The sequence below is a fragment of the Vibrio sp. Makdt genome (assembly GCF_027587015.1).
GTDB lineage: Bacteria > Pseudomonadota > Gammaproteobacteria > Enterobacterales > Vibrionaceae > Vibrio > Vibrio chagasii_B.
In genome coordinates this window covers 173015-288357 of the sequence record NZ_JAPPTH010000002.1, presented here as the reverse complement: position 1 = coordinate 288357, position 115343 = coordinate 173015, and the positions used below count along the sequence as shown (strand labels likewise).

Annotated in this window: 93 protein-coding genes and 3 pseudogenes (2 of these 96 running past the window's edge); 58 read left to right on the top strand and 38 right to left on the bottom strand. The window is 43.3% G+C overall.

Translation table 11 applies throughout. From position 1 onward, the window contains the following. The 5 genes from OH460_RS03530 to OH460_RS03510 form a co-directional block, all read right to left on the bottom strand. Positions 1 to 669, bottom strand: partial view of a sigma-70 family RNA polymerase sigma factor gene (locus OH460_RS03530; protein WP_269995109.1) — the 5' portion only. 228 nt of this gene lie to the left of the window's left edge; only the first 669 of its 897 coding nucleotides appear in the window; its start codon is at positions 667 to 669; its stop codon lies beyond the left edge, outside the window. A 424-nt stretch (positions 670 to 1093) separates the two neighbouring features. Then, the gene (locus OH460_RS03525; protein ID WP_269995107.1) at positions 1094 to 1426 is read right to left on the bottom strand and encodes an Hpt domain-containing protein; all 333 of its coding nucleotides are present in this window, start codon (positions 1424 to 1426) and stop codon (positions 1094 to 1096) included. Then, complete coding sequence (locus tag OH460_RS03520; RefSeq protein WP_269995105.1) at positions 1420 to 3009, bottom strand: response regulator; 1590 nt, start codon at positions 3007 to 3009, stop codon at positions 1420 to 1422. The genes OH460_RS03525 and OH460_RS03520 overlap by 7 nt, the downstream gene beginning before the upstream one ends. A 270-nt stretch (positions 3010 to 3279) precedes the next feature. Further along, positions 3280 to 4830: a DHA2 family efflux MFS transporter permease subunit gene (locus OH460_RS03515; protein ID WP_061031019.1), complete on the bottom strand. Its 1551-nt coding sequence runs from the start codon at positions 4828 to 4830 to the stop codon at positions 3280 to 3282. 3 nt (positions 4831 to 4833) lie between these two features. Continuing rightward, positions 4834 to 5898, bottom strand: coding sequence for an HlyD family secretion protein (locus OH460_RS03510; RefSeq protein WP_269995101.1), 1065 nt, complete (start codon positions 5896 to 5898; stop codon positions 4834 to 4836). Positions 5899 to 6025: 127 nt separating this feature from the next. Between OH460_RS03510 and OH460_RS03505 the strand changes: the two genes are divergently transcribed. Next, positions 6026 to 6928, top strand: coding sequence for a LysR family transcriptional regulator (locus OH460_RS03505; protein WP_269995097.1), 903 nt, complete (start codon positions 6026 to 6028; stop codon positions 6926 to 6928). 84 nt (positions 6929 to 7012) lie between these two features. Here OH460_RS03505 and OH460_RS03500 read toward each other — a convergent pair whose 3' ends face one another. The 4 genes from OH460_RS03500 to OH460_RS03485 all read right to left on the bottom strand — a co-directional run bounded on the left by OH460_RS03500 (position 7013) and on the right by OH460_RS03485 (position 12296). Continuing rightward, positions 7013 to 9325, bottom strand: a complete 2313-nt coding sequence (locus OH460_RS03500) for a glycoside hydrolase (RefSeq protein WP_269995095.1) — start codon at positions 9323 to 9325, stop codon at positions 7013 to 7015. A 118-nt stretch (positions 9326 to 9443) separates the two neighbouring features. Further along, positions 9444 to 10262, bottom strand: a complete 819-nt coding sequence (locus tag OH460_RS03495; RefSeq protein WP_269995093.1) for a DUF2861 family protein — start codon at positions 10260 to 10262, stop codon at positions 9444 to 9446. Beyond that, entirely contained in the window at positions 10259 to 10909 is a 651-nt protein-coding gene (locus OH460_RS03490) for a response regulator transcription factor (RefSeq protein WP_269995091.1), read from the bottom strand. The genes OH460_RS03495 and OH460_RS03490 overlap by 4 nt, the downstream gene beginning before the upstream one ends. Next, positions 10887 to 12296: an ATP-binding protein gene (locus OH460_RS03485; protein WP_269995353.1), complete on the bottom strand. Its 1410-nt coding sequence runs from the start codon at positions 12294 to 12296 to the stop codon at positions 10887 to 10889. The genes OH460_RS03490 and OH460_RS03485 overlap by 23 nt, the downstream gene beginning before the upstream one ends. Before the next feature lie 275 nt (positions 12297 to 12571). Between OH460_RS03485 and OH460_RS03480 the strand changes: the two genes are divergently transcribed. The 15 genes and pseudogenes from OH460_RS03480 (at position 12572) to OH460_RS03410 (ending at position 29945) form a co-directional block, all read left to right on the top strand. After that, positions 12572 to 13105, top strand: a complete 534-nt coding sequence (locus OH460_RS03480; RefSeq protein WP_269995089.1) for a YbhB/YbcL family Raf kinase inhibitor-like protein — start codon at positions 12572 to 12574, stop codon at positions 13103 to 13105. A gap of 34 nt (positions 13106 to 13139) precedes the next feature. Then, a complete protein-coding gene (locus OH460_RS03475) occupies positions 13140 to 13925 on the top strand; it encodes a helix-turn-helix transcriptional regulator (protein ID WP_269995076.1) in 786 nt (261 codons plus the stop codon). Positions 13926 to 14055: 130 nt separating this feature from the next. Continuing rightward, on the top strand, positions 14056 to 15387 hold the full coding sequence (locus OH460_RS03470) for a D-serine ammonia-lyase (protein WP_269995074.1): 1332 nt from the start codon (positions 14056 to 14058) through the stop codon (positions 15385 to 15387). A 159-nt stretch (positions 15388 to 15546) separates the two neighbouring features. Next, positions 15547 to 16347: a hypothetical protein gene (locus OH460_RS03465; protein WP_269995073.1), complete on the top strand. Its 801-nt coding sequence runs from the start codon at positions 15547 to 15549 to the stop codon at positions 16345 to 16347. A 230-nt stretch (positions 16348 to 16577) separates the two neighbouring features. Beyond that, on the top strand, positions 16578 to 17600 hold the full coding sequence (gene trpS, locus OH460_RS03460; protein ID WP_269995072.1) for a tryptophan--tRNA ligase: 1023 nt from the start codon (positions 16578 to 16580) through the stop codon (positions 17598 to 17600). A 215-nt stretch (positions 17601 to 17815) separates the two neighbouring features. Continuing rightward, on the top strand, positions 17816 to 18172 hold the full coding sequence (locus OH460_RS03455; protein ID WP_269995070.1) for a hypothetical protein: 357 nt from the start codon (positions 17816 to 17818) through the stop codon (positions 18170 to 18172). A 408-nt stretch (positions 18173 to 18580) separates the two neighbouring features. Then, positions 18581 to 20623, top strand: a complete 2043-nt coding sequence (locus OH460_RS03450; protein ID WP_269995068.1) for a M4 family metallopeptidase — start codon at positions 18581 to 18583, stop codon at positions 20621 to 20623. Positions 20624 to 20809: 186 nt separating this feature from the next. After that, positions 20810 to 21187, top strand: coding sequence for a VOC family protein (locus OH460_RS03445; protein ID WP_269995066.1), 378 nt, complete (start codon positions 20810 to 20812; stop codon positions 21185 to 21187). Positions 21188 to 21329: 142 nt separating this feature from the next. Next, positions 21330 to 21857, top strand: coding sequence for a hypothetical protein (locus OH460_RS03440; protein ID WP_269995064.1), 528 nt, complete (start codon positions 21330 to 21332; stop codon positions 21855 to 21857). A gap of 360 nt (positions 21858 to 22217) precedes the next feature. Then, positions 22218 to 23078 carry a delta-class carbonic anhydrase gene (locus tag OH460_RS03435; RefSeq protein WP_269995063.1) on the top strand — a complete coding sequence of 287 codons (861 nt, stop codon included), beginning with the start codon at positions 22218 to 22220 and terminating at the stop codon, positions 23076 to 23078. A gap of 253 nt (positions 23079 to 23331) precedes the next feature. Beyond that, entirely contained in the window at positions 23332 to 23958 is a 627-nt protein-coding gene (locus OH460_RS03430; protein ID WP_102425748.1) for a LysE family translocator, read from the top strand. A 386-nt stretch (positions 23959 to 24344) separates the two neighbouring features. Next, entirely contained in the window at positions 24345 to 24584 is a 240-nt protein-coding gene (locus tag OH460_RS03425; RefSeq protein WP_269995060.1) for a hypothetical protein, read from the top strand. A gap of 102 nt (positions 24585 to 24686) precedes the next feature. Continuing rightward, the gene (locus tag OH460_RS03420; RefSeq protein WP_269995058.1) at positions 24687 to 25772 is read left to right on the top strand and encodes an efflux RND transporter periplasmic adaptor subunit; all 1086 of its coding nucleotides are present in this window, start codon (positions 24687 to 24689) and stop codon (positions 25770 to 25772) included. A gap of 1 nt (position 25773) precedes the next feature. Next, positions 25774 to 28821, top strand: a pseudogene (locus OH460_RS03415) (efflux RND transporter permease subunit). Between the two features lie 176 nt (positions 28822 to 28997). Beyond that, positions 28998 to 29945 carry a LysR family transcriptional regulator gene (locus OH460_RS03410; protein WP_239937356.1) on the top strand — a complete coding sequence of 316 codons (948 nt, stop codon included), beginning with the start codon at positions 28998 to 29000 and terminating at the stop codon, positions 29943 to 29945. A 155-nt stretch (positions 29946 to 30100) separates the two neighbouring features. On the opposite strand, the gene OH460_RS03405 is transcribed toward OH460_RS03410, so the two are convergent. Beyond that, the gene (locus OH460_RS03405; RefSeq protein WP_269995053.1) at positions 30101 to 31054 is read right to left on the bottom strand and encodes a DUF2860 family protein; all 954 of its coding nucleotides are present in this window, start codon (positions 31052 to 31054) and stop codon (positions 30101 to 30103) included. Between the two features lie 185 nt (positions 31055 to 31239). Here OH460_RS03405 and OH460_RS03400 point away from each other — a divergent pair, with 185 nt between their 5' ends. After that, complete coding sequence (locus tag OH460_RS03400) at positions 31240 to 31668, top strand: hypothetical protein (RefSeq protein WP_269995051.1); 429 nt, start codon at positions 31240 to 31242, stop codon at positions 31666 to 31668. A gap of 467 nt (positions 31669 to 32135) precedes the next feature. Beyond that, the gene (locus OH460_RS03395) at positions 32136 to 32678 is read left to right on the top strand and encodes an MSHA biogenesis protein MshA (protein ID WP_269995351.1); all 543 of its coding nucleotides are present in this window, start codon (positions 32136 to 32138) and stop codon (positions 32676 to 32678) included. A 95-nt stretch (positions 32679 to 32773) separates the two neighbouring features. On the opposite strand, the gene OH460_RS03390 is transcribed toward OH460_RS03395, so the two are convergent. Then, complete coding sequence (locus OH460_RS03390; protein ID WP_269995049.1) at positions 32774 to 34156, bottom strand: MATE family efflux transporter; 1383 nt, start codon at positions 34154 to 34156, stop codon at positions 32774 to 32776. A gap of 387 nt (positions 34157 to 34543) precedes the next feature. On the opposite strand from OH460_RS03390, the gene OH460_RS03385 reads away from it, so the two are divergent. From OH460_RS03385 to OH460_RS03375, 3 genes are all read left to right on the top strand, one after another. Further along, complete coding sequence (locus tag OH460_RS03385) at positions 34544 to 34858, top strand: hypothetical protein (RefSeq protein WP_269995048.1); 315 nt, start codon at positions 34544 to 34546, stop codon at positions 34856 to 34858. A gap of 204 nt (positions 34859 to 35062) precedes the next feature. Continuing rightward, positions 35063 to 35353, top strand: a complete 291-nt coding sequence (locus OH460_RS03380) for a hypothetical protein (protein WP_269995046.1) — start codon at positions 35063 to 35065, stop codon at positions 35351 to 35353. 364 nt (positions 35354 to 35717) lie between these two features. Continuing rightward, positions 35718 to 36551: an alpha/beta hydrolase gene (locus OH460_RS03375; protein ID WP_269995044.1), complete on the top strand. Its 834-nt coding sequence runs from the start codon at positions 35718 to 35720 to the stop codon at positions 36549 to 36551. Between the two features lie 148 nt (positions 36552 to 36699). Here OH460_RS03375 and gcvP read toward each other — a convergent pair whose 3' ends face one another. The 3 genes from gcvP to OH460_RS03360 form a co-directional block, all read right to left on the bottom strand. Continuing rightward, entirely contained in the window at positions 36700 to 39579 is a 2880-nt protein-coding gene (gcvP, locus tag OH460_RS03370) for an aminomethyl-transferring glycine dehydrogenase (RefSeq protein WP_269995042.1), read from the bottom strand. A gap of 90 nt (positions 39580 to 39669) precedes the next feature. Beyond that, on the bottom strand, positions 39670 to 40050 hold the full coding sequence (gene gcvH / locus OH460_RS03365; protein ID WP_008216962.1) for a glycine cleavage system protein GcvH: 381 nt from the start codon (positions 40048 to 40050) through the stop codon (positions 39670 to 39672). Between the two features lie 51 nt (positions 40051 to 40101). Further along, on the bottom strand, positions 40102 to 41394 hold the full coding sequence (locus OH460_RS03360) for a serine hydroxymethyltransferase (RefSeq protein WP_008216961.1): 1293 nt from the start codon (positions 41392 to 41394) through the stop codon (positions 40102 to 40104). Between the two features lie 439 nt (positions 41395 to 41833). On the opposite strand from OH460_RS03360, the gene OH460_RS03355 reads away from it, so the two are divergent. The 3 genes from OH460_RS03355 (at position 41834) to OH460_RS03345 (ending at position 45363) form a co-directional block, all read left to right on the top strand. Beyond that, on the top strand, positions 41834 to 42457 hold the full coding sequence (locus tag OH460_RS03355) for a helix-turn-helix domain-containing protein (RefSeq protein ID WP_017059847.1): 624 nt from the start codon (positions 41834 to 41836) through the stop codon (positions 42455 to 42457). Positions 42458 to 42904: 447 nt separating this feature from the next. Continuing rightward, complete coding sequence (gcvT, locus tag OH460_RS03350) at positions 42905 to 44038, top strand: glycine cleavage system aminomethyltransferase GcvT (protein ID WP_269995037.1); 1134 nt, start codon at positions 42905 to 42907, stop codon at positions 44036 to 44038. A 263-nt stretch (positions 44039 to 44301) separates the two neighbouring features. Then, on the top strand, positions 44302 to 45363 hold the full coding sequence (locus OH460_RS03345) for a S1 family peptidase (protein WP_269995036.1): 1062 nt from the start codon (positions 44302 to 44304) through the stop codon (positions 45361 to 45363). Positions 45364 to 45475: 112 nt separating this feature from the next. On the opposite strand, the gene OH460_RS03340 is transcribed toward OH460_RS03345, so the two are convergent. Then, on the bottom strand, positions 45476 to 45799 hold the full coding sequence (locus OH460_RS03340) for a hypothetical protein (protein ID WP_269995035.1): 324 nt from the start codon (positions 45797 to 45799) through the stop codon (positions 45476 to 45478). 201 nt (positions 45800 to 46000) lie between these two features. Here OH460_RS03340 and OH460_RS03335 point away from each other — a divergent pair, with 201 nt between their 5' ends. After that, on the top strand, positions 46001 to 46318 hold the full coding sequence (locus OH460_RS03335) for a helix-turn-helix transcriptional regulator (protein WP_008216956.1): 318 nt from the start codon (positions 46001 to 46003) through the stop codon (positions 46316 to 46318). A gap of 76 nt (positions 46319 to 46394) precedes the next feature. On the opposite strand, the gene arfB is transcribed toward OH460_RS03335, so the two are convergent. Then, positions 46395 to 46805, bottom strand: a complete 411-nt coding sequence (gene arfB, locus OH460_RS03330; protein ID WP_269995034.1) for an alternative ribosome rescue aminoacyl-tRNA hydrolase ArfB — start codon at positions 46803 to 46805, stop codon at positions 46395 to 46397. Positions 46806 to 46892: 87 nt separating this feature from the next. On the opposite strand from arfB, the gene OH460_RS03325 reads away from it, so the two are divergent. Then, a complete protein-coding gene (locus tag OH460_RS03325) occupies positions 46893 to 47498 on the top strand; it encodes a beta-phosphoglucomutase family hydrolase (protein ID WP_105058163.1) in 606 nt (201 codons plus the stop codon). Positions 47499 to 47540: 42 nt separating this feature from the next. Here OH460_RS03325 and OH460_RS03320 read toward each other — a convergent pair whose 3' ends face one another. From OH460_RS03320 to OH460_RS03305, 4 genes are all read right to left on the bottom strand, one after another. Beyond that, the gene (locus OH460_RS03320) at positions 47541 to 49445 is read right to left on the bottom strand and encodes a sensor domain-containing diguanylate cyclase (RefSeq protein WP_269995033.1); all 1905 of its coding nucleotides are present in this window, start codon (positions 49443 to 49445) and stop codon (positions 47541 to 47543) included. A 238-nt stretch (positions 49446 to 49683) separates the two neighbouring features. Beyond that, the gene (locus OH460_RS03315; protein ID WP_269995032.1) at positions 49684 to 51432 is read right to left on the bottom strand and encodes a formate--tetrahydrofolate ligase; all 1749 of its coding nucleotides are present in this window, start codon (positions 51430 to 51432) and stop codon (positions 49684 to 49686) included. Between the two features lie 271 nt (positions 51433 to 51703). Then, positions 51704 to 53008: an inosine/guanosine kinase gene (locus OH460_RS03310; RefSeq protein WP_008216948.1), complete on the bottom strand. Its 1305-nt coding sequence runs from the start codon at positions 53006 to 53008 to the stop codon at positions 51704 to 51706. Positions 53009 to 53124: 116 nt separating this feature from the next. Further along, positions 53125 to 53601, bottom strand: coding sequence for a CreA family protein (locus tag OH460_RS03305; protein ID WP_269995031.1), 477 nt, complete (start codon positions 53599 to 53601; stop codon positions 53125 to 53127). Positions 53602 to 53850: 249 nt separating this feature from the next. Here OH460_RS03305 and OH460_RS03300 point away from each other — a divergent pair, with 249 nt between their 5' ends. From OH460_RS03300 to OH460_RS03290, 3 genes are all read left to right on the top strand, one after another. Further along, complete coding sequence (locus OH460_RS03300) at positions 53851 to 54345, top strand: hypothetical protein (protein WP_116870684.1); 495 nt, start codon at positions 53851 to 53853, stop codon at positions 54343 to 54345. Positions 54346 to 54405: 60 nt separating this feature from the next. Next, the gene (locus OH460_RS03295; protein ID WP_269995030.1) at positions 54406 to 56214 is read left to right on the top strand and encodes an HD domain-containing phosphohydrolase; all 1809 of its coding nucleotides are present in this window, start codon (positions 54406 to 54408) and stop codon (positions 56212 to 56214) included. Between the two features lie 261 nt (positions 56215 to 56475). Beyond that, a complete protein-coding gene (locus OH460_RS03290; RefSeq protein ID WP_269995029.1) occupies positions 56476 to 57204 on the top strand; it encodes an HAD-IA family hydrolase in 729 nt (242 codons plus the stop codon). Positions 57205 to 57646: 442 nt separating this feature from the next. On the opposite strand, the gene OH460_RS03285 is transcribed toward OH460_RS03290, so the two are convergent. After that, positions 57647 to 59071 carry a methyl-accepting chemotaxis protein gene (locus tag OH460_RS03285; protein WP_269995028.1) on the bottom strand — a complete coding sequence of 475 codons (1425 nt, stop codon included), beginning with the start codon at positions 59069 to 59071 and terminating at the stop codon, positions 57647 to 57649. Between the two features lie 148 nt (positions 59072 to 59219). Beyond that, positions 59220 to 60443 (bottom strand): aromatic amino acid transport family protein, encoded by a 1224-nt coding sequence (locus OH460_RS03280; RefSeq protein ID WP_061030984.1) that lies wholly within the window; start codon positions 60441 to 60443, stop codon positions 59220 to 59222. Between the two features lie 447 nt (positions 60444 to 60890). Between OH460_RS03280 and OH460_RS03275 the strand changes: the two genes are divergently transcribed. The 3 genes from OH460_RS03275 (at position 60891) to OH460_RS03265 (ending at position 63097) form a co-directional block, all read left to right on the top strand. Beyond that, positions 60891 to 61019 carry a hypothetical protein gene (locus OH460_RS03275; RefSeq protein WP_008216938.1) on the top strand — a complete coding sequence of 43 codons (129 nt, stop codon included), beginning with the start codon at positions 60891 to 60893 and terminating at the stop codon, positions 61017 to 61019. A 137-nt stretch (positions 61020 to 61156) separates the two neighbouring features. Beyond that, positions 61157 to 61768, top strand: coding sequence for an acyl carrier protein phosphodiesterase (locus tag OH460_RS03270; protein WP_269995027.1), 612 nt, complete (start codon positions 61157 to 61159; stop codon positions 61766 to 61768). 57 nt (positions 61769 to 61825) lie between these two features. Continuing rightward, the gene (locus OH460_RS03265; RefSeq protein WP_061030982.1) at positions 61826 to 63097 is read left to right on the top strand and encodes a DEAD/DEAH box helicase; all 1272 of its coding nucleotides are present in this window, start codon (positions 61826 to 61828) and stop codon (positions 63095 to 63097) included. 101 nt (positions 63098 to 63198) lie between these two features. Here the strand turns inward: OH460_RS03265 and OH460_RS03260 are convergent, their stop codons facing one another. After that, positions 63199 to 63945, bottom strand: coding sequence for a TetR/AcrR family transcriptional regulator (locus OH460_RS03260; protein ID WP_269995026.1), 747 nt, complete (start codon positions 63943 to 63945; stop codon positions 63199 to 63201). Between the two features lie 150 nt (positions 63946 to 64095). Between OH460_RS03260 and OH460_RS03255 the strand changes: the two genes are divergently transcribed. The 3 genes from OH460_RS03255 to OH460_RS03245 are packed head-to-tail and all read left to right on the top strand — an operon-like array spanning position 64096 to position 69295. Beyond that, a complete protein-coding gene (locus OH460_RS03255; RefSeq protein ID WP_269995025.1) occupies positions 64096 to 65184 on the top strand; it encodes an efflux RND transporter periplasmic adaptor subunit in 1089 nt (362 codons plus the stop codon). Then, positions 65184 to 66239: an efflux RND transporter periplasmic adaptor subunit gene (locus OH460_RS03250; protein ID WP_269995024.1), complete on the top strand. Its 1056-nt coding sequence runs from the start codon at positions 65184 to 65186 to the stop codon at positions 66237 to 66239. The genes OH460_RS03255 and OH460_RS03250 overlap by 1 nt, the downstream gene beginning before the upstream one ends. Beyond that, positions 66236 to 69295, top strand: coding sequence for an efflux RND transporter permease subunit (locus OH460_RS03245; RefSeq protein WP_269995023.1), 3060 nt, complete (start codon positions 66236 to 66238; stop codon positions 69293 to 69295). Before OH460_RS03250 ends, OH460_RS03245 begins: the two co-directional genes overlap by 4 nt. Positions 69296 to 69527: 232 nt before the next feature. On the opposite strand, the gene OH460_RS03240 is transcribed toward OH460_RS03245, so the two are convergent. Further along, the gene (locus tag OH460_RS03240) at positions 69528 to 70265 is read right to left on the bottom strand and encodes an EAL domain-containing protein (RefSeq protein WP_269995022.1); all 738 of its coding nucleotides are present in this window, start codon (positions 70263 to 70265) and stop codon (positions 69528 to 69530) included. 577 nt (positions 70266 to 70842) lie between these two features. Further along, complete coding sequence (locus OH460_RS03235) at positions 70843 to 71475, bottom strand: hypothetical protein (RefSeq protein WP_017631160.1); 633 nt, start codon at positions 71473 to 71475, stop codon at positions 70843 to 70845. A gap of 290 nt (positions 71476 to 71765) precedes the next feature. Here OH460_RS03235 and OH460_RS03230 point away from each other — a divergent pair, with 290 nt between their 5' ends. The 3 genes from OH460_RS03230 to OH460_RS03220 all read left to right on the top strand — a co-directional run bounded on the left by OH460_RS03230 (position 71766) and on the right by OH460_RS03220 (position 73270). Beyond that, the gene (locus OH460_RS03230) at positions 71766 to 72011 is read left to right on the top strand and encodes a DUF2164 domain-containing protein (RefSeq protein WP_017059821.1); all 246 of its coding nucleotides are present in this window, start codon (positions 71766 to 71768) and stop codon (positions 72009 to 72011) included. A 153-nt stretch (positions 72012 to 72164) separates the two neighbouring features. Beyond that, on the top strand, positions 72165 to 72704 hold the full coding sequence (locus tag OH460_RS03225; protein ID WP_269995019.1) for a cytochrome b: 540 nt from the start codon (positions 72165 to 72167) through the stop codon (positions 72702 to 72704). Next, entirely contained in the window at positions 72701 to 73270 is a 570-nt protein-coding gene (locus tag OH460_RS03220) for a YceI family protein (protein WP_132763107.1), read from the top strand. Before OH460_RS03225 ends, OH460_RS03220 begins: the two co-directional genes overlap by 4 nt. Before the next feature lie 378 nt (positions 73271 to 73648). Here the strand turns inward: OH460_RS03220 and focA are convergent, their stop codons facing one another. Then, entirely contained in the window at positions 73649 to 75100 is a 1452-nt protein-coding gene (focA, locus tag OH460_RS03215) for a formate transporter FocA (protein ID WP_269995015.1), read from the bottom strand. Between the two features lie 259 nt (positions 75101 to 75359). On the opposite strand from focA, the gene OH460_RS03210 reads away from it, so the two are divergent. Next, positions 75360 to 76265 carry a LysR substrate-binding domain-containing protein gene (locus OH460_RS03210; RefSeq protein WP_017631156.1) on the top strand — a complete coding sequence of 302 codons (906 nt, stop codon included), beginning with the start codon at positions 75360 to 75362 and terminating at the stop codon, positions 76263 to 76265. 469 nt (positions 76266 to 76734) lie between these two features. Then, positions 76735 to 77229, top strand: a complete 495-nt coding sequence (locus OH460_RS03205) for a DUF1097 domain-containing protein (RefSeq protein ID WP_269995012.1) — start codon at positions 76735 to 76737, stop codon at positions 77227 to 77229. Between the two features lie 185 nt (positions 77230 to 77414). Here OH460_RS03205 and OH460_RS03200 read toward each other — a convergent pair whose 3' ends face one another. Further along, on the bottom strand, positions 77415 to 79202 hold the full coding sequence (locus OH460_RS03200; RefSeq protein WP_269995010.1) for an ATP-dependent endonuclease: 1788 nt from the start codon (positions 79200 to 79202) through the stop codon (positions 77415 to 77417). 238 nt (positions 79203 to 79440) lie between these two features. Here OH460_RS03200 and OH460_RS03195 point away from each other — a divergent pair, with 238 nt between their 5' ends. The 7 genes from OH460_RS03195 (at position 79441) to OH460_RS03165 (ending at position 88633) form a co-directional block, all read left to right on the top strand. Continuing rightward, the gene (locus OH460_RS03195; protein WP_269995007.1) at positions 79441 to 81180 is read left to right on the top strand and encodes a bifunctional metallophosphatase/5'-nucleotidase; all 1740 of its coding nucleotides are present in this window, start codon (positions 79441 to 79443) and stop codon (positions 81178 to 81180) included. 630 nt (positions 81181 to 81810) lie between these two features. Further along, positions 81811 to 82812, top strand: coding sequence for a TerC/Alx family metal homeostasis membrane protein (locus OH460_RS03190; protein WP_048662004.1), 1002 nt, complete (start codon positions 81811 to 81813; stop codon positions 82810 to 82812). 312 nt (positions 82813 to 83124) lie between these two features. Next, the gene (locus OH460_RS03185) at positions 83125 to 83313 is read left to right on the top strand and encodes a hypothetical protein (protein ID WP_017059812.1); all 189 of its coding nucleotides are present in this window, start codon (positions 83125 to 83127) and stop codon (positions 83311 to 83313) included. 175 nt (positions 83314 to 83488) lie between these two features. Beyond that, a complete protein-coding gene (locus OH460_RS03180) occupies positions 83489 to 84229 on the top strand; it encodes a DUF1223 domain-containing protein (protein ID WP_269994998.1) in 741 nt (246 codons plus the stop codon). A gap of 204 nt (positions 84230 to 84433) precedes the next feature. Further along, the gene (locus tag OH460_RS03175) at positions 84434 to 85723 is read left to right on the top strand and encodes a DEAD/DEAH box helicase (protein ID WP_269994996.1); all 1290 of its coding nucleotides are present in this window, start codon (positions 84434 to 84436) and stop codon (positions 85721 to 85723) included. Between the two features lie 198 nt (positions 85724 to 85921). Further along, positions 85922 to 87640 carry an autotransporter assembly complex protein TamA gene (locus OH460_RS03170; RefSeq protein WP_269995349.1) on the top strand — a complete coding sequence of 573 codons (1719 nt, stop codon included), beginning with the start codon at positions 85922 to 85924 and terminating at the stop codon, positions 87638 to 87640. A 111-nt stretch (positions 87641 to 87751) separates the two neighbouring features. Further along, positions 87752 to 88633: an aspartate/glutamate racemase family protein gene (locus OH460_RS03165; protein ID WP_269994994.1), complete on the top strand. Its 882-nt coding sequence runs from the start codon at positions 87752 to 87754 to the stop codon at positions 88631 to 88633. Positions 88634 to 88770: 137 nt separating this feature from the next. On the opposite strand, the gene OH460_RS03160 is transcribed toward OH460_RS03165, so the two are convergent. The 7 genes and pseudogenes from OH460_RS03160 to OH460_RS03135 all read right to left on the bottom strand — a co-directional run bounded on the left by OH460_RS03160 (position 88771) and on the right by OH460_RS03135 (position 97021). Then, a complete protein-coding gene (locus OH460_RS03160; RefSeq protein WP_269994992.1) occupies positions 88771 to 90228 on the bottom strand; it encodes a phospholipase D family protein in 1458 nt (485 codons plus the stop codon). Between the two features lie 87 nt (positions 90229 to 90315). Further along, positions 90316 to 92367: a carboxylesterase family protein gene (locus tag OH460_RS03155; RefSeq protein ID WP_269994991.1), complete on the bottom strand. Its 2052-nt coding sequence runs from the start codon at positions 92365 to 92367 to the stop codon at positions 90316 to 90318. A gap of 213 nt (positions 92368 to 92580) precedes the next feature. Beyond that, complete coding sequence (locus OH460_RS03150; RefSeq protein WP_269994989.1) at positions 92581 to 94242, bottom strand: hypothetical protein; 1662 nt, start codon at positions 94240 to 94242, stop codon at positions 92581 to 92583. A 326-nt stretch (positions 94243 to 94568) separates the two neighbouring features. Further along, positions 94569 to 95102, bottom strand: a pseudogene (locus OH460_RS27400) (FUSC family protein); the annotation flags it as partial. Between the two features lie 122 nt (positions 95103 to 95224). Beyond that, positions 95225 to 95924, bottom strand: a pseudogene (locus OH460_RS27395) (FUSC family protein); the annotation flags it as partial. A 13-nt stretch (positions 95925 to 95937) separates the two neighbouring features. Continuing rightward, the gene (locus tag OH460_RS03140) at positions 95938 to 96798 is read right to left on the bottom strand and encodes an HlyD family secretion protein (RefSeq protein ID WP_050633309.1); all 861 of its coding nucleotides are present in this window, start codon (positions 96796 to 96798) and stop codon (positions 95938 to 95940) included. A gap of 10 nt (positions 96799 to 96808) precedes the next feature. Further along, complete coding sequence (locus OH460_RS03135) at positions 96809 to 97021, bottom strand: DUF1656 domain-containing protein (protein ID WP_050648674.1); 213 nt, start codon at positions 97019 to 97021, stop codon at positions 96809 to 96811. Between the two features lie 472 nt (positions 97022 to 97493). Between OH460_RS03135 and aspT the strand changes: the two genes are divergently transcribed. The 7 genes from aspT to OH460_RS03100 all read left to right on the top strand — a co-directional run bounded on the left by aspT (position 97494) and on the right by OH460_RS03100 (position 106387). Then, a complete protein-coding gene (aspT, locus tag OH460_RS03130) occupies positions 97494 to 99209 on the top strand; it encodes an aspartate-alanine antiporter (RefSeq protein ID WP_269994981.1) in 1716 nt (571 codons plus the stop codon). Positions 99210 to 99363: 154 nt separating this feature from the next. Beyond that, a complete protein-coding gene (locus OH460_RS03125; RefSeq protein WP_050633312.1) occupies positions 99364 to 100962 on the top strand; it encodes a bifunctional aspartate transaminase/aspartate 4-decarboxylase in 1599 nt (532 codons plus the stop codon). 206 nt (positions 100963 to 101168) lie between these two features. After that, entirely contained in the window at positions 101169 to 102026 is an 858-nt protein-coding gene (gene pdxY / locus OH460_RS03120; protein WP_269994977.1) for a pyridoxal kinase PdxY, read from the top strand. A gap of 212 nt (positions 102027 to 102238) precedes the next feature. Next, positions 102239 to 103411, top strand: coding sequence for a patatin-like phospholipase family protein (locus OH460_RS03115; protein ID WP_269994975.1), 1173 nt, complete (start codon positions 102239 to 102241; stop codon positions 103409 to 103411). A 17-nt stretch (positions 103412 to 103428) separates the two neighbouring features. Beyond that, complete coding sequence (locus tag OH460_RS03110) at positions 103429 to 103854, top strand: hypothetical protein (protein WP_269994973.1); 426 nt, start codon at positions 103429 to 103431, stop codon at positions 103852 to 103854. Between the two features lie 158 nt (positions 103855 to 104012). Continuing rightward, positions 104013 to 104927 carry a LysR family transcriptional regulator gene (locus OH460_RS03105; RefSeq protein WP_269994971.1) on the top strand — a complete coding sequence of 305 codons (915 nt, stop codon included), beginning with the start codon at positions 104013 to 104015 and terminating at the stop codon, positions 104925 to 104927. 308 nt (positions 104928 to 105235) lie between these two features. Next, positions 105236 to 106387 carry a BamA/TamA family outer membrane protein gene (locus tag OH460_RS03100; protein WP_269994968.1) on the top strand — a complete coding sequence of 384 codons (1152 nt, stop codon included), beginning with the start codon at positions 105236 to 105238 and terminating at the stop codon, positions 106385 to 106387. An 83-nt stretch (positions 106388 to 106470) separates the two neighbouring features. Here the strand turns inward: OH460_RS03100 and OH460_RS03095 are convergent, their stop codons facing one another. The 3 genes from OH460_RS03095 to OH460_RS03085 all read right to left on the bottom strand — a co-directional run bounded on the left by OH460_RS03095 (position 106471) and on the right by OH460_RS03085 (position 110949). Beyond that, positions 106471 to 107028, bottom strand: a complete 558-nt coding sequence (locus tag OH460_RS03095) for a PhnA domain-containing protein (RefSeq protein WP_017060062.1) — start codon at positions 107026 to 107028, stop codon at positions 106471 to 106473. A 222-nt stretch (positions 107029 to 107250) separates the two neighbouring features. Further along, positions 107251 to 109674, bottom strand: a complete 2424-nt coding sequence (locus tag OH460_RS03090; protein WP_269994965.1) for a VolA/Pla-1 family phospholipase — start codon at positions 109672 to 109674, stop codon at positions 107251 to 107253. A 15-nt stretch (positions 109675 to 109689) separates the two neighbouring features. Next, positions 109690 to 110949, bottom strand: coding sequence for an outer membrane protein transport protein (locus OH460_RS03085; RefSeq protein ID WP_116870668.1), 1260 nt, complete (start codon positions 110947 to 110949; stop codon positions 109690 to 109692). A 358-nt stretch (positions 110950 to 111307) separates the two neighbouring features. Between OH460_RS03085 and OH460_RS03080 the strand changes: the two genes are divergently transcribed. Beyond that, on the top strand, positions 111308 to 112390 hold the full coding sequence (locus tag OH460_RS03080; protein ID WP_061030962.1) for a site-2 protease family protein: 1083 nt from the start codon (positions 111308 to 111310) through the stop codon (positions 112388 to 112390). A gap of 126 nt (positions 112391 to 112516) precedes the next feature. Here the strand turns inward: OH460_RS03080 and OH460_RS03075 are convergent, their stop codons facing one another. Further along, positions 112517 to 113305, bottom strand: a complete 789-nt coding sequence (locus OH460_RS03075; RefSeq protein ID WP_008221465.1) for a M48 family metallopeptidase — start codon at positions 113303 to 113305, stop codon at positions 112517 to 112519. Between the two features lie 149 nt (positions 113306 to 113454). Here OH460_RS03075 and OH460_RS03070 point away from each other — a divergent pair, with 149 nt between their 5' ends. From OH460_RS03070 to OH460_RS03060, 3 genes are all read left to right on the top strand, one after another. After that, on the top strand, positions 113455 to 113880 hold the full coding sequence (locus OH460_RS03070) for a hotdog fold thioesterase (RefSeq protein WP_004738033.1): 426 nt from the start codon (positions 113455 to 113457) through the stop codon (positions 113878 to 113880). Positions 113881 to 113960: 80 nt separating this feature from the next. Beyond that, positions 113961 to 114194 (top strand): DUF3389 domain-containing protein, encoded by a 234-nt coding sequence (locus OH460_RS03065; RefSeq protein ID WP_008221462.1) that lies wholly within the window; start codon positions 113961 to 113963, stop codon positions 114192 to 114194. A 162-nt stretch (positions 114195 to 114356) separates the two neighbouring features. Then, a protein-coding gene (locus OH460_RS03060; RefSeq protein ID WP_061030959.1) for an SgrR family transcriptional regulator crosses the window boundary here: on the top strand, positions 114357 to 115343 show its 5' portion. It continues 705 nt past the right edge of the window; 987 of the gene's 1692 nt are visible here — the first part of the coding sequence; the start codon lies at positions 114357 to 114359; its stop codon lies beyond the right edge, outside the window.

Here is a 115343-nt window from a genome sequence, read left to right as displayed (position 1 = left end):
TAAATCTTGTTGGGGATCGGGGATATCAAAACTTTCAAATTGATCCAAAACTAATGGTGCATGGTGGATATCTACCGTGGTGGTTACATCGATAAAACCGCTCAGTGCGACAAGTTGATCTACGCGTTCAGGTTTAATTCCGGAATTGTCAGATAACTCTGTTATGGAAACCGATTTGCGCATTTTTTTGCTTACATCGAGCTTCTTAGACGCAAGGCTATTAATCTCTTTACAGACATGAGCAGGCAAACGAACCGTACGCCCTTTGTTCATTAAAGCAGCGTCAATGTTTTCACGAATCCACCACACGGCATAGGTAGAAAAACGATAGCCAGGTTCTGGATCGTATTTATCAATGGCCTTAATGAGACCGATATTGCCTTCTTCGATAAGGTCTAGCAGCGTGAAGTTGTTGCCTTTACGCTTGAGATAACTCTTTGCGATCTTAACAACAAGACGTAAATTGGACTCGATCATCACATCACGAGCATTTTTGTCACCCTGACGATTTAAACGTGCGTAGTAAAGTTCATCTTCACGAGATAGCAGGTCAATACCTACAATGTCCTTCAAGTATTGAGCATAAGGTTCTGCGTTGGCAGAAAATGATTCGTTAATGGGTGTGTCATCCGTGAGCCCCTGAAACGCAGCAATGTTCTCGTTGTTCATTTCCTTGTCCTTATCTAGCCGACTGAACGTTTTTTTATTTATTATTATGCCACCAAGTGATTAACGCTTGGTTTCATTAGAGTGTAGATAAGAGTTCTATCTTTACCAATAAATAAAATGCAAATTGGTATGTGAATGTCACAAATAACTCAACAAATAATCAACTAGATTACATTCTACTGAGAGGTGGCATTTTAGAATAAAAACAAAAAGATAAGTCTTTTATAAAGGGGTTGTTATGTGTGTGGGCTCTAGATAAATCACGTGAATTTATAGGTGGTGAGAAAGGCATAAATTATTCACGAAAATGACAAGTGTAGAGGTTCTGTGATTCTACAAAACCTCAACACTGATCGTTATTTGGTGGTGGGACAAAATGGAGTAAGCGGGACGACTTCCTTGATTAATAGGGACGACATCCAGATTAATAGGTGCTGAGCACTTCATCGATTTGTTGATTAATAATTTTCATCTCACTGTAGATGAGTGAAAGGTCATCAGCTTCAGGAGCAATTTTGTTAAACGTGTTTTGTTCAACTCTTTCCAGGGCAACTGTTGCTGTCTCTTCCCCGAAGCTGGCTAATATGCCTTTTAAGGTATGCACCGTGAAATGAAGCTTGCCCCAATCTTGCTGTTGCACCAGTTCTTCGATCTCTTGTAATGAATTACCATGGTCTTCTTGGTAGGTTGATAACACGGCAAAAATGACATCTCTGTCATTGTCTAGGTAGGCATTTAAAGCATCAAAATCTAGCATATAGACTCCTGTCGGCTGCATGTTGAAAATGGGCTGGGCGGCTTAGTGGAATAACCATATTTTGATGAGTCACTAATCCATTGATTCCATCTAGGAGGAAGATCTAACTGAATAAGATCTTCCGCGTATTCGTCGCTAAGGTCTGTTTCAACGCATGCGTTATTGACAGCGTAAAGATAGTCTAGCTTAGCGGCGACTGAATAGGGGTAATTGGTAATAAAGTCGCGTAGTTCTTGGATCGATCCTGAGTTTTCGATGTTGATACAGTTCGAAGGGTCGTCTTTGCGAGACTCCAGTTTATCGTTTATTGCCTCACCGCGTGATTTCAAACACTCCTCAACGATGTGATACAAAGAGTATTCACCAAAGTGGCGGAGCAAAGGCAAAAGTTGCGATAGCAGGGAAGTCGGTTGATTGTAAAACTGATTAGCTAACAATGTAGTCGCTCGTATCACTTTTTTGTGCGCAACTAACGGGCTGCCTTCAATCAACAATATATTGCTTTGAAATAGGGCTAGGCTTGCCAAGACTTGTTGTTGGAGTTTGGCTGGAAGCTTCAAGTTGACCAGCTCGGTAAATTGGTTGGCATGCTCAAGCAAAAGACGCTTATTCTGTACTTGAGTTTCTCTTTGGTACGTCGCTTTAAGAGAATCGAAGTGAGTTCTAATAGAATGTATTACGTCGATATCGGCGGGTGAAATATGGCTTGCGTACATCTCACCAAGCTTAATAAGCATGTGTGTATTGTCAGCGTTCTCGGCCAAATCGATCGCTCTGATTGCGCGATGGCTAATACTTGGCGTCATCTCAAATGCGCGAATAGCCAACTTTAACGCGGGCAGTAGCATGTTGTGTTTTTCATAAATGCAGCTGAGGCAATCAATCACGTTTAACGATAGTGGTTGCACGATAAGGTAGTTGTGCAGTTTCTCTATTGCCAAATTCGGCTTTCCCAAGCTGTCTAGAATTAAGGCTTCTGCGACCAATTTGGTTGGGTGCATGTTAGTTTTAGAGTGAGTGATGAGACTAGAGAGCAGTTGCCACTTCTTCCCAGCGATCAAGTGCTCAATCAGTGTTGCTTCGAATTGAACGTTGGATTTCTCGCTGGTTATTTCTAATGCCTGTTTGAGTAATTCCGGTGTGGTAATGGGATATAGGTGATTGAGTTGGTCTATTTGTCTTGACTCGAATACGGCACTTTTGATCTTTTTACCTAATGCCTGAGTGTTAATTGGCTTAGAGATAAAATGGTGAGCCTCCCCTGATAGGGCGGTAAGCACTGTTTCTTGACGCATATCTCCAGAGAGCAAAATCGTCGCAACCGTGTGGTCGATAAGTCGATTACGATACAGAATACCTAGTAGCTCAAAGCCGGTAAAAGATTGCTCTAAGTGGTAATCAATGAGAAGTACATGAAACGCATGCGTTTCGACAGCCTTAATGGCTTGTCGATAATCCGTCGCAATGAAAATACACTCGTGCGCAATACCTAAACTAGCTAGCTGTTGTTTGATCAGAATCGTCGCGCTTTTAGAGTCGTCGACAATTAAAACCCTTAGGTCTCCTGGTAAGGTCAAATCCATTTTCCTTTATACCAAATGATATTTTTAATTTAGGTGTCAGGTTGCACATTGTCAAGATGCTCGGTTCACATCTATATGGTCAATAAGCTATTGGTAATTAAAGAGTATTCACAAACAATCGAGAGTGTTGCTCCTCGGCTACTGTTTTTCCCTTGGTTTTGTGAGGTTAACACTTGTTTGAGCAAAAGAGGCAAGCGGTTAGGCTTGCCTCTTTGTTTAATTGGAACGGTATTTATCAACGATTCAAACGGCATTTGTAAGCCTTAAAACTTAATCACGCATACTAAGAATTAACACTGCAGCTAATGCCAAGAATGCGGTCATCATGAGAAACACATCATTGTAGGCCATGATAGCGGCGTCACGTTGCATGGTTCCTAACAAGCTTGCCTGTGCTTGTTGCATCGCTGTCGCGGCATCACTGCCAGATTGGATAAAGAACGCTTGTTGATCTTTGAGTGTTTGCCAACCTAACTGACTTACTGAAGGTAGTGACTCTTTAATATGTGCTAGATGCTCACGTGTCTTGTTGTCCAAAAGGGTAGCGATGATCGCAATACTGAACGCCCCGCCTAGGTTACGCATAACGTTAGTTAGTGTAGATGCGTCAGGCGTATCCATTTTGCTGATGTTCTTCATCGCCACTAAAGAGAGCGGAACCATGATGAACGGGCTACCAATCGCACGCAATACCATAGATAAGATCAACTGTTGCCCACCAAAATCAATGGTCATGTGGGTATTTACGTAACAACTGAAACCAAACATCGCGAAGCCAAATGTCACTAAGTATTTCGGCTTAATGATTTGAGTCAGCTTAGGTACGATTGGAAATATCAACAGTTGAGGAAAACCCATCCACATGAGTACTTCGCCGATTTCCATCGCGTTGTATTGCTGAATCTGTGTCAGATACATTGGCAACACGTAGATAGACCCAAGCAACGCCATCCCTAGAATGAGGTAAGCGATACAAGACATCGCAAACTGCCCATTTCGTAATAGCCGTAAGTTGACCAATGGTTTTTTGTGTTGAAGCTCATTTATGACGAAGTAGACTAAGCTCACTGCAGAGATGATGCTCAACGTAATGATAAAGCTTGAACTGAACCACTCTTCACGGTTGCCTTCTTCTAGCACCACTTCTAAACAACCAAGTCCAAGTGCCATGGTAGCGATACCGAACCAATCGGCTTTCTTCAGCGTACCAAGGTCGAGCTTTTCATCATCCAAGCCGTATCGGATCATGGTGATCACGAGCAGGGCTGGTGGGATGTTGATGTAGAAAATGTAATGCCACGAGAAGTTCTCGGTTAACCAGCCACCAAACGTTGGGCCAATAGATGGAGCAAACGTCGCGGTAACACCAAACAGAGCCATGCCGACAGCACGCTTGTTAATGGGCAGTAGTTGAATGACCAGTGAGAAGGCGAGTGGTATTAAAGCACCACCACTAAAACCTTGCATTGCACGGAACACGATCATCGAGGTCATGTTCCACGAGAACGAACACAGCAACGATGAAATAGTGAAGATAGCCGTGGTCCATGTTAGGTAACGACGTTTACCTAATGCTTTTGAAAGCCAACCACTGAGAGGAATAGCGATCATTTCTGCGACTAGATAAGAGGTCGAGATCCATGAACTTTCATCCAGGGTAGCAGATAGCGCACCTTGAATATCTTTAAGAGACGAGTTGGTGATCTGGATATCCAAGATCGCCATAAACGCACCGATCAAGCCGCCAAATAGGGCGATCCAATGGCGAGTTGATACTTTGTCCTCATCATGAGTTGAGTTGATAACACCAGCGCTGCTCATGGTCTAGCCTCGTTTATCGATGGTCGCAACCACAGACAAACCAGGAAGCAATCGACCTTTTAACCCTTGCTGGTCTGGAATCGTAATTTTTACGGGTACACGTTGAACGATCTTCGTGAAGTTACCTGTTGCGTTCTCTGGTGGAAGTAGTGCGAACTTAGCACCAGTTGCAGGTGAGAAACTATCGACAACACCTTCAAGCGGTTGTCCTGGGAAAGCGTCGAGTTCGACTTCAACCGTTTGGCCTTTGTGAATGCCACTAAGTTGCGTCTCTTTGAAGTTCGCCTCAATCCACACTTGGTTGTTTGGCACTAAGCTCATAAGTGGAGCACCAGCTTGAATCAACAAGCCTTCACGTACGCTTCGTTTACCAATTACACCGTCTGTTGGTGCGTAAACTTTGGTGTAATCAAGGTTTAGCTGTGCCTGTTCTTGTTGTGCTTGGGCTTCAGTGACCGAAGCTTTGGCTTGTTCTATCTCGCTGGCAATTACGGTTAATTGATCATTGCTAGCCACAAGGTTTGCTTTTGCTTCTTCTAAGTCAGCAAGAGTCACTTTTTGTTGAGCGATCATGCTATCGACTTCATCTTGAGAAGCATAATTACGTTTTAACAGGCTACGCGAGCGCTGCACTTGTTGAGTCGCACGTTCGTATTCTGCTTCTGCTGAATCGACGCCACTTTCTGCTTGACTAATTTTGCTACGTTGTAACGTCTGTTGGGCGATAAGGTTCTTTACGTCAGACTGAACGACGGCTAGGTGAGCATTAGCCTGAGCAAGCGTTGCTTGGTAGTCACGATCATCGATTTGAACCAATAGATCGCCTTTCTTAACAGATTGGTTGTCCGTTACATAGGACTTAACGATATAGCCAGATACCTTAGGGCTGATATTGGTAATATCGCCTTGTAGGTAGGCATTATCGGTCGACTCAAAGTACTGACCGTAACCGTACCAATATCCAGCGCCAGCTAAACCCAATGACAGCATGATCGCAGTGGCAATAAGCGGGGCTTTTTTACGTTTTTTTGTGCTTACTGGTTGCGAAGCGGTGTTGTTCTCTGCCATTTCTCTTTTCTCATTTTGTTTTTATTTAGATGTAACGAATTGTAAATGAATCTGATTGATTGATAAGATAGGAAAAAAGGGAAACACTGTTGTAAAAATCTTACTAATTATAGTTTTCGGAGGTCTTATGGACTTAAATGCTGTGACTGTTTTCACACAAGTGGTTGATTGTGGGAGTTTTACGCATGCTGCTGAAGTGTTGAATATGACGAAATCAACAGTGAGTCGAAAATTAGCAGAGCTAGAACAGCATTTAGGTGTGAGACTGATCACTCGTTCAACTCGCAGTTTGATACTCACGCCTGAAGGAGAGCGCTTCTATCAGTCGAGCCTTCAAATGCAAGAGATCATGAATCAAGCGGAGTTAGAAGTCTCTGCAAACCAAGACCTGATTCGTGGTCCATTGAATGTAGTACTACCGGTAGAGTTGGGTCATCAAGTGCTTGCTAAATACATCCATAGCTTTCTGCTTGAATACCCGAATGTGACGATGAACTTGGAGCTAACCAACCGAGAAGTTGACATCATCGGCGAAGGGATAGATCTGTACGCGCAGATTGGTGAGCTGGTTGATTCAAGTTTAGTTTCTCGATACCTGACAACCTCTAAACGTGTGTTAGTGGCGAGCCCTAAATATCTAGAACAAGTTGGCCCAATACACACGCCAAAGGACCTTAAGATTCCTTTTCGCATGATAGAGGTGGTAAACAAAGCCGCACGTTTACCTAAGTGGGAATTGCAATTAGGTGATGGGGAGTCTGAATTGATTCAGCTACCAAGCCAACTCAGGGTAAACACGATTACCGCGTGTTTAACGGCCTGTGTCGATGGCCTAGGGTTAGCAGTGTTACCTGAGTTCATTTGTCGTGAGCATTTCAAGACGGGTCGACTGGTGAATCTGCTGCCGGAATACGACATGCCACAAGTTTCGGTAAGCTTGGTGTATGCCGACAGACAATTAATGCCGAAACGCAAGAAGGTATTTATCGATTATCTACTCACAGCGTTTCAGAGTGAGAAGCGCAAGTAGCTTGGTTAGCTTAACCTTAGCTTTATTGAGGTAAGCTAACCCCCTTGGTTTTCTGCTAACCGCTAAGGGACTAAATTAATCACTTTAGTTAAGTTCGGCTTTCCACTTTATGACTTCTCCATTGCTTAATATCGCATTGACGGAAGCCGCAGCCACATCGATGTCGCCTTTATTAAACACTTGGTCTGAGAAGTTAGCGATGATCTTACTGCCATCACTGAACGTGGTTTGTTGGACGGTACCGTGGTTATTTAACCATGAGAAATCAATCAACGCTTTATCCCACAACTGTTCGTGTATCGGCTCAAACCCATCTTGGTAGTGTTTTAAGGCTTTGAGCCTCGGGCTTGTACTTTTGAGAGCTTCGTCTCTGGTTAAGTGAACCATTGCGGGCGTGTTATATAGCATGGCTGTTAAGTCACGGTTGGCCTTCACATTGGTAAATTTGAGACTGTCTGAGTGCCAATGGTGCGTATTAATCACTTCATCATGGAATACAGTTTGGTATAACGGTACACGATATTGAGGCGAAAAAAGTAGCGACTGATAGGGCTCTTTAACCTTTGCTGGTTTGAAGAAAAAGTCCGGCTTATGATCTGGGTACCAGCGACCTAGGAAGTAGGGAGACTGGCGGTTTTCTTTCATATCTTTATCTGTCCAACCAAACCCTACCGTCTCCAAGCCGTGTGCAAACGCAATGCTCTTGGTGGTCAAGCTGTTGCCGTCTTCAGAGCCCAACACCAGAGACGGTTGTTCGCTCAGCCCCTGCATTCGGTTATTAAAGGAAGAAAGCATCTCCGACTCACTGGTATTGTCACTGTAGTCCTCACGCGCCATTGCCGTTGCATCGACATCTAAGAACAAACTATTGAAGTGACCAAAGTTCATGATGTCTTTTGCGCGCTGTTTTACGTAGTCCAAATGGCAATTGGGATTTAAGTAGAAGCCGTTACCACGAAATCCTTTTTTCAAACTTCCATCGGCTAGCTCAATCGCGCATGTTTTTCTTATTGGATCTGGCAGCTGAGCGGTTAACCAGCTGTCATTTAACTGAGCCGGTATTGCAGTGTTATAGGAGTCGTAAGTCCCCACCAGATAACCAGATTGCTTTGCTAACTCGACTGCGTTTGGTTGATAAAAAGCAGGCATCCAGTTATCAAAGCCCAACCAAAGCTTGTTTAATCCGGCGTTGTTTAGATTATCGATCATGCCGGATGATAAGGCTTGCCCCCAAGTATCTGGTGAGTTAAGAAATGACGACGCGTGTTCAGACAACCAGTTTTTTATTCTTCGCGCCGCGATGTATTGCGCCTCAATCGTGTTATCAGCGAGTCTCGGGGATGCGACGGCGTATAAGCTTTGTAGAGATTGGCTAATAGAATCCAACAGCAACTGTTTATGATATCGGCTCAACCAGTCCTTACCTTTAGACAAAGTGGATAGCTCACGCTTAGCTTCATCGGATATGTTGAGCTTAGAACGTTCAAAGTACCACTCTTTTAGTCCCCACCAGTCTGTTACATCTTGAATACTCAAAGGATCTTTACCAAACAGGTAGACATGACTTGCACCAACCAACTTGCTGATATCTGGATTACGCGCTTGCTTTGAGGCTAGTGATTCTGACAACCCATTGGCGATGCGCCAGTCGCGGTATTGCTTGGCACCATCGAGCATTGAATCGCCAAGCGTGATACGTACAGCAAAAGGTTGTGACTGATTTAGCGCGGTGAACTGATGCGATGCGCTCATATCGATAAGGGACTTGTTTTTAGAGTCCGATTCAGACGTTACATCATTAAAAAACAGTTGGTTATTGGTTGGGTTGATCAATTGGTAGCTGATGAATTGATCGCTCTGTTGTGTGGTCCAAAACGGCATCTTTAGGTCTTGAGTGGTGTTGCTTCCAGAGTGGTTATTGGCGAGATAATTCGCCCATCGCTTATTGTTGGTAGGCACGCGCATACCTTCACTAAAGGGCAGAAGCAGTGTTTGTGTTTCTTGTTCCGTAAGGTCGAACCACGCTAGTTCTATTGGTTGATTGCGCTTTACCTTGATACCGGAAGGTAGCGTGAATTGGAGGTCAAGTTCACCTTGATTTAACTCTGCGGTTACCGCGATACGGCTTGGCATTAAGGTCCAAGCGGCACTGGTTGAATCCTTGGTTATCTCGGCCACTGTTTGAGGGATACGGTTAACGGTTAGCGAAGCACTGTTAATGCTTAGGTCATTCCAATCTATCGTGAGCGTTTCTGGTGATATCGAAACGATGTCGTTGGCAGTGTGGTCGGCAAGTATTAACTCGTTCGCTTGAGCATGTGTTGAAAAAGCACAAGCGGAGAATACGGCCAAAATGGCACAAGATGTAGCATTAAATTTGTGGTGGATACTAAGCATATCGATATTCCGTAAAGAGTAAGTACGGTTATTACATCTGAGATGCGTTAGTGTTTTGTCACCTATATGTCTCTATTTTTACACCGAACAACCATCAGTATCTTGTTGTGGTAGGCCTTCAGAAGGGCACCGCAACACGCTGAACATATTGGATTTCAATCGCGCCTTGGTATTCATACTTTTCTACAGAGGCACTCAAGTGGCTAGCTTTACCTACTGATGGGCTTTCTGTAGGAACAGCGACTTGTTTTGCTTTGATCGGCACTTTGAAACCTAACATGTTGTAGTTTTCATCAAACCATTGCCAACTTACATGGGTGCTAGGGCAGTTATCGATTACCTCTGGCGGCGTGACCACAACGTGTGCATTCTCAAGCTTATTCTCCAGTGCTAACCAGCGATTGCTGTCATCTAAAGCGACTACAAGTGGGTAGTTGTTCGTCCCAACGGTTAATTGATAAACACCAGATTCTGGTTTGATGAACATCTCATTGGTTTCGATTTCTTGATAGTCGACGCCCGAGTTGAACTGTCCTTCAATCATCGTAAGACCATCAGGAGCGATGAGTGTGACTGGCTGTGCTTTTTTATTTAGATCACTGCTGCGTGGCTCGGCTGAGATTTTAATCTGATAGCCTTGTGACGAAAGACCGTAACGTTTAATAAAACTCACTTGGATGTGGTGGGCAGGTACATCGCTTTGTTTAAGTGTTCTTCCACATTGAGTTCTAGTGAGTATTTCTTGTTTTACGGGCAGCCAAAGCTGACTATCAAGCGATTCTTGATTGAGTGCGATCTGTAGCTCTTGCCATGCAAGCTGCGGTTGCTCATTAAGTAGCGATTGGTAGGATCGCTGTAAAGGTGTGTCTGTAAACCAAGTCGCATGACTCGAAAACGGTAACGCACACAGCAAAGCGGTTAACGATGTTATTCTCATTTAGAATCCCCAACTAAACGGTAGCCAACGCCACGATGTGTCTCTAGTTGGAGTGTTGGCAACTTTTGGCGCAAACGCAGTATGTGGTTATCTACAGTTCGAGTACTCGGAAAGGCTTGGTATCCCCAAATTTTGTTAAGCAGCTCGTCTCGGTGGAACACTCGCCCTTGGCTCTGGACAAACAGGACCAATAGCTGAAACTCTTTCGGTTTAAGCGCTACTGGGGCTTGATCGAGATAGGCGGTTCTTTCCGATAAGTTGATTTGGATATTGGCGTAACTTAGATGACTGACACCCAGTGGACGCAATTGAGTGATGACCCGCGCCAGCAATTCTTCATTTGAAAAAGGCTTGGTCACATAATCTTTGGCGCCAGCCATTAAGCCTTCAACACGCTGTTGAACTTCTACTTTCGCGGTTAATACGATCACGGGTAGTGCTTTAAGAAGTAACCAGTTTGGCAGGTGTTGTAAGCTGTCGCCGTCCTCAAGTTGCCTATCAAGCACCACGAGGTCGGCTCGTAACCAAAGCTTATTGGCATGCGCAGCTTCTTGTGCCCAAAGGCATTGATAACCATTGGACTCAAAGAAGCTGACTAGGCCTTGTCCAAGTAGTGGATCATCTTCAATCAGCAGTAGGGTGTTCATAAGCTATTTCCAAAATACATCGGGTTGGATTACGGAGAATAATGAGGCGTCCATTCGCTTGTTTCATCAAGTGTTCAACAATGGTGAGTCCAATACCCATGTTATCGTGTCTATGCGCATCATTTGGAGTGACTCGGGACAAGGCTCGTTCTAAGAATGAAGGGAAATGTCCTTGATCTTGGACCTCAATTCTTAACTTGTCAGCAAGGGTCGCGGTCACTAACACATTACCTTTGCCGTGTTGCTTAGCGTTCTTGATCAAGTTATCTAAGCAAATGGTCAGCCAGTAATAGGGCAGGTTAAGCTCTACTTCGCCGGAATCACATTGATAGTCGATGTTGTGCTTTTCGCATACATGTTCAAGCCACTCTTCGAGAGAAGCGTTTTGCTTCAATAAAGGTTCAGCGTTTTCTGTGCTCAAGTAAACCTTACTGTTTTCAGTAAGTTGAGATAGCCTCTGATAGTCAGATATCAAACGCCAAACTGCATCTTGAGTGGCATCAGGGAACTCGTCGTAACGATTTCTGAACATTTCGACGGTTAACCCAAGGCTGGTAATTGGTGTGCGAAGTTCATGAGTCAGGAGCTGCAACACAAACTGTCTCTCTTTACGCTGTTTTGTTCTTAGAAATAGTGATCTTGCTAATATTGAAAATAGAACAATCAACAAAGAGAAGATCATCACTTTCATGAAAAGAGTGTCGTTGTTCGTTTCACTCAGACAGAGATTACTGTATCGAAACGAACAGCTTTCTCCTGATAAGGTTATGCCTTGTTCCTTCGCAATTGGCTTCCAAACATCATGCGGGACCACTTTCCAACCTTGCTCACCACTTAACCAAAGCACATCACCTTGCTGCCAAGCTCGGTATCCGTTAAGTAATGCTTCTTTTCCTTCTGGGCTCAAGGGTTCCAGCTTGGTATAGAGGGGATGTAGTGGGTTCGAAATGGTCAAAAACGGGTGTATTGGTTCGCGGTTTTCTGGGTAATGAGCGAAATAACGGTCAGCAAAGCTGCCACCAGCGGGATGTCGTTTTGAGTTTGCGGCAAACCAGATAGAGTCCAACGTTTGCTGTCGACACAAAGCAAGCTCGAACTCTATGGCATCATTTAAAGCCGGGTTAGAAGGCTCAATTGCTTGGCAGGTCTGCTGAATCTCAGCCAATAAAGCAATATCTTGCCATGTGAATTTTTTGAAATTTGGGTAACGGCTGTTGTCTTGAAGCAGAGCCTTTGGGTAATGAGATAACTCTTGCTGAGAAACAAAGATCGGAGACGCCTGCCAACTCAATTGGTACAGGGACTGCCATTTATCTTGCAAGCTTTGGGCGTTGGCTAGCGTAGGGAGCCAAAAGATCAAACAAAGGGCTAATGTCAGCCTGTGCATCCAGTTATTCTCATTAAAAGTCATTAGCGCGAGTCTAAAGAATTTTGCTCGAGATTTGTAACCTGAATGTCAACAAGTGTCCCCACTTTATCAATTTGTGACCGCGAGTCGCGAAATTAGCGATACATCATCAATCGATGATTTCTTAAAATAATGGTTCTAAAGTGCAGAAAGTATCATTTATTTGAATTTGATTAGATAATTGTGTACTTACTGTTACTTATTAAAGGGTGGAACTGAATATACTGGATTTAAACCTAACAAGAGGAATCATCATGAGAACAATGATCAAATCAGTATTGGCAGCGAGCATCTTGGCTGCAAGCTCAGTTCACGCATTTGAATTAACCAGTAACGATATTCAAGAAGGTCACCCAATGGCTAAGACGTTTGAATACTCTAGTTGGGGTTGTGATGGTGAGAACTTATCACCTCAACTAATGTGGAAAGACGTACCGGCAGGCACCAAAAGTTTTGCAATCACGGCTTATGATCCAGACGCACCAACCGAAAGTGGTTTTTGGCATTGGGTTGCATTTGATATTCCAGCAACCGTGAATGAATTACCTCGCGCAGCGGACATTACGAAGTTGGGTGGTAAGGAAGGGCGCATCGATTACGGAACGGTTGGTTTTGGTGGCGCTTGCCCTCCTGAGAAAGACGGCATGCATCGTTATCAATTTACGGTTTGGGCGCTACCAACTGATAAGTTAAACCTCGATGAGAATACACCGTCAGCGGTCGTGGGCTTTACACTGAATAGTATGGCGCTAGACAAAGCAAGGTTAACAGCAACTTACACCCGTTAATTTGCTATAGACAAACAACAAATAAGGGGATGAGATGAATCATCAATATCAAGTGACAGTGTTTCGAGCTGAGCAGTTACAAAAGCTGCGTAATGTGAGGATTCTATCCCCTAGTATTATTCAGATCATCACGGGCAGTAAGCGTTTGTTTTGGAAAGACTCAGCAGCAGAGCTTACTCATTCTGAGTTGTTGCTGTGTGAAGCTTCGGCATCATTGAGTTTTGAGAACATGCCACATAAAGGGCGATTTCTGTCCCGCGTGTTTAGTTTTCATTTTCAACCCACTCAAGCGATGCTCGAACTGAGTGAACAATGTGCTGCCGAATTTGAATACCCCACTATAGAAGCAGACCGCAGTTTACAAGATACTTTAAATGCCTTGTTTACGTTTGATCGTCAAAGTATGAGTGAAACCACACAGCAATTTTGGTTGCAAGGTTTGTATCAACAGCTTGCAGAGAAGGGTGTATTACATCGGTTGTTTACTCGTTCAAACGTCTCTTTCAGCCAAAAACTCAGTCATTACCTATCTCATTCACCAGACGAGAAACACTCTTTAGAAGACGTTGCAGAGCGTTTTGCAATGAGTCGTGCGACGTTAATCCGTAAGCTCAAACTCGAAGGAATGCAATATCGTGAGGTATTGGCAGAAGTGCGTTTGAGCCATGCTTTGTATCTTATGCAAAATGGCCAACACAATGTCACGATGCTCGCTCAATCTTGTGGTTACCAATCTGAAGGACGTTTTAGTCAGCGCTTTAAGGGTAAGTTTGGTCTGTCGCCAAGTGAATACATCAAGACGGTTGCCTCAAGGGCATAGTAAGGGAAATAGCATCACTGACGGTAGGCACAAGTATCGGTTATTGAATCATTTCTCGATTACGGCTCTAATAGGGTGTACACCAAGTGATTGAAATCGCCCAGAATGCTTAATACCAGAGAAGGTAGCCATGAACGAACTGAATCTAAATAACCTCACCAACGACTTTCCATTACTAAATAAGCTTATGGCGCTCGAAGAGGTGGTTTGGTTTAACCCAAATGTCACAACACTAGACCAAGGGTTACCTTATGTCGGCTTGGATGAGAAAGACATTCATGATGCGAGTTTACGCTTACAACGATTCGCCCCTTACCTTGCAAAAGCATTTCCTGAAACTCAACTATCCAATGGCATCATTGAATCTGATCTTGTTGATATTCCAACGATGAAAACAGCATTGGAGGCGTATTATCAATTGCCTATAAAAGGGCGGTTGATGATGAAGAAAGACAGTCACTTGCCTATCTCTGGGTCTATCAAAGCCCGTGGCGGTATATATGAGGTACTGACTCACGCTGAGAAACTCGCGTTTGAAGCTGGGTTACTAAGTGAAAGCGATGATTACAGCAAATTGCTAGAACCCGAGTTTCGTGAGTTCTTTAAGCAATACAGTATTGCGGTAGGTTCAACAGGGAACCTAGGCATGTCAATTGGTATCATGAGCGCGAAATTAGGCTTTACCGTATCCGTTCATATGTCTGCCGATGCGAGAGCGTGGAAGAAGAACAAACTGCGTGAGCACGGCGTAAATGTGGTTGAGTATGAGCAAGATTACGGCGTTGCGGTTGAACAAGGACGAAAAGAAGCTGAATTGGATCCTCGTTGTTTCTTCATTGACGATGAAAACTCGAAGACACTGTTCCTTGGATATTCTGTGGCCGGAGAAAGGCTAAAGCAGCAATTTGCTCAGCAACAGATTGTCGTCGACGAAGCGCATCCGTTGTTTGTCTACCTACCATGTGGTGTAGGCGGCGGCCCTGGTGGTGTGGCATTTGGTTTGAAGATGGCATTTGGCGACCATGTTCATTGTCTGTTCGCCGAGCCTACGCATTCACCTTGCATGTTGTTAGGCGTTCACACCGGTTTGCATGACGAGATTGCTGTACAAGATCTTGGTATTGATAACCTTACTGCAGCTGATGGGTTAGCCGTGGGCCGCGCGTCAGGCTTTGTTGGCAGAGCAATGGAGCGCTTATTGGATGGTTACTACACATTAACGGATGAACGCATGTATCAATTGTTAGGTCAATTGAATCAAGCAGAAGCCATCAAACTAGAGCCCTCTGCATTAGCAGGCATGCTAGGGCCTATCCATGTAGAACACAACACTGAATATATGACGAGATTAGGTATTGATGGTTCGACGTTATCCAACAGCACGCATCTTGTTTGGGCGACGGGTGGAGGTATGGTACCTGAACAAGAAATGGCGATGTATCTTGCCAAGTCATCTATTTAATAGGTAGAGATACAAATGCGGGTGGTAGTTGAAAGCTCCTAAATCAATCCATTTATTGCACAGATCGTTATCCAAAACACAGATTTTATAAATTGTGTTTAGTCGTTGCTATCACTCTCAGTTAGGTTGAATGGCATTCAATTTGACAGGGATAGCACGATGCAAACCGATAACACCATTCGACAGCCAATCACATCACAAGAACTTACCCCAACAATGCTGCTACAACGCTTGGATTCTATTGGGCAGTGTTTAAGAGCTTCAAATAAGGCGCTTGCCTTGTTGGGGCTTGGTTCTGTTGGTATCGAAACGGAAAGACTGGACCAATACTCAGATGTCGATTTCTTTGCGATCGTACAGGCAGGACAAAAGCAGCATTTTTTAAACAATTTAAATTGGTTATCTGATGTCCATCCAATCGACTATTCCGTGCGAAACACGGTCGATGGCTATAAAGTTCTGTATGCCGATGGAATCTTTTGCGAATTTGCGGTCTTTGAACCCCATGAATTAGCCCATATTCCATTTGCTGAAGGTCGTATTGTTTGGCAGGAAGAGGCGTTCGATGCTAGGTGCTGTGTACCACCGGAAAAAAGTGCTCCACAAGCTAATACCCAAGAGTGGTTAATCGGGGAAGCACTGACCAATCTTTATGTGGGTATGTCCCGCTATAACCGTGGAGAAAAGCTCTCTGGGAGTCGATTTGTTCAGTCTTATGCATTGGATCGTTTGATTGATCTTGTCGAACAAACAGAAAATCCACAACCTGGCTATGTCGATGAGTTTATGTCTGATAGAAGGTTAGAAGCGCGGTTTCCTAAGTTTGCTCAACTGCTTCCAAGCTTCAATCAAGGCTACGAACACACCGCAGAGTCGGCTTTATCGCAGCTCAATTTCTTGAACACTTACTTTGAGATCAACCAAGCTATGCGTTCTAGAATTATAAATTTATGCAATTAATACAGCGAGTTAAATTGAATCAATAAAATGTGTTGTCGTTAGCCAATAATATTGATACGTTTTAAGAATGAAATTTAATCCCGCTTCAACTTCAGTTTTCTTCTGGTGGTGCTCTATCTAGAGCAGCACGGAATACTCACATTCTTACGCTGCTGGAAGGTAGCTAAGAATGTCATCAAGATTGTCGTCTCTTTATATCTCCAGTAGCCTTTTTAACTTGGAGATACTCAATGAAAACAAATCAAAACGATAACAAATCAGAAATTATTCTTACTGGCGACCGCGCGACAGGTCCTTTGCATTTAGGGCATTACGTGGGCTCTCTCAAACAACGTGTATCCTTACAACATGAGCATGACCAAACGATATTGGTTGCCGACATGCAGGGCTTGACTGATAACGCGCATAATCCTGCAAAGGTCTCTTCAAACATCCTCAATGTGGTCGCTGACTATCTGGCTGTGGGCATCGACCCAACTAAAACTACAATTTGCCTTCAATCTCAGCTTCCCGCATTGGCTGAGCTGACCATGTTTTACAGCAACCTTGTATCTATCGCACGTTTGGAACGTAATCCTACCGTCAAAAGTGAAATTCAAAACAAGGCGTTTGGTCGCTCTATTCCTGCTGGTTTTCTGACTTATCCTATATCTCAAGCGGCTGATATTACGGCGTTCAATGCGACGTTAGTCCCTGTGGGCGATGACCAACTGCCAATGTTAGAGCAGACAAACGAGATTGTTCGAAAGCTAAACTTGCTCGCTGGTAAGTCTATTTTGAACGAATGTAAGCCGCTTCTGAGTAACGCATCACGACTTCCGAGTACGGATGGGAAAAACAAGATGTCCAAGTCGATGGGAAACGCCATTAACTTGGGGGCGACTGAGAAAGAGATTCGAACGGCAGTAAAGTCCATGTATACCGATCCAAACCATTTAAAAATTGAAGATCCGGGTCAAGTGGAAGGGAATATTGTGTTTACATACCTTGATGCGTTTCATGGTGATGCACAATATGTCAGTGAGTTAAAGAATCATTACCGCAGAGGCGGGTTAGGGGATGGGCAAACAAAGAAGGTGTTGGAGGAGTGCTTGCAGGAGATGTTAAGGCCGATAAGGTCCCGTAGAGCAGAACTGCTAGATGACAAAGCGCAGCTGATTGATATTTTACGCAAAGGTACGCAAGTATCGAGAGAAAAAACGGAAGCTGTTTTGTTCGACGTAAAGGGCGTGTTTGGTCTTAATATACTCTGATCGATAGGTCGCTTTATAGGTAAGTCCTGCCGTTAAGGTACTGATTAACATTAATTTCCATGTGAGCTGCATGTAAATAAAGTCAATTAAATTGAATGGGAATAATAATTAATTTATAAAATTGTTTTTGTATTGTACTTGTTCCTCGCTTGTTGTTTTTATTCGAATACAACTCAGAGGCTGGACAAGCCCTTGCTTTCAAATGATGGAAATAAATGAAAACGAAGCTATTACTCCCAATTTTACTTTTACTGTCAGGCTGTTCTGACGTGGTCAGTGTTCAGTACGCCACTTACGAGCAGGGTCAGCAAGATCGTTTGTTTGATAGAGGTTGGTTGCCCGACACATTGCCAAGCTCAACGTCGCAGATTGAAGTCAATAACGATTTAGACATCAACACTTCTGAGGGGAGTTTTGTTATCAACGAGCCTCAGCTGTCTGCGTTCATCGCTAATCTGACGCCAACTTCGTCCAAGGGTGAATATCATTTTACCGAAGGCGACAACACTTGGGCATTTAAGGTAGGGGACGATAGCATAATTACTTATACGCTCAATAAAGCCAAAGACTAAGTCTCAACCTCAGCTAATACACATCGCTAACACACCCTCATCATTATTTGCTCGTTACCTTGTTTGGTGAATGTTGGAGTTTAATTTTGTGATGGTGAGTTGGCGCCGTTATTTGAAAATTGATATCAAACCTTAATCTCGTAACCATTCGAAGCATGAAATTTCCGGATATTATCGGAAATTAGATACCCCTCCAAATTTTGCGTTTATTTATTGAGTTGTTCGTAAGTGGCGGAAAGTATTGGTTTTTTTGACTCCCTGCCTCACTTTTTATTTCTTCATAACTTATGTTCTGAATCGATATCACATATAAAACTAAGTGCACTTAGTTATGCGTGAAATCTATCGTTAAGATGCGCGCTCATCCATTGGGTGAATTTATAAAAAACATAATTATAAAGGTGATGTATGCGTGGTGCACATTTACTAATGCTATTTCCAATAGCGTTTACTTCTCAAGCTGCCAATGTACTCGACTACTCTGAAGTCGATTTGTCAACAATTCTTAATCAAACTAACCAAGGCTTTAGTGCTGCAAATCAATCACTTGCTTATCATGAAGCAAGTCGAGTTGAGACCGGTACAACGACACTCCTTCGTAAACAACAGCTTCACTATGGCGTTCCGGTTTATGGCCAGTCGGTAGTCGTTGATCTTTCTCAGAAAGGTATTGCTCAAGCCGTCGACGGACAAGTATTGATGGGCATTGAAACTGATATCGGGTCAACCTTGCCAATGATCAACGCTCAACAAGCGATTGCCATTGCCAAGTCACAACATAAGGGTGTAGCAGCTGCAACCATTCGTAATCCAAATGCTGATCTTTTTATTTGGTTAGATGAACAGCAACAAGCACACCTCATCTATAAGGTTGATTTCCTACAAACAAAAGGCATGGGACCTTCACGACCAATTACGCTTGTAGACGCTAAATCTGGCGAGCTACTCGACCAGTGGGAAGGTATTGCTTTCATCGATGCTGAAGGCCCTGGTGGGAACCAGAAGAGTGGTCGTTACTACTTCGGCCCGAACACTCAGTATGGTGGATTCCAAGTTAACTCATATTGCCAGATGGACAGCCAAAACGTCGTCACAATGAACATGAATAATCGCCAAGATTACGGTCAGGTTCACCAGTTTGCTTGTAATGGTAGTTACGGTAGAAACGTCAATGACTATCGTGCGATCAACGGCGCGTATGCACCAATGAACGATGCACATTACTTCGGCCAGCGTGTTTTTGACATGTATAAAGAGTGGCTGAACACTCGTCCTATCCAGCAAAAACTAACGATGCGTGTGCACTACGGATCGAACTACGGTAACGCGTTCTGGGATGGTCAACAGATGACGTTTGGTGATGGCAACCAATCAATGTACCCATTAGCAACGTGGGATGTGATCGCGCACGAGGTAAGCCACGGTTTTACTGAGCAAAATTCAAACCTTGAGTACCGTGGTCAGTCAGGTGGTATGAATGAGTCATTCTCTGATGTGGCAGCTGCGGCGTTAAGTGAATATGTGCATGGCAGCTTTAACTGGAAGATGGGTGAGCACGTCATGAAGTATAGCCCAGCAATGCGCTACTTCATTCAACCTAGCGAAGATGGTATGTCTATCGACCATGTTAACCAGTACTACAATGGCATTGATGTCCACCACAGCTCGGGCATTTTTAACAAAGCGTTCTACCACCTAGCAACTAGCAACGGTTGGGACATTAAAAAGGCGTTCATGGCTTACGCTACGGCAAATCAACTTTACTGGACATCAAGATCGAACTTCCAATCAGGAGCTGAAGGAGTTTGTAAGGCGGCACAACACCTAGGTTATGAATCATCTGCTGTACGCTCTGCCTTTAGTCAGGTTGGGGTTAACGTACAATACTGTGGTTCTGGTCAGCCGAATCCAAACCCTAATCCACCAACACCAACACCAACTCCGGGCATCAACAATTTAGAATTGAACGTTCCTGCACCAGTGTTGAGTAGCGGCAACGATCAGCAGCAGTTCGTTTTGAAGAACAGCTCTGAAGGTGATGTGTGGATCCAAACTTACAATGGTTACGGTAACGTCGATCTGTATGTTGCTATCGGTCGCCCTGCATCCTTGAATGATTACGATTGCTCGTCTACCAACTTGGATAACAACGAGTACTGTGGCTTTGGCGATATACAAGGAGATGATATCTACGTAATGGTATCTGGTGCGCAAGGGTCAACAGACGCTTATGTAGCGGTCAGCACTGTACTAGAACTGCCAAACCCTAGTCCTCAACCTGATCCTCAGGACATGTGTGTGGATGTGCCAGAGTGGAGCCCGAATACTTTCTACCCAGCTGGAGCATCGGTTCAATACTGGGGCAACCGTTTTACGTCTACAACAGATAACTGGGGTGCTGATCCGTTTGAAAACTATTGGTACTGGACACACGAAGGTTTGTGTATGTAACTTTGTTAGAGTTTAGCTCAGACAAATAGACAAAGGGAGCACTCAGACGTGCTCCCTTTATTCGTCAACAATGGGATCTACCTACGTATAATTTACTTGTGTCACTCTTCTAAGCGCTGGATTATATCTGCGCTCATGGCGAATGGTTAAATCCGGCAGCCTGTCATTTTTGGAGAGTTTACTTTTATGGAAATAAGTCATCTAGATCACCTTGTATTAACCGTTAAAGATATAGAGATAACAGTAAATTTCTATCAAAGCGTATTAGGGATGAAACCGATTCAATTTGGTGAGGGACGTTGGGCATTGTCGTTTGGTCATCAAAAGATAAACCTCCATCAGCAAGGGAAAGAGTTCGAGCCTAAGGCTAAGCATGTAAAAGCCGGGAGTGCGGACTTATGTTTCATTACCAACACACCTATTGATGAGGTATTCGATGATATCACGGGACAAGGTGTGATCATCGAAGAAGGGCCTGTTGAGCGAACGGGTGCAGTGGACAAGATCACCTCAATTTATCTACGAGATCCTGATGGTAACCTAATCGAAGTCTCGAATTATTAGCGGTCGATACGGTGGATTGTGCTATCCATAAATCAGTTACTCTATTAAAGCTTGAAGCAAGACTCTGTAAAGCCAAGAATCTCTAAGCAGTACGTAATTATGTACACATCTCGTTACCACAAAATAAGTGTGTAGCTGGAACATGTGGCTTAAGTTACTTATAATCGAACAATGTTTTATTAATCCAGTTCCAATCGTCATGGTCAGAAAATTAATCATAATAACTATTAGCCTGTTGCTTTTATCCGCTTGTGCGACAACAAGTGAAAATCAAACCGACGAAAATATCTCAAGCAATGAAAAAGTGATTAATAACAGTGTCGAAGAGGCTGTGGTCAAGGAGACGGCAAGCGAAGCGGTCATTGAGCCTGTCTCAAATAATGTTAATGAGAGTTCCGTTATTACCTCAGAAGACAGTGATATCAATAGTGATGATGGCTCGGCTTCTCATGAGCTGCGTGAATCATCTGATGCTAATGAAAAGACCCAAGTGACAGATAAACAACCTCCTGAGGAGTATGCTAAGGCTAACGGCGAAAAAGGCTTGGGTAACCATATATTCAATAATGGGCCTACGAAGCAGGTCATAAAATCTTTGGAGGGTGTGACAGATGCTTTGAATGTCATGACTTTCGGAATATTTGCTTCAGGAACGCGACCAGCACAATAGCTCGATTTTAAAAATTACGACTAAACAAAAAAGGCGACCCAATTGGTTCGCCTTTTTTGATCCTGAATTTGGAATTCGTCAGGATTACGTAACGTCTTGTTTCTGCTTACTAACACAATAAGAGTTGGCTTTGAGTAAGGGGCAGGTCAGCGCAGCTCGGTATTTACTTGTTATGGAAGGGAGTCGCCGTATTTAACCCATTGATCTTGTTATATGCACTAAGGGTTTGAATACTCTCCCAAAGTAAGCATTGAAATCTAATCTTACAAAGACAATGTCTTATATTCACTCATGAGCATAGTAATATGCTGTTGTGACACAGTCAGTTAGGTTTAATAAATAAGAGTCTAGGGAAGAGATATGAAAAACAAAAGTGTGTTTTTAAGCGTCGCCATGGTTATGTTATCCACGCAAGCAAGTGCGTCAGATGCCAGTCATGAAGCGGTTTCAGACAGTGTGATAGCAGAGCAAAGAGCGCAACTGTCGGTAAATACGCAAGGTAAAGGCTTTGGTCCACAAGCGCCGCGTGACTTGGGTTCATCTGAAGGTACTAACGAGCGCTTGTTCTCAAATGCACCAGACTCAACCGCGATGAACTTATGTAATATTCACTTTCATAAAAATGCAGAGCACAAAGGCGGTGAGTTTACCCAGTATGCGGGTAATGGTGACGGCAAAGGTTTCCAAAGTGGATTCAAATACACAGGTAAGCTAAGCGAGGCTGAACTAAAACCATTTGAGGATAAGGTTTGTCCGAGCGATCATGGTTCGCTTCATTCCGGTGATACTATTGAAGTGCATTATGTGTACTCAACGGCGCAAGTGGAGCCGGGTGAAACATTAGGGGCGTGTTTCAATGATGCAATTACTAACCCTCAGCTACGTGTAGAAACCCAAGTCTACGTCTTAGTTAATGATAACAAAGCGCTCGATTTTGAAGAGCTAGCTAAGCACTCTAAAGTGAATGGTTTGCACCAAGCGACGAACATTCCACAAAATACAGGTTCTGCCATTCAATATGCAGGCTCGACTACGGGCCCAGGTTACAACGAACAAGGTTCACCGTTCCAAGTAACATGGAGCGTGAGACCACAAGTGGCGAAAGTGAACATCGCAACGGTTGGTAGCTGGTGTGAGGGGAACGACTTTAATGAAGACCACGCACACGGTGTGAGAAACTTAGTCGTAAACCCTAAGTTACTGTCGCCAATCGCGAACTAGATAAGTTTCTTTTCAACTGAAGCTGAAGTATAAAGAGCGAGCCATACGGTTCGCTTTTTTAGTATTAAAGGTTTTGAACGTTTTTAATTAGCGAGCGACTGTCATTAGGTGAATATTTTAAGCGAGTAATAAAAGCAGATTTAAACGCCTTGATACCGTAAGTAAAGGATCGGTGAATAGTTTCTTTACTCCTTTTAAGGACGCATGTTACGTTCAGCAAATATCATGTTGAGCTATGAATAAGGACAAGCCAATGTCGTTTGAAGGTGCGGTTACATTCTTTATTGCCATGTTTATATTTGGCATTACTCCGGGGCCAGGTGTATTTGCGATTTTGGCTCGCGGTATGGTTGATGGATGGCGAAAGTGCATCTCTCTTTCTTTAGGCATGATATGCAGTGATCTTATTTATCTAGCGCTTGCTTGTTTTGGTTTAGCAACCATTGCGGAGAACTGGTCATTTGCTTTCGAGATCATTCGCTACGTTGGTGCAGCTTACCTTATTTACCTGGGGTACAAAATGTTTAAGGCCTTACCTGAAGTGCAAGGTTCGGCAGAGCATGCAGCCAAAAAAAGTCAGAAATCAGAACTTGCTAGCTTCGCGCAAGGTTTTCTGATCTCAGCGTCAAACCCTAAAGTGATTCTGTTTTATATTTCGTTTTTACCAACATTCGTTGATCTGACGGTTTTACGCTCACAAGATATTGCCTTAGTTTCTGTATTGGCTTCTATTGCATTAATGGCTGGCTTAATGCTAATTGCAATGGGAGCAGGGCGCATGGTGACTTTGCTGAAAACCCCACGCGCGCATAAACGGTTAAATCAAAGCGCTGGTGGCATCATGATTGCTGCAGGCTCATATCTGGCGATTAATCGATAAAAATGACTTGTTAAGCTCGATTATTAAAAAAAGGCGAACCAAATTGGTTCGCCTTTTTCGATCCTGCATTCGGATATGTTTTTTGTCAGTCTTATTTAATCAGACGCTTAGGTGTTTGATAGGTTTTAAGCCAGTCTAACGGTAATTATGGAAAAGAAAGCTAAGTAACTAGATAGGATAAAGACGATAGGTAGGTAATTTTTCATCTGTCACTCCTTCTTATTGGTTTAGCCCAATTTTATTGATATTTCGAAGGAAAGACATGAATAAGAGATATTCATTTTTGCTGTTAGTGATGCCATATATGAATATCTCTAAACCATAGCTGATATGAGTAATTCTGGAATAAGGTGTGCATTAAATTAAACCTTAAAAAGGGATTAGCCATGCACTATTTACAGCAACTTCTATCTACGTTCGTATCAATAAACTATTGCAGCGGAAGCAGTGACTACCTTGATGATCACTTCTGCCCTAGTTATCTGCAACTTACAGAAAAAGGCCAACCAACGTATGTTGATATTGGTGATACTTCTGAAGACTCTTTGTCTAGCCGCCAGTCTTACGCACATTCACCCTCCAAACCATTCGACGCAGAAATGAATAACTCTTATTCATCGAGTTAAATTTGGATAGCGATAAACTAAGCACAATAAAGGAAAACAATAAGGGACGACCAACGTGACAGCGTTACACGTTAATAATCAAATTATCGTTTGGAGAAAACTGTGAACAAGACAAACACAATAAAAACAAAGGCATTTAAACTGACAGCGATAGTCATTGCGATGTCATTGTCAGTGTTATTAACCGGCTGTAAGCAAGAATCTAATGAAGTAGCTGCAGAGCCTGTCGTTCGTCCCGTATTTGTTGAGGAAGCTTCTGCTGTAAGAGTTGAAGACTTGTCATTTAATGGTGTTATCCAATCTGCGAGTCGAGCAGATCTATCCTTTCGAACCAGTGGACGTATTGTTGAAATGCTGGTGAAAGAGGGGGATGAAGTACAACAAGGGCAATTGGTCGCGAAACTAGACTCTGTTGACGCAAAAATTGCACTGACATCCGCTCAAAACGAACTTGCGAACGCACGCTCTGAATACCAACGAGCAAAAACCTTGTACGAAAAGCGCCAGTCCATATCAAAAAGTAAGTTTGAAGAGTTAACACTTCGTTTCAAGCTTGCTGAAAACCAATATGAAGAAGCACAAATACGCCTTGATGATACCAATCTGAGAGCACCATTTTCAGGAGTAATAAGCCGAACGTTAGTAGATAACCATGTATTAGTACAAAGTAATGAAGTGGTGGTATCGATTCATGATTTAACGGAACTAGAAGCGGTAGTCCAAGTACCAGAGAGTGTGATGACACGTAACAACGATGCGGCAACTACGTTCGCTCGTTCACCTTTAATTCCCAATCAAACTTTTGAACTGACGTTGAAAAAATACGAAACCGAGCCGGACCCTGTGACGGGTACTTATGCTGTTACATTATCGATTCATATGTCCGACGATAGTCGCCTATTGCCTGGCATGAACGTAAATGTTCATTCGCATTCAGAGCCAACTAGGTCGCAACAAATTCAGGTTCCTTTGGCTGCGGTTAACCCTGATAACACGGGTAATCAATATGTTTGGGTCGTAGGCGAAAACAATACTCTCCAAAAAAGAAATGTGGTGACCGGAAGCCTTAATGGTGAACGAGTTGCTATCGAAGCAAACCTAGCTCTAGGAGAGCAAGTCGTTGTTTCTGGGACACAAAAGTTACATGAGGGATTAGTTGTACAACCTAAAGTGATCGAGGCTTATTAAGATGAATATCGCTCAACAAACAATTGCGAAGCGAACCAGTGTATGGGTGATGGTTGCACTCATGCTTATTGGTGGTTACATCAGCTATCTAAAGCTAGGACGTTTTGAAGATCCTGAATTCGTTATTCGTCAATCGGTTATCGTGACACCTTACCCTGGTGCAACGGCACAAGAGGTTGCCGATGAAGTCACGGATATTATCGAAGGTGCTGCGCAATCGCTTCAAGAGGTGGACGAAATAACGTCTGTCTCTAAACAGGGAATGTCAGAGGTAACGGTTGAAATTAAGCGTGAGTTTTCCCGTAATGAAGCTGAACTTCAACAGGTATGGGACAAACTAAGAAGGAAGGTCAATGATGCTCAGCGATCACTGCCTCCGGGAGCCGCTTCATCAGTTGTAAATGATGACTTTGCCGATGTTTATGCGCAATTTTATGCAGTCACGGGTGAAGGGTTTTCCGATAAGCAGCTTCAAGACTATGTCGATGAGTTGAGAAGAGAGTTAGTTCTTGTTCCTGGTGTCTCTAAAACGACAACTTTTGCCGAAAAACAAGAAACCATTTTTGTTGAGATCTCAAATGATCGCTTAGCTCAATTCGGAGTGTCAGCTCAGCAAATATACGATGTATTAGAAAAGCAAAATGTAGTGACAGTTGCAGGTGCGATGAACGCCGACGGCATGCGTATTTCTGTTATCCCGAAAGCAAATATTAGCTCTTATGAGCAGCTCAAAAGCGTGCAAATCAGCCTAGGTGATAACAATACCGTCATGCGTTTGAGCGATATCGCTAACGTTACTCGCGGCTATCAAGAGCCTGTATCTCAGCTGATGCGCTTTAATGGTGAACGTGCTGTTGGGCTTGGTATTTCAAATGTTGCGGGCGGTAATGTTGTGGAAATGGGAGATGCGGTAAAAGCCCGTATCGCCGAGCTAGAAAGCCAACGTCCCCACGGTATAGAGCTGCATGAAATTTCAATCCAATCTGACTCAGTGCGAGACTCAGTAGCGGATTTCATTAACAATCTAATCGCAGCGGTAGTCATTGTTTTTGTCGTACTTTTGCTATTCATGGGTTTGAGAACTGGCATCGTAATCGGCTTTGTATTGGTACTGACGGTGGCAGGTACATTAATCGTCATGTTGATTGATGACATCGCAATGCAACGTATTTCGTTAGGCGCGTTGATCATTGCGTTGGGAATGTTAGTCGATAATGCGATTGTGGTTACAGACGGCGTGCTAACGCGCTTACAGAAGAACCCTGAAGCTGACAGACAAACCGTGGTTAATGACATTGTAAACGAAACTAAGTGGCCTCTATTGGGAGGTACGGTTGTTGGTATCTGTGCTTTTAGTGCTATTGGTCTCTCACCGTCTAACATGGGTGAATACGCAGGGTCGCTATTCTGGGTAATCCTGTACTCGATGTTGTTAAGCTGGGTGCTGGCTATTACCGTAACACCATTGCTATGCCACGACTTTTTGAAAGTTGATAAAACAAAGACAACTAAAGGCCCTGGCAAAGTTAGCCTTTGGTACAAAGGAACGTTGGAATGGGTTCTTAACAACCAAAAGAAAAGCTTAGGTGTAGTCGTTCTACTATTTATACTAGGCGTGAAGATGTTTGGTCACGTTCCTCCAGGCTTTATGCCCGAGTCTCAATGAGAGCAGTTCGTTATTGATGTATTTCTGCCACAAGGTACCGATATACGCACAACAGAAAACGTATTACTCGATATTGAACGTGATGTACGATCAAATGATGGAGTAACTAACATCACGAGTTTCATTGGTTCGGGTGGCTTACGTTTCATGTTGACATATTCGCCTGAAGCTCAGAATGCCAGCTACGGTCAAATGCTGGTTGATGTTGATAACTTTGATGTCATTGCACCACTGATCGCTAAGCTACAAGTTGAGTTGAATGAGACTTACGATGAAGCATCAATTAACGTATGGAAATTCGTGCTTGGCCCTGGTGGTGGTAAGAAAATTGAAGCAGCATTCAGCGGCCCGGACAGTGCAGTCCTTAGGGATCTTGCAGAGCAGGCGAAGCGCTTGATGGCGGAAACACCAGAGCTGATTGCTATACAAGATAACTGGAGACAGCAGGTTCCAGTGGTTACCCCGGTTTACTCGTCCGATAAAGCGCAGCAATTTGGTCTAACGACGCAAGAGCTCAATCAAGCGCTTGAGCAGTCATTAGTTGGCAAACGTGTTGGCGTATTCCGTGAAGGTAACGATTTGATTCCGATCGTTGTTCGCTCTCCAGAGCACGAACGTACACACGATCGAACGATTGAGAATACACAGGTGTTCAGCCCTACAGCTGGTCAATATTTGCAATTGGAGCAATTTGTTGAGCGCGTTGATTTGACTTGGCAAGACTCGATGTTACGCCGTGTCGACCGTGTGCCTACTATCAAAGCTCAAGCTGATCCTCAGTCTGGTGTATTATCAGCAGAGGCACTAGAGGCGGTAAAAGATATAATTGAAGCGATGCCTTTACCATTGGGTTGCCAGTTGGAATGGCACGGAGAATACAAAGATGCGAAAGAAGCAAATGAGGGCTTATTGGCATCAGCACCTTATGGCTTTGCTGCGATGGTCTTGGCTGTGGTCTTCATGTTCAATGGTATTCGCCAAGCATTAGTAATTTGGTGCACGGTTCCTCTCGCGGTATTGGGTGTTGCAGTCGGTTTAGTGTTGTTCCAAACACCGTTCGAGTTTATGGCAACACTAGGGTTTTTAAGCCTAGTTGGTATGATGGTGAAAAATGCAATCGTACTTGTAGACCAGGCAGAGAACGAAATTCGAAATGGCAAAGAGGCGTATAACGCTATCATTGATGCTGCAATGAGTAGGGCACGACCAGTAATACTGGGTGCAGCCACTACCATCTTAGGTGTAGCACCACTATTGATTGATCCATTCTTCAAAAGTATGGCAGTAACCATTATGTTCGGCCTGCTGTTTGCAACAGTACTAACGCTGGTGGTAATACCTTTGAATTACGCCCTGTTCTTTAGAGTAAAGGCAAAAGCGTAAGCACAATTAAATGCGACTGAATATCGAAATACTCAAAAGCCCAACATTGTTGGGCTTTTTTAGTATTGTCGTGATACCCATATTTACAAGATCTATATTCAATAAGTCTCTGAGTGTTCAAGTCTTTATGTTATGTTGTAAACAATAACTTAGTAAACAAGGGAACGATTTGAACTATGGGAAACAACCTTGATAATCTCGACCTAAACTTGTTACGTTTGCTAAAGGTGGTTGTAGAGACTCAAAATACCTCTGTAACGGCAAAAAGATTGGGTATCTCTCAAACCAGTGTTAGCCGAGGGTTAGCAAAGCTTCGAGAAACCTTTGGTGATCAGCTCTTTATTCGCAAAGCACACGGTGTCGAGCCGTCTGAACTAGCTGAAAAGCTGGCAGAAGCATCAGACAATATGCTCAAGCCGTTCACTCAGGTGCTGGAAGCGTACCAAGAATTTGATCCCGTGGAATATTCTGGGGAAATTGTCATTGCTTGCGATGTCACTTTGTTAGATGTATTCGGGAAGGGGCTGTATCAATCGTTGAATCAAGCGCTACCTAATGCCTGCTTCAAGTTAATCAACTGGCAACAGCACTCTTTGCAAAATATGTTAGACCGACGAATTGATTACATGCTGCACTATACGCTGCTACCTCTACCACAAGATATTTATACGCATCATCTATCTAATATCGAAATTAATTTGGTCGCGAGAAAAGATCATCCAGTTTTATCTCAGACATCTAATTGGGATGATATAAAAGACCTTCAAATTGTGAAGTATGCTTCATCCTCTGTTGAATCGGGGGAAAAGTATGATTTATATGATGATTTGTTTATAGCGAAAGGTGTGAAGCCAAAGATATGTTTGAAGAGCCAAAGCATTCCCATTATTGTTGATAAGCTAGTTAACTCGGATGCTATTAGCTTCAACAGTAGCTATATCTTGATGCATAATGAGCAATTGGCCTGTTATCCACCACCAACAATGCCTGACCATTTAAGAACGATCAGTGTGTCTGGTGGTTATTTACAGTCAAAACGTGGCTATCCGCTTAATCAGCATCTTCATCAAGCGGTTCAATCGTTCTTTAATTCAATCGTTCAGCCAGATAATCAATCGTATTAAAAAACAGGTATTTAAGAACGAGGAAAATAAAATAGAACACTAAAACTAACAAGCCTCTATGTAGGTAACGCTTTGGTTACTACGCTAGAGGCTTTTGGGATTGTGTTACACGTTTACTTTCTTAGAGTTGATTGTCGGCTAAGTAAAGAAAGCGTTTAGAGTTTGTAACTCACACCTACAGATGCTAGGTAATCTTCACTTTTATAGAAATTAATATTCGAATCGTTGTAATTAACGCCAGCAAAAGAGACTAAATTCCAATTTTCTAAACCAGCGATATTCGCGTACTCATAGGCTGTAAAGAACTTGTGTTTGTGGTCGGAGCGAGTTTTTCCGTAAATAGAGTTTTCACCATCGAAATCACGATACGCGTAACTGCTAGTTAGTGCGACTTTGTGAGCTCCGTGGGTGACAAAGTACGTCATTTCTATCTCATACTGGTCGAAGGTTTCTGCTTTACCGTCAGCATCATTATGTAAGTAACCCAAGCTCGTACTTAAGCCCATGTTTGGTGTGAAGTGAGCAATATAGCCACCTTTTAGCAAGTACATGTCACTATCACGTGCAAGCTCTGTGGCTTTGATTTGTTCGTTGTCTACTTCGGTTGTCGCAAAAGCCATATCTAGTGAAAAACCAGAACCGACAATGTTATTTGCTTGGAATCTGTATGCGTTTCCCTCAACGTCTGTCTTGCTACGACGACCTTCTAAGTATGGATCTTTCCACACTTCGCCAGAAACAACGGTTGGAAGGTAAGCAATATCTAATTGAGTACCGTTTCGCATATTGTACTGATAGCCGATTTCGAACGCTAAATCACCGACGGCTAAGTCATCTCGGGATGTGCCCAAGTATACTTTTTGATTACGATGCTCACCAAGTTGATAACCGATATTACCTAGCGGCATAACAATCACATCGTCATTGTGCGAACCCTTATTATTTCCATTTTTTAATACTGCGTCGCTTGCAGTACTCAAGTTTGAATTCGTTGATACATAACCTGTGGCGAGGATAAGTTCACCGCTAATTCGTGAAGAATCAAATGCGAAAGCGCTTGTTGTTAATGACGATAAAATAGCGACTGACAATATACTCTTAGTGTTCATTTTTTGTTTCTCTCAAAAGTTCGTTTTTCCTTTTATTGGTGCAACATCCGTTTACAAGGTGGATATTAAATTGATGAAAAATAATTAATATGGATAACAGATATGCATTTTTGAAAGGTTCGAGAGAAGAATATGAATATCTCTTATTCATGTATTGAACAGGAGATGGTGTTTAAAGTGGATTTATGTTTTTAGTCTTGGAAAAGAAAATGCAGTTAAGCTCAGTGTCAAAACAGGATAAATATCAATCTACGATATATTTAAACGACCGCCCTTACGATGTGCTTGATATGGGGGAGGGAAGATGTTCTATCATCATCGTTGAAGATATTAATAACTACCTCGACAATTTAAGCAATCCGCCAATAAACAACAGAATCATTCTTGTGGATGTGTCGAAGATGTTTGTTAGGAAGACAAACGGTACAGAGTCGATCGAGAGTTTGTTGGCAAAGGACCTTCATTTGTTGTTTGATGTGTTCTGGTTAGAAGAGGTAGATGTAAGATCAGAAGTGCCTAGTTTAAAAATGAGTGAAATATATAGCGTAGTCAGTATAAGGAACTACTCTTGCTCTCTGTTGAAAAGAAACTCCCTAGGTGCGACTGCCAGTTGAAAAGCACAGGTTGTGTTAAGCGATATAGAGTCTATTCGAAAAGTGTAAAGGCGTTCATTGGTGCGCCTTTGTTGTATTAAATGTTTATCTCCAAGGTTCAACCTTTTTGTTAATCACTGTTGTTTAGTTTCTAGGGATAAATGTGGTTAAAGAGCTCAGCCAACCATGCGCTAGCTCAAACAATTGGATTAAAGTTAACCCGTGTTTAGCTTCAGTCGCACAAACAGTCTTATTGGTAGAAGCACAATCCGTTCCTTGTGTGACAACGCTTCCAACCAATACTGTAAAGTGTCAGCTTTAGAAATTGAGCCTTATCAAGCTGTTCGAGGCTAGGTGGGGAGAGTTTTAAGTGCGCTATTCAGGATGTATAGTTAATGAAAATTCATTAAGTTATCTAATGATTGAGCTATCGAATCTTTAAGTTGTCGCATGATGTGGGTGTTATGAAGGAAAACGGCTTTACGTTAATGGAATTAATCGTTGTGATCGTGATAATCGGTATTATTGCTGTAACAGCAGCGCCGAGGTTTCTTAATATCCAAGAGTCGGCGAGAGAAGCGGTACTTGAGGGTGTTGCGGGTGCAATGGAAGGAGTAATCACACAGGTAACGTCTAAAGCTATTATCGCTGGGCTTAACCCTGATGCATCAAACCCAGGAGATCAGAGCAACTATGTGATCGATTTTGGTATCGGCAGTGTTGAGGTTGACTGGGGCACACTTTGTCCGGAAAGCCGAGGGGAGTCGGGCGACAAATTGACGATGATCGATTTTATGACCTTATCAGATGATGACAGCTTAACTTCTGATTTTGGTAATCGACACACTGTGATCGGATATGAATACGACTTTACTCAAGCTGAATTAGATAGTACGAACATAACGGATGCGGATCTAGAGATGCGCCAAGGTTGCTTTGTTCTTTATGACTCTTTTGGCCGAACAAATGCCAGCCAATGTCCTGATGAAGGATGTGAGTGTACAGTCCGTATTGTTAACAACAACTGTTAAGCGAACGCATCATTAGATTTTAGAGACAGAATAAAAAAGCGCGTTATTACCTATTGGTAGTAACGCGCTTTTTTGTATTAGCTTAATGGTCTATCTTAGTTTGCTATTGCTGCATCCGCTGGTGGAAAGTCACGCTTCTTAATCACGTATCGTAAGCGGAGTAGCATCAGGGCGGCTGACACGCTCAAGCCCGTTAGAATGCCAATCCAAAAGCCTTCTTCGCCCATTGCAGGAACAATGTGGTCTGTTAAGCCCAATACCATGCCCAGTGGTAGTGCTAAGCCCCAGTATGAAGCGATAGCTAAGATCATCGGGATCTTAGTGTCTTTATAGCCACGTAATGCGCCGTTGGCAGATGTTTGCAATGCATCGCTGAATTGGTACATAGCTGTAAAGGTCAACAATACTGCTGCTGTCGCGCTTATTGTAGGGTCGGTAGTATAAAGCCTGATGATCCACTCAGGGAACAGCAGGAACATCGCTACTGAAAGCAATGAAATCAACGCTGCAACCAAGATACCGACTTTGCTGCGCTCAATCGCGCCAAGTTCGTCTTTCTCACCTAATGCATGTCCAACACGAATCGTAATGCCAAACGAGATGCTCATAGGAATCACGTAAGTTAGGCTCGAGATGTTAAGTGCAATTTGCGCCGCTGCTACGTTCTCTGCACCAATACGACCAATCATCAATGCGATAACCGCAAAGATACTGCCACACACTGCAATGTTCATCCCGATAGGTAAACCTAACCTTAAAAGATGAAGCATCTCTTTTGCTTTTGGCTTCGCGTCTGTAAAGCTGATGATAGTCTTGTAGTGGTGATGACCGTTAATGTAGGAATACAGCATGCCCGACATTAGCCAATACACTAAACTTGTTGCCCAGCCACAGCCTACAGCGCCCATTTCAGGGAAGCCAAACTTACCGTAAATAAGCACGTAGTTGACTGGAATGTTAATCAGCAAACCAATTACCGAAATGATCATCGGTACTTTGGTGTTGTTCATCCCTTCACAGAAGCCGTTTAACGTGTAGAACAGGGCAATACCCGGTACACCAAAGGCTAGGGCAAACGCATAGTCACTGCCAATTGGGATGATCTCAGCGGCAACCCCAATCCATTCTAAGATCGGTTTGGCACTTACGAGGTAAGCGATGAGCAGTACACTCGCTATTAATGCAAGCCATACCATCTGGAAGAATTCAACAGAGATACTCTGAAAGTCGCGAGCGCCACGGTGATAAGCAACGACTGGCGTTAACGCCATAATCACACCACGCAGTAGCAGCAATACAGGAATCCAAAGGCTAGTGCCAAGTGCAATTGCGGCGAGATCGGCAGGGCTTACTTGGCCAGCCATTGTCGTATCGACAAATCCCATCGCTTGGGTAGCTATTTGAGTCAAAATGATTGGAATCGAAAGATGCATAAGCGCACCCGATTCACGAGTAAAAGGACGAAGTTTCGTTAGCATGGAAGTTCACAACACCAATATAAATACACGAATGATGGCAGGATGGCCGGTGTGCATTTTAGGATGTGCCCCGTTGGGCGGGCGACAATATAAACACCTTACCGTATAGGGTCAAGCATTGGATTTATAGAGTTTCACTTGCTCCGAGGTACGGATAGGTTCTGAATGTCAAAACACAATACCAACTCACGTAAGTTATTGATCTAGTGTGAATCGTGCTAGACGGATAAATTCTATATTTGCCACACTAATCACTAAGGTTGCGATATAAGTGATTATTATGGAAAGACAAAGGCTAGTACAATTGATGGCATAAGAAACTAGATAGAAAAGCTCTGTTGCTAAATGCAGAGCTTTTTATTTAACAGGTGTTATACAAAAACAGGGATGCAAATGAAAATTATAGTTAAGAAAATCTCGAAAAGGTCTCTTTTCAAAATGCTCTTTATCGGCTTTAGTCTGAGCTTCTTTGTTTTCTTCTTAATATGTGGCGTCGCATCCATATTTGGTGCGGAAACGGTAAAGTGGGAAGAGACACCAGTAACGGGGCTGCCTGGTCTGCTACTAGCTTTGGCAATGTGGCCAATATTTAGTTTGTTTCTAACGCTGTTTATGTGGTGTTTTGCAGCGTTTGGTTTGTGGATTTTCTCATTAGTTAAACCCCTGAACCTGGTCTTTAAAGAGACTACTAGCTCCAACTAAGCACCTTTAAAAAACGGTTTAGAGTGGTTCGCAACGATCGGCACATATAGCTAGTTCTTTCAAATGTACAAAATAACTAAAGCAGCTAGTTGCCACACAGCAATGACTGAAAGTTATCTGCTCTATCTCCACTCTCGTTTTATCTTTTATGTGAATCATTTAGTTGTTACCCTCACATCCGTATGAATGATTAGGTTAACCGCTATGAAATTAAGACTGCTGAGTTTAGTGTTCGCGCTCGCCCTAAGTGGTTGTTCTTTGCTTGTGACTGAGAGCTACTTTGGTAACAGTTGGACTGGGCATCATATAGATAAGCTTGTAGAGCAGTGGGGAGAACCCTACCAAATGAAGTCTAAAGATGACGGTGTGATTGAGGCGGAATATAGGATCTTCAATGACAGTTGCACGTATACTTTTATTACGGATGAACAAGGTGTAATTGAATCCTATAAGTATCAAAGTACGTTTTTAGGAACATGTAAGCCAATAGGGTAAACACCTACCATACAACTATGGCGCCAATATCAACTTGGCGCTATCTATCCCTTACATACCATCACTTCTTAGTTTCAGACCCAGAGCTATCGAAGCTTCCTATTGCCACAACGCCAGAATAAACACAAAAATACCAATCCCAAGCGTGACTTTTAGAAGCAAGCCTAGAGGGGCCCCACCTTTTGGCGCTTTATTGCAACATCCCATAATTGTTTCCTCATACATCATTAGATCCATTTCACCTTAAACCTTTCCCTTACGGTAAGGTCAATGAGTTTATAAAACTTCACCAAATTAACCTTTCTTATCGTGTTGGATTCGTTAAGATAAATCCAAATTCTGTGATTAGAACTGAGAGGGTAATATGTTGATAGAAAATTGGTTAGAGATCGATGGTGACCGGCTTTATTGCTTGTCGACTGATATCAAAGAGTCTCAGGAAACGTTGGTGTTAATTCATGGGTTGGGTGAGTCGCATTTATGTTTTGCCGACGCATTGGATTGGCTCCCGAATTACAACTTAGTCATGTTCGACCTGTGTGGTTATGGCTATTCTCCTGCTTCAGACATGTCCCATTCAACAGAAACCCAAGCAAAGCGAATATTGAAAGCACTCGACCTATTGAGCATCAATGATTGCTTTCTACTTGGCCACTCTTGGGGAGGCGATACATCGACGTTGATTTGTGAATACGACACGAGAGGCATCGTGCGTGGTTTTATTAATGCTGAAGGCGGACTGCACGAAGAAAGCATTATCCTATCCCAGATTATTGCAGATACATATTCTGAACTAAGTACTGACGAATTTGCGAACTGGGTGAAAGGAGAAGGTTTTTCTAAACGTTTCCCCATGGCTTGGGGACACGGAGCAGGTGTTCAGTATCTTTCGTCAGTTAGAAGATGTGAGCCAGAGGTTCTTGGTCAAACCGCGAGTGAAATCTACGGACAACATGCGACTCAAGATGTCCGTGGTGTGGTTGGCTGGGGACAAATCTTCGAAAACTTATCCATACCTAAAGTATATTTTTGGGGTACTGACAGCCTAGAGGGTTGTGAACGTGCGAAAGTATTTATTAATACGTTAGACAATGTTTCATTTGAAGGTGCAAACCACTGGGTGCAAAACGATCCAGCCAAGTTCTATACGGAAGTAGATAAGTTTGTTGCTGGCGTTAAAAATAGCACCAAAACCTAGATATTCAACAACGACAATAGAAAGTCAATATGTGTTGGTTAGCTGGCGATATCTTCGCCTCTCAGGTTGAAATGATTGAATCTCCAAAAAAAAGGCGAACCATTTGGTTCGCCTTTTGTTATGTTTCGCTGCTTCGCGCCGCTACGAATTAATCTTCGTAGTTATCGATGCTTGGGCAAGAACAGATTAGGTTACGGTCGCCGTATACGTTGTCTACACGGTTAACAGTAGGCCAGTACTTCGAGTTCTTGGTTGCTTTCGATGGGAAACAACCAAGTTCACGAGAGTAAGGGCGATCCCATTCTGCGCCAGCTAGGTCAACTTGTGTGTGCGGAGCGTTCACTAGAGGGTTGTTGTCTAGTGGCCATTCACCGTTTTTCACTGCTGCCATTTCGTGGCGGATTGCGATCATCGCTTCACAGAAGCGGTCTAGCTCTTCTAAATCTTCTGATTCAGTTGGCTCTACCATTAGCGTGCCAGCGACTGGGAAAGACATAGTTGGCGCGTGGAAACCGAAGTCCATTAGACGCTTAGCAATATCTTCTTCGCTGATGCCTGTGTCTTCTTTAAGCGGACGAATATCGATAATACATTCGTGCGCTACGCGGCCGTTAGTGCCACGGTAAAGAACAGGGTAGTGAGGACGTAGTTTTTCCATTACGTAGTTCGCGTTCAGAATCGCAACTTTAGTCGCGTCTGTGAGGCCAGGTTCACCCATCATCGCGATGTAAGCCCAAGAGATAGGTAGGATTGAAGCACTACCCAAATCTGCTGCTGATACTGCGTAATCGCTGCCTTGTACACCATTTTCGATGTGACCTGGTAGGAAAGGTGCTAGGTGCGATTTAACACCGATAGGACCCATACCCGGGCCGCCACCACCGTGTGGGATACAGAATGTTTTGTGTAGGTTCAAGTGGGATACGTCTGAACCGATGAAGCCAGGTGAAGTTAGGCCTACTTGAGCGTTCATGTTCGCGCCGTCTAGGTAAACCTGACCGCCCGCTGCGTGTACTTGTTCACACACTTCTTTCACTTGCTCTTCGTATACGCCGTGCGTAGAAGGGTAAGTGATCATGATGCTTGATAGGTTGTCTTTGTGCTTCTCGATTTTCGCTGCTAGGTCTGTCATGTCGATGTTGCCATCTTCATCACACTTAACAACCACTACCTTCATTGAAACCATTGATGCTGTTGCAGGGTTAGTACCGTGCGCAGAGCTTGGAATCAGACAAACGTTACGGTGAGCTTCACCGCGGCTTGCATGGTAACGTTGAATCGCGATTAGACCTGCGTACTCGCCAGATGCACCAGAGTTAGGCTGTAGTGAGAAATCGTCGTAACCGGTGATTTCGCATAGCTTCTCTTTAAGATCTTTCGCTAGTGCTGTGTAGCCAGCCGCTTGCTCTAGAGGTGCGAATGGGTGAATTGAACCAAACTCAGGCCATGTTACTGGGATCATCTCAGCAGCAGCGTTCAGCTTCATCGTACAGCTGCCTAGTGGGATCATGCCGTGCGTTAATGAGAAGTCTTTGTTCTCAAGCTGTTTTAGGTAACGCATCATTTGCGTTTCGCTGTGGTGCGTGTTGAATACTGGGTGAGTTAGGAACTCAGATTCACGACGGCAGTTTTCTGGAATTGCTGCAAACTCGTTTGATGCAATGTCAGAAGAAAGTGCTTGAACGTCTTCTTTCACGTCGAAGATAGCGAATAGAGCATTCACATCATCTACAGTAGTTGTTTCGTCTAAGCTGATACCGATCTTACCAGGAAGTAGACGTAGGTTGATGTCTGCTGCTTGCGCTTTCGCGTACAGTGTATCTGTCTTCTCTTCTGAGTTGATTGTGATGGTATCGAAGAAGCTGTTGTTCGTTAGCTCGTAACCTGCTTTAGTCAGACCAGCCGCTAGGATAGCTGTCATGTGGTGTGTACGACGAGCAATAGTACGTAGGCCTTCTGCACCGTGGTAAACCGCGTAGAAAGACGCCATGTTTGCTAGAAGTGCTTGAGCTGTACAGATGTTCGATGTCGCTTTTTCGCGGCGGATGTGTTGCTCACGAGTTTGCATCGCCATACGTAGCGCCTGGTTACCGTGCGTATCGATCGAAACACCGATTACACGACCTGGCATTGTACGCTTATGCTTTTCACGAGTCCCCATGAATGCAGCGTGTGGACCGCCGTAACCCATAGGAACACCGAAACGTTGTGCGCTGCCGATAACTACGTCTGCGCCCATTTCGCCCGCAGGCTTAAGTAGAGCAGAAGCAAGTAGGTCAGTAGCCACTGTAACTAGTGTTTTGTTAGCTTGAGCTTTCGCAATGATGTCTGTTAGATCACGAACTTCGCCTGTTGTGCCAGGGTATTGAACTAAAGCACCAAATACGTCTTGCTCTGGAAGTGTTTCAAGAGCGCCAACCATTACTTCAAAACCGATGTACTCAGCACGAGTTTTAACAACTTCTAGTGTTTGAGGGTGAACATCGTCAGCAACGAAGAATACTTTGCTCTTGCTTTTACCAGCACGCTTACACAGTGTCATTGCTTCGCCAGCCGCTGTCGCTTCGTCAAGAAGAGACGCGTTCGCGATTTCCATACCTGTAAGGTCCATTACCATTTGTTGGTAGTTAAGCAGAGACTCAAGTCGACCTTGAGAAATCTCTGGTTGGTATGGTGTGTAAGCTGTGTACCAGCCTGGGTTCTCTAAAACGTTACGTAGAATAACGTTTGGAGTGAATGTGTTGTAGTAGCCTTGGCCAATGAAAGTACGTTTCACTTGGTTTAGGTTAGCGATCTCTTTAAGAGAGGTCAGCATGTCCATTTCGCTCAGTGGCGCAGCAAGTGTCATTGGTTTTTCAAGACGGATTTGTGCAGGAACCGTTTCGTCGATCAGTGCGTCTAGGCTAGTCGCGTTGATCGCTTCAAGCATTTTTTGCTGGTCTGCTTTATTTGGGCCGTTATGACGAGCAACAAACTCGTTTTGTGTACCCAAGTCTTTCAGTAATTGGCTTTGAAGTAATTCAGTCATGATATCGTTCTACTTTCTCTCTGGAGCCGTGAGCTAGCCCCTAAAATTAAGCTGCTCACAAGAGCAGCTTTATCGTAATGAGGTTACCTATTAGTCTTCTTCGATAGAGCTTAGGTATTCTTCCGCATCTTTAAGGTTGTCTAGTTCAGACGCATCAGACATCTTCACTTTAACAATCCAACCACCTTCATAAGGTTCTTCGTTGATTAGCTCTGGGCTATCTTCTAGTTCTTCGTTGATTTCTACGATTTCACCAGAGATTGGCGCGTAAATATCAGAAGCAGCTTTAACTGACTCAACTAGAGAGAAGCTTTCGCCAGCTTCAATTTCGTCTTCAGTTTCAGGCAGGTCAACAAACACAACGTCACCTAGCATCTCTTGAGCGTGCTCAGAAATACCGATAGTTACAGTACCGTCACCGTTGTCTTTTACCCACTCGTGGCTGTCTGCAAACTTAAGTGTATTGTCCATTGCTTATTCTCCAAAAATTTATGAGGTTTTAATTTAAATCTTAAAAACGGATTAACGGTAAAGAGGGAAGCGTTTGCAAAGCTCTTTAACTTGCTTGCGAACACGTTGCTCAACTTCAGCGTTGCCTTCAGGGCTTTCAACTAAGCCATCAAGAACATCACCGATCCATTCACCGATAAGTTTGAATTCTTCAGTGCCAAAACCACGACTGGTTCCAGCTGGCGTACCTAAACGAATACCCGAAGTAATCATAGGCTTCTCTGAGTCGAATGGTATGCCATTTTTGTTACATGTGATCCCAGCACGCTCTAATGCTTCTTCAGTTACGTTACCTTTCAAGCCCTTAGGACGAAGGTCAACCAGCATTAGGTGCGTGTCAGTTCCGCCAGTCACAATGTCACAACCGCGAGTTTGCAACACTTCAGCAAGAACTTTTGCGTTATCGATCACTGAATTAATATAAGTATTAAATTCTGGGCCAAGTGCTTCGCCAAATGCGACAGCTTTAGCCGCAATTACGTGCATTAGTGGGCCGCCTTGTAGGCCTGGGAATACTGCAGAATTGATCTTTTTATTGATGTCTTCGTGGTTGGTCAGAATCATACCGCCGCGTGGGCCACGAAGTGTTTTGTGTGTCGTTGTCGTTACAACGTGTGCGTGTGGCAGTGGGCTAGGGTGGGCACCTGTCGCGATAAGACCCGCGATGTGTGCCATATCTACCATTAGGATAGCGCCAACTTCGTCAGCGATTTCGCGGAATTTAGCAAAATCGATAACGCGTGGGATAGCACTACCACCTGCAATAATCATCTTAGGTTGGCATTCGATAGCAAGAGCGCGTACCGCTTCGTAATCGATTTCAAGAGTGTCGCGGTCTACGCCGTATTGAACTGCGTTGAACCATTTGCCTGAAAGCGCAGGGCGTGCACCGTGCGTAAGGTGACCACCAGCGTCAAGAGACATACCTAGGATAGTGTCGCCAGGTTGAAGTAGGGCAAGTTTAACTGCGCCGTTCGCTTGAGCACCTGAGTGAGGTTGTACGTTCGCGTATTCACACTTGAATAGCTGTTTAGCACGTTCAATCGCAATAGCTTCTACTGTATCTACGTGCTCACAACCACCGTAGTAACGACGACCTGGGTAGCCTTCTGCGTATTTGTTGGTAAGGCAAGTGCCTTGAGCTTGCATTACTGCTTTAGAAACGATGTTCTCAGAAGCAATAAGTTCGATTTGTTCGTTTTGACGAGTGTTCTCTGCTTGGATTCCAGCAAATACTGCGTCGTCAGTCGCAGATAGGTTCGTAGAGAAAAAACTGTCTAAGCTATGGTTTTGATAAGCGTTCATTGTCGAGACCTTTCATTAAGCTAATGGTGATTGTTTTTATAGTCCATTAGGTCTTACGTTGATTTCTGCATCGGTATCGTTTGCGTTATATAGGTGTATAAATAGTGCGTTGCTTCTTATTTATACGACCATAGCGTCAAAGCGATCGTTGTAGGGTCAATGCAGCACGAATTGGTTCCCAAAAATTTCGGGTAAAAAACAGCTCTTACAAATGTTAAATCTATCACTTGCTGCAAGCTGAAGTAGCATCTCTTCATCTAACAAGTCGATAACATAGCTCCGATAAAATCAATTTTCAACAAAAATTTCCAATAGGAAACAGTTTTTCTCGTTTTGCTACAGGGAGCACGCTTTATTTCCCTGTGTGCTCTTTAATCAACAAAGCGCTTCATGCACAATGAAATCAATAGACAGGAAGTAAGAAATAAATGAGGGACCTATGTCAGAAGACATTTATGATGAGTACCCATCTTTAACGTTGGCGAAAGAGACGTTAGATCAGAATATCGAACCACTTAGGCTCGGCCAGCGTATTAAAGATATCCGCAGCAAGCTGGGCATTACGTTAGAAGAGGCGAGCCAACGCACTGGTTTGGCGCGCTCTACGCTGAGTAAAATCGAGAACGAACAAATCTCACCGACGTTCCAAGCGATGCAGAAATTGGCTATGGGTTTGCAAATCGATATGCCGCAACTCTTTGAGCCACCAAGAAAAAAAGTTGCCACAGGACGTCGTGACTTAACTAAAGCAGGCCAGGGCAAACCTCACCCAACTCCGACTTACGAGCATGAACTGCTGGCGACAGAACTTTCGAATAAGAAGATGATGCCGTTCAAGAGCCGAGTGAGAGCACGCACCTTTGAAGAGTATAACGATTGGGTTCGCCACGATGGTGAAGAGTTCTTGATGGTGATCTCTGGTGATGTGATGTTCTACTCAGAATTCTATGAGCCGGTACCCATGAGCGAAGGTGATAGCATGTATTACGACGCCAACATGGGCCATATGTTGATTTCTACTAGTACAGAAGATGCACTGATTTTGTGGGTGACTGCAAAATAAGTTAACAAAGTTAGAATTTCTTATAGTGAATGCAAACGTTTGCTTTTGTTTCTAACGTTTGCCAAAAGACGCGATATTGGTGTGAAAAGCATCAATATCGCGTTTTTGTATGCGATTGAAAATTGTTTTTAAATTGTTAAATGTCACATTTTGAGCTGTTTTAATCTTGTTAAGGGTGTAAAACTGACTCAGGCTTGTTTACTATAGTGAACACGGTTTACTCATGTTGATTGAAGTTTACTGAAGTGAATTCTTAGAAAGTGAGTCGTATAGCTTTTATACAGAAGCCTCTTTTTATATCGCTAGTAATAAAAGCCTATATAGAAGACATCACTTTTTACTATCTACTGTTTCTAACGTTAACCCATATCGTTAGAGGCGACTCTAAATAGAGATATAAGCGGCAGATTCGATTTGGAAAGCCTGCAACGCTTCATGGAGAATAAAATGACTCAAGAACACGCTAATCAAGACCTACTAAAAACACCTCTGCATGCGCTTCACGTTGAAGTCGGTGCAAAAATGGTTCCTTTTGCTGGCTACGACATGCCAGTTCAGTATCCACTAGGTGTAAAGAAAGAGCACTTACACACTCGTGACGCTGCTGGTCTTTTTGATGTTTCTCACATGGGGCAACTGCGTCTACACGGTGAAAATGCAGCCGCTGTTTTAGAATCTCTGGTTCCAGTAGATATTATCGACCTGCCTTCTGGTAAGCAGCGCTACGCGTTCTTTACTAATGAACAGGGCGGCATCATGGATGATCTTATGGTTGCTAACCTTGGCGATCACCTATTTGTTGTTGTGAACGCGGCGTGTAAAACACAAGATATCGACCACCTAACGGCTCACCTTCCTGCAGATGTAGAAATGGAAGTGATTGATGACCGCGCTCTATTAGCACTTCAAGGCCCGAAAGCGTCTGAAGTTCTTGCTCGTTTCCAACCAAGCGTTGCAGACATGCGGTTCATGGATGTTCAAAAAGTAGATATCGACGGCGTAGAGTGCATCGTGAGCCGCAGTGGTTACACAGGTGAAGATGGCTATGAAATCTCAGTACCGAACGATCACGCTGAAGCACTAGCGCGTAAACTAACGGCAGAAGCTGAAGTAGAGTGGATTGGCCTTGGCGCACGTGATTCACTTCGTCTTGAGTGTGGCCTATGCCTATATGGTCATGACTTAGACACAACAACGACTCCAGTAGAAGCTAGCCTTCTATGGGGTATTCAAAAAGTGCGTCGTACTGACGGTGAGCGTGCTGGCGGTTTCCCAGGTGCTGATATCATCCTTGAACAAATCGCAACTAAAGACGTTCAACGCAAGCGTGTTGGTCTAGTGGGTCAAACTAAAGCGCCTGTACGTGAAGGTGCTGAACTGTTCGATGCGGAAGGAAACAAAGTAGGTGTGGTAACGAGTGGCACTGCTGGTCCTAACGCGGGTAAACCTGTTTCAATGGCATACGTGCGCACTGATCTAGCGGCTATCGGGACAGAAGTATTTGCTGAAGTTCGTGGTAAGAAGTTACCAATGACAGTAGAAAAAATGCCATTCGTACCTCAACGTTACTACCGTGGCTAATCTCTTTTAAGAGAAAACACAAAGTATAACGAAAGCCTATTGTTAGCTTCTCTTTTTAGGGATGTTTAACGGTAGGCTTTTTTGTTTTTTGAAACGTATACAAGGCAGAATAGAACAATTGAAGTCAGGTTGTTAAATTCGTCTATAAATTGAGAGATGTGGCAATATCGTTACAAATACTTACTATAATGATGGTCAGTACGTGTTATGGTGTCTATTCATCAATTTTGTAAATAAGTAGTAGGGGTTACAAGGAGTTATCTATGAATGTGAATCATACAATGAGTCCAGTTCGTAAAGCCGTTTTAGGGCTTTTAGCGCCAATGATTTACACATCAAGTGTTATGGCGACAGAAAACTCGGTCGAAGTTTCTCCTGACGCGACTGTGACACCTTATATTGTTAATGGCAGCGATGCATCAGTTAGCGATTTCCCTTCAATGGCCAGCTTGTTCATCGATCGTATTGATTACGATGGTGTGTACTCGACAGGTGCTTATTGTGGCGCAACCATTTTAAATCCGACTCATATTCTGACTGCTGCGCACTGTATTTATGGAAATGAAGAAGGGCAGTTGTTTACTACGGTTGTTCCTCAGCTTGAAGATACGTCTCAATTCCCTAATGGTAATATTCAAAAAGCACGTGTAACCGAAGTGTACTATCGCAGCGATTATTCAAATGCGTTGAGTGATTTATTGCGTAACGATGTTGCCGTTCTAAAGCTAGAAAGTGCACTTAATATCGATTCAGTTAATGACGTAGTAAAACGTCCCTCTGATGATAGCTACCGTATTGGCGTAAATGACTTTGTCGCAGTTGGGCATGGTGATACTCGTTCTGGTTTTGATGCTACGACGATTTTACAAAGAGCACCGCTTAACTATGTAGATAATACCACGTGCGCGTCGGCTTTTTCCGATGGCTCTGCTTTAACGGATAATCAGATTTGTTTTAGAGGGGATTACAGCGTGTTCACTGGTTTGTACGGTGGTACGTGCCAAGGTGACTCTGGCGGTCCAGTTTATTGGTTAGACGGAGCAGATTATCGACAAGTCGGTATTACCAGCTTTGGCCCTGAAACTTGTGGTGGTAGTTCTACCGTCACATCGGTATTCACAGAAATCTATGACTACAAAGATTGGATTGATAGTGTCGTAGCCGGTAATGAAACACCTAAGTTTGTCTCGACCGATGCTAAGCGCACTGCTTATGTGAATGCGCGCACTCCATCGAGTTCTGGTAGCAGTGGCGGTAGTGTTTCATTTGGTTTGCTAGGTATGCTGATGTTGATCGCTGGTGTTAGAAGAGCAGTTAAACGCTAGAAGCTGATTACTTTGAATAAGTCGACGTTTCATCGAATGATGACGTCGACTTTTTTGATTCTGTATTATTGAGTTTTTGATAGTGTTTATATAGCTATGTTGACGTCCGTGGTTACGTGAACACTACATTGGTCTTCCTACTGTACCTTTCGATTATTTCATCCATTTCTTTAATCGCTTTATTGATACTGAGAATACCGTCTTTCGCCACGCTTTTCTCATTAAGGTTTAACGCAGAAAAGGCCAGTTTGAGCTCTTTATCATCAAGCATCTCTGCGTGTAACAACACTTCTTTGTAGGTCAGAAGCCTGTGCTGAACTGCAATAATATCAGCACGGGTAGTGTTTGAATTCAAAGTCTGCTTAATGCAAGGAAACGCTAATTTGTAATAATTCGCAATTTCCAACTCGACGTCTTTCTTGTTCGCAATTTGCAATTTCTAATATTTCCTATCCTTGGTTAAACCAAGTTTATTCGCCTAAATACATATCACTGACCTTTGCGTTGAGGTTTATGAAACGTAAGGTTTTTTAAGGCTCGAATAATATGCCTTTGATGGCTTATGTAAACATGGGCAAGTCAATATGGTCTGCTTCTTGCTGAAATTAGGTCATAACTGTCTAGTGGAGAGAGCCCTATGTCACAAGAGCCGATAATCATGGCACTGATTGAACGCAGGAAGCGAGCGAATTTATCACAAGAAAAGCTCGCAGCTAGTGCAGGTATGAGTTTGAAAACGTATCAGCGAATCGAACGCGGTGAAGCAGATATTAAGATGTCTCAATATCGTTCAATAACAAGAACGCTAAAAGTGACAGATTTGGATGTTGTTCTGGATATAGTAGGCGCTTCTCATGCGACGGCTGAAGATGTCGCCGCGGTCAGTCGTTTACTCACTAGTGAAGAGCGGCTGCTGTTAATTAAGCTGATTTTATCGATCAAAAAACCGAAATAGAGAGGGGACAGTGGGCGTAAACCGAGTAGAGCAGTTGTTTCATTGGTGATGGGTGCACCAAGGGGAAATGAAGTAGCTAGCTCACTCTTCCTCTAAGTTGTTTGGTGTTGCTTCTCTGTTTTTTGTTCTCTAGACGCTTTCTTTGCGAGCTACGTGTAGGCTTAGTGGCTCTTCTTACTTTCTGAACTTTTGTCGCTTCTAAAATCAGTTCTTTCAGGCGTATTAACGCGTCCTCTCGGTTTTGTTCCTGCGTTCTATATTGTTGAGCTTTAATGATGACCACACCGTCTTTAGTAATTCGGCTATCTTTGAAGGCTAACAACTTTTCTTTGTAGAAATCGGGTAGAGTGGAGTGGTTGATATCGAAGCGAAGGTGTATTGCACTCGATACTTTATTGACGTTTTGGCCTCCAGCACCTTGAGCTCTGATCGCAGTTAACTGGATCTCCCAGTCTTGAATGGATACAGAGTTAGATATTTGTAACATAAACTTCCATTTTGAACGGTAATATAGCGTCATGATACTGAATATTGGTTATGGTATCAGTAACTTTCTTAAAGAGTGGTAGTAGCAATGAAAATAGATTTAACGGCATATGAGGGATTAATCTTTGATATGGACGGTACGTTGATCGACACAATGCCAGCGCATGTACAGGCATGGCAGCAGACAGCTGATGAGTTCGGCTTTCATTTTGAAGCATCTTGGTTGCATAGTTTGGGCGGTATGCCGAGCTACAAAATAGCTGGTGAGGTAAACAGTAAATACGGTTTGTCTCTCGATCCGCAGGCTGTGTCAACGTTCAAAATGGCTTCATTTGCGGCGATTGAAGAAAAGGGAGATGTCATCCCATGTACGCACTCTTTGTTGCTTGAACACTTAGGTAGCAAAAAGATTGCAGTTGGTACTGGAAGCCAGCGCAAGAGTGCGGAGCAGCTTCTAGAAAAGACGAACATTCTTAGCAAGCTCGATATTCTTGTTACCGCTACAGACGTCAAAAATCATAAGCCAAACCCTGATACGTTTTTGGATGCTTGCTTTGGTATGGGATTAGAACCAAAGCAATGTGTGGTATTTGAAGATACGGACCTTGGTAAACAAGCTGCTCACGCTGCTCAGATGGATTGCATTCTCGTGGTTGAAGGGAATAAGTTAGAGTTTCACCCTGCGCCAAACTGATAGCTATTGAACCAAGAAGGTTGCCTAGCTGACGCTTTGGAGCTAGGCGATTTCACTCATCTCTGTGTCTAAGAACAAACATACGCTATCACGGCCCGCGGCTTTCGCTTCATATAGCGCCAAGTCGGCACATTTATAGTTGAGAGCCGGATCGCTCGTTAGGTTGGTGATACCGGCACTGACGGTAACAATACTGTCTAGCTCAAGGCTAACCGCAATTCGCAGTCTATTAAGTACGTAGTCAGCTTCTTTTGTTGTGGTGTGAGGCAGAATAACCCCAAACTCTTCACCGCCAATACGCGCAACGAAGTCAGTTTCACGACACTCACGTTGCAATACTTGAGCAACGGTCTGAATCACTCGATCGCCATAGTCATGACCAAATCTATCGTTGATTCGTTTGAAGTGATCGATATCCAAAATCGCTAAGCAAGAGTGCTCGCGGGTAGGGTAACGATTAATACGAGAACATTCGTCACGCAGCTCAAGATCAAACTTACGTCGATTCCAACACCCCGCTAAGGCATCTTTTTCACTCAAGTTTCTAAGTTTGTTCTCAAGCTCTTTGTGTTTGCTGATATCAACAAACGATGCGACATAAAACTGAATCACACCTTTAGCGTCTTTGATGGTTTGGATGCGAAGTATTTCAGTGATTAACGACCCGTCTTTACGGCGGTTGACCACTTCACCTTCCCACATTCCTTTCTCTTTGATTACGCCCCACATTTTAATGTAGAACTCTTCATTGTATCGACCGGACGCGAACATCGATGGTTGACGACCTTTAACATCCTCTAAGTCATAGCCGCTTACGCGTGTAAATTCTTGGTTTACCTTGATAATGCGGTTATTACGGTCGGTGATTACTAAGGCAGACATACCGTTCATCGCGGCTTTTGCTAACTGGCTTTCAATACTGTTTTTCTTGTGGTTTCTGTTCCAGAGCACAAACCCTGCCGAGATCATTGAGATTAAAATCGTTAAGGTAACGATCTGTACAACGATGGCGTGGTTTTCGCGTTGATATTGGCTATTAAACTGTTGATTTTCGACGTGAAGAACCATGTAGATAGGGCCTTCAAACTGTTTGATCTTCGGGCTGATATCGGCGTGAAAATACCAGTTTTTACCATCAAAATAGCTAGAAGAGGTGTTGTCTTGTATCGCTGCCCAAAGTTTTGGGTACTGTTTGGCGTAGGTTTGTTCTGAACGCGCTTCAATTACATGGCCGAACGACTCAGAAGGGTCTGGACCCATAATGATGTGGCCCGTCTTGTTAAGGATGATTGGGACGGCAGAAGAATCACCAACCTGATAATGAAGGCGCTTATAAATCTCAAGCATATTTAGATTAGCAATGAAGTAACCAATGATGTGGTTGTTATCAGCTACTGGTGACATGATGCGAAGCGCCGGTACTAAAGGTCGAACAATTTCGCCATTTTCAACCTCTAGATCAATCCCTTTACTACTGACGTCGCCAACCTTTAATTGTTTCAGCACCTCAAAATAGCTACGGGACGATTTGTCTTGAAGTTCGTTCGTGGGTACGACCTTGGCTTGACCATTCTTGTAATTAATTCTGAAGACTTCATTCCCGTCTAAATCAAGGTAGCGTAATTGAGAATAGTACTTCTGACCGCGAGCCAACATAACCCAAAGATCTTGCAGTGCTTCAGTATGAACGGTCGATGGTTCGTTGATTGCACGTAGAAGTGTTTTTGATTCAGCTATAGAAGGGACTGAACTGGAGATCTGTTCAACGATGACCGCTAGTTCATGAAAGCTGTATTCGATTTGGTTTTGGCTAGACTGCTTGATGTTTAACGAGTGCTGGGCTTCTACTCTGTCAAATTCAGAGTTGATATAGAGGGCAGGGACTAATCCTAGGGCAAATACGGTACACAGAAATTGGCCGACTAGTTTTTTTATACTTGTATTCATCACTGTCCTCAAAGAATCAGCGCAATACTATATATTTTATAGGGTTTTTAATGTGATCTTGACCCAGAACTTAAGATAAGTTTTGCATATTATCGTGGTTTTACTGCAACTTTGTGCAATTAAGCTTGATTATCGAGCAACCCATCAACAACAAAACGGTTGCTCGATATAGACTTTCGTTCCGAAAAAAAGAAGCGTTTAAATCTCGATTTTTCGTTATTTATCTGGATAAAGGTGTCTAACTAAGGCCAACAATATTTCCATTGCTATCAATGTCTAACGACATGAATGCTGGTTTATCTGGTAATCCAGGCATCGTCATTACATTGCCACATAGAGCGTAAATAAATCCGGCACCCGCACACAGTTTTAGCTCCCTGACAGGAACGTCAAATTGGCTTGGTGCACCTTTGACTTGTGCTTCTGTTGAAATAGAAAGTGGTGTTTTTGCTAAGCATACAGATAACTTGTTAAAGCCGTGCTGTTTAAACTCCGCTAGTTGCTGTTTCGCTTGAGGGGATAGGGTAATGCTCGCCGCACCATAACCGATTTCCGCAACCGCCATCAGTTTCTCTTCTAAGCTTTGCTCTGCTCGATACAGTGGTTTAAATTCACTGTCACTCTGGCATGCTTTGACTACGGCATGAGCGAGTTGAGTGACACCGTCACCGCCTTTGCCAAACGCTTCACTGACTTCTACTGTTACCTTGCTATCAAATTCTGTGATCATCTGTTTCAACGTAGCGAGTTCTTGCTCTGAATCCTGTGGGAATCGGTTAATGGCAACAACAGTAGGCACGCCATATTGCTTAACGTTGTTGATGTGCCATTTCAGGTTTTCGAAACCAGCAATTAGCGCATCTTGGTCATCACTGAAGATTGAATCTGGTAGTGGATTACCAGGTCTCAAGTCATATAAACCTGAGTTCGCCTTTAACCCACGCAATGTCGCAACAACTACCGCACAGTCGGGCTTCTTATTGGAAGCTTTCGCTTTGATATTGCATGCTTTTTCGAAGCCCATATCAGAACCAAAACCGCCTTCAGTCACCACAAAGTCACTCAGTTTTAGCGCAATCTTATCGGCAATAATTGAAGAGTTGCCATGGGCGATGTTTGCGAATGGACCGGCGTGGATTAGGGTTGGAACGCCTTCGAGCGTTTGCATCAATGTCGGCTCAATGGAGTCTTTCATCGTCACGGTCATTGCACCAGCCACACCAAAGTCGTCTGCGGTTAGAGGTAGACCTTGATTATTGTAGGCAAGAACAACCCGACCAATACGTTGACGTAAGTCTTGAAGGTCATCGGCCAGTGCTAAAATAGCCATAAGTTCTGAGGCCGCTGAGATATCAAATCCGTCTTCGCGTTCATAACCGTTGATCGTTTTATCAGATTCGTTTTTACCCACAGTGATCATACGTAATGCGCGGTCATTATGATCGAGTACACGTCTCCAAACAATTCTGCTGGAATCGATATCCAAGGCTTTCAAGCCAGAGCGCGCCTCAAAAGCTTCTAAGCCTTCACGTTGTTCGTGATAGAAACGTGCATCGATCGCTGCAGAGGCAAGGTTATGAGCGGCCGTTACGGCATGAATGTCGCCAGTCAGGTGAAGGTTTAATTCGTCCATAGGCGCAACTTGAGAGTAACCACCGCCAGCAGCACCACCTTTAACACCGAATACTGGGCCCATTGAAGGCTGGCGAATACACGCCATTGCTGATTGGTTAATCTTGGCAAGCCCTTGCGCTAACCCGATGGTCGTTACTGTCTTACCTTCACCGAGTGGCGTGGGCGTAATCGCAGTCACAACAACCAGTTTTCCGTCAGGTTTCTCTGATAAGCGTTCAAGTGATTTGAGAGACACCTTCGATTTATATTGCCCTAATGGCTGGTGTTCATTGTTTTGTAGGCCAGCGTGCTTGGCAACCTCACTGATGTTTTTAAGGGGAGTAGAGCGACAAATATCGATATCAGACTGCATATTTGATCCTTATATCAGAACCGAAAGGTGGTACGTAAACGTTTGCGTGGCGATGGTACTGTATAAATTTGCTAAGTAAAGGCAAACCACAGGAATTATGTGCTGGAAGATAACAGATTTGAAGAGTCATTGCGCGAGATCAAATCTTCAATGAGCAAAATATTCGATTTGATTTTGCATTAAGTGCACACATTTACGCTGAATACAAAAAGGGCTGCATATCGCAGCCCTTTAAGATAGGAAAGGTAACTCACGTAGTAAGTAACGTGGATTAACGATCCCAGTATGTTTCTTCTAAGCTATCTTCGCGTTCCGGTAATGCGCGAGAAAGGCGAGGAGAGTGCTGTGTCAATACCTCGTAACTTACGCGGTTTGCGTACTTACAAATTTGAGACAGTGAAGAGTACGTTAGACACGCGTGCTCGTGTTTCTCTGAGTTTGGTACGTTAACGAAGTGGTAGCTGTTTGCTGCCATGTCGTGTAACAGAGCTGAAAGTGCGCCATCACCAGCACCGTTAGTGTTCTTAATTTCTAATGGGCCACCAAGGTATGGGCCAATGTGAGAGTACACTTTTACTGGGTTTTCACAGTCTTGTTTACGCATTGCACGGCTGAATTCGTACTTGTTGAACTCAGGGATATTACCTGGCAATAGTGGAAGCGTAGTTTCGCGTTTGGCTAGCTCGTCTGTGTAACCTGCCATGTAAAGGCCGATTGGACCAGCAGTACACAGTACTAGGTCAACCCACTCTAGAGCTTTGTTCGCTGCAAGAAGTGGATCTTTTTCGCCTGTTAACGCTTCACCTTCGTCTTCATTCATCGCAACGATAGTCACGTTCTCTTTCAGGTATTCTTGCCACCATTCCGCATTACCTTCGATCACGTACTTTGTACCAAGCGTAAGAACAACTGGCACGTTATGCGCTTTTGCATACTCAATCGCTTTTTGTACCGCTTTTGGCATTGGATCTTCAGGATTACCACGCATTAGGTATGAAGACACAACAAGCGCTGATGCTTTCTCGAAGACTTTCTCAGGAATGCTTTCAGGAAGAAGCTGGTTCATGTGTCCTTCGTTGATAGCAAACGTACGCTCGCCATCTTCGGTGATTAGCGTGTAACAACGACCAATCGGACCATCAACAGTTTGTAGGTGGTTTAGGTTCATACGAGAAGAAGTGCGGCATAGGTAACGGTAACCAAATGAGCCAACTTCAATTTTCTTAGACATTACGCCAAGCAGCACAGATTTGCTGTCTGCAAGTACGGAATAGTTGTGCAGTGTGTTGCCGATAGTATCGCCTGGGTATTGATGCGTGATCAAACCGCGCTCTACAAGCTCTTCATACAGCGCATCGGCTTTACTTTCTTCCAATACAAGTGAGTGACCTTTACTCAGCTCATATTTATCTAGGAACGCGCTGTCAACACGGGCTTCGATATCAACAATCGTTTGACCGACACCAACGATCGTTGCGCGGTGCAGTTTAGGTGTTTGTTGAATTTGGTTGACCAACGGATCACGTGCGTGAGTTGGAAAGTAATGCTTAGATTTACGCTGTCCAGGAAACTTCATATGAAAAATACAGTGAAAAAATTTTGCCGCATGATATCACATTTTGTTTCTGTTTCTTTCATTTTTATTACATTTTGAATCACCTGCACAATGTCTGTACAGGTGATTCGTATTGATTATTCTGTTGGTACTAGTGTCGCAGGATCAACATAAGCCTCTGTGCCCCATAGAGGAACGGTAGACAAGCTATGTTTGAAGCTGCCTTCAGTCTCTTTCGTTGTGTAAGACAAGTAGAGTAGAGATTGATTCTCAGCGTCGTAGATACGGCGAACTTTCATGGTCTTGAAGAAGATACTTTTCGACTGTTTGAACACCACTTCACCTGATTTACTCTTATCAATTTGCGCTATCATTTCAGGCGTGATTTCACCCGTTTGGCGGCAAGAAATAGAGCTGTCACTTGGATCAGAAAGGCTGAGGTTTGCCTCGATGGAAGCGATGTGACAAGTCACTCCTGGAATTTTGTCATCGTCTAATGATGACATCTTAATGTCCTTCATTGTGAAGAAACCTAAAGATACGTCGCCAACCTCGTTGTCCGAACAGCCTGCTAACATTGTCATGATACCGGCTGCTATTAAGGCTTTTTTCATAAGAAGTCCTTTTTATTTGTATAGTTCTGTTTACTATAAGGAAAATTGAAAGCTTGAATACGAGTGTAGAGCTTTTCGCTAAGTTCTTAAAGGATGTTGTTAGATAATGAAAAATATGAAGCATTTAAAGTACTTGTTGGCTTTGGTGATGCTCTGTATGCTCTCTGCATGTAGCTCGGCGCCTCAGCCGACCGTATGTCTTCCAAATAACTGCGATATTTGGGGATACTAACTGTAGGTACTAAAAGAATGAATAACGAAATACCTGAAATAGCATTAAAGAAAAATCAATGGTTATTTAGCCAACTCGACATTGCATACCCCGCAAAAGAGAGCCTTCTAGGTTTAGATATCTATAAAAAACAACTTTCCCAAAAAACTTACCAACTCCTTCCGCAAGCTCAAACTCCCTCACACATCGATGAATTGCACAAAGTGGATTTTCACAAACTCACGGTACTTTTCTCGCTCAACCAAGCTAGTGCGTACCAAGATGAAGCCGAAAGGGCCAATATCTTGGAGTTCCTGAGCCAAATCATGTTGTCAGATGAGCATGACTTATATGTCGGCACTAAAAACGGTGACGTAGTGGCGAGTGCGATTGTGACCGTCAGTGAAGATGAAGTGTTAATATCGGATATTGTTAACCAAGACGATCAAAATATTGTCGGGTTTGCTAAACAGTTACATGATTTTTGGGCACAAGATCAAGGTTCTTTCGATAAAGTATGGTTCGAGAACTAAAGATCCTTTGAGAAAGCGTTAATCTGAGTACAATATACCGTCTTTTAAAAAGGGTTCGGTATGTACAAGCTATTGATCTCAATCGCTGTATTGTGTGTTAGCGCTTTTTCTCCTGTGATTTATGCTAATGACTGGGATGTTAAACAAATCCTAGTTCTTCACTCCTACGAACCTTCCTACCAATGGGCCGCGGATTTCCAAAAGGGCATCGATAGTGCGTTCAAGCAATCTCAAAGAGAAGTTAAGCTCTCTATTGAGCACCTAGATACCAAGCGTATCCACAGCCAACAATACTATGACTCTCTAGTCGAATACTTCGAAGCCAAATATTCAGGTTATGAGTTTGAGGGGGTTATTGTGACAGACGATAACGCTGCCAACTTCCTTGAATCATTGAGTTCTATTATTGACCGTTCGACGCCAGTAGTGGCAGTCGGTATCAATGATCTCAGCACCGACATGTATGCGGTGAGTGATAAAGCGACCGTGCTTTATGAGAATGAGCATATTGATATTAATATCGAGCTTATCTCTCAACTACGCCCTAATATCAAGAACTTATACTTTGTAAATGATTACAGTGTCACGTCTCAGTTGATCCGTAAAGAAGTTCATAAAGTCATGGCGGGCTTCCCACAAATCAATTTAGTTGAAATCAATAATCAAACACTGGAGCAGGCCAGCCAATACCTGAAAAACATTTCTCCTGACGATGCCGTGCTAATCAGCCACTACAATACAGAGCTAACCCAAGGTGTTTACCACTCTTATACGGAAATTGCTGAGAAGCTATCTAAGGCGAGTGCAGCGCCGGTATTCGCTCTTTGGCAGTTTTATATTTTAGGGGACGTTCTAGGGGGCTATGTGAACCACTCACAAAGCATGGGGGAACAGGCCGTCGATGCTCTTGACAAATATGTACCACTGGGTTTTAAAAGCTCTTTGGTACCAGGTGATAACGTACGTTTCGTTTTCAACTACGACGCGATTCGGAAATACGGTTTAAGCGAAAGCGCGTTGCCTGAAGAGTCCGTGATTATCAACGAGCCTTCCTCTTTTCTGCGTAAGAACTTTCAACTGCTTCTGGGTTTGACCATGGTTATTGCGGGTCTTAGTTTGATTATCGTGATGCAATTCATCACTTTACGCCAAAAGAAAGAGCTAGCGAAAAAGAACAAACGCATTCTGTCTCTGCAAAAGCAAACTTTGAATGTCCAAAAAGAGATGATTCATGTACTAGGTGAGGCCATTGAGACACGTTCAGGCGAGACAGGCAATCATGTTAAACGAGTGGCTAAGTTGTCAGCATTGTTGGCCAAGCACAGCGGTTTGAGCCACCGCGAAGTCGAGATGATAGAGATCATCAGCCCAATGCACGATGTCGGTAAGATCTCGGTTCCAGAGTCTATTCTCGACAAACCGGGTAAGCTAACCGAGCAAGAGTGGGAGGTAATGAAGCTTCATACCACTGCAGGTTATAATTTATTGAAGAGCGGTGCAGGTGATATTACCAACCTAGCGGCGATTATTGCCAATGAACATCACGAGCGTTGGGATGGTGCTGGATACCCGAATGGCAAAGTGGGTGACGAAATACACCTGTTTGCTCGTATCACCGCCGTAGCCGATGTATTTGATGCATTGCTGAGCGCGCGTTGTTACAAAGAGCCATGGTCTTTAGATATGGTTGTAGACTTATTTGAGCGAGAATGCGGCTATCAGTTTGATCCTAACCTGACTCAGTTACTTCTGAAGCATTTACCAGAGTTTGTCGCGATACGAGATACCTATCCTGACACCGCAGCTTTTGAATATACCTTCAAGATAGAAGATAAATCCAAAGTCGAAGAAGAGTCGCCAGTCAGTTAATACTTCGTACAACGATTTTTGTATTCTAAGATTTATATTTTCTCCTATTAACTTCAGTTATTTGTAAAGCTTTCAGGCATTGATACTGTGAGCCTGGTGACAATTTGATGAAAACTGTTGCTTATGGCGACTCAGAAGGTGATCTGCTGCATATTTTGCGAAGAGAAATAAGCATGCATCCGTAAACTGTTACCTCAGTCATCCCTCACTTTGAAAGAACCCTATAGGATAAAACTTGGATTGAATCTGAGTGAGAGAACTATGCGGTTAGAACAGACTAAATGTGTGATATTTGATTGCGATGGCACGCTTATCGACAGTGAAAAGCTGTGCTGCCAAGCCTTAGTCAATGTCTTCAGCGAATTTGGGGCCAACTTAAATCTCAACGACTGCTACGCTCACTTTCAAGGCGGGAAGCTAGCAGAAATTTTAATGGACACGCAGGCTCGTCTTGGTCTATCCATCTCTATTGATACACTCGAACCTTTATATCGCACTGAATTAGAAGCCTTGTTCCAACGTCACTTGAAACCGATGGATGGCGCTATCGAACTGATTGAATTCCTCAAACATCAAGACATCGAATTTTGTATTGCTTCTAATGCACCGAAATCTAGAGTTGAATCTTCTCTCGCAATGACAGGTATGCTTGATGACTTTAAAGGGAAAGTGTTTTCGGCGTTTGATGCAAACAGCTGGAAACCAGAGCCAGACTTGATCATGTATACCGCAATGAATATGGGTTTTTTACCTAATGAGTGTATTTATGTTGACGATACCTTGAAAGGTATTGAAGCAGGTGTAAGAGCGGGTATTCAGTCGTTCAGATTAAGACCGAATGTAGATGAGACATTAAGTGATGATCCAAAAGCCGAGACAGCAGAGCTGGCGGCTCAGGATATCTATAGTTTGGAAGAAATTTCCGTTTGGATTAATGGCAAGCACTGCTCAAGTGGTGATAAACCGAGCTCTGCAGCTTTGGTGAGTTAGCGCCCAATTGAAGGCTGAGTACTTTACTAAATTGTTTTGTGTGAAATCCGCAGGATGCGCAAGTAAACTTCTCTCCACTTTCCGAGAGTAGATATTCGTCATGTTGGCATAAAGGGCATGTCACGTCTTCGATGTTTGGTGCTTCTGTTTTATTCATTATGTGTCACCTGCAGCAAGAGGGTAAGCGAAAAAAGACCCGTATAGCTAGATTACTCCTAAGCTCGTTTATTAGACAGTTTTGCTCCCTTATATTCTCTCCTTTGCGACTTGCTTCATGGTAATGATAATCTCATCGTTAGTACCCATGGTAAATGTAATGACATTGGCGGATTTTATTAAAAAAGGACTCATAGCGAGTCCTTTTTAGTTTGCTTTCAATTTTTTCTAGTTCAGAAGCTGGCGATTATTATTTTCCAGCGCCATGACGCTCATCTTCGTTAGTTTAAGTGCGATATCTCGCTAAAGTCTGAGATAGGGTAATCGATGCGTCCGTTAGCTTTGATACACCGTTCGATGAGTTTTGAGCGACTTCTTTTATTACATCGGATTGACTGCGAATGTCATTGAGCTCTGCTGCGATGGTATTCGCTACGTTACTTTGCTCATCAGCAGATGTGGCGATTTGAATACTCATGTCCATTAGCGCTTGTGCGGAATCAGCAATTGAGTTTACGTCGTCACCGATGTTTGAAATTAGCTGGCTACTGGTCTGCGCTTGATCGACGGTTTGCTCGGTAATCTTTGCAATGTTTTGGCTTTCTTGTTGCAAACGCTCAATCATAGCTTGGATCTCTACCGTTGCGGATTGAGTTCGGCTAGCCAGCGTTCGTACTTCATCAGCAACCACCGCGAAACCACGTCCTTGTTCGCCCGCACGAGCTGCTTCAATGGCCGCGTTCAATGCGAGTAGGTTTGTTTGCTCTGAGATAGCATTGATCGTGGTTATCACTTCGTTTATTTGACTGGTATTCACATTCAAGCTGGTCACAGAAGAAGAGGTTTGCTCGATCAAAGAAGAGAGGGTAGTTATTTCTGAAATTGCTTGTTGTACCTTCGCGTGGCTGTCGTTAATTTGTTGTGCGTCTTGCTCCGTCTGCTCGGTCGAACGTGCTGAAATGTTAGATACTTCGTTTGCAGAAGCTGTCATCTGGTCCATTGCTGTTGCAACAGAGTCTAGCGAAGCGTTTTGACTCATAATTTGTGTCTCGCTGCGCTTCATCTCAGTTTCAAAAGAAGAAGAGGTTTCGCTAAGCGTTGCGGCGCTTTGGTTAACGTTGTTTACCAGTTCGGTCAGAGTATCCATTGATCGGTCAAGTGCGCAGCCAATCGTTCCAAACTCATCACGTCCTGGGTGGAAGCCGAGTCGAGAGGTTAAATCGCCATCTCCAATCTTTTGAGTTGTTGTATAAAGTACCCAAAGTGCGCCACCTAAGAAAGTGGCAACCCAGTAGCAGAAAAGACCGAAAGGGACACACCATAAAAAGCTGAGTAATAAAGTGTACAGTGCTTGCTGTTTTTGGTCTTGAGTATCGTAATTAGGAAGGGTCAGTGAATAGTATTTACCGTCGGTACCGATTGCCGTTGCCGTAACAACGCCTTTATCTGAAATCGTTGTAGCGTGAGGGTTTGATTGTTGGGTCACGCCACTTACGCTAGTTGGGATATCTGAGGCTGATAAAATGCCTTGTAATTGGTATTCGGCTTGTTGTTTTGCACTAGTGTCAATTTGCTCCATTTTATTGACATAGTTGAGGCCAGTTAAGCTTGCTACTGCAGCGAAAAAGATTAAGAAAATAACCCAAAACTTATCGTTGATAGACATTTTGATAAACAGCTTGTCTATCGTTCGAAATTGTACTTCTTTCATAAAAACTCCACGGTAAATCCTTTACCGTGGACTCTAAATAACCGACCTCAATAAAAATGTGATGTAAGCCGAGTAATTGTGAAAACTAATGATATCGATATGTCATTAATGAGATCTCGATCAATTATATCATTCACGTAACCCGTTATTAGCCCAGTGAAGGTAATAACCCTACTGATATAAGGATTTGAATCGCAATAATAAATACACCAATACTCCCTGCTAAAAACAACGCCTTGCTTCCACCTAGCACTTGGTAGGCTGCAGCGGTGTCTTGAGTGTTGATCGTGAAATCTGTGTAACGTACTTTATAGACCATCACGGTAGGCAACAGAATCGCTAGCACTGAGAGTGCAATTGCTGCATAGCCTAACGCCATGATAAAGCCTTGCGGGTAGAACAGTGCAAAGCCAAGTGGAGGCAAGAAAGTGATAATCGCAGTCTTAACACGTTTTGCACTACCTAGCTTATTGCTTAATGAGTCGCCCATAAATTCAAATAGACCCAAGCTCACACCGATAAATGAAGTGAGAAGAGCGAGGTCGGCAAATACGCCTACGATGACGCTAAGGTTTGATTGGTGCACCGTTTGCGACAACGAAACCAATAGGGCACCTAGACTAGTGTCAGAAAGTAATTGTTCTTGGCTTACAACGCCTAAAGTAACGCCTTGCCAGAAAATGTAGATAACTAAAGGCAAAGCAGAGCCGATGATCATTACTTTACGTAGCGAGCGTACATCGCCATCTAGGTATCTTACGATAGAAGGGATACTGCCGTGGAAGCCGAAAGACGTGAACACGACAGGAATAGCTGCAACGATCAGGCCTTGCTGTAAAGGCATGCTCAATAGGTATTGAGAAGTGATGTTTGGTGCTAGGAAGCTAAGTACCAGAACCATAGCGATCAGTTTCAAACCAAATAAAACGCGGTTTACTTTATCAACACTGTGTGTGCCAATGGTTACAACGCCCGCTACTAGCAGTGTGAAGAGTAAAGTTGTGACTTGGCCGTTCAGTTCAATACCCGCTATATCTGAAATACGCTGATTAAACTGTGCACCACCGCCCGCGATGTAAGCTGCGCATAGAGCATAAAACAGGAACATAACCGCGAAGCTCGCAATCCATTTCCCCTTAGTACCTAAAATCGTGTGAGCCAGTGTGTGTAGGGTCGCGTCGGACTCCACGAATTGGTGAAGCTCAACCATTAATAATGCTGTAAACGCCATTAATGCCCACAAACCAAGCATCAAGAAAAGTGAAGTTGAAAAGCCAATGCCTGCAGAAGCAAGAGGAAGAGCGAGCATGCCAGCACCAATCGTTGTGCCTGCAATGATCAAAGTACTACCGAAAACCTTTGATTTATTCATTGTATATAATTCTTTACGTTAGAGTGTGTTTTCATTGTAATTCTTCTAGCTTAAGCGTATAAACCCAAAGAATATCTCGATTTTTAAGCATTCTGATTGAGTTTAATTCCAAATGCAATATCTAATGTAATTAAAAATATCCACTGTAAATTTATGTTTACGTTTGTTTTGGAGCTAGGCACTTAAAAGGGCGAAGCAAACGTTTGACCATGATCTGCTTCAAAATTTATAGAGTAATTTGTTGTACTTGGTGTAAGGTGGCAGTACATATGTCGTTCGCGTATACCCCTTTAGCGTAGATAAGCGCTGATGATCGCGAGTAGCTTCAAGCTATAAATATGGAATGGGTAGAGTAGAGTGCGTTCATCAAAGTGACATAATATAAGTCCAAGATGGTGCACTAGTTAATTGGACAATACGTCCACATCAAGGAATAGAGGGGGCACAATGAGTGACCAATCTTATAATGACGAAAGTCTTGAACTGTTAGATGCTATGGAAATTGGCATTGATTTATCTGACTACGAACAGACAGTTAAACAGTTAGCAGAAGAGCTTTTTACATCTTCTAACTAACGTTTCATTTCAATTCTTATACTGAGCAAATCTGATTCGCTCACTCGTCATACCAAAAGCTATCCTCATTAAAGTTCGCGAAGATAAACAAGTACGTTTACCATGTTACTTAGTTCTCGACACTTTAATGAGGTTCAATGAACTTTCTCGCACACCTTCATATCGCAAAACACTGTAAGAGCAACCTAGCAGGAAACTTGTTAGGTGATTTTGTGAAAGGCGACCCAAATAAATATTATTCAGACTCACTTTCTGATGGCATTCGACTTCATCGCTTTGTAGACAGCTATACTGACCGGCATGATGTGTCTCGCTCTGCAAAATCTCTCTTTTCAGCTCAAACGAAGCGCTTTGCGCCTATTGCACTCGATGTATTTTGGGACCACTGCTTAGCTAATCATTGGGGGCAGTTTTCTAAGCAATCACTAGAGCGCTTTTGTTTAGAGAGTCATCAACAAATATTTGAATATCAAGAACCACATTGGCCAGAGAATTTCGTGATAGTTCATCAGAAAATGGCGGATCAACGATGGCTAGAGAGCTATCAAGAGATGTCATCCATAGAAATGGTGTTACAACGAATGGCGTTGAGAAGGCCAAAGCTCGGTCTGCTTAAAGCGTGCTATGCTGACTTAGAAAGTCACTATGATACGTTGCAGTGTCACTTTAATGAGCTTTATCCCATGGTTTTGAAGGAAGCAAACGAGTTTAATGCACTCCAATTACAGAAAAATCAAAAGGAAAGGTAAACAGCGTAATGCAGGTTTGCTACAATCCGCGCCTATTTAATCTTTGAGCATCATACTATGTCTGAATCTACGAAATCTTTTAACCAACTAGGATTGTCTGAGCATCTACTTGCTACGCTATCAGAGCTTAATTTTACGGCTCCAACCAGTGTTCAAGAACAAGCGATTCCTTTGGTTTTAGAAGGCAAAGATGTACTGGCTGGTGCTCAAACGGGTACGGGTAAAACGGCGGCTTTTGGCTTGCCAATTATTCAAAGATTACTTGCTACTAAAGATAACGTTATTCCAAACCCTAAATTAGTTCGTGCTCTGGTTTTAGTGCCAACGCGTGAGCTTGCACAACAGGTATTTGATAACGTAACTAGCTACGCAAAGGGCACAGACCTTAAAGTGGTAGTGGCTTATGGTGGAGTGAGCATGAAGGTCCAAACCGATAACCTACGTGCAGGTGCCGATATCTTAGTTGCGACTCCGGGTCGTTTGATTGACCACATGTTCACTAAGAACATCATGTTGAGCCAAACAGAAGTATTGGTATTAGATGAAGCTGACCGCATGCTAGACATGGGTTTCATGCCAGATATCAAACGTATTCTTTCGCGTATGAATGAAGTGCGACAAACTCTGTTTTTCTCGGCAACGTTCGACAACAAAATCAAAGCCATTGCGCACCGCATGATGCAGTCACCAAGTGAAATTCAAGTGACACCAACCAATAGCACTGCTGAGACGGTTAAACAGATGGTTTACCCAGTCGATAAGAAGCGCAAAAGCGAATTACTAGCGTACTTAATTGGTTCAAATAACTGGCAACAGGTATTGGTGTTTACTAAGACGAAGCAGGGCACAGATGCTTTGGTTAAAGAGCTCAAATTGGATGGGATTAAAGCGGCATCAATCAATGGTGATAAAAGCCAAGGTGCTCGCCAAAAAGCCCTTGATGATTTCAAATCAGGTAAAGTAAGAGCACTTATCGCAACCGATGTTGCTGCCCGTGGCATCGATATTCAGCAGCTTGAACAAGTGGTGAACTACGATATGCCTTACAAAGCGGAAGACTATGTGCACCGTATTGGTCGTACAGGCCGCGCGGGGAATAGTGGCCTTGCAATTTCTCTTATGAGCCACGATGAAGCGTACTTGCTGGGCGCAATTGAGCGACTACTCGATACACGTCTACCTCAAGAGTGGCTAAAGGGCTTTGAACCTAGCCCCGAGCAAGATGTGTCACCTGAGCGAGGTGGTCGTAGTAAAAGCCGTTCAGCAGAAAAGCGTAAAATGAAAGCAAAGCTCAAGATTCACCAAAATCGCGGTAAGGCTCGCCGATAACCGGGCTTTCTAAACCTTTTCAATAAAAACGCGCCGTTACATGAATGATGTAACGGCGCATTTTTTTTATCGTTCAAATTATTTTTTGCCTGGAATTGATGTCAGTCGTGGTTGTGTTCTGGGTTACATTTCCACTCGCACGGCACTTCATAAATTAATTCTTCTAGAGTGATCGGGTTAAGTACCCATTCTTCTCCAATAGCAAATTGATTAACCATTTGTTTATTGAACATCTGCCAGTGCTTCATTAGCGCTTCTTCTGCCGTTGCTTCCATATCACCTTCGTTCCAAGTGCTCTCCATGAAGGGAGTAAGGCAGACTGCACCATTAGCAAACATGATCATTTGCCACTTAATTTCGAAGATATTAATGGTTCTGTCTGGGTTTTCTTTGTTGTACTGGTCAGCAAGCATGTTGATCTCGTATTCGAGGTCACCCACGTTATCGATAAAATAATCAACCAAGTTGTCTTCTTGACGTACTGAATCAGACAGAAGTTGCATTGGCATGCGTGAATGGATCATGTTGGTAAACAGACGCATAGAAAACAAATAGATAGCGATATTCGGTGCGACGTCTTTCGGTAGTTCTTGCATGATTTTACTGATGTAAGACTGGAAATATACGTGCAAACAATCACTTATTGCATGCCATATCTTCTCTTTACTACCGAAATGGTGGCGAATAAGGCTATGAGACACACCCGCTTTCTCACTGATATTACGTAATGAAACGCGCTCGTAACCAGAGTCACAGAACATCTCTACTGCCACAGTCATTATTTGAAATCGAGTTTCTTCAGCGTCTTTTGCGCTTCTTCTACCTTGTTTCTTTTCAGTCATCTTCATTTCACACATTTATCCAATTACGACATTCTACACTGTTTTTACTGAAATAAAAAATACTGCACAGGTGGAAAGTAAAGCTTGTGAATCTGCAATTTTCCAATATACTGCACACCTGTGTAGTAAATTGTAATAATTAAATGGAGACGCAACATGCAATCCAAGGTATCTATTCACGCCAAAACAAGTAAGCAGGTAGGTGCAGTGATCGCCGCGCTGTTACTCGCAGGCTCTCTGGCCGGATGTAACAAGGTTCAGTCAGAAGAAAATGTACAGGTTATTAAGCCCGTAAAGTTATTTGAGATCCCCCAACAGACGGATGTTGATCTTGATAGCTTTATCGCAAAGGTCGACGCGACAGATCGTGCTGCGTTGTCATTCCAAGTTGGTGGCGATATAGAAGTTTTCGATGTTCGTATGGGACAAGAAGTTAAGAAAGGCCAAGTTTTAGCCGTGTTAGATGCAACGGATTACCGAATTGCGGTTGATGCTGCACAAGCGAAATTTGACCTTGCGAACAGTCAATACAAGCAGGCTTCGGAGTTGTACTCGAAAAAGCTTGTGAGTACCGATTATTACGACCAAGCCCTTAACACTTTTACTGCCGCTGAAGTTGAGTTGGACCAAGCAAAAACAAACCTTGGCTACACGACATTAGTTGCTCCTTTCGATGGCGTGGTATCGATGGTATTTGGTAAGCAATATCAGCTAATTGCGGAGAAACAGCCAGTTCTAAACATTTTGAACACCGGCGAAATGGATGTGACGTTCTCTATTCCAGTTTCAAAACTCGAAGACCGTTCGATTCAAGATCTAACAAGCTCAAACATGTGGGTTGTGATGGATAGCCACCGCGGCATTCGTATCCCAACTCGCTTTAAAGAGATATCAACTCAGCCCGACGAAGATACCAACAGCTACCAAGCGGTTGTGTCCATCGAAAAGCCTCAAGATATCAACCTGCTTTCAGGAATGACAGCGCAAGTGGAAGTACAGAAAAACCGATCGGACTACGGCATCGGTATTGTTGATTCAGCTTGGTTAAGCAAAGACACGGACCATGGTGAGTTGTGGCGCTACAACCCGGAGTCGCAATTGATTTCTAAAGTGCAAGTTACCCTCGATGAACAGGGCAAGGTTATTGATGGCTTGTCTTCGGGCGATTTAATCGTAGAAGCCGGTGTCGATGTTTTATCTGAAGGACAACAAGTAAAAGCATGGCTACGTGAGGGTGGTATTTAATGAACGTTTCTAAATTATCAGTGGTTGTTGCATCAGCGTTGTTACTTCAGGCCTGTAATAATGAAATCCAACATCGTGAACAACCGCCTTTGTTGGTGTCAACTTTTGAAGTCGGCGCACCATTGACCGATCAGTATAGAAGCTTTAATGGTCAGGTTATGCCTGCAGAACTCACACCATTGTCATTTAAGCTGGCTGGTGAAATTCAACAAGTAACCGTAGAGGCGGGGGACGTAGTAGAAAAAGGGCAGCTGCTCGCAACGTTAGATAACGCTACTTACGTTCAAGACCTTACTGACGCAAAGTCGCAGTTCGAGCTAGCCAGTAAACAACTCGCACGTGGTACCGAGATGTTTGGTAGCAAAATGTTGTCGCAATCTGAACACGATCAATTAACGGCTAACTACAAGCTTGCGTCGGCAAATTTAGCAGCAGCGGAGCGTAAGCTCAGTTACACCAAATTGCTCGCGCCATTTTCGGGTACGGTTTCCACGGTAGACAAGCAACGCTTTGAAAACGCGACTCCAGGAGAAACGCTACTTAGCTTGTATCAGAACGATAAAGTTTACGTGCGTATTCAAGTATCGGATTCGATCTTAGCGTCGATTAGCCCAGACATGCGTTCCAGCAGCTACCGTCCACAAGCAACCTTCGGTGGACACTCTGGCCAATACCCTCTGACTTACCTAGAACACACAAGCGAACTGCACCCGCAATCTCGCACTTATGAGTTTTGGATGCAGATGCAACAACCTGAAAATGAAATTCTGCCGGGTACGAGCGTGACCGTGAATGTCGATATGGCAAAGGCTGGCTTGAGCGATGTTCAGGGCTACCAATTACCTATGACGACGCTAGAAGCGGGCTCCGAAGCGAATCAATTTTACGTTTGGAAAATGGAAGACGGCCAAGCGTTCAAGAGCGAAGTTGAAGTCGAAAAGGTTAGCGGCCACGGCGCACTCATTGCTCATGGTATCGAACAAGGTGACGTACTCGTAAATTCAAATCTAAGAAAACTCCGTGACGGAATCAAATTGTCAGGAAAAGCAGAATGAACATCGCAGAATATTCAATAAAGAACAAAGTAATTAGCTGGCTGTTTCTAGTCATTTTAGCCATTGGCGGTGTCACTTCTTTTGGTAATCTATCCCGTTTAGAAGACCCAGCTTTTACCATTAAAGATGCCATGATTATTTCAACTTACCCTGGCGCTACGTCAATGGAAGTTGAAGAGGAACTGACGTATCCACTTGAGAAAGAGATACGACAGTTGCCTTATATCGATAAGATCACATCGACCTCATCTAATGGTATGTCTCAAATTATGGTCAGCATGAAGATGGACTACGGTCCCGACGAGCTGCCCCAGATCTGGGATGAAATGCGCCGAAAGATAAACGATCTACAGCCAACTCTGCCAAGTGGTGTCAATTCCGTTCAGATTATCGATGATTTTGGTGACGTATTCGGTGTGATGATCATGCTGACCGGTGATGGCTATGACTACGTTGAGCTAAAACAGTACGCCGATTACCTAACGCGTGAAATCGAACTGGTCGACGGTGTCGGTAAAGTAAGTATTGCCGGTGACCAACAAGAACAACTGTTTGTCGAGATGTCACTGGAACGTTTAGCCGCATTGAACCTAGATATGTCGACGGTTACGTCACTGTTAGCACAACAAAACAGTGTGGTATCGGCAGGTGAGGTGATGCTGAATGGTCAAAGCCTAACAATCAAGCCAAACGGCACATTGAGCACGGTTGAAGAACTAGAAAACCTGATCATTCATGGTCGCGATACAGGTAATCTGATTCGATTGAAAGACGTTGCCGAAGTGACACGCGGTATTCAAGAAAAACCTGGCAATGTATTGACGTATAACGGAAAGCCTGCAATTAATTTAGGTATAGCGTTTTCTTCAGGCGTAAACGTGGTTGAGATTGGTAAAGCACTCGATGCTGAACTTGATCGCCTAGAAAGCATTAAACCAGCGGGTGTAGAACTGAACTACTTCTACAACCAAGCGCAAGAAGTCGATAAATCAGTGGCTGACTTCTTAATCAGCCTAGTTGAAGCGGTAGCGATCGTTATCATTGTACTGTTGTTTGCGATGGGATTACGCAGTGGTTTGATCATCGGTTTAGTTCTTCTGTTGACGGTATTCGGTACTTTCATCTTGATGGACTACAACAACGTGGAATTGCACCGTATCTCACTGGGTGCACTGATAATTGCGTTGGGTATGCTGGTGGACAATGCGATTGTTGTCGTTGAAGGTATTCTGGTTGGCTTGAAGAAAGGTAAGACTAAACTTCAAGCAGCGAAAGACATCGTGACACAAACACAATGGCCATTATTGGGCGCGACCATTATCGCTATTACAGCCTTCGCACCGATTGGTTTGTCGAAAGACGCGACAGGCGAGTTCATGGGCTCACTGTTTTGGGTGTTATGTTTCTCATTATTCTTAAGTTGGGTTACGGCACTCACGTTGACTCCGTTCCTTGCAGAAATGATGCTGAAAGAAGAAGACAAGGTCGATGAGAACGAAGATCCATACAAAGGTATTCTGTTTGTTGTATTCGGCGCGTCTCTCAAATTCGCACTGCGCTTCCGATGGTTAACCGTGGTGAGCATGGTTGCTCTGCTGGCTGCATCAATTGTTGGTTTCGGTATGGTGAAGCAACAGTTCTTCCCACCATCAAACACGCCAATGTTTTACGTCGACATGTGGATGCCAGAAGGTACCGATGTTCGTGAAACCATCAAGCAAACAGAAAAAGTTGAAAGCTACATTCGCAAACAAGACAACGTAGAGTTTGTTACGACAACGGTTGGACAGGGCATGCAACGTTTCGCTCTGACATACCAACCAGAGAAAACCTACGAAGCGTACGCTCAGTTACAAGTAAGAACGACTGACCGTGACACTATGTTTCAGGCGTTAGAGGCACTCGATAGAGACTTAACGAATGAATTCGAACAACCGACGTTCCAATTCAAGTTAATTGAGTTTGGTCCATCACCAGCATCTAAAATCGAAGCGCGTATCATCGGTGCCGATCCACAAGTACTGCGTAACATTGCGGTTGAAGTCGAAGACATCTTACTTGCTGATCCAGGCTCTCGAAATGTACGTCACGACTGGCGTGAACGCACAAAAGAACTTGTACCGCTGTTCAACGAATCTAAGGCTCGTCGCCTAGGCATTTCAAAAACTGACTTGTCTGAGACGTTACAGATGGCGTTTGGTGGTTACAACATCGGCCTACTGCGTGATGGTACTCATATGTTACCTATCGTGGCGCGTTTACCGGAAGAAGAGCGTTTTGATTTCGAATCGCTAAACAATGTGAAGATTTGGAGCCCATCGCTACAAACTTACATCCCAGTTGAGCAAGTGATCGATGGCGTAGAGCTTCAATGGTCTGAGCCACTGATTCAACGTCGCGACAGAAAACGTACGCTAACGGTATTGGCTGACCACGATGTTCTTGGTGATGAAACGCCAGCGAGTCTGTTTGCTCGTGTGAAACCAAAGGTTGAAGCATTAGATTTACCAGAAGGCTACAGCATTAGCTGGGGTGGTGAGTACGAAAGCTCTAAAGATGCGCAAGAATCTCTGTTTGGCTCACTGCCAATGGGTTACTTGCTGATGTTTATCATCACTATGCTTCTGTTTAACTCGGTTCGTAAGCCGCTTGTGATTTGGTTTACGGTTCCACTCTCTATCATTGGCGTTTCAATTGGTCTGTTAGGTACCAATATGCCATTCAGCTTCACGGCGTTCCTAGGCTTGTTGAGTCTAAGCGGCATGATTTTGAAGAACGGCATCGTATTGCTTGACCAGATCAACAGTGAGCTATCAACAGGTAAAGACCCATACTTAGCGGTTGTCGACAGTGCGATTAGTCGTGTACGACCGGTATCTATGGCAGCACTAACGACTATCTTGGGGATGATTCCTTTGGTATTCGATGCATTTTTCGGCTCGATGGCGATTACCATCATGGCAGGCTTAGGCTTTGCTACAGTACTAACGCTAATAGTAGTACCAGTGATGTTCGCTATTCTATATAGAATCAAACCGTCCACTGCGGGTTATTAGGGATTGATATAAAACAGATTCTTTTAAGCCAGCCCAGTCATTTTTGACTGGGCTTTTTTTATACACGTAATTTGGCACAACACTGATTTAAGTAAACATCTTTATGCAGAGAAAACGATGTGACGACCGATCCACAGACAAAGCATTTCGTTAACAAAGAAGTATGTTAAGTGACAGGTATAAAAAAGCCGCTAATCAGTGGTCAGCGGCTTTAAGAAGAGTAGGGGCGGTTTTAGATTGCTAAACGGATATCCAACTCAATCGGCTTAGGCATCGCTAGGTGGTAGCCTTGGTACATGTCGAAACCCAAGCTTTGCATTGCCGCGAGTTGATGCTCTGTTTCAATACCTTCGATGACAGTCTTAGCGCCGATTTGCTTCGCGAGCTCTAGAACTAATTCCATTTCTCGTGTGTCACCTTGCTCAAAATCTAACATCACTGAGCGATCGATCTTAATGATATGAGGGTTGATGTGGCGTACGCGTTGTTCTGTTGATGCTTGCGTTCCGAAATCATCGACCGCGATCTGAAAACCATTATCCGCAAGAGAGAGGGCTGCATCTTTCAAGCGCTCTTCACTTTCGGCATTCAGCTCTACCAACTCCATCACGATCTGCTCACATGAAAGGTTCAACTCATGAAGACGTTTTGCCAGAAGGCTGTCACTGACCTTTTCTGCAGCAAACAGCTCACCAACGTTTGGAAGAACGTTCAAAAACAGGTGCAAATGACGGATAGTTGACTGTGCGAAGTTACGAATGTGGATAGCGCGACTGAGTCTCTCTACATTGATCTTATCTGTGCATGAGGTGTCATCGGAATGGAAGAAGTGATCAGGACGAACAGTATTCCCTTTGCTATTCGAAATACGCACCAAAGCCTCTACACCTATCTGAGTCATTGAGTTGTCAAATATAGGTTGATAGACACTTCGCAGTGTTAGGTCTTGATATTTCGCAATAAACTGCATATCGGCATCCACAGATATACAGCTAATAAATTCACTTCTGTCTGATAAAATCATAGTCGCTAATAAAGGTGTTTATTCAATGACGAAAATATACGTCATGGCTGTCACAATATTGACAGGTGTTAGTAAATTGTCAATTAATAAAAACTCATTTGCAGGGTCAATATTTAAATAAATATAATTAACGAAAAATCAGCATGATAAATGATATTAACCATCAATTTAACTTATCATTCACTAGGTTTGATAGTTGCTGTGAATTTAATGGCTGAGTAACGCCTTACATATCAATCCCAACCAATATAAAGCTAGATCAGCGATACACCAGCGAAAAGTAGGGTTAAAGGCTTAGATTATGGGTGAATGTCAAAGTTAGAAAATAAAGATACTTAACTGGTTACATAGAAGTGATATCTATCTCTCAAAATCGATAGCATCAGAAGAACCGTTATTAATAAATCGATTAGAACGTTCGAATAATTAATGAACAATGACTGGATATCTTTTATAAAATATTGGGATGAAGGTCTAACAATTTTCTTTCAATATTGAATGAAAAAGTTGACCCGTATTATCCCTACCATTGAAGTACGGCATAAAGTTGCAGGTATTTACGAACCAATTGTTGATTCCCTGACCGTTTTAGTGGGTGGCCAAACTTAATAAAGCACGGACTGATTCTAAAGTTGTTATTTAAATCAGCAGCGAATTGAGAATCACTCTCTCTTAACGTGATACCTTGTTGGCTGTATTCGGTTATCTCATCCGGGAGTTCTCCCATCCACCAGTGCAACAACTCACCACTGTTTTTACTTCGGCTTATCCAATGGTCAGAAACAATGATCAAAACGTCATTGGGTTGAATGGCGAATCCGTACTCTTGCTGCCAGTTATGAATGTCTAACATCAACTTTTTACGACACGTTTTTCCCGCGCTCACCATATGATGACTAATCATCCAAACCGTGCCGATTTCAGAAGAGATGCGGAAGTGGCGGGGCGTTTCTCGAGAGGAGAGCATTTCAAGTGGGCTAATGTTACTCGCATGATTAAAGCTTACGAAGGTGTGTTCCATTCGTCGGGCAAAGGCTTTACCGATGTGATGCTCACTGATCCCTTGGTTGTGCACCGTAGGATAATGACGCTCACAGAGTTTTAGACAATCGTCCTGAAACTGATTAACGCTTTTAATCACGAGATCTAATAACAATGAAGTCCCTTATACACAGTTACTATCTTATTGATGGGCAATAGTACGGTAATTGATGTCTCATTACCTATCGCCAAAGTGCGAGTTCTTGATCCCTCTATCAAAATTAGCGATTGTGGAGCGATTTTATGGATAGCACTGGCACTTCGCTGGTCTGTATTCTAAATTATGAGGAATTCTAATCAGTTAGAAAGACTATCTTTAGCAGCAAAGTTACCAGTGAGATAGCTAGATTATAGTTTAGTCAGCTGTTCACGATGGATTTATTTACTCTTTACTTGGAAACATTCATGACCATTCAACTAGATTCGAAGCAAAAGTCTGAGCTCACCCATACTCTTCAAAAATACCTGCAAGATGAACTTGATGTGGAGCTTGGCCAGTTCGACACGGAATTCTTGGTCGACTTCATAAGTAAAAAGTTTGGTGCGGTCTACTACAACAAAGGGATAGAAGACGCCCAAAAAGTGATGGAACGTAAAATGTTAGATATCTCAGACGAGCTTTACGAGATCGAACAAATCGTTGAAATCTAACGGTTAGCCCAAACTTGTTCAAATAATTTGAATAACTCGTTTAATTTGAAATGATGTTACCAATGTAAAGCTTGGTAAATAATATGTTACACAAACTTGGTGTAGGGTACGCTTTTCGAAACTACACTACTCGTTAACATTCGGAAGAGATGCATGGACAACAACGTTAGAAATTACAACCCTTTAGCAAGAGCGATGCATTGGATTTCAGCTCTCGCGGTATTTGGCTTATTTGGTGTAGGCCTGTGGATGGTTGATCTTTCATACTACAGCGAGTGGTACAAAACAGCGCCAGACTATCACCGTTCGGTAGGCATTCTTTTGGCTGCCGTTACCGTTATCCGCTTGGTTTGGAAACTAGTTACCGCGTCACCTAAAGTAGAAGGTAAAAGCTATGAAGTTGTAGCAGCGAAGATCGCTCACGGCTTCATGTACATCAACTTAGCGGTTTTATTTATTTCAGGTTATTTGATTTCAACATCAGATGGTCGCGGGATAGAGGTATTCAATTGGTTCACTGTACCAAGTATGGGCGAACTGTTTGCAAACCAATCTGATCTCGCAGGTACGGTTCACTACTATGCTGCATGGGTACTGATCATTATGGCATCAGTGCACGCCTTAGCGGCGATAAAACACCACGTTATCGACAAAGACGATACGCTACGAAAAATGATAGGAGCTTCAAAATGAAAAAGTCAATTATCGCTACAGGATTAGCATTTGCTATGGCAATGCCTTTCGCTGCGAACGCCGCTGATTACGTGATTGATACAAAAGGTGCGCATGCTTCAGTTAACTTTAAAGTTAGCCACCTAGGTTACAGCTTTATCCAAGGCCGTTTTAACACATTCTCAGGTGATTTCTCATTTGATGAAAGCAACGTTGAAGCGTCAAAAGTAAACGTAACTATTGATACAACTAGCCTTGATTCAAACCACGCAGAACGTGATAAGCACATCCGTAGCTCTGACTTCATTGATGCAGGTAAATTCTCTGACGCTACTTTCAACAGCACAAAAGTGGTTGATAAAGGCGACGGCAAACTTGAAGTAATGGGTGACCTTAAGCTTCACGGCGTAACTAAGCCAATCGTTATCGAAGCTGAATTCATCGGTGCTGGTCAAGACCCATGGGGCGGTGAGCGTGCTGGTTTCGTTGGTACAACTCGTCTAGAACTTGCTGACTTCAACATTCCAGTAATGGGCGCTTCAAGCTACGTAGATATGGATCTACACGTTGAAGGTGTAAAGAAGTAATCTAGCTATTGATGATTGCTGCAGGTATTAATCTTTTATGTAGCACCAAAAGTTGAATCGATACCTGATACCTAGAAAGTAAAAGCAACAGTTAGAAAAAGAGAAAGGCGCAAAGTATTCACTTTGCGCCTTTTTATTATGGTAAATGGTAACGCGTTTAGGTCTGTTTTGTGTCACACCTTTAGTTGCGCTTTAAGCCACCATTTACTTTTAGCCAGTCAACGTTGCCATGACTGATTTTCGAGGTGAACAACTAATCCCTAATTGTTCAACCTTGTCCTAGTTAGCTAACCACTTCCTAGTAAAACAGTCGTTAGCTACACGCTTCCTAGTTAAACCGTTGCATGTTAAACCACTGTGGGTTAACCCGTTAGTCAGTTAAGCCGTTTCTAGTTCCGCTTTTGGTACTACGTTTAGACGGTCACCGTAGATAGGGCGAAGTGCTTGCATCACCTCAGTACGAGTAAGAACACCCACCATCACACCGTTTTCCAATACTGGAAGCATATGTGGCTGGCTCACTTTCATCGCTTTTGCACGCTCTTCTAGAGAAAGAGAAGTCAGGCGAGTTGCGAAGCCCATGCTAGTAGTAGGGTACAGTTGCTCTTTGTCGATACATAGGAACTCAGCCACATCAACTAGCTTGTCGTTTGCATCGATTGCTACAACGTCACGGCTCATTAGGTCTACGACTTTTTGGCCTTTAGTTGGGATGTAGTCTTGGCACCAAAGGTCAACCATTACGTCGTGAACAGAGAAGATACCAACAAGACGACCTTCAACATCGCAAACCGGAGCGCTAACAAGTTGAGCGTCTAAAAGTGAATCAATTGCCACTGATGTAGGCATTTCTACGCTTAGTGTAATTGGTTGAGTGTTCATGATTTGCTTGATAGTCGTTGCTGTGTTCATAGTGATTTCCTTAACTGACGTAATTTCTGTTGTTTGTGTAATTGCAGTAATTTTTGCTGCTTTAAGTTGTGGGCGACGGTAGATGCTCCAATTGGCTAAGCCGACCAATACCGAACCACCTACAATGTTGCCGATTGTTACTGGCACCAAGTTTGCGGTGACAAATTTCATGATGTTTAGGTCTGCGTACTGGGCTGGTGTTGCGCCAATTTGTATCCAAAAGCTTTCTGGTGCGAATGTTTGAATCGTGATGCCTAGTGGAACCATGAACATATTCGCCACACAGTGTTCAAAGCCTGAACTAACGAACATTGCTACGGGTAATACGGTCATCATCGCTTTGGTCATGGCATTAGCAGAGCTGAACGTTAACCAAATGGCTAAACACACCAATAAGTTACAAAGCACACCCAAAGCGAAAGCTTGAACAGGGCTGTGGTGTAGCTTGTGTTGAGCAATATTCAGAGCATTTAAACCCCATTGCCCACCATCCAATTGATACAAGCCAGCTGCGCTTACTAGAGCCAAAAGGAACATGGCACCGATAAAGTTACCGACATAGACCTTGCCCCAAATAGACAGCATCTTAGTGAAGGTAATCTGCTTGTTAGCCCATGAGATGCTTGATAACACTGAGCTGGTAAACAGCTCGCCACCGCAAATCACAATCAGGATTAAACCCATACTGAATGCAAGACCGCCGGCTAAGCGACTCAATCCCCATCCAGCATCAGCGCTGCCCGTGGTTACCGTGATGTAGAATAAAAAAGCAAGCCCGATGAATGCGCCAGCCATGATCGCTAAACTTAAAGTCATGCTGCTGGTTTTATTTGCTTTGCTTAATGCAAACTTTTCTGCTTCCGCCATCATTTCTGTTGGTGAGAACAGTTGATGATTTTCAGAAGTGCTGGTTGCCATATCCCCCCCTTAAACAATCCGTCATGTGTAATTCCTAGTGTTAATGACTTGGTTAATCAGTAATATTTTGCAGGGCTCGTTGTGTCCTGCCATTCCAGATTAGGGGGTAGCGAGGTAGAGGTAAAATTGATAATTTTTAAAAACCTCATCAAATTTATTGATATAGCGTGGGTTACGAGTAGAATGAAATCGATTGCTCATCGGCTTGATAAAAAACGAGCATCAGGAAACAAATAATTAAAAGCATTAAGGATGAATTTTGCGTTATTCATTAAAGCAACTCGCGGTATTTGATGCAGTGGCAGATTCCGGGAGTGTTAGTATTGCAGCAGACAAGCTGGCGTTGACTCAATCAGCGACAAGTATGTCTCTTGCACAGTTGGAAAAAATGCTCGGCAGGCCTTTGTTTGAAAGGCAGGGCAAGCAAATGGCCCTTACTCATTGGGGAATGTGGCTAAGGCCTAAAGCGAAGCGTTTACTGCAAGACGCGCAGCAAATCGAAATGGGTTTTTACGAACAGCATTTATTGAGCGGAGAGCTCAAATTAGGTGCGAGCCAAACCCCCGCAGAGCACTTGGTACCAGACCTCATCAGTATTATTGATAACGACTTTCCAGAGATGCGAATCTCGCTCGGTGTACAAAGTACCGATGCCGTTATCGATGGCGTATTAGATTACAAATATGACTTGGGTGTTATCGAAGGCCGTTGTGACGACAGCAGAGTACATCAAGAAGTCTGGTGTACGGACCATTTAACCGTGGTTGCATCCGCTCATCACCCGTTTGCGAAGCGTGAAAGAGTGAGTTTGGCGCAACTAGAGCAAGCGAAGTGGGTATTACGCGAACACGGTTCGGGTACTCGCAAAGTTTTTGATAGCTCTATTCATCATTTAATTGGTGATCTTGATGTTTGGCGAGAGTATGAACACGTTCCTGTTTTAAGAAGTTTGGTAGCAAACGGCCCATATTTAACGTGTTTACCTTATCTAGACGTTGAGCAGTTTGTTGAATCAGGTCAGCTTGTTACCCTGAATGTTCCAGAACTTGAGATGGAACGTACGCTTTCATTCATTTGGCGTGCCGATATGGCAGAAAACCCACTTGCTGAATGTATCAAGCGTGAAGGCAAGCGCATGATGAAAGGCAAACCGTCAGTTCTATAACGATATTTTGATAAAAGGCTAGGGGCTGTTGACCTTTCGTGGTTAAGTTTTGTTCGAGGTAAAATCGTTTTAGACGCGGCGAAGAGTATGTAGCCTAGTCATTCTAAGCAAATATTCTTCAACAAAGTATAAAAGGATTTTAACCGAACCCTTCGGGCAGCCCTTGTGGTTCATTTCTACTGCGTTATCGCCTTTTCATGTAGGCTAGCTACACGTCAAAGCCTCTGTCTTGTATAAATTTCCCACAAAGGCTGCAAAATCAAACTCGAAAGGTTAACAGTCCCTTATAACCAAATATGTTGAATAAGCGATTTCGGTCTCTATCTAGTGATAAATGCGCATTCGCGTACATTATTAATGTGATCACGATCGGCTAAAAGAAGGCGTTCTTACCATAGTATGCTTACTTGATTTTAAGTGAGGCTAAATCCGGTTGCGTTCAATTACGTAATTAGGCTTTAGAAATAGTATGAGTACATTAGTCGCGATTTCATTAACAACAGGTATTTTGTCAGGTCTTTGGGGATGGATAGCTATCTCTTTCGGCTTATTGTCATGGGCTGGTTTCTTAGGTTGCACCAGTTACTTTGCTTCGCCAACAGTCGGCGTAAAAGGATTGGCAGGTAGCTTACTAACCAACATGACAGGCGTATTCTGGGCAATGGTTATTATCGAAAGCTCAACCTTCGCAGGGTTAGAGATTTTAGGCTATGTGATTACTGCTATTGTCGCTTTCTTTATGTGTATTCAAGCAAAACAAGCGTGGCTAGGTTATATCCCAGGAACCTTCATTGGTTGCTGTGCAACGTTTGCCGCAGGTGGCGATTGGCAACTTGTAGTACCATCTTTACTGCTTGGTGGTGTATTTGGATACTTGATGAAAGCAACGGGGCTATGGCTTCACGAGAAATCGACCCAATCTTCGGAAGTGGTTGAACAACATGCTAAACAAGCAAAGGCTTAATGCAAACGTTAAGTAAGCGATAGTTTAGTGACTGTGAACTCTTGCAAGATAACCCCCAATTAATTTGTATATCGATTTATACAGGCACACCACTTGGTGTGCCTTTTTTTGGTTTTGGTTACTCTAAAAGTACGATGATCTAAATTGCAGAAGAACTTATACCGTCTATCAGAAAAGCTAAAGGCTTAGGTATTCCCGTTTGCCATGGTAATAACACGTTTTAGTGTCCATCTTAACAACAATGGAATGCATTCTTGTCCTTGGTTTTCACAGTGAGAGACGATAGCCAATGCAAGGTCTGGCTTTGCGTGTTTCTTCAATACCTTAGCAACGACTTTCTTAGGAGGGATAGGGTGGTCGTAAGGGATCTTAACCATGTCACGGAAAAAGTTCTCGAACCCATTCATGTATAAGTAATGTTCGATGTCTTTGTCCGGCAACTCAGTTAAGCGATGACGTTCTTGGTCATTACCAAGTTTTGATAGCACTGTTGCGGCGTATTTTTTACCTGCCGCGTCGCCGTCAGTCACCACATGCCAATCGATGCCAAACTCTTGCGCGACCTTAATCAGTGCTTTGAGGCCTGATTGAGCAAACTCAATAATTTGCACACCTTCCGCTGCAAGGTTGTAGCCACATTGGTTGGCTAACTCATTAAACAACCATACTTCTGTTTCGCCTTCTACTAATAGCCAGCAACGGGCAAACAGTGCTCCTGAACGGTGGAATCGAATATGGAAACCAATTCGCCTTAGCTCATCTTTACTGAAGTGGTTCATGTTGAGTTGATTAGCGATGGTTTTGTCGGACTGACGTACCAAGCGCCGAATAGATTGTAAAGGTACTGCTGCAAGTAGATCGCCACTGTTGGTGGTGAGGATTTTCTGCATTGGCAGTTTTTGCATCAAACTCCAAGCCCTTGCCAAGTGGGTTGGATGCAATCGACCTTCGGGATCTTCAAGGATCAAAAGAGGGCGCGCGCATCGTCTTAAGTCATTTGGCCCTTTAGCCTGTAGATACGCGTTCAGTAACCCCATGAATAATAAGCGAGTTTGTTTGTTCTTAGTCTCTTCGACAAGCTGGTGAATACTCTGATCATTAGCACCTGCAGAATAGAGTAAGCCATCGCGCTGTTTTCTAGGATTACGTCGAGAGTTACTCTTGAAAGAAAAGTAGTGTTCAATCAGGCTCTGCATCGACTCTAAGCTGCTGCGCATCTCGCCTTTGTTGACGTGGCCAGGAATCGCCATTAAACGTCGGCAGGTGTTATCAATGCGTTTCTCTATTCGAGCCTGACGAGCGTTTCCATTCCCATTCCCATTTCCATTAGAAGCGTGTCCATTACCGTTGCTGTTATTGTTATTGTTATTGTTATTGTTAGCTCCATTCCCACCGTTACCGTTACCGTTAGCTCCATTGCCGTTCGCATTGCCATGGATGTGGCCATTGTGGTTAAATGATTTACCATTGAATGGACGATCGAAGTGTCTTGCATCTCGTAAGCGAATCACGGGGTGCAAGGTCATTAATTCTTGAGCGAGCTTTTCGGAATGGTGAAGCTTGAGTGGGTTACCGTCCAAACCTAAAAATGCGTAGTGTGTGGTGGTTTCATACTGTTCTAGTGTGGCACTGATTCGGTAATAGATGCGATAAACACCAAACTCATCCTGAACCCAAATTGGTTTGAGTTTACGATAACGACCAGCATTAAGTTCGCTCTTATCGTTGGCCTTTAATGCGAGAACAATTTGAAGATGTTGAGACTGTGGGTGTGAAACTGAGTAATCGACATGAAAATCGGTCATTTCAAAGTGATATGGCACACCGTCTGAAGGAAGAACGACGGAAAGGGCATCCAATAATGAAGATTTACCCCAAGTATTTTCACCAATAAGCGTGGTTAGCTCGTCAAACGCGAGTGACATGCGCTTGATACCTCGAAAGCCAGAAATCTCGATTCTTTCTAGTTGCATAGGCTTACTCCTAACGGAAGGCTCTGCTAATTGTTTGAAAGCTAACAGATATCTTTAATCATAATCGAAAATCACCAATTCGGTATGCTCATCGGTCACAAAACCCATTGATTATTTATACGGCGCAAAATGAGATTTTTGATCTATCTCGAGTATTTTTTTGCAGTGCAGTTTCATAAAATTCACGATTCTGTCATGATTCTCGACCTAGTATGAAGGGACAAAGAGAGAAGAAAATATGACTAAAAAGAATAAGCCGACAAAAATAGTGTTGGCACACATCAACGACACCCACTCATACTTCGAACCAACCTCATTACAGCTATCACTTAAAATGAACAACCACATCATTGAACCTTATGTCAGTGCTGGTGGCTTTGCTCGAATTTCAACGCGCTTTAAACAGATAGAACAAGATGCCCAGCGACAAAAGGTTGGAACCCTGTTCCTACATGCTGGGGACTGCTTTCAAGGCACCTTGTACTTTTCTCTGTTTAAGGGGAAAGCCAACGCCGATCTGTTGAATGCGCTTAATATTGATGCCATGACACTTGGTAATCATGAGCTAGACATGGGTAATGAGCCCGTGGCGATTTTCGCGAAAAGAATCAAATTCCCACTGTTGGCCGGTAACTGGAATCTATCGAATGAGGATATCAATAAAACTCATACCTTAGCGGACAACGACATTGTTAAGCCTTACCTGACGGAAACACGCAGTGCTTCTTTTATAACGAAAGAGTTTGATGGCGAGAAAGTTGCGATCTTCGGCTTAAGCATCGACAAGATGGCAGGCATTGCTAATCCAGATATTGATACACCGTTTGAAAACGCATTAGAAACGGCAAAAGCAACGATAGAACAAATTCACCAGGCTGGTATTAACAAGATAGTGCTGCTTAGTCACCTTGGTTATGAAGCTGATTTAGAGCTAGCGGCGAATGTGCAAGGCATCGGTTTGATTGTTGGTGGTCATAGTCACCGCTTGCAAGGTGATTTCTCGGATATCGGCTTAGTGAAAGATGATGACTACGGTGTAAAAATTGGCGACACCTATGTTGTGCAAGCAGGTTTCCACGCAATGAGCCTAGGCCACTGTGAAATCGAGTTCGATGCTCAAGGTAAAGTGACGCACTTTAATGGTAAGAACGAACTGTTATTAGGTCGTCGACTCTTTATAGACGCGAAACTGAGTGAAGTCGGCCAAGGCGACGCACATGAGATGGCGTGTGAGTTTTTGAACAATCACCAGAACATCGCAGTGTGTAAGAAAGATCCTGAACTACAGAGTATTTTGACGGATAAGTATCAGCCTAGAGTTCGTAAGCTTCAGCAGCAAGTCATCGCTCATGCTGACAGTAAACTTCGTCATGTACGTATCCCTGATGAACAAGGGCCAAGCCAACTTGCGCCATTGGTGGCTCAGTCATTCCATTACTTGATGAACAAGAAAGGCCATCAGGTAGACTTTGCTATCCACAATTCTGGCGGTGTAAGAAATTCACTGAATAGCGGCGATGTTTCGGTTGCCGATATTGCCGGAAAACTACTACCGTTTGCCGTACCTATTGGTGTGTATGAAGTCAGAGGTGAAACGATCGCTGGTATGTTGGAAGGTGCAATTAATAACGCATTGGATAACGGTGTGGTTGGTACAGGGTCGGGGAGTTTCCCTTACACACACAACCTAAGGTTCTGTTACCACAAAGAAGCACCGCTAGGGCACAGAATTCATCACCTTGAAATCCATTCTGAAGAGGCCGGCTGGCAGGCAGTTTCTCGTAAACGTGTTTACCGCGGCGCATCGTCGGCCTATACAATGAAAGGGAAAGAAGGTTATAACGCAGTCTTAGATATGATCGGAGATGGCATCGTCACAACCGACTCAATGGCAGACTGTTTCATTGCCTTCTTACAAGATCACCCTGAATCACTTCAACATAACGAACCGCTTAATTGCATGGAGTGTTTTAGGTAACCTCATCTAATATTTTCGCTTAGTATCATTACTTTGAGTGATTTATAAAATTGGCACTGTTTATGCTTTATTTCCCGGGTAAGTTCCTGTGGAGGCAAAGCATGGATAGGAAAGATTGGTTAGACGCGGCTGCCGTTGTTGGTTGGGTGTCTGTTTGGTCTGCATTAGTGTACTTAGTACCAACAGCAGGTTTATAACTGTAGGTTTATAACACATGCGGTTTGAGATGCACTTTCTGACAAAGTGCATACAAGAGATGCTCGTGAGCAGTTTGATTGAATAACGGGAATAGGGCAAAACCTGTTCATCGTATTCTTGGAATCAATACGAGTGTCGTTTTGACAAGCCGATAGAAATAAATAAGGAGCGTTTTGCTCCTTTTTTATTTATTTCTGCAAATTTATCTAGACGAAACAAAGTTAGGGGAATATTATCCACGCGTTTGGGGAGTAGTTAGCGCAAGTTTACATATCGTCATCTCGTTAGGCCAAGTGTCTATCCGGTATGTAAAGGTGAAATCCCATATTTCACTTCAACGAGACCAACGCAATCACAGTCAAGATCCGTAATGGAGCTTGATATGCTTTGTTTGCGGAAGGTCTTTGTACAGTTCTTCCGCCCGGAGGAATAATGAACTCAACTCAATCTCTATTATCTACAAATAGTGAATCCTTTTTTTCATCGCCGATCATGACGACTTATGCGGGCTTTTTCCTGCTGACGGTGATTCTTGTCTCTATTGATATCTATCAGACTCGTGGTGGCAACGTCACTATCAAGAAGGCGGCAATCTGGAGTGTATTCTGGTTTGTACTTGCGTTTTTGTTTGCAGGTTCTATCTACCTATTTTGGGACATTTATGCGCCTAATAGCGACTACACAGCGCAAAAAGCAACAGTGTCATTCATTACCGGTTACTTGCTAGAGAAGTCATTGAGCGTAGACAACCTGTTTGTATTCGCGATGATCTTCGCTCAATACCAAGTTCCTGAGCATCTACGACCTCGTGCGCTTCTTTGGGGCGTAATTGGCGCATTGGTACTTCGTGCAATTATGATCGCACTAGGCGCGCAACTATTGGCTGAATACCACTGGGTACTTTACGTGTTTGCTGCGTTCTTGATTGGTACTGGTATTAAACTGGCGTTAGACAAGGGCGAAGAAGAGAGTGTGAATACACTGCCTGAAAAGCTACTTCGTAAAATCATGCCGGTAACAGAAGACTTTCATGGTCCAGCACTAATGATTAAGCAGGGTACCAAATGGGTACTAACGCCAATGATGTTGGTGATTGGTGCTATCGCAGTCATGGACGTGATGTTTGCACTGGACTCTATCCCTGCAATCTTCGCAGTAACACAAGAACCGTTCTTGGTACTTGCTGCTAACGTGTTTGCGTTACTTGGTCTTCGCTCGTTGTACTTTGTACTTCAAGGCATGATGGATAAGTTCATCTACTTGAAGCCAGCACTGGCATTCATCATGGTCTTCATTGGTGTGAAAATGCTATTGGTTGACAGTGAATGGGCTATCCCAACTTACTGGTCTTTAGCTGTGCTGATTTCAACGATGACGATTGCGGTTATAGCGTCGATTTATGCAAAGAAGCCAGACATTGAACAAGTAAATTAAAGCAAATATAACTTATCGAAAACTCGATAAGAGATAGGTGGCCGATGAAGCAGGAAATTTATTTATGTAAAATTTCTGTGACATCGGCCACTTTTGTTTGAGGAGGATTTGTACTAAATGCATGATTTAAGCATCATATTGAATTTTAAATCACTACTAATGCATATGTATCTTGATGTGTTGTTAACGGTTTGTTTTATTAGAAAAACTAATCTGAACATCCAATTTTAGTCATTTTTTAACCTGCAAAAGATCACCTATTATTCTTGTCATCAGAACGAAACACATTAATAAATTTATAGAGAGGCAATCATGGCTCAAGCAGTACAAATGAATACTATCGCTGTTCCTAACTCTATGGATAAGAAAACCTACTCGGTTAACTTCAAAGGATTGATTGCACACATTTTCGATATTCTTTTCGTAGACAACTCTCCACGTAGTTACTACGCAAGCGACCTATCTGGTCACATGCAACGCGATATCGGTATCAACCGTTAATCTCAGCGTTAACATGTAAATATAGAATTTTAAGAAAACGCCAGCTTCTAAAGTTGGCGTTTTTGTATCTGAAATAAACTCTATCTCTTCGTAAACTAAGCACCTGAAAGAAAAACCTAGGCATAACGGTCTGTATTTGAGCGCCATTCAATTCGCTTTGTACAAGGATCACGGTATGTCACACGCCCAATACAACACATCATTGATCAAACTCTGCTTATTTGCCTTACCGATCGGCTTCTATTCTTCAGTGTCAAATGCACAAACTTGGAGTCACGAAGGGCAGCCGGCACAGGTGATTGAACTATTCACGTCAGAAGGTTGTTCTAGTTGTCCACCTGCTGATGCGTATCTAAGTACATTTGAAGATGACCCAGAACTGTGGACACAAGTCATTCCTCTCGCTTATCACGTCGATTACTGGGATTACCTCGGTTGGGGGGATAAATTCGCGAGCAAAGCGTTTAGTCAAAAGCAACGTTTGTATAAAGCTTATGGTGTAACGAGCGGGGTTTATACTCCGGGATTTGTGGTTGACGGAAAAGAGTGGCGCGGTTATTTCAATTGGCTTGATAGAACACTACCTTCGCTCCCACAACAAAATAACCCTAAGTTGACGGTCAATCATAAAGGCGACACGTTCAGCGTGAGCTACGAAGGTAAAGGTGATTATGTGGCACATATCGCTCTATTGGCGATGAACGAAGTCACAAGTGTAAAAGCGGGCGAAAACAGAGGTAAGAAGTTAGAGCATGATTTTGTCGTAGTGTACGATGGCTACCAACGTGGTGAATCTGAGTGGCAATTCAATGTGGACTTTGATCCGCTAGTCGCAGCGCCCGATGCCGTAGCTGTCTGGCTAACCGAACCTAACTCGTATGCACCTGAACAGACGGTAGCAGGGTGGTTGAATTAAACTCAATGTGCGCAACTTCAGCAGTGCAATGAGTTATGAGCAAAGCAATTCGGGCGACACTAAACAGCTACTGTGTCGCCTTTGTCCCATTTTGCTTGGTCTAAATTGCTGTTAGAGGCTTGAAAGGGGCGATTTAGTTACGTAATACAGCTGAAATACGTTAATATAGCGCGCTATTATTTTAGCTTTGAGTTCCTGCAATTAATGACTAACACCACAACATCAACCAACTTCTCTGATCTTGGCTTAATTTCTCCTTTGATGGCTCGTCTAACCGAGCTTGAATACCAACAGCCAACGCCTATCCAAGCGCAAGTTATTCCAAGTGTGTTAGCAGGACGAGATCTAATTGCAGGCGCAAATACGGGTTCAGGTAAAACCGCTGCATTTGCACTTCCTCTGTTACAACAGATCCATGAAGATGCACCTTTAGACCGTCGTTCGGGCAAAGGTAACTTCGTTTCTGGCCTTATCTTAGTGCCTACTCGTGAACTGGCTAAGCAAGTTGCTGATAGCGTTAAATCTTACGCAGTACATTTTAACGGTGCGATTAAGACTGTTTGTGTATTTGGTGGTGTGTCTGTGAACACTCAGATGCAAGCACTACGTGGCGGCACTGATATCTTGGTGGCGACACCGGGTCGTTTACTTGACCTTATTTCAAGCAACGCTATTAAGCTTGATAAAGTGAAAACGCTTGTGCTTGATGAAGCTGACCGTATGTTGAGCCTTGGCTTTACAGAAGAGCTAGACGCGATCTTGAAGTTACTGCCAAGCAAGAAGCAAACTCTGTTGTTCTCTGCAACGTTCCCGGAACAAGTTCAAACGCTTACTCACGAACTACTGACGGATCCAATTGAAGTTCAACTTCAAAGTGCTAATGCGAGCACACTGGTTCAGCGTGTATTCGAAGTCGAAAAAGGCCGTAAGACAGCATTGTTAGCGCACCTGATTCAGCAACACGAATGGCGCCAAGCGCTGATCTTCGTGAATGCAAAGAACAGCTGTGAACACCTAGCAGACAAGCTTTACAAACGCGGCATCATCGCAGAAGTCTTCCACGGTGATAAAGGGCAGGGTTCACGTACTCGTATCCTTGAAGATTTCAAATCTGGCGAGATCGATGTTCTGATCGCGACAGACATCGCAGCACGTGGTCTTGATATCGAAAAGCTTCCAGTGGTTATCAACTTTGATTTACCGCGTAGCCCATCAGATTACATGCACCGTATTGGCCGAAGTGGTCGTGCAGGTGAGGTTGGCTTAGCGCTATCTTTGATCGACCATGAAGACTACCATCACTTCAAAATCATCGAGAAGAAGAACAAGATTCGTCTTGAGCGTGAGCAAATCGAAGGCTTTGAAGTTGACGCAGAAGCGGTTGCTGAACTGATCGCAGCGCTTAAGCCTGTTGCACCACCTGCTGGCACAGGTAAGAAGAAAAAGAAGAAGAAAGCAGCACAAAACCAAGATGTGTGGCTGAAAAACAACTGATAGTGATTCAGTAAACCATCGATATTTTAAAGGCGCTTAATTGCGCCTTTTTTGTATCTGCAATACGAGGGCTGTAAGTAACTAGAGTAACGTTGTGCTGGTATTCAAAATGAGCCAAGTTTGTTCGTAGGGTTACGTCCTTCATAAGAGATTCCGTGATTTCACGTTTTGCTCATAACCTATTCGGGTTCTAAGCAACTGGGTAACAGCGTGAAGACCTCGATTAAACAAGTAATATTGGTAGCTTCACTCTTTATGGTTACTCATCCCGCTGCGATTGGCGCAGACTTTAAAGTTAAAGGGTTGAACAAAACTCTCACTGAAAATGTAGAGTTATACTTAGAACCTTTGGTTGATGTCCCAGCTGCACAGCTATCGCATACTAAGCTATTGAAACGGGTTCAAGATGCACTCAACCCTTATGGTTATTATCACCCACAGCTCGATATCAACCTCAATGATTCTGATAAAGTGATCATTAACGTCGATTCTGGTCCTGTCATGCACATCGCAGAATCGATAGTAAAAATAACAGGTGAAGCTAGCCTAGATGCGGAGTTCATCAACATACTCAATCTAAGCAAGTTAGGCTCAGGTCTAACTTTGTCTCACCAAGAATACGACCAAACTAAGCGTGCGATTTTCTCTTTAGCAAAGCGGAAAGGTTATTTTGACGGCAGGTTTATCGAGTCAAAGATTGAAGTTATTCCTAGAGAGAACATCGCGAATATACACTTGTATTTTGCAAGTGGTCCACGCTACAAGTTCGGTTCTATAAGTATTCCTCATGATGGGGTTGACCCTACTCGTATCGAAAAAATACCCACCTTTAAAAAAGGTGATGACTTTGACACCATCAAGTTAGGTGAACTGCAATCTGATTTGTCAGACACTCAATGGTTTCGAAGTGTCATCGTACATGGTGACTTTGACAAACTTGATGACAACCTAGAAGTTCCAATTAAAATCATTGCCGAGCCAAGTTCTCGAAATATCGTGCAGGTCGGTGGCGGTTACTCTACCGACCTCGGTTTAAGAGCGTCTTTAAATTGGTCAAAGCCTTGGTATAACCGACGAGGGCACAGCTTTGAAACACAGACATATTTGTCTGAACAAGAGCAATCACTGCAGTTAGGGTACAAAATCCCCACAGAGAAAGTCACAACGGATTACTTTGGTATTCAGTTTGAATCGAAACGAATTGATCATCGAGACACAAATAGCTTCATAAACGATCTTAAGTTCGAACGTTACTGGCAGTTAGACAGTGATTGGCAAAGCACCATTTATGTCAAATACTTGCACGAACAGTACCGTCAGGCGTCTGAGGAAGACCAATCGCAATTGCTGTTACCTGGCATCAGTTTTTCTCAGGTTGATCGTAAAAATGATCAGTTGGAGCTCAATCATCGACACATCTATTCTGTCGAGTATTCTGACCCTAGTCTGTTCTCTGACTCAAGGCTGTTGCGGTTGGAAGGAAACAGTGTCCTTTCATGGGATATTAGTGACAGGCAGAAGCTCCATTTCCGCTCCAACGTAGGCATCAACATTGCCAAATCATTATCTGATGTGCCGTCGTCACTGCGGTATTTTGCGGGTGGCGATGGAAACCTGCGAGGTTATGGTTACGAATCTATCTCCCCTAAAGACGAGAATGGTGAATTAACAGGGGCACGTTATATGTTAACTGCTGGAATCGAATATCAGCATCAAGTTTATCGTTCAATTTGGTTGGGCGCCTTTCTTGATGTGGGTGATGCATTTGATCAACAAGCTGATTGGAAGCGTGGGACGGGCGTGAGTTTGATTTGGAACTCACAGTTAATGCCAGTTAAGCTCGATTTTGCTTACGGCTTAGATGCGCCTGAAGGCGACGAGTTTCGTATTCATTTTTCCTTGGGTACTCAATTCTGATTTTTGTACGCTGTTTATGCACTCGCGAGGATGCGATCCATCTAATAGGATTCAAGTAAATCGAAAGAGCGTAATAACCTTTGTGCTCTAACAAACACAAAGGTAAAAACAATGAAAAAGGTACGATTCGGTGTATTCGGCAATATGGGCCCTGAAGCAGATGCTTTGTTCCAAGATATCGTTGCCAAGAAAGAAATTGAACACGGCGCACTTAAAGACCAAGACCACATGGCCATGATAGTGGTGAAAAACTCAGATATCCCCGATCGATCTGAAGCGATTAACGAAGGCGGTACCGATCCTGTACCTGAACTGATTGAGTCAGCGTGCATTTTAGAACATGCCAATGTTCAGTTTGGCGTAATGACCTGTAACACCGCTCATTACTTTAGACCTGAGGTTCAAAAGCACACCAACGTTTATATCGTCGACATGCTTCAAACCACCGTTGATCAAATCAAAGAGCAGAACTCTGAATCTGTTGTTGGTATTTTATGTACCAACGGCACATACAATTCGGGAATCTATGATCGTTACCTAACGGACGCGAATCTGGTGTTCGTTAAGCCAGACTCCTTTGAGCAAGAGCATAATGTGCATAGTGCTATCTATGGTGAAGTAACAGGCGAGATGACAGAGTGTGGACAAGCAATTCGAGAAACCAACGGGATCAAAGCGGGCGAGTTTGAGCGTAATGCCGCACTGCTTGCTGTAGCGGTTCAAACCATAGTAGAGAAGGGCGTTGATACGGTTATTTTGGGATGTACTGAACTTCCTCTGGTTAGAAACCAACTTGAGACCGCATTTCCAACCATTACTTTTATTGATCCTATGGAAGCGGTAGCTGAACGTGTTGTCGATATCTATCGACTCGCAGAACAGTATGTGGAGCGCGGACATGTGGATTACGACATTAACAATGTTGATTCGATCTTCACGACGCTTGATATGGTGAACTACGTAGCGAAGAGAGCGATGACTTATCGCTCGTAAGCTAAGATACGCTTATGTGAAACACGAAAAAGCCGCGAATGTGACGCGGCTTTTTTGCATTTGGGTGAGTGACAGATTAATACGAATCACAAGCAAATAACTTTATCATGCGTCTAAAGCAGCCTCGGTGATTAAGCTCAAAGTTCAAACTCACCATTCATTTTTCGAAACAACCAATCCGGTAGCTTGTTCCATGAACTGTAGTCAGGGTTCTTAGCATGTTTCTTTTCTCCTGAAGCCCATATCGTTTCTCCTGATTGCTCACGTGATACAGTCCAGAATAACTCCTCTTTCTGATGTGTTAAGTAGTGTATCACTTGCTCCGCAAACTCTTCACTTTCAATTAAGACACCAAACTCAATGTTAAGGAAGTCCGATCTCGGGTCGAAATTCGATGAACCAATATACGTGACACGTTCGTCTAAAATGACTGTCTTATTGTGATAGTAAGTATCAACATGAAAATAATGGTCGTCGTTTATCGCATCAGCTTTGTATTCTAAAATATCAACCCCTTTGTCCAACAAAGTTTGACGATGTTGTTCGTAGTAGGCGGGTATAAACCCAGAGTCATTCGACGCCGAAGAGTTTGTGATTAATGTTACTTGAGCTTGTTGTTCGGTCAATGCATCAATAAACACAAACTGCTGGTCACTTGGTACCACGTAGGGGGTTGAAATCACCGCTTCTGATGGTGACGCCACCTTCTGTTTCATCAAGTGTTCAATACGTTGGCGAAAGTAGGGCTTGTTGTCATTGAGTTTCTCCAGTGAGTCAAATACCGGCGTGACAGAGGCTGAAATGAACTTCGGCTGATTTAAGTTCTTTACCTGCCTTTCGATTTCAGATGTGATCAACGCTGTATTCTTCTCGTATTTGTTCAACGCTTTAGTGAACGCTTGGTATTGCTCTTTCTCTCTGATTTTAATGCGTTCTTGAATTGGCACTACATGCTCACTGTTCCACAACGCTTGGTAATTTTGGTCGAATGCAGCGATCACATCGCCTTTAAACAGCACATCCATATCAAAGAAGTTGGCACTTTCACTGTAACCAAAGTAGTCATCACCGATATTGCGCCCACCGAGGATCATCGATTGGTGATCAACGTTAAAGTATTTCTCATGCAGTCGATTATCTAACTGTTTTTGATGAGTAGAGAAGTTAAACGCACGTCCTATCCAGCCAGCTTTGCGTGACTCAAAAGGGTTGAACAGTCTAATCTCAATATTGGGGTGTGAGTCTAGCTCTGCCAACCATTTGTCATTGAATACCAATAAGTCGTCCAGTGTGAGTCGCACGGCCACATCGCGATCAGCGGCCTGTTTTAGCTCGTTTAACAGCATCAAACCCAGAGTGTCGTTTTCCCAAGAGAAGTAAGTCATATCAATCGAGTGTTGTGCTTGGCGAACCAGATCAATGCGGCGAGCAAAGGCTTCTGGCGCAGTCGGGATCAGGTACACTTCGGCTTGATGTTCTGTGCTTTGCCAGTTTACCTCAAAGTCAGGTTCAACATCGGGGTAAGGTTGGGCACATCCTGCGAGCAAGGCCATGAAAAACATGGCAGATAAAGTACGTAGGTTATTATTTAGCATAGGAATTCTCATGGAATTGGGGCCAATAAAAAGGCCAGCAAGCTGGCCGTTTGTCGCAGTGAATCGTCAATCTATATCAAATACAGACTATTCAGGCATATAGCTCAATAGGATGTTGAGCTCTTCCAGACCCGTTAGGCGACCTTCGCTCAGGTTTTCATCAATACCTTGGTTATGCGTTTTGTCCCAGTTCGGAGCAGAAAGCGCCATGCCATCAGCATCAATCACTAGCACTTGGTCTTGACTCGCAACATATTGATTCGCATCTGAGAACAATGTTCCGTTAAACCATGAACGAGAGACTTCATTCATCAGCTGCTTGTCACTTGAATCAGGAGAAAGCTCCGTTCCATCCATTCTTATCGCTTTGTTAAAGACCAATGGCAGTTCTGAGCCACCGCAAGCATCTGAAACACAGCTCAATGACTTTAAGAAGTCACCTAAGTCATCAGGTAAACCGTTCGAGATTCCATAGCCCCACACATTGAAGCTTGTTTTGTAATCGAAGTAGTAAAGTGCTGTATTTTCTTTACTTTCTGCCGCTTTCTTACGTGCTGGGCCTGCGAACAAGGTATCGTTCATGATCGTACGATATTTGCCCATGTTACCTATCGCATCAACAAGCTCTGTTTCAAGCTCTGGCTTGAAGTCACGTAATGCCATCAACTGACTTGCGGTAGTATTGTTGGTTCCATAGAACAATGTCGTTACGGCTTGGTACGCAGTTAATGACATTGTATTCACTAGCTCTTCTAGCTCAAGTTGCTTCGACAAATCAGCACTCTTTGCAAGTTCGTTGAGACGTGAAGTTACCTTCGCTTGGTTGTCATCACTTGCTAGCCATTCACTCATTCTCTGAGCTGTTAATTCGGATTCATCATCAGCAAAGCACTGCAACTCATCACAAATAATGGCAATTAGAGAGGTTAGGTTTGGCAGCATGCTCATCGTGTTTGACTCTTCTGCATTGAAGCCAATGACTGTGGGAACCACAAAATCGCTTGCTACTGGTTGTTGTTGCCCGTAACCCTCTTCACATTGTGTACTAGGAATCCCAAAGACTGGCTCTTTTAGTTGTGAACATTCTAAATATGGAGCGTATGGCATCAATGTTGACATTGGTGTGCTATTGGAATTAGTAAGGGCTGAAGCGGTAACCCATGAAATCACTTTATTAAGTGGATCCAGTGTATCTGCTTGTTTTGCGACTATTTCGTCATACTCAGCATCATCTAAACCATCAGATAGGAGGGGACGTGCTGAATTGTAGCTATTAAACTCATAACCATAAGGCATGCTTTGCATAATGGCGCGATTGAAATGAATGTCTTCTTCTTCTGGATTTTGGTTCGACGCTTTTTGTTGCAATAAAGCAATCGACATAGCACCAGAGCCTTGACCCATTAGCGTCACATTGCCCGGAGCACCACCAAATTCATAAATGTTTTTATTAACCCATTCAAGTAGGGTTTCTTGGTCGCCAATGCCGTAGTTACCATTTACATCTACGCCTTTTACCCAACGCGTTCCGAATAGTCCCAAGCGGTAGTTAAACGTAACCATAATAAACGGGTTACCTTCATCTGCGCCTTGTGCCACAACAGTGTCACCATGAATCATCGGGTTCGCGCCAGTACCGTATTCAAAATCACCACCGTGAATGAACACATAAACGGGCAATTCGTCTTGCTCAGTCGTGCCGACTGGACGCCAGATGTTGAGGTTTAGGCAGTCTTGGCTTTGTTCAAGTTCAAGCTCTGAACCGAAGTCTGTCGATCTAGCTTGCGTACAAGCATCACCAAAGTCGGTGGCATCGACTATACCTTCTGAATTCATAACCTCAGTTAGTTTTACCGGGGTACTGTGCGTAAAATGCTCTGGTTCGTTCGCAAACTTAATGCCTTTAAAAGACTCAACAGAAGCCAGTTTGTCGTCTTCGGTATTAGACGTAATAACCAGCTCTTCTTTGGTCGCAGTAACCATCACATCGCCGATTTGAGTGGTAAAGGTTTCTGCAGGTGCTGGAATTAAAGGTTCAGGTTTATCAGGGAAAGTAACCGTTGGTTGGCTATCGTCGCCACAACCTATAAGGGCAGTAGCAATAGACAATGCGATAAGTGAGCGGTATGCAATATTCATATTTAATTTTCCACAATAATATTCGGTATAGTTACGATCAAACGCACTTGTATCGACAATCCTGCAGTTCCATTGGGTATTGCGCTCCATCTATGGAGCATCGACATGGCATATATTTGAGTTGTCATCTTTCTGGACAACTGAGCTTCGGAGGCTCGTATGAAAATATCGCTCTAACGAATCTATATTCAAAATAGAGCTATGGTTTGACCGTTAGAATCGGTAGCCAAGGTTCAATGTCACAGCAGAGCGAGTTTCACCTTTGTTGTACAACAGGGTCATGTTGTAGTGCTTGCCAATCTGCTTATTGAATCCTGTTAAGAATGCCCACTGGTTAATGTCGACACCAACGTCGTAATCAAACTCAATATCGTCTGTCTTTACAGTACCTTGCATACGTGAATCTAAACCTTGGTATTCAGCACCAACGAAGAATTGAGCGCGATAATCAACCAATTGGTAGCCTAACATTGGCTGAATCGTGACAATGCCGTCACCCCAATCATCCATCCCTTTCAGACGGGTTTGTGAATAGGTACCCGTCACTGAGGCAAAGAATTCTTTGTAACCAACAGATAATGTTGTACCCGCACCGCGTAAGTCATATTCGAGGTGCAGTGGTACATTTAAACGCCCACTGTTACACAGTGCTGATACGGCCTCGCACAGTTTGTCGCCTAAACCAGGTAATTTGTTATTGAGTTTATCTTGTAGATATTCTCCCGCAGCGCCGGTGTAAGAGGCATCAACATTCGCGTCAACGTTTACCTTTCCTACATATCCGAATACATTCCAAAACGGCAGAATATTCACATCGCCACGTATTGAAAGACTTTCGGCTTTAACCGTTGCAACACTATCTTCAGGGTCGAACAGGTCATTCAAGCGCACACCGCCAATCACGTAATCGGTCATAGGAAGGTTCATGTCTTGATTGCGATAAGCAACTGAAACACCGAATGGAAGTGGCATATCAATACCTTTCCGACGCACCATATCGCCCATTAGAGGGAAGATTCGGTCTAGCTTTACGCTTGCTTCCAACATTCGAGGATCGGACACTTCTTGAAGCTTCGCTTCGTTGAGCACCTGTACGCCGTTATCGTCTTCATAAAATGCGACCGGTTCGATTATGCTCGTCATTTTCATTGGCTTGTTCTTGGTTGTACCAGCCACTTCAGTTGTTTTATTTGCGATGACTAACTTGCCCGATGGCAAAGTGTGGAACTCAATCTCTTGTTGATAGGTTTCGACTTTGTATACATGGTGTTTAAACGGCTTGTCATTGCTGATCAGCATACGTTTTGGTTCACCATCGACTAACTCAATGTCGACATTCAAAAATCGGAAATACGCGATGTCTTGCGGCAGTCCATACTTCGAATAGTCAAAGCTTATGATTACTTTGTTGTCGTCGATTTCTTTCACGCGAACCGAAGAAGAATCAAAGCTTTCTGCATAGTCACGTAAGCGATATTCAGTACGTGTAAACGCTTCAATTTCTTCGAGAACATCTTCGTTTTCATCCAACTCTTCAAGGGCGTACTTGATGCGCAGGTCGATGTTTCCTTTGCTGTCTGTGTTTTTTATCAGATAGACGCTTGAGTCACGAACCTCATCGCCAATTTGTATGGTTCGATGCGCGTGTTCAACCAAATGTTCGCCTTGAACAAGAGAGCTGATTGCAAGTTTTGGTAAATCATGACTAATCCCATATTTATCAAATAGGGCACGGCCTTGCTCCATAGATTCACTGTAAGTAGTGGCTTCATCTGTCGCTGAAGCGTAAAAAGGGGTTGTAACTAATAGAGCGCTCGTTAAGACAGAAAGGGGATAGTGCTTACAGGCGCTTTTGCTTAATTCAAAAAAACTCATGACGGTTTCCACGCTGAGTAGCCTCAAACCTTCGAGACTCAAACAGAGAATGTTGTACTGAACTTCGTGTGCAGTTTGTAATGTATTTACCCAAGAGAATTAACTATGTGAATATTTATCTTGGTTATGCATCGCTTCAATCAATGAGAGGATTTTAAAATGAGAGGGGGAAAGTCGTTAATCGCGTTTGATGGATGCTATCCTCACTTCGTGAAATGTAAATTTAACTATTTGTTTCTATTGTTTTTAACTAGATAAAAAAACGGTCCGCGAAGTAAAAATACTTGGCAGACCGTTTTGTTGTGAGTTGTTAAGCGCATTTAGTTTTAAGCAATTACCCTCACTCTAAATAGATCAGTAAACAACTTCGCTATCATCAGAATAATCAAAATGTTTACGAGCATCAAAAGTGGCGTTTCAATTCCATAAACAGGTGTGAGGTTGAGTGCACCAGACGTGAGAACAACCAGCAAGTTAATACCCAATATTCGGTGTACCATGAGTTTTGGTGTGTTGAATATTTTCCAAATCACGACAATATTGACGAAATAAAATAGGGCAAGCTCCCATAGCTCCGTCATCAAGGGCATAACAAAAATGTACTGCAACAAAATAACGGTGCCTGTACCTAACACACCGAAAAAAGCATCTTTGATTATGCTAGGAGGCATCGTTGGCACCATAGAAGCAAATACGCCCGCAATCATAGGGAAAATAAAGCCACCAGGTACCGGTAGATAAATCCAAATCAGTAAAGAGGTGACGAACATCAACACGCCCTGAAGTACCTTTCGAGCATCTTCATTCAAGTGTTGTACAAATGTACGGTGTTCATGGTGCCATGAGACCTCTTTGTTCAATTCCATGCCTAAAAGATCGTCCCCGATTAAAGAATCGCTTGGTGTGGATACACTAAAGCTCTCGATGTTTACAAGGACCGAAGACCAATTTGTTGTATCTTGATTTTCGCCTGATGCATGCTGTAACAGCTTGTCTTGTAGGTGAGCCATCTCATCGATGCGAAGTCGCCAGTGTTGGATGTTTTCTTTTAGGTGATAGCTGCCAGTCAAAGGAAGTTCAGCCAACTGAAAAAGCTTGTCTATGTTGGCAGTATTACTTTCTAAGTCTTCTACATTAATGGCACCTGTTTCTTTCATAGCACGGATGAGCATGGCTTTACTGTTCTCGAAACGCTCTAAGAACTGTTGTTCAGTGTTAACTGGCCAAATCAAACGATAGACGACAGAAAAGGTCACAATGCCAAGTACAGTTTCTTGTATCCGTAGTACGGCAAAATGGAAGGTCACTTGACTATCAAATCCACCCATACAAGAAATAATTGAACAGACCGCGAAACCAATTGAAAACACATAACCATACTTCTCATCACTAGACATGAAAATGCAGGTGCCTAAGAACACGGTAAAAAATGTTAGAAACAAAAATCGATCTTGTGAAAACATCGCAATGAGGAAAAAGGCATAACCGGTCCCTAACAAGGTTCCCATTAACCGGTTATGACCTTTGTTTATAGAGTGAGCAAAGCTCTCATTCAATGCCATCACTGCAACCGCAATCGCTGCCCAATATGGCTTCTCCCATCCCAACCATAAGGCCAGGCATATAGAAATAACGATAGAAAGCGCGGCTTTGATCGCTGCTTTAGTCGATGCAGTGAGCATAAATATCACCTAACTATTTGATTATTTTGATCGAGGCAGTCATGCCAACACGCAGTTGTAAATCTTCTGGTCTTTCGTCTAACGTCACTTTTATAGGAATGCGTTGAGCTAGGCGTATCCATTGGAAGTTTGGATTCACATTTGGCAATAAGTCATTGCCTGTGCTCCCATCTTGCTTGGCGATACCAAAACCAATACTTTTGATATGTCCTTTTAGTTGAACATTGTTATGCATCATCAGTGTCACATAGGCAGTGTCTTGAACGTCGACTCCAACTAAGTCTGTCTCTTTGAAATAACCTTCAATCCAAAAGCTATCCTCATCAATTAACGCGACAACGGGCGTGTTTGCGACTACTTGTGAACCTTCACGTAGGCTTAGATTAGTAATATAACCATTAGTTGGCGCATACACCTTTGTATACTCAAGATTCAGTTGTGCTTCTTCGACGTTTGCTTTAGCCAGTTGAACGTTCGCAGAGGAAGTCTCAACCGCATTACTGAGGTTGTTTAGCGTTAAAACTGGAATCGCTCCTGGCGTTCTTTTTTCTAAGTTCAGTGCGCGTTGCTCTTCATTCTTTGCTTTTGCAAGTAATGCTAAGGCTTGTTTTTGAGAGGCTAGGGCCTTGTGATAGGTCGCTTGGTAAAGGCTTGGGTCGATTTCGAACAGAATATCGCCTTTGGACACTTGAGAGTTATCATCAATATGAACTTTGGTTACTTGGCCTGTGACACGTGGTGTTATAGAGACAATATAAGCACTCACCTGGCCGTCTCTAGTCCAAGGGTTGCTTGAATAAGATTGGTAATAACCATAAATGACAGAGCCAGCGGCTGAGAATAATAGAAGTGTAATGAGATAACGTTTTATCACAGGAATTGCCTCAAAAAATGGTAATGAATTGGCCGATGATGCCAGTAAAAATGACGATTAGGCTTAACTCAGCTAATGCAGGAAGCGCGACATATTTATGAAGCCCTAGTCTGGTTGCAATTGAGCCGGTTAAGATCGTCAACACGTAAGCCAATGCGACAACCAGTAATAGCGGTGGAAAGTAAACCTCTCCCCATACAAGCTCATGCGGCATGGTATTCATGGTTTTGTTCTCTATTTGTTTGATGAATGTAACGATAGCGGAGTTACATTTATTGTGATAATCGCTTATGGAGGATCGGATCCATCAAAAATCCGTCCTAACTTGGTGACTATGCTAAGCACGCCTTTGTTTAGTGCCTTAAGCCAGTAGAAAAAGGAAAGGTAGGTTTAAGCTTTGGGTGGGAAAACACTTAATTGAAATTGAATTCGAAAATTATCAACTTTTTCTATTTTAATCTAATTCCATTAAAAACAATGACTTCAGATGTGAATTGTACTTCAAGAACGCGCCAAACCGTTAAAGTGATGATTTGATCCATCAAATGAGATTACATAATAAAGCCTTTTGTTCTTAATATTCGGTTCGAAGCAACGAGATGCTTTATTTATTTTGAATAATCCAACAAATATCATTATTAAGTTATTCGTTAGATTATTTACTCCTTATATTTAGTAACAAGAGTAAATTTGTCATGGACATTATTTCTAATCTGTTTGACATGGCACCATTTGTCGCACTATTTATTACACTCTCATTGGGTTATATGGTTGGTAAAATTACTATCGGCCGATTTGTTTTAGGCGGTGTAGCCGGAACATTATTAATGGGCGTAATTATTGGGCAATTTGGTGTTCAGATTGATCCCGGCGTAAAAAGTATTTTCTTTGCGCTCTTTATTTATGCTGTTGGTTATCAAGGCGGCGCACAATTCTTTAAAGCGCTTAACTTTAGAACCATCAACATACTGTTGTCTGCGGTTGTTATGACGGTTTCAGGCTTATTGTGTGTACTTGCTGCTGCTTGGTTATTTGACCTAGACAGAGGTACTGCTGCGGGCCTAGCGGCTGGTGGTTTAACTCAGTCTGCGATCATTGGTACTGCAGGCGATGCGATCGCACGTTTGGGTGGTGTGTCTGAAGAAGCCAAACACTTGATGCAAACTAACGTTGCTGTTGGTTACGCTGTAACATACATCTTTGGTTCATTAGGTCCAATCTTGATGGTGACTTGGGTATTCCCAACACTGATGAAGTGGGATATCCGATCGGAAGCTATCGCACTAGAGGAAAAAAACTCCAACGGTAAACGCGATTTAGCAGATGGCGAATTTAACGCAGTTACCGCTTTAGTGACACGTGCTTTTAAAGTAACTAATGACGACAAACTGGTTGGAAAAACTCTAGCGCAATTGAATCAATCATCACTTGCTGCGTGTATCGAACTTATTGATCGCGACGGAAAAGAGCTGAATGCAGACAAGTTCACAGCACTTAAAGCGGGCGATCTTGTTGTGGTTACCGGTCGTAGAAATGCGGTTCATGAGTTACAGGGCAAGGCTCAAAGCAATGAAGTAGCATTACCGGAAAGCTATGAAGTTATTGAAGAAAATCGTCAACTTATCGCTGATAACCGCAAGCTGATTGGTCGTTCTTTAAGAGAAATTAAAGACAGCTCAAACGAACGTTCATTCCGTGGCGTGTATGTGACTGATTACATCCGTGAAGGTACTTCAGTCGCCATTACTGATGATCTGATTGTTCAGAAAAACGACGTTATTCAATTAACAGGCACCGCTCAAGACATCAACCGAGTTGAAAAACACATCGGTAAGCGCATGGGTTCAGCAACCATGACTGATTTCATCGTACTGGGTTTCGGTATGGTTCTGGGTCTACTTATCGGCTTAATCAGTTTTAAGATTGCAGGTATTCCCGTAACGATTGGTTCTGGTGCAGGTTGTTTGATCTCTGGCCTGCTTGTTGGCTGGTTACGTAGCCGAAACCCACATGTGGCTCAGTTCCCAGCGGGAGCAGCAAACTTCATTCGTGATTTTGGTTTAGCAGCGTTTGTTGGCATTGTTGGCCTAGAAGCCGGCCCTCAAGCAGTTGACACTATTAAAGAACACGGCATGTCACTTCTGTTTTTGGGTATGGCGGTCACCATCATTCCACAGATTATTTCGTTCTTCTTCTCGTACTTTGTATTGAAGATTAAGAACCCAGTAGAAGCTTTAGGTTGTGTAACCGGTGGTCGAAGTGCAAACCCAGCGTTCGCTGCATTGATGGAAAAAACAGGCAATGCAACGCCAGTATTCTCTTTCACTGTAACTTACGCCGTAGCCAACGTGTTACTGACTCTATGGGGCCCAATTATCGTCGGGATCATTACTGTTAATGCTGGTATGTAATTAAAACCACAAACTCGTTATAAGTTAAATAACCAGAAATATTTAAATTTATTAAAAGTCCTAGTCAATTATCTCATTGGATAGGGCTGAATAACCACACTTAAGTAAAACGAATTAATAATTATAGTTTTCAAGATTTAATTAGGTAAATATTATGACTACACAAAATACAAATATCGACTTTTCAAAATTCGCTGATTTAAGCCCATTTGAATTAAAAGACAAACTAATTGAAGTTGCTCAAGCAGTGCCAGACCGCGCTTTATTAGATGCAGGTCGTGGTAATCCAAATTTCCTAGCAACATTGCCACGTAAAGCATTTATTCGCTTGGGTGAATTCGCAGTAATGGAAGCGGAGCGCACGTATTCATATTTGGATGGTAGCTTTGGTGGCATTCCAGATGGTGTAGGTATTGTTGAGCGTTTTGATTCTTACGCAAACAACAATCAGCAGAACCCAGGTGTTCAATTCATTGAAAAAGCTCTGAGCTACGCAAAAGATCGCTTAGGTATCGAAAAGCAAGTGTTCTTGAATGAACTAGTGAACGCGTACTTAGCGTGTAACTACCCAGTACCGCCACGCATGCTGACGAATATCGAAAGTGTTGTAAAACAATACATTGCAGAAGAGATGTACGGCCCTATGCCAATGACGACGGATTTCGATCTGTTTGCGACAGAAGGTGGTACGGCATCAATGACGTACACGTTCCAAACCATGTTTAACAACGGTCTACTGAAGAAAGGCGATAAGGTTGCGTTAATCACACCAATCTTCACACCTTACTTAGAAATCCCTGAGCTTTCAGAATACGAGCTAGAGATTGTAGAGCTTCGTTTAGATGAAACAACATGGCAGCTACCTATGTCTGAAATCGAGAAGCTTGAAGACAAAGACATTAAACTGCTGTGTGTGGTGAACCCAGCGAACCCGGCATCAGTGAAGTTCTCTGATGAGACTCTGAATAACCTGTCAGACTTCGTCAACACACAACGTAGTGATTTGTTCATTATCACAGATGATGTTTACGGCACATTCGCAGACGATTTTGTTTCTCTGTTTGCCAAACTTCCATACAACACGCTTTGTGTTTACTCATTCTCTAAGTACTTCGGTGCGACAGGCTGGCGCCTTGGCTCAATTGCGATTCAGCACAACAACGTGTTCGATGATGCAATGCGCAGCCTACCAGAATCACGTCAACTGGAACTGGATGATCGTTACAAAACGCTAGACCCAGAACCGCGTGGTATTAAGTTCATTGACCGCATCGTTGCAGACAGCCGCAGTGTTGCACTAAACCACACTGCTGGTCTTTCACTACCACAACAAGTTCAAATGGCGCTGTTCTCGTTGAACTGCCTAATGGATTCAGAGCAAAACTACAAAGAATCGTGCAAACGCATTATTCGCGAACGTTACAAAACTCTGTACAAAAACATGGGTATCGAAATTGAAGAAAACAAAGATCGTGTGGACTACTACACATTGCTTGAGCTCGACACTTTGGGTGGCAAATTGTACGGCCCAGCTTTCGTTGAATGGTTCAAAGCGAACGAGAAGGGCAAAGACTTCCTGTTCCGACTTGCACACGAAACTGGCGTTATCTTGCTTCCAGGAAAAGGCTTCGATGTAGTACACGCATCTGTTCGTGTATCACTAGCTAACCTGACTCACCATGAGTACGAACTGATTGGCCGCGCAACTCGCAAGGTGTTGGACGAGCACTTCGCCGAATTTCAAGGCGCATAAGTTCAAGTGAGGCTTAGAATCGAATACATGATTTTAAGCCGATAACGTCCAAATCGTTAAGAATAAGCCTCGGCGATGTCGAGGCTATTCCGACCAAATAAGCACAGTGGTTAGACCGATAAAAATGCCTGTCTTGATGTTCCGTTGTGTTTATTTAGTCGTCTTATCCAAGTATTCAAATCCATTTCAAACTGAAAGAGCGACGCATGAAAAGCATTATTTCTATTCAATCTCACGTGGTTTATGGGCATGCAGGAAACAGTTCTGTGGTTTTTCCAATCCAAAGAATGGGACTCGATGTGTGGCCAATCCACACTGTTCAGTTCTCTAATCACACTCAATATCAACAAGGTTGGACTGGGCAAACATTCGGCTCAGATGATATCAGAAACTTGATTCGAGGCTTAGACAACATCAACGTACTGAAAGACTGTGGTGCGATCCTATCGGGTTATCAGGGAAGTGCAGACCAATGTAAAGCAGTTGCCGAGTCGGTGAATCTAGTTAAAGAAAAGAACCACAGTGCGCTCTATGTCTGTGACCCTGTAATGGGTGACCCAGATAAAGGTTGTATCGTTGAGGTTGGCGTTAAAACCGCCATTACCAAACACTTGCTGCCTATTGCCGATGTCATCGTGCCAAACCAATTTGAACTAAGTGAATTGACCGGCATTAAAATCCTCTCCCTTTATGACGCGGTTACAGCTTGTAAGAAAGCATTGGAGCTTGGGCCAAAGATGGTGCTTGTGAAGCATCTTCACTCATTACCCGATGACGCATTCAGTATGATCCTGGCAACGAAAAAGGCATGTTATTTAGCCCAACGACCGAACATTGAATTTACTCAACAACCGGTTGGTGTCGGTGACCTTATCTCTGGCCTTTTTACAGCAGGGTTAATAAAGAGAATGTCTCCCGTTGCTGCATTCCGACATGCCAATAACGCGGTTTATGGTGTGTTGGAGCTAACTAAAAGTTATGGCACTTGGGAGCTACAAACGATCAATGCACAATATGAATTTGTAGAGCCTATCCACGATTTCAACGTGGTCAAAATCGGGTAGAGCGTTTAACTCCGATAGTGGTGAGGGTGTACCAATTCGATGGGTAGCGTCCTACAAACGAGATTACGAACTAAGCCTAAACTTAGCTATATTACCGCCAGAAAGAGACGGACTTCACTTTATCCCTATTTATTAACTTCTCTGTTTATAGCTTTTCTTTTTATTAAACAGAATCTCTGAATCATTTTAGAGAACATTAAATGAGCCTAATTATGAACCGTCTAATTTCCTCGGGTTTTACCGTTGCTTTGTCATTACTTGTAGTGGCATGTAGCTCACCCCACACGTTGGATGTACGCGTACACAAAGACAATTACAAAGAAGTGGTTGTAGAAGAAGCGATATCAGTAAAAGAGCCATTGCGTATTTGGGCGAGTGAGAACCCAGACTTCTTATACTCTCCAACCGCTCAAACGACGCCAATTAGCGTGTCAGGTGAGCAACTGAATATCTTAGCTTTGTCAGGAGGCGGCGCGAACGGAGCCTTTGGAGCCGGTATCTTGATAGGGCTGGAAGAATCTGACCAATTGAAAGACTACTCAATAGTGACTGGCATCAGTGCAGGAGCGCTAATGGCACCATTTGTATTCATCGGCGGAGATGCATTTCCGAAGATGAAGGAGGTGATGTTAAACATTAATGACAAATCAGTGCTTGGCAAAAAGAACTTTTTGAACACCGTGTTTAAAGATGCTTTTACTGACGGTAAAAACTTGAATCAATTTATCGCTCAGGCGTTCCCTGAACCGATGATCGAGCAAATTGCTGCGCGACACCGCAGCGGTAAGCGTTTGTTTATTGGTAGCACGCACTTTGATTCTGGAGAGCTTGTCATTTGGAATGTGGGTGCAATTGCAAATAGTGACATGCCAGATAAGTCTGAACTTATATATAAGGTTTTAGCAGCAAGTGCTTCCATTCCTGGAGTCTTCCCACCGCAGTTTATCAATGTGGAATATGAGGGTAAAAGTTATGAAGAACTTCACGTCGATGGTGGTTTAGCCGCTCAAGTATTTTTCAATCCATCTAACTTCGACTATCAGCAGATATCAGATGCTCTTGGGTTAGAAAAACCACCACAGCTCGATGTTATTCGAAATGGAGCACTGAAAGCGCCGTACCACTCGCTGAGAGATAAGGGTCTAGATTTAGTAGCAAAGAGCGTATCAAGCCTGACTCTTGCACAAACGCGTGGTGACTTATATCGAATGAAATACATCAGTGAAATCAACAACATTGATATGCAATTTACTTACATCGAGCACGATTTTGGTTACGCCAAACGAACCAAAGACATGTTTGATGAACACTACTTATTAACCATATACGAATATGGTTATCACAAAGCAACTCAGGGTAAACCTTGGGTAACAGAATTACCTTAATTTAGGGATATTGTAAAATGAATAAAACAGCTTTAACGCTACTTATCATGGCAACGTCTAGCGCTGCCATGGCACAAAATGTGACCTCAATGGAACAGCAAAAAGTCGATAACGACATGCTACAACTGGCCGACGTTCAACAAGAAGCGGCGTTGTTCATGGTTGAAGAAAATTCAGACTACGTGGCGATTGACTACATTGGTAAGTGGGTTGACGTGAACAATTACGTCACACACAAAGAAGCCAAAGAACGCCAGCTTCAAAAGACCACCAAGAAATACATCTACTCGCAAACAGGTGAAACTTTAGAATCCATCGAGCAGCGAATTGCTGAGCATATTCAAGTGGACCAACCTAGATATTTTAGTGTCGATGTTTACCGTAATTACCACGGTGATTCAGGCGACTTTAACTATTTGGCTCGAGTTATCGAGTACATTTAAGTTATTCGTTTAACATCAATGATAAAACCTACTGGCTTAAGTAGGTTTTTTTGTTTCAAATCGACGAATTATTTTCACTAATACTATTCTGACAAAGTAGATATTTCGTCAACCTGTGATAATTTAAATAGATAACGATTAAAAGTAAGCACAACAAAATGAATTTCAGCATTGAACAACTTCTCGCGTTCGTTACCGTTTATGACCAGCTTTCCTTCAGCAAAGCCGCCGTTAAACTCAATAAACACAGAACAACAATCGGGCAGGTGATCACTAACCTTGAAGACCAGCTCGCAGTAAACCTTTTTGAAAGAATAGGTCGCTCGGTAGAGCCCACAGAAGACGGGCATCTTCTTTACCATTATGCCAAGCAAACCATTGAGCAAGCTCGTACCTTCGACAAGGTAGCGTTGAGCCTCTCTTATGGTGGATTAGAAAACATCACAATCGCGTATTCGAGCGTGATTCCTCAGCGTGTCCTTGTCGATATTCGAAAGCAACTCAAACGTGACTTCCCAATGATGCGAGTCAACTTTCTGGTTCGTAACAAGAAAGCGATCAAGCAAGGGATACAGGATGGTGAGTACCACTTTGGTTTGGTGAATGTTCATGATAGCCGCGCGATGCACAGTTTAGACGCAACTTTTTTAGGACATATTGAGTTCTATCCGTTCGTACAAAAAGGTGGTGAATTTAGCAACCTAGACAAAGAAGATGTGCTTGTAGCTTTAAGAAACTCTAAACAGTTTGTGTTGAGAGCCCTAATCGAAGAAGGGATGTCGGAAAAAATAATCGTAAGCTCAGACCACGAAGAGATTGACCAACTTGCGTTGATGATCAAAATGGTTGAAAAAGGCTTGGGTTGGGCACTTTTACCTAAATCATTTTTCTCTGACCCAGAATTTTCTCAACATGAAATTGAACCTATTCAAGCTGCTGAGTTATTTGAAGGGTTCAAATTTGGTTTCGCCCTGTGGTGCCCTCATTCGAAACAGGTCAGTGATATCAAGGGCTCTTTGACTTCAGTGATTTCAGAATACCGAGAGCGTTTAATCAGCAACTATCGGCTGTAGCTTTTGGTCTATTGCAATGGTTTGCAATATTCATATTAACCATTATTCATACTGTATTATTAAAAAAGGCTCACTTAGAGCCTTTTTTTGTATCCGCTTTTTGAGCCTTATCTCGTTAGAGAAACTAAATATTTGATGGGTTTGACCCTCTATATAGGAGTAGGGCAACACCATTATTTGGCCTATTCTATGCCCGTCGATTAAGGACCCCCTTTATTGGCAATAAGTGTTTAATTTCTATGTTTATTGCAAGGAAGCAAACTTTCGGCCGGGTTTCGTCACCCGGCCTTTTTTATGAGGCCAATTTTATGACTCGCTGCGGCGGCATTGTTCTTCTTTCCTGCTTTTGGTTTACAACATCTTCTTTCGCATCTTTTTATGATCCTGTTGATGGTCAATTTGATATGGGGCATCACCTTGCGGAAAACGCACATGGCTTTTTACCTATCCCAATTTTGATTACCGAACCTGCGGTGGGGTACGGCGGCGGTGTGGCTGGTTTGTTTTTACATGAGACGGATGAGGAAAAGCGACAACGAAAACAGGCTGCTCTTTCTGCCATAGATGGTGGTGCGCAGTTAGTACCCTCAGCAATGTCAGTAGTGGGCGCAGTAGGGACAGAGAACGAAACTTGGTTTGTATTTGGTGGCCATAGACGATCTTGGATGAATGATTCCATTCGTTACACAGGAGGAGGCGGCTTTGGCGTTGCGAATTTGGATTTGTACACATCAATCAACTGGGGCCCCATAGATCATAACCTTAGAATAGGCACATCAACTTCGGTAGCCGTACTTTCACAAAAGGTGCAGTTCCGGATTGGGCATTCGCCTTGGATGTTGGGGATAAAGCAGTTATTAGCTAAGTCTGAGATTGAATTTGATAACATGGTTTTAGACCGAATTTTGGGTAACGAATCGGTTACTTCAGGCTTAGGGTTGGAGGCTGAATATGACACAAGAGATAATTTATTTTATCCAACCAAAGGTTACAAATTGTCTGCAGATTACATGGTGTACGACGAAGCGATTGGCAGTGATTACAATTACCGAAATTTGAACATAGATGGCGAAGCCTATATCCCAATTACCAATAAATGGACGTTAGGCTTGGCCGCAAATTATCAAAGCTTCGAACAGCAAGACCTGTTTGTATCACCCACAGCGAAACCGTACGTGTCGTTACGCGGCGTGTCATCTTATCGGTACCAAGGAGATGAGATTGAAACAATCCAAGGCCAATTGACGTATAGCATCACTCATCGTTGGAAGGTGTCTGGGTTTTACGGTTCAGGGGTTGCAAAGCAAGATAACGGCATAAGCCATGACAGTACCGTAAATGCCGGAGGTGTCGGCTTTCGATACCAAATCGCGAGACGTTACGGTTTGCACCTTGGGATGGATTATGCGCAAAGCCATGAAGAACGCGCTATCTACTTTAACGTAGGCAGTGGTTTCTAGAACAACGGAATAGGTTAAATTTTTCCAAGAAAAAAGGCGCTAATTAGCGCCTTTTCGTTTTCTATCACTTTCTTACAGTAAGATTACTTCTTACGGCAGAACTCAGCGATTACGTACATTGATTGACCGCCGTTTGTTTTACCAGAAACAAGCTTAGGATCGTCACCAACGCTGATACCACGGATAACAGTACCTTGCTTAATCACTTGGTTAGTACCTTTGATTGGCAGGTCTTTGATTACTGTTACGTCGTCACCTTTCTTAAGTTCAACGCCGTTCACGTCAAGAGGTTTGTCATCAGCAGACATACCGATTTGTGCCCAAACTGACGTTTCTTCTTCAAGGTACATCATGTCTAGTGCGTCTTGAGCCCAGCTTTCTGTGTTCAGACGAGTAAGTTGACGCCATGCCGTTACTTGAACTGGCGCCTCTTGGCTCCACATGCTGTCAGTCAGGCAACGCCAGTGGTTGATATCTTTAGGATCGTCAATCTCACCAAGACATTTGTCACATACCATGATGCCGTGATCCACTGTTACGTGGCTGTGTGGCGGCACTGCGTATGCAGTAAGAGAAGAATCAGAACCACATAGTTCACATTTAGATTGGCAGCGTTCTAGCATAGTAGCTTCAGAAGACATAATGGACTCACATTTATTAGGTATTAAATTACGGGGCTATTATCCACTTTATTTACAATAAAGAAAGAGGTCGTACGGTATTCTGTCTTGATTAATTTTAGCTGAGATCAACCATTTGTGTTTTAAAGTTTTATGCAAACGGTTAACTAGGGAAGGTTAGCTAGTCACAGGAACAAAAATGCCAGCGGTTAGGCTGGCATTTGGTTTAGTGAGGGAGAGTTATTATTCCAATACCGCTCCATTAATTGAGCCTGCTGATAAAGCGTTGTTTACCAAGAAATCTGTAGCTTGTGTCTGCATGCTAATGTGATGGTTTAAATCTAGTGGCATAGGCGTAGTGTCATCTTGCGGAGCAACAAATGTACTATGCGATGCCGCATCACTAAACTTAACAAAGTCTTTAGTGCCGTTTGGTGATGTATTGCTTGCATCTACCACCGTTAAGCCAAGTTTCGTAGCGAGCGGTGTTGTACCAGCAAAAGGTGCATCCGCAACAGTATTTGGCACTGTTTGGTCGTCTTGTGCTTGCCCCATATAAATAGGCATCTGAGTAGAAGCTGCTAGCAAGTAATCAACATTACTATATGGATCAATAGTGTCTAACACGGTTTGTGCCGCATAAGCGAACTGTTGGAACGCGGCCGTCATTGCAGCTAGTTGTTCCGGCGTAGCATTATCTTCAAACGTGCTATAACAAACTTGATCTGTTAAACCTGTGCAGCTTGCAGAAGCGAAACTTGCGTAATCACTAGAAGCACCCAAAGCTACATTATGCTTAACTTGCGGTCCAAAGAACGGTGAACCCAACAAAAGGTTAGATATTTGTCCACCAGAGTTTTCAATAGCCGCAGCACTGAAGCTATATAAAGCATCGGCAGTCGCACTACCTAGCGTTCGGTTAGATGATGCAACTGCAGTTGTTCCGACAATACCACCCAATGAATGACCTAAGAATTTAACCTGTGAGCCAGCAAATGCTTTCAAAGGTGAACTAGCAAGCAAACCAGCTTGCAAAGAAGCAGTTAAAGAGGCTCTTAAGCCCATTACATCCAATGAACTTTGGCGTACGTTATCGCGAGCTACAGGTAGGTTAGCAAGGTTCAAGTAAGCCAACACATCTGCGTTTGCTGAACGGGTATCATCTAGACTGCGCGTACCATGTATTGGTAAGTCAATTGCGATAACAGCAACGCCAGCTCTCGCTAAATTGTAAGCGAACGCATAAGCATTTTCTTTAGCAGAGGTTATACCGTGTTGGTAAATCACCACATCAGTAGGATCTGCACCATTAGGTGTAAATAACAAAAACTCTACAGACTCTAATGATTTTACCTGAGGAACTGGAGAGTATTTCGTAATAACTCTTTCGCTATCAAGTGGTGAACCATCTGCTAAAGTCAGGTTTAGGCCAACCAGTTTAAGCTGTTCTGTTTGGTCAGTCGCTAATACACTAGTATCGATACCTGCAGCGACTAATTGAGCAGCCATGTTAGCTTGCTCGTTAGCATCACTTAGAGCATTTGATACTTTAGCTAAGCTAGGCATACCTGATTCGAATGGCTGAGAATTCCATTCGCTAATACTGGTTTCTAGGTAATAAGGTAACTGAACGAAACCCTGAGTCACATCAACGTTGTCAGTACCACCGTATAGTCCGTTAATCGCAGCCTTTAGAGTAGCGATAGTTGTCGCGTCACCGCCAGCAACATATTTATCGAAGTCTGTATCGTTTGCTAATGCTGTAGTGAAGAGTTCTGTAGAACCGAATTGCATTGTGTAAGCTGCCGTAAGATCGACAGAGTTAGGGTTTGCGCTGCCTTTCCAGACACCATTTAGGTTTGTCGCTGCCAAACCTGTTGCCGTAGCGCCTTTAGTAGCAAATAGCGTGTCTCCAACAGACTCAGTAGTAAACCAAGTTGAATAGATGATGTTCTCTGTATCAAGGTTAATTGCACCTGCTGCTGTCGCGCCAGCGAAGATCTTCTCAACCCCTTGAGTGACTTGTTGAGCTTGAGCAAGGCTACCTTCGGTATAAATCACTGCACTCGATTTTAGTGCAGCGTAACTTGCTGACATACCAACAGGATCACCATTCACATCCGTAAGTTCGTTTGACAGAGCCAACACATACTCACTGGAGGCATCAAGTGAATCATCAAATTTGATCGTGAACGTGTCAGTTGCAGAACTAGATTCGACCTCAAAATCAATACCTAGCGTCAATACCTTTGTAACACTTGGTGTGGTCTCAGATGTAAGTGAACCACTAAGTTGTAAAAGATAAACGCCACCAGTCGCAGCACCATCCGCTAATCCAGCACCTTCAAAATCCATGATGATCGGCATAGAAGTCGACCAACCGTCCATAGTGTTCATTGCTGCGATAGGGTTGGTCAATGAGTCATCACCGCTAGTCGGCAGACCCAGTGTGCCGTCTGTCGTATCCATCAATGCAAAGCTTGGAAGAGGAACTGCGACATCTGCACCTGTTAACTGAAACTTGATGTTAGTCGCTTGAGCAAGTGAATCTTGAATATATTGCTCATATTGAATTGCGGTTGATGCGCCAGAGCTTGATGAGTCGTCACCGCAACCAGCAAGAAACATTGCAGAAGCAAGCAGCGAAACATTAAATAACTTTTTCATGTTTTGTAATTCCGTTTAGTTGAAGGTGTAGTTCATTTGAATCGCAGATAGGTACGCAACTGCATCGCCAGAGAACTCAAGCTCTTGGCCTAGTTCATTGGTTTCTTTGAAGTCACCATCTTTACTTTGTACAAGGGCAAAACCAGCATCGAACGAAAGGTTAGGGCTGTACTGGTAAGTTAAACCGGCGCTGTACCAGAAACGATCGCTGTCAGGGATACTTAATGTCGCTTCACCCGCTTGTTCGTCGTATGCAAGACCAGCTCGCAGAGTCCACGCTTGGTTCAGTTGATAAGTCGCACCTAATGAGTAACGGTTGTTATCGTCGTAGTGTTCAGTCTTTTTGAAACATTCACCATTTACACAATCTGGACTGGTTGCTTTAAGTTCTTTGAAGCTACTCCAACCCGTTTGCTGCCAACCGTAGTGAATTGCCCACTGGTCAGTCAGTTGGTGAAAAGCGGAGATTTCTATAATCGAAGGTAACGTGATCTTAAGACGACCTGTTGTAGATGTAGCACTGCCTTGTACGATGCTTCCGGTGTAATCGTTAAAGTCACCATCATCAAAATCTAGGTCAACTTCAGAACGATAGGCGATAGCGAAGCGATTGTTTTCGTTTAGCTCATATAGCGCACCAACGTTCCAACCGAATGCAAAAGTTTCACCCGTCATGCTAATCAGCTTGGTAGAAGCAGGATCACCGGTAATGTTAGAAATTGAACCTTGGTGACGGTTCAGTTCTGCCTCAGCGTAAACAAAGTTCACGCCAGCACCAACGCTGAATTGTTGGTTAATTCGATATGCTACGTTTGGATTGATGTTAACAGAGATCAGAGAAGTATCACCGGCGAGATCACCAGCATAGATATCGTCTGGGTAGTCAGTCGCTACACCATAGTTTGAGAACATACCGATACCCCAAGCCCATTTATCATTGATTGGACTAATGTAGTAAGCAGCTGGAACAACTTGCAGAGGCGCCACATCACTGGACTTCTGACTCTGACCGCCAGAACCTGGGACATTCTTCTGTGTGATGTCTACTTCTGGATCAACGATAGAAACCGCGCCTGAAAACTGGGCTGTATCAAATAGGGTCATTGCGGCGGGGTTTCTCGCTAGTACACTCGCGTTGTCAGCTACTGCACCTTCACCAGAAAACGAGCGACCAAGGCCTGAGGCAGAATGCTCAGCAACTTGGAAGCCAGCGGCAAGTGAATTACATGCAAATAGCACCGAAAGTGAAACGAGAGAGCGTTGTATTGTTTTCATCCTTGACCCTCCTAGGGCATCGAATTTCGTTATTATGGTTTGAAAACACACTGAGCATTTTTGGTGTTGAAGCTCTAATGTAAACAGCATGTTAAATTCATGTTTTATATAAAGTCAAAGAAAGAGTTGTTATTTTGTGAACTTATATTTTTTAGGGGCGGCACTTTAACATCAATATTATAAATGCAATCAATGGTTTGTTTGTGGTTGGAGGTGTGACCAGAGTGTTTATGCACCGTTGCGGTATAAATAGTGTTCAACAGCTCGATATGTAACGATTTTGTTTCTGTTTACCGTCATTCCCTAAATCGGCATAATATCAGCTCATTTTGATGGTTATTTAATTGGAATTTATAGTTTGGAATTACTCGCGATAGAGTTTCTTGGTAAACCACTTCGTTTAGAAGGATCGATGGCAGGGTGGCAGCAGCTATTTTGGGACAACACACTAGTGTCTCAATTAGATGCGACTTCGGAAGATGGTGATGTGCGAACACATACATTTATGCTTCGTTCTGGCGAAGAAACGTTGCAGTGTCACGTGGAATCTACGGTTCAGTGGCAACCTTTTGAGATGGTTTATAAGGCGCTGGTTAACGGACAAGTCGTTACCGAAGGAAGTCGGAATACTAAAGACATCGAGCAGCAAACTCCGGTTGTGGCACCTAAACCGGAAAAGCGCTTTAGTTTGATTGGGTTAGTATCGCTTGGAATGAAAGCGCTTAAGAGCGCTAAGTTGATTAAAGTAGTGCTTGCATCTGCGAGTTTGGCGGCATATTCGTGGCTATTTTCTATTCAGTTCGCTCTCGCTTTGATCGCTTGCTTGATGTTCCATGAATATGGACATATCAGAGCCATGAAATACTTTGGTATGAAAACGAAAGGTATTTATCTAATCCCATTCCTTGGTGGCTTAGCACTCTCTGATGAAAAGATTAATACACGATGGCAAGATGTGGTTATCTCAATCATGGGGCCTTTGTTTGGACTAATATTATCGCTTGTGTTCACCGTGTTGTATTGGGTGACAGGTGAGATGTTCTTTGCAGGTCTTGCGGTATTTAATGCCTTACTTAACTTATTCAACCTACTACCGATTTTGCCACTTGATGGTGGTCATGTTCTAAAAAGTATCAGCTTTTCGATGAACAGTGTGCTCGGTATCGTTCTATGTGTCGCAGCGGCTGTAGGCGGCGTTATTCTAAGTTATCAGTTGAATCTAACGCTGTTTGGCTTCTTATTGATTATGGGTAGCGTTGAAATACTGTTTGAATGGAGAGGGCGCCACCATAGCCATTTATTACCACTAGATAGATATGGCCAAGTAGTTTCTTTCCTTTGGTATGTAGGTCTAGTGTCTAGTTTGATCGGCGTTATTTGGTATTTCGCTTCTACAGGCGACCAGCTACTAAGCCTACCGTTACAGATCCTTGGTACTTAATACTCTTGCGATAGAGTCAATGTCAGAGCAAGAATCTCACTAAACGAAAAACGCCCTATCCAAATGGTTAGGGCGTTTTTATTGAGTCATCACCGAGTCGTGTTGGTAAAGCGATCCGGACTTACATTATGCCTTACAGTTTGGTCTTGCTACATTCGATTGAGGTAGCGTTGTTATTTTTGACTGTAAGTCCTTAATACGAGTACTGTGCGAAGGGTGAGTAGAAAGAAGCTCTGGTGGTTGGCTTCCACCTGACGCTTTCGCCATGTTCTGCCACAAATCGACGCTCTGTTTAGGGTCAAAGCCAGCTTGCGCCATGTATTCTAGGCCAACAATATCGGCTTCAGACTCTTGAGTTCGACCATAAGGCAGAATCACACCATATTGAACACCCAAGCCTAATGCGGCCATGGTCATCCCTTGATATTGCTTGTATTCAGATGAACCCAGAGCGACACTCGTAATCGATAAACCTGTATTGGCGATCTGTGATTGGGACAAACGTTCGTTGCTGTGATCAGCTAAAACGTGCGCGACTTCGTGTCCGATGACGGTAGCCAATTGGTCTTGGTTCACTGCGACCTTAAGTAACCCCGTATATACACCAATTTTACCACCCGGTAGGGCAAACGCGTTTACTTGGTCACTATCAAAAACAACGACTTCCCATTCACTAAAACCTTGCTTAGGAATGTGTTGAGTAATACTGTTCGCTACACACTGTACATAGGCGTTTGTTTTTGCATCTGTACTAATAGGTTGCTCTTTCTTCATCTGTTCGAAAGATTGCGCGCCAAGTTGAGACATATCTTTGTCTGAAAACAGCAGCAATTGATTTCTTCCTGTTGGAGAAGCGCTACATGCGGTTAAGCCTGCGAGAGTGAGAAGCGAGGCAAACTTCATCCATGACGTCATACAATATCCTCTGTGTATTCGGTTTTTATGCATGTTAACATCAACTTGCGTAATGGCTAATAGCTATAAGATAACTTATTAGATGTAAGACAAGAACAGACACCAATAACAAACTCTGCTCAAGCGATAACAAAAATTAAGGAAACTGCATGACCATTTGGAAAAAGCCTGTTGACCTAGATACCTTCAACGCGACCTCAAAAAATACCTTAATTGAGCACCTCAACATCGTTTATACCGAGGTCAACGATAATTCATTAGTGGCGACTATGCCCGTTTGTCATTTTACTCACCAACCACTTGGTATGCTTCATGGTGGTGCTTCCGTCGTGCTTGCAGAAACGTTGGGCTCGTTAGCGGCAAATTTCTGTGTGCCAGAAGGCTACTACTGTGTTGGACTCGACATCAACGCTAATCATGTAAGATCAATGCGTGAAGGGCATGTTATCGGCACCGCTGAGCCAATTCACCTTGGTGTATCGACACAAGTATGGCAGATAAATATTACTGACGAGCGTCAACGCTTGGTCTGTACAAGCCGTTTAACCATTGCAGTAAAAAAGCACAAACGATAAAACGAACGATTATTGGTGGCACCATTGTGACCACCAGATTGATCCCCGTTAACTAACCACAATTCTAGTTTGAGAAATCCATGGTCATAACCTTTAAAAATGGAAAAGTCATTGCAACAGCGCACGAACTTGTTGTTCGTTTAGATGGTGAACATAGAGTCACGCTTCAAGCTCAAGTCGATGCGATTCAACTGATCGGAAAAGGGGCAAATGTCATCTCAGCCAATGGCTCTGAATGTAAGTGGTCAATAAAGTTAGACGATGAACAACAGCTTCGCGACATCGCCAATGAAATTGGTTGTGATGTGATGTAACCCAATGTCTGCAAAGCGCTTTGCTGGCTTGCTATCTTAGTCAAAGTAAACTTACCTACTCAAATTCGATATTTCTGAGTAAAAACATTATCAGTTAGATTGATTTTCACTAATAAAATGAGGAAACTGAATTCATTATCCCTTGAATAAGTTTTCCTCTTTATGAGTAGCCCAAGACTTCGCGTTCAATTTGAAACCCTGTTTGAATACTTCGATGGTAAAGACGCTGATGTTCAGCTTGATGACATAACAGATGTACTCTGTTGTACACGTCGAAACGCCAGAATGGTACTCAATAAACTCGAAGAAGAGGGCTGGATAGAGTGGTTACCTGCGGCTGGTCGAGGTAAGTTATCTCAACTGATTTTTAAGCAAAACCGCTGTGACGTCAGTGAAAACTTGGCAAGGCGCTACTTAGAAGAAGGTAAGATTGGACAAGCGCTATCCGTTCTTGACCAAAATGCTGCAAAGCTAACCCAAGTTATCCAAAACTACCTCGGAGTTCAATATCAAGAGGGTGAACAGGTCATTCGTTTGCCTTATTATCGCCCGCTTTCCATGCTTAATCCGACAAAGTCGATGCGTCGCTCAGAACAACACATCGCCTGCCAAGTCTTCAGTGGTTTGACGCGTTTGGATGAAAACGATCAGCTCCAGCCTGATCTTGCCCACTCTTGGCAGCAAATCAGTGACTATCAATGGCGGTTTTTCTTGAGACCCGGTGTGCGCTTCCATAATGGTGAGCCACTCATGACAAATCACGTCGTTGATACACTGCTAGCACTCGAGCCACTTAATATGTTCTCTCATATTAAAGATGTTTCCTCACCGGCCAATTGCGTCGTTGATGTCTTTCTAACGCGCCCGGATAAATACTTCCCACTCGCGCTCACTGAATCCGTCGCAAAAGTAACGTTGCCGATGATTTTACGTGGCGAGGACTACGATATTCGTCCAATTGGTACTGGTCCATATCGCATTGAAAAGAATGACGAAAAACAACTCGTATTAACCGCTTTCAATGGCTACTTTGGCTTTAGACCGCTGATTGATCGTGTCGAGGTGTGGGTCGTGGATGAAGCCTATTCGTCCATGGTTTATCCAAGCCTTTCTAAGCCGGTTATGGCTGATCGCGGAGATAGCGATGAA

Coding starts and splice junctions, on each gene's coding strand:
- OH460_RS03525 (WP_269995107.1), bottom strand. CDS start 1,426: ATGCTAGATTTTGATGCTTTAAATGCCTACCTAGACAATGACAGAGAT.
- OH460_RS03520 (WP_269995105.1), bottom strand. CDS start 3,009: ATGGATTTGACCTTACCAGGAGACCTAAGGGTTTTAATTGTCGACGAC.
- OH460_RS03515 (WP_061031019.1), bottom strand. CDS start 4,830: ATGAGCAGCGCTGGTGTTATCAACTCAACTCATGATGAGGACAAAGTA.
- OH460_RS03510 (WP_269995101.1), bottom strand. CDS start 5,898: ATGGCAGAGAACAACACCGCTTCGCAACCAGTAAGCACAAAAAAACGT.
- OH460_RS03505 (WP_269995097.1), top strand. CDS start 6,026: ATGGACTTAAATGCTGTGACTGTTTTCACACAAGTGGTTGATTGTGGG.
- OH460_RS03500 (WP_269995095.1), bottom strand. CDS start 9,325: ATGCTTAGTATCCACCACAAATTTAATGCTACATCTTGTGCCATTTTG.
- OH460_RS03495 (WP_269995093.1), bottom strand. CDS start 10,262: ATGAGAATAACATCGTTAACCGCTTTGCTGTGTGCGTTACCGTTTTCG.
- OH460_RS03490 (WP_269995091.1), bottom strand. CDS start 10,909: ATGAACACCCTACTGCTGATTGAAGATGATCCACTACTTGGACAAGGC.
- OH460_RS03485 (WP_269995353.1), bottom strand. CDS start 12,296: ATGCACAGGCTGACATTAGCCCTTTGTTTGATCTTTTGGCTCCCTACG.
- OH460_RS03480 (WP_269995089.1), top strand. CDS start 12,572: ATGAGAACAATGATCAAATCAGTATTGGCAGCGAGCATCTTGGCTGCA.
- OH460_RS03475 (WP_269995076.1), top strand. CDS start 13,140: ATGAATCATCAATATCAAGTGACAGTGTTTCGAGCTGAGCAGTTACAA.
- OH460_RS03470 (WP_269995074.1), top strand. CDS start 14,056: ATGAACGAACTGAATCTAAATAACCTCACCAACGACTTTCCATTACTA.
- OH460_RS03465 (WP_269995073.1), top strand. CDS start 15,547: ATGCAAACCGATAACACCATTCGACAGCCAATCACATCACAAGAACTT.
- trpS (WP_269995072.1), top strand. CDS start 16,578: ATGAAAACAAATCAAAACGATAACAAATCAGAAATTATTCTTACTGGC.
- OH460_RS03455 (WP_269995070.1), top strand. CDS start 17,816: ATGAAAACGAAGCTATTACTCCCAATTTTACTTTTACTGTCAGGCTGT.
- OH460_RS03450 (WP_269995068.1), top strand. CDS start 18,581: ATGCGTGGTGCACATTTACTAATGCTATTTCCAATAGCGTTTACTTCT.
- OH460_RS03445 (WP_269995066.1), top strand. CDS start 20,810: ATGGAAATAAGTCATCTAGATCACCTTGTATTAACCGTTAAAGATATA.
- OH460_RS03440 (WP_269995064.1), top strand. CDS start 21,330: ATGTGGCTTAAGTTACTTATAATCGAACAATGTTTTATTAATCCAGTT.
- OH460_RS03435 (WP_269995063.1), top strand. CDS start 22,218: ATGAAAAACAAAAGTGTGTTTTTAAGCGTCGCCATGGTTATGTTATCC.
- OH460_RS03430 (WP_102425748.1), top strand. CDS start 23,332: ATGTCGTTTGAAGGTGCGGTTACATTCTTTATTGCCATGTTTATATTT.
- OH460_RS03425 (WP_269995060.1), top strand. CDS start 24,345: ATGCACTATTTACAGCAACTTCTATCTACGTTCGTATCAATAAACTAT.
- OH460_RS03410 (WP_239937356.1), top strand. CDS start 28,998: ATGGGAAACAACCTTGATAATCTCGACCTAAACTTGTTACGTTTGCTA.
- OH460_RS03405 (WP_269995053.1), bottom strand. CDS start 31,054: ATGAACACTAAGAGTATATTGTCAGTCGCTATTTTATCGTCATTAACA.
- OH460_RS03400 (WP_269995051.1), top strand. CDS start 31,240: ATGTTTTTAGTCTTGGAAAAGAAAATGCAGTTAAGCTCAGTGTCAAAA.
- OH460_RS03395 (WP_269995351.1), top strand. CDS start 32,136: ATGGAATTAATCGTTGTGATCGTGATAATCGGTATTATTGCTGTAACA.
- OH460_RS03390 (WP_269995049.1), bottom strand. CDS start 34,156: ATGCTAACGAAACTTCGTCCTTTTACTCGTGAATCGGGTGCGCTTATG.
- OH460_RS03385 (WP_269995048.1), top strand. CDS start 34,544: ATGCAAATGAAAATTATAGTTAAGAAAATCTCGAAAAGGTCTCTTTTC.
- OH460_RS03380 (WP_269995046.1), top strand. CDS start 35,063: ATGAAATTAAGACTGCTGAGTTTAGTGTTCGCGCTCGCCCTAAGTGGT.
- OH460_RS03375 (WP_269995044.1), top strand. CDS start 35,718: ATGTTGATAGAAAATTGGTTAGAGATCGATGGTGACCGGCTTTATTGC.
- gcvP (WP_269995042.1), bottom strand. CDS start 39,579: ATGACTGAATTACTTCAAAGCCAATTACTGAAAGACTTGGGTACACAA.
- gcvH (WP_008216962.1), bottom strand. CDS start 40,050: ATGGACAATACACTTAAGTTTGCAGACAGCCACGAGTGGGTAAAAGAC.
- OH460_RS03360 (WP_008216961.1), bottom strand. CDS start 41,394: ATGAACGCTTATCAAAACCATAGCTTAGACAGTTTTTTCTCTACGAAC.
- OH460_RS03355 (WP_017059847.1), top strand. CDS start 41,834: ATGTCAGAAGACATTTATGATGAGTACCCATCTTTAACGTTGGCGAAA.
- gcvT (WP_269995037.1), top strand. CDS start 42,905: ATGACTCAAGAACACGCTAATCAAGACCTACTAAAAACACCTCTGCAT.
- OH460_RS03345 (WP_269995036.1), top strand. CDS start 44,302: ATGAATGTGAATCATACAATGAGTCCAGTTCGTAAAGCCGTTTTAGGG.
- OH460_RS03335 (WP_008216956.1), top strand. CDS start 46,001: ATGTCACAAGAGCCGATAATCATGGCACTGATTGAACGCAGGAAGCGA.
- arfB (WP_269995034.1), bottom strand. CDS start 46,805: ATGTTACAAATATCTAACTCTGTATCCATTCAAGACTGGGAGATCCAG.
- OH460_RS03325 (WP_105058163.1), top strand. CDS start 46,893: ATGAAAATAGATTTAACGGCATATGAGGGATTAATCTTTGATATGGAC.
- OH460_RS03320 (WP_269995033.1), bottom strand. CDS start 49,445: ATGAATACAAGTATAAAAAAACTAGTCGGCCAATTTCTGTGTACCGTA.
- OH460_RS03315 (WP_269995032.1), bottom strand. CDS start 51,432: ATGCAGTCTGATATCGATATTTGTCGCTCTACTCCCCTTAAAAACATC.
- OH460_RS03310 (WP_008216948.1), bottom strand. CDS start 53,008: ATGAAGTTTCCTGGACAGCGTAAATCTAAGCATTACTTTCCAACTCAC.
- OH460_RS03305 (WP_269995031.1), bottom strand. CDS start 53,601: ATGAAAAAAGCCTTAATAGCAGCCGGTATCATGACAATGTTAGCAGGC.
- OH460_RS03300 (WP_116870684.1), top strand. CDS start 53,851: ATGAATAACGAAATACCTGAAATAGCATTAAAGAAAAATCAATGGTTA.
- OH460_RS03295 (WP_269995030.1), top strand. CDS start 54,406: ATGTACAAGCTATTGATCTCAATCGCTGTATTGTGTGTTAGCGCTTTT.
- OH460_RS03290 (WP_269995029.1), top strand. CDS start 56,476: ATGCGGTTAGAACAGACTAAATGTGTGATATTTGATTGCGATGGCACG.
- OH460_RS03285 (WP_269995028.1), bottom strand. CDS start 59,071: ATGAAAGAAGTACAATTTCGAACGATAGACAAGCTGTTTATCAAAATG.
- OH460_RS03280 (WP_061030984.1), bottom strand. CDS start 60,443: ATGAATAAATCAAAGGTTTTCGGTAGTACTTTGATCATTGCAGGCACA.
- OH460_RS03275 (WP_008216938.1), top strand. CDS start 60,891: ATGAGTGACCAATCTTATAATGACGAAAGTCTTGAACTGTTAGATGCT.
- OH460_RS03270 (WP_269995027.1), top strand. CDS start 61,157: ATGAACTTTCTCGCACACCTTCATATCGCAAAACACTGTAAGAGCAAC.
- OH460_RS03265 (WP_061030982.1), top strand. CDS start 61,826: ATGTCTGAATCTACGAAATCTTTTAACCAACTAGGATTGTCTGAGCAT.
- OH460_RS03260 (WP_269995026.1), bottom strand. CDS start 63,945: ATGAAGATGACTGAAAAGAAACAAGGTAGAAGAAGCGCAAAAGACGCT.
- OH460_RS03255 (WP_269995025.1), top strand. CDS start 64,096: ATGCAATCCAAGGTATCTATTCACGCCAAAACAAGTAAGCAGGTAGGT.
- OH460_RS03250 (WP_269995024.1), top strand. CDS start 65,184: ATGAACGTTTCTAAATTATCAGTGGTTGTTGCATCAGCGTTGTTACTT.
- OH460_RS03245 (WP_269995023.1), top strand. CDS start 66,236: ATGAACATCGCAGAATATTCAATAAAGAACAAAGTAATTAGCTGGCTG.
- OH460_RS03240 (WP_269995022.1), bottom strand. CDS start 70,265: ATGCAGTTTATTGCGAAATATCAAGACCTAACACTGCGAAGTGTCTAT.
- OH460_RS03230 (WP_017059821.1), top strand. CDS start 71,766: ATGACCATTCAACTAGATTCGAAGCAAAAGTCTGAGCTCACCCATACT.
- OH460_RS03225 (WP_269995019.1), top strand. CDS start 72,165: ATGGACAACAACGTTAGAAATTACAACCCTTTAGCAAGAGCGATGCAT.
- OH460_RS03220 (WP_132763107.1), top strand. CDS start 72,701: ATGAAAAAGTCAATTATCGCTACAGGATTAGCATTTGCTATGGCAATG.
- focA (WP_269995015.1), bottom strand. CDS start 75,100: ATGGCAACCAGCACTTCTGAAAATCATCAACTGTTCTCACCAACAGAA.
- OH460_RS03205 (WP_269995012.1), top strand. CDS start 76,735: ATGAGTACATTAGTCGCGATTTCATTAACAACAGGTATTTTGTCAGGT.
- OH460_RS03200 (WP_269995010.1), bottom strand. CDS start 79,202: ATGCAACTAGAAAGAATCGAGATTTCTGGCTTTCGAGGTATCAAGCGC.
- OH460_RS03195 (WP_269995007.1), top strand. CDS start 79,441: ATGACTAAAAAGAATAAGCCGACAAAAATAGTGTTGGCACACATCAAC.
- OH460_RS03190 (WP_048662004.1), top strand. CDS start 81,811: ATGAACTCAACTCAATCTCTATTATCTACAAATAGTGAATCCTTTTTT.
- OH460_RS03185 (WP_017059812.1), top strand. CDS start 83,125: ATGGCTCAAGCAGTACAAATGAATACTATCGCTGTTCCTAACTCTATG.
- OH460_RS03180 (WP_269994998.1), top strand. CDS start 83,489: ATGTCACACGCCCAATACAACACATCATTGATCAAACTCTGCTTATTT.
- OH460_RS03175 (WP_269994996.1), top strand. CDS start 84,434: ATGACTAACACCACAACATCAACCAACTTCTCTGATCTTGGCTTAATT.
- OH460_RS03165 (WP_269994994.1), top strand. CDS start 87,752: ATGAAAAAGGTACGATTCGGTGTATTCGGCAATATGGGCCCTGAAGCA.
- OH460_RS03160 (WP_269994992.1), bottom strand. CDS start 90,228: ATGCTAAATAATAACCTACGTACTTTATCTGCCATGTTTTTCATGGCC.
- OH460_RS03155 (WP_269994991.1), bottom strand. CDS start 92,367: ATGAATATTGCATACCGCTCACTTATCGCATTGTCTATTGCTACTGCC.
- OH460_RS03150 (WP_269994989.1), bottom strand. CDS start 94,242: ATGAGTTTTTTTGAATTAAGCAAAAGCGCCTGTAAGCACTATCCCCTT.
- OH460_RS03135 (WP_050648674.1), bottom strand. CDS start 97,021: ATGAATACCATGCCGCATGAGCTTGTATGGGGAGAGGTTTACTTTCCA.
- aspT (WP_269994981.1), top strand. CDS start 97,494: ATGGACATTATTTCTAATCTGTTTGACATGGCACCATTTGTCGCACTA.
- OH460_RS03125 (WP_050633312.1), top strand. CDS start 99,364: ATGACTACACAAAATACAAATATCGACTTTTCAAAATTCGCTGATTTA.
- pdxY (WP_269994977.1), top strand. CDS start 101,169: ATGAAAAGCATTATTTCTATTCAATCTCACGTGGTTTATGGGCATGCA.
- OH460_RS03115 (WP_269994975.1), top strand. CDS start 102,239: ATGAACCGTCTAATTTCCTCGGGTTTTACCGTTGCTTTGTCATTACTT.
- OH460_RS03110 (WP_269994973.1), top strand. CDS start 103,429: ATGAATAAAACAGCTTTAACGCTACTTATCATGGCAACGTCTAGCGCT.
- OH460_RS03105 (WP_269994971.1), top strand. CDS start 104,013: ATGAATTTCAGCATTGAACAACTTCTCGCGTTCGTTACCGTTTATGAC.
- OH460_RS03100 (WP_269994968.1), top strand. CDS start 105,236: ATGACTCGCTGCGGCGGCATTGTTCTTCTTTCCTGCTTTTGGTTTACA.
- OH460_RS03095 (WP_017060062.1), bottom strand. CDS start 107,028: ATGTCTTCTGAAGCTACTATGCTAGAACGCTGCCAATCTAAATGTGAA.
- OH460_RS03090 (WP_269994965.1), bottom strand. CDS start 109,674: ATGAAAAAGTTATTTAATGTTTCGCTGCTTGCTTCTGCAATGTTTCTT.
- OH460_RS03085 (WP_116870668.1), bottom strand. CDS start 110,949: ATGAAAACAATACAACGCTCTCTCGTTTCACTTTCGGTGCTATTTGCA.
- OH460_RS03075 (WP_008221465.1), bottom strand. CDS start 113,305: ATGACGTCATGGATGAAGTTTGCCTCGCTTCTCACTCTCGCAGGCTTA.
- OH460_RS03070 (WP_004738033.1), top strand. CDS start 113,455: ATGACCATTTGGAAAAAGCCTGTTGACCTAGATACCTTCAACGCGACC.
- OH460_RS03065 (WP_008221462.1), top strand. CDS start 113,961: ATGGTCATAACCTTTAAAAATGGAAAAGTCATTGCAACAGCGCACGAA.